This is a genomic window from Streptomyces sp. NPDC057249, from assembly GCF_042669245.1.
GTDB lineage: Bacteria > Actinomycetota > Actinomycetes > Streptomycetales > Streptomycetaceae > Streptomyces.
Genome location: NZ_JBHUXS010000004.1, coordinates 154,009 through 266,020 on the forward strand (window position 1 = coordinate 154,009; position 112,012 = coordinate 266,020).

At 72.4% G+C, this 112,012-nt stretch carries 108 protein-coding genes and 2 pseudogenes (2 of these 110 running past the window's edge); 75 read left to right on the top strand and 35 right to left on the bottom strand.

Translation table 11 applies throughout. The annotated features are described in order from the left end of the window. From ACFUJY_RS09345 to ACFUJY_RS09360, 4 genes are all read right to left on the bottom strand, one after another. On the bottom strand, window positions 1-301 hold the beginning of the coding sequence (locus ACFUJY_RS09345) for an FAD-dependent oxidoreductase (protein WP_383296843.1). It extends 1,313 nt beyond the left edge of the window; the window shows 301 of its 1,614 coding nt (coding positions 1-301); its start codon is at window positions 299-301; its stop codon lies off the left edge, out of view. A gap of 5 nt (window positions 302-306) precedes the next feature. Further along, complete coding sequence (gene glpK / locus ACFUJY_RS09350) at window positions 307-1,848, bottom strand: glycerol kinase GlpK (protein WP_383296846.1); 1,542 nt, start codon at window positions 1,846-1,848, stop codon at window positions 307-309. Window positions 1,849-1,887: 39 nt separating this feature from the next. Continuing rightward, window positions 1,888-2,679, bottom strand: coding sequence for an MIP/aquaporin family protein (locus tag ACFUJY_RS09355; protein ID WP_383296849.1), 792 nt, complete (start codon window positions 2,677-2,679; stop codon window positions 1,888-1,890). Window positions 2,680-2,919: 240 nt separating this feature from the next. Continuing rightward, window positions 2,920-3,684: an IclR family transcriptional regulator gene (locus tag ACFUJY_RS09360; RefSeq protein ID WP_383297453.1), complete on the bottom strand. Its 765-nt coding sequence runs from the start codon at window positions 3,682-3,684 to the stop codon at window positions 2,920-2,922. A 237-nt stretch (window positions 3,685-3,921) separates the two neighbouring features. Here ACFUJY_RS09360 and metH point away from each other — a divergent pair, with 237 nt between their 5' ends. From metH to ACFUJY_RS09375, 3 genes are all read left to right on the top strand, one after another. Then, the gene (gene metH / locus ACFUJY_RS09365; RefSeq protein ID WP_383296852.1) at window positions 3,922-7,434 is read left to right on the top strand and encodes a methionine synthase; all 3,513 of its coding nucleotides are present in this window, start codon (window positions 3,922-3,924) and stop codon (window positions 7,432-7,434) included. Window positions 7,435-7,553: 119 nt separating this feature from the next. Continuing rightward, a complete protein-coding gene (locus tag ACFUJY_RS09370) occupies window positions 7,554-8,246 on the top strand; it encodes an HAD family hydrolase (RefSeq protein WP_383296855.1) in 693 nt (230 codons plus the stop codon). A gap of 156 nt (window positions 8,247-8,402) precedes the next feature. Then, a complete protein-coding gene (locus ACFUJY_RS09375) occupies window positions 8,403-10,007 on the top strand; it encodes an ABC transporter substrate-binding protein (RefSeq protein ID WP_383296858.1) in 1,605 nt (534 codons plus the stop codon). A gap of 18 nt (window positions 10,008-10,025) precedes the next feature. On the opposite strand, the gene ACFUJY_RS09380 is transcribed toward ACFUJY_RS09375, so the two are convergent. Then, window positions 10,026-10,697 (bottom strand): response regulator transcription factor, encoded by a 672-nt coding sequence (locus ACFUJY_RS09380; RefSeq protein ID WP_018103734.1) that lies wholly within the window; start codon window positions 10,695-10,697, stop codon window positions 10,026-10,028. A 9-nt stretch (window positions 10,698-10,706) separates the two neighbouring features. Continuing rightward, window positions 10,707-11,552, bottom strand: coding sequence for a RecB family exonuclease (locus tag ACFUJY_RS09385; protein WP_383297455.1), 846 nt, complete (start codon window positions 11,550-11,552; stop codon window positions 10,707-10,709). A gap of 183 nt (window positions 11,553-11,735) precedes the next feature. Between ACFUJY_RS09385 and ACFUJY_RS09390 the strand changes: the two genes are divergently transcribed. The 3 genes from ACFUJY_RS09390 (at window position 11,736) to ACFUJY_RS09400 (ending at window position 14,764) form a co-directional block, all read left to right on the top strand. Then, window positions 11,736-12,986, top strand: a complete 1,251-nt coding sequence (locus ACFUJY_RS09390) for a site-2 protease family protein (protein ID WP_383296861.1) — start codon at window positions 11,736-11,738, stop codon at window positions 12,984-12,986. A gap of 72 nt (window positions 12,987-13,058) precedes the next feature. Then, a complete protein-coding gene (locus tag ACFUJY_RS09395) occupies window positions 13,059-13,964 on the top strand; it encodes a tRNA (adenine-N1)-methyltransferase (RefSeq protein WP_365687320.1) in 906 nt (301 codons plus the stop codon). A gap of 209 nt (window positions 13,965-14,173) precedes the next feature. Then, complete coding sequence (locus tag ACFUJY_RS09400; RefSeq protein WP_383296865.1) at window positions 14,174-14,764, top strand: hypothetical protein; 591 nt, start codon at window positions 14,174-14,176, stop codon at window positions 14,762-14,764. Between the two features lie 36 nt (window positions 14,765-14,800). Here the strand turns inward: ACFUJY_RS09400 and ACFUJY_RS09405 are convergent, their stop codons facing one another. Next, complete coding sequence (locus ACFUJY_RS09405) at window positions 14,801-15,112, bottom strand: ferredoxin (protein WP_383296867.1); 312 nt, start codon at window positions 15,110-15,112, stop codon at window positions 14,801-14,803. 241 nt (window positions 15,113-15,353) lie between these two features. On the opposite strand from ACFUJY_RS09405, the gene arc reads away from it, so the two are divergent. The 6 genes and pseudogenes from arc (at window position 15,354) to prcA (ending at window position 21,148) form a co-directional block, all read left to right on the top strand. Further along, the gene (gene arc / locus ACFUJY_RS09410; protein WP_073967936.1) at window positions 15,354-17,120 is read left to right on the top strand and encodes a proteasome ATPase; all 1,767 of its coding nucleotides are present in this window, start codon (window positions 15,354-15,356) and stop codon (window positions 17,118-17,120) included. A 241-nt stretch (window positions 17,121-17,361) separates the two neighbouring features. Next, a complete protein-coding gene (gene dop, locus ACFUJY_RS09415) occupies window positions 17,362-18,873 on the top strand; it encodes a depupylase/deamidase Dop (RefSeq protein WP_383296870.1) in 1,512 nt (503 codons plus the stop codon). Window positions 18,874-19,003: 130 nt separating this feature from the next. Beyond that, window positions 19,004-19,222 (top strand): ubiquitin-like protein Pup, encoded by a 219-nt coding sequence (locus ACFUJY_RS09420; RefSeq protein ID WP_018524080.1) that lies wholly within the window; start codon window positions 19,004-19,006, stop codon window positions 19,220-19,222. Window positions 19,223-19,331: 109 nt separating this feature from the next. Next, window positions 19,332-19,473: pseudogene (locus ACFUJY_RS09425) on the top strand (endonuclease domain-containing protein); the annotation flags it as partial. After that, a complete protein-coding gene (gene prcB / locus ACFUJY_RS09430) occupies window positions 19,425-20,273 on the top strand; it encodes a proteasome subunit beta (protein WP_164400128.1) in 849 nt (282 codons plus the stop codon). The pseudogene ACFUJY_RS09425 and the gene prcB, both read left to right, overlap by 49 nt. 62 nt (window positions 20,274-20,335) lie before the next feature. Next, a complete protein-coding gene (gene prcA / locus ACFUJY_RS09435) occupies window positions 20,336-21,148 on the top strand; it encodes a proteasome subunit alpha (RefSeq protein WP_383296874.1) in 813 nt (270 codons plus the stop codon). A 50-nt stretch (window positions 21,149-21,198) separates the two neighbouring features. Here the strand turns inward: prcA and ACFUJY_RS09440 are convergent, their stop codons facing one another. After that, window positions 21,199-22,236 (bottom strand): LacI family DNA-binding transcriptional regulator, encoded by a 1,038-nt coding sequence (locus ACFUJY_RS09440; protein WP_383296876.1) that lies wholly within the window; start codon window positions 22,234-22,236, stop codon window positions 21,199-21,201. Window positions 22,237-22,367: 131 nt separating this feature from the next. Here ACFUJY_RS09440 and ACFUJY_RS09445 point away from each other — a divergent pair, with 131 nt between their 5' ends. The 13 genes from ACFUJY_RS09445 to ACFUJY_RS09505 all read left to right on the top strand — a co-directional run bounded on the left by ACFUJY_RS09445 (window position 22,368) and on the right by ACFUJY_RS09505 (window position 35,243). Further along, window positions 22,368-23,627 carry an MFS transporter gene (locus ACFUJY_RS09445; protein WP_383296879.1) on the top strand — a complete coding sequence of 420 codons (1,260 nt, stop codon included), beginning with the start codon at window positions 22,368-22,370 and terminating at the stop codon, window positions 23,625-23,627. Between the two features lie 9 nt (window positions 23,628-23,636). Then, window positions 23,637-24,998: a Pup--protein ligase gene (gene pafA / locus ACFUJY_RS09450; protein ID WP_073967929.1), complete on the top strand. Its 1,362-nt coding sequence runs from the start codon at window positions 23,637-23,639 to the stop codon at window positions 24,996-24,998. Between the two features lie 144 nt (window positions 24,999-25,142). Beyond that, window positions 25,143-26,102: an FKBP-type peptidyl-prolyl cis-trans isomerase gene (locus ACFUJY_RS09455; RefSeq protein ID WP_383296882.1), complete on the top strand. Its 960-nt coding sequence runs from the start codon at window positions 25,143-25,145 to the stop codon at window positions 26,100-26,102. A gap of 43 nt (window positions 26,103-26,145) precedes the next feature. Continuing rightward, window positions 26,146-26,517: an FKBP-type peptidyl-prolyl cis-trans isomerase gene (locus ACFUJY_RS09460; protein ID WP_383296885.1), complete on the top strand. Its 372-nt coding sequence runs from the start codon at window positions 26,146-26,148 to the stop codon at window positions 26,515-26,517. A 110-nt stretch (window positions 26,518-26,627) separates the two neighbouring features. After that, a complete protein-coding gene (locus ACFUJY_RS09465) occupies window positions 26,628-27,581 on the top strand; it encodes a helix-turn-helix transcriptional regulator (protein WP_383296888.1) in 954 nt (317 codons plus the stop codon). Window positions 27,582-27,597: 16 nt separating this feature from the next. Beyond that, the gene (locus ACFUJY_RS09470; RefSeq protein ID WP_383296891.1) at window positions 27,598-28,554 is read left to right on the top strand and encodes a helix-turn-helix transcriptional regulator; all 957 of its coding nucleotides are present in this window, start codon (window positions 27,598-27,600) and stop codon (window positions 28,552-28,554) included. Window positions 28,555-28,570: 16 nt separating this feature from the next. Beyond that, entirely contained in the window at window positions 28,571-28,849 is a 279-nt protein-coding gene (locus ACFUJY_RS09475; protein WP_383296894.1) for a hypothetical protein, read from the top strand. A 14-nt stretch (window positions 28,850-28,863) separates the two neighbouring features. Further along, window positions 28,864-29,061, top strand: a complete 198-nt coding sequence (locus ACFUJY_RS09480; RefSeq protein WP_383296897.1) for a hypothetical protein — start codon at window positions 28,864-28,866, stop codon at window positions 29,059-29,061. A 238-nt stretch (window positions 29,062-29,299) separates the two neighbouring features. Then, window positions 29,300-29,590 (top strand): Sec-independent protein translocase subunit TatA, encoded by a 291-nt coding sequence (tatA, locus tag ACFUJY_RS09485; protein WP_383296900.1) that lies wholly within the window; start codon window positions 29,300-29,302, stop codon window positions 29,588-29,590. A gap of 74 nt (window positions 29,591-29,664) precedes the next feature. Next, a complete protein-coding gene (gene tatC, locus ACFUJY_RS09490) occupies window positions 29,665-30,618 on the top strand; it encodes a twin-arginine translocase subunit TatC (RefSeq protein WP_383296903.1) in 954 nt (317 codons plus the stop codon). Window positions 30,619-30,870: 252 nt separating this feature from the next. Then, window positions 30,871-31,314, top strand: coding sequence for a hypothetical protein (locus tag ACFUJY_RS09495; RefSeq protein ID WP_383296906.1), 444 nt, complete (start codon window positions 30,871-30,873; stop codon window positions 31,312-31,314). 129 nt (window positions 31,315-31,443) lie between these two features. Then, the gene (locus ACFUJY_RS09500) at window positions 31,444-32,364 is read left to right on the top strand and encodes a diacylglycerol kinase (RefSeq protein ID WP_383296909.1); all 921 of its coding nucleotides are present in this window, start codon (window positions 31,444-31,446) and stop codon (window positions 32,362-32,364) included. 44 nt (window positions 32,365-32,408) lie between these two features. Beyond that, window positions 32,409-35,243 (top strand): DEAD/DEAH box helicase, encoded by a 2,835-nt coding sequence (locus tag ACFUJY_RS09505; RefSeq protein WP_383296912.1) that lies wholly within the window; start codon window positions 32,409-32,411, stop codon window positions 35,241-35,243. Window positions 35,244-35,319: 76 nt separating this feature from the next. On the opposite strand, the gene ACFUJY_RS09510 is transcribed toward ACFUJY_RS09505, so the two are convergent. The 3 genes from ACFUJY_RS09510 to ACFUJY_RS09520 form a co-directional block, all read right to left on the bottom strand. Further along, a complete protein-coding gene (locus tag ACFUJY_RS09510; protein ID WP_383296914.1) occupies window positions 35,320-35,766 on the bottom strand; it encodes an SPW repeat protein in 447 nt (148 codons plus the stop codon). 183 nt (window positions 35,767-35,949) lie between these two features. Next, entirely contained in the window at window positions 35,950-36,597 is a 648-nt protein-coding gene (locus tag ACFUJY_RS09515; RefSeq protein ID WP_383296916.1) for a fasciclin domain-containing protein, read from the bottom strand. A 109-nt stretch (window positions 36,598-36,706) separates the two neighbouring features. After that, window positions 36,707-38,251 carry a molybdopterin-dependent oxidoreductase gene (locus tag ACFUJY_RS09520; RefSeq protein ID WP_383297457.1) on the bottom strand — a complete coding sequence of 515 codons (1,545 nt, stop codon included), beginning with the start codon at window positions 38,249-38,251 and terminating at the stop codon, window positions 36,707-36,709. Between the two features lie 232 nt (window positions 38,252-38,483). On the opposite strand from ACFUJY_RS09520, the gene ACFUJY_RS09525 reads away from it, so the two are divergent. Genes ACFUJY_RS09525 through ACFUJY_RS09545 form a run of 5 tightly spaced genes read left to right on the top strand, consistent with a single transcriptional unit; the run spans window position 38,484 to window position 43,885 of the window. Further along, window positions 38,484-39,758: an NAD(P)/FAD-dependent oxidoreductase gene (locus tag ACFUJY_RS09525; protein ID WP_383296919.1), complete on the top strand. Its 1,275-nt coding sequence runs from the start codon at window positions 38,484-38,486 to the stop codon at window positions 39,756-39,758. Then, complete coding sequence (locus tag ACFUJY_RS09530; protein WP_383296922.1) at window positions 39,755-40,477, top strand: DUF1365 domain-containing protein; 723 nt, start codon at window positions 39,755-39,757, stop codon at window positions 40,475-40,477. The genes ACFUJY_RS09525 and ACFUJY_RS09530 overlap by 4 nt, the downstream gene beginning before the upstream one ends. Next, complete coding sequence (locus ACFUJY_RS09535) at window positions 40,474-41,757, top strand: class I SAM-dependent methyltransferase (RefSeq protein WP_383296925.1); 1,284 nt, start codon at window positions 40,474-40,476, stop codon at window positions 41,755-41,757. Before ACFUJY_RS09530 ends, ACFUJY_RS09535 begins: the two co-directional genes overlap by 4 nt. After that, entirely contained in the window at window positions 41,754-43,085 is a 1,332-nt protein-coding gene (locus ACFUJY_RS09540; protein WP_383296928.1) for a class I SAM-dependent methyltransferase, read from the top strand. The genes ACFUJY_RS09535 and ACFUJY_RS09540 overlap by 4 nt, the downstream gene beginning before the upstream one ends. Beyond that, entirely contained in the window at window positions 43,082-43,885 is an 804-nt protein-coding gene (locus ACFUJY_RS09545) for a DUF1295 domain-containing protein (RefSeq protein ID WP_383296930.1), read from the top strand. The genes ACFUJY_RS09540 and ACFUJY_RS09545 overlap by 4 nt, the downstream gene beginning before the upstream one ends. 31 nt (window positions 43,886-43,916) lie before the next feature. On the opposite strand, the gene ACFUJY_RS09550 is transcribed toward ACFUJY_RS09545, so the two are convergent. Together ACFUJY_RS09550 and ACFUJY_RS09555 are read right to left on the bottom strand one after the other, a co-directional pair. After that, a complete protein-coding gene (locus ACFUJY_RS09550; RefSeq protein WP_383296933.1) occupies window positions 43,917-44,678 on the bottom strand; it encodes an anti-sigma factor domain-containing protein in 762 nt (253 codons plus the stop codon). Further along, a complete protein-coding gene (locus ACFUJY_RS09555) occupies window positions 44,675-45,259 on the bottom strand; it encodes a sigma-70 family RNA polymerase sigma factor (RefSeq protein ID WP_383296936.1) in 585 nt (194 codons plus the stop codon). Before ACFUJY_RS09555 ends, ACFUJY_RS09550 begins: the two co-directional genes overlap by 4 nt. A 216-nt stretch (window positions 45,260-45,475) precedes the next feature. On the opposite strand from ACFUJY_RS09555, the gene ACFUJY_RS09560 reads away from it, so the two are divergent. From ACFUJY_RS09560 to ACFUJY_RS09570, 3 genes are all read left to right on the top strand, one after another. Then, complete coding sequence (locus ACFUJY_RS09560; protein ID WP_383297459.1) at window positions 45,476-46,111, top strand: PadR family transcriptional regulator; 636 nt, start codon at window positions 45,476-45,478, stop codon at window positions 46,109-46,111. Window positions 46,112-46,306: 195 nt separating this feature from the next. Next, complete coding sequence (locus tag ACFUJY_RS09565) at window positions 46,307-47,317, top strand: ABC transporter ATP-binding protein (RefSeq protein ID WP_383296939.1); 1,011 nt, start codon at window positions 46,307-46,309, stop codon at window positions 47,315-47,317. Further along, window positions 47,314-48,093 (top strand): ABC transporter permease, encoded by a 780-nt coding sequence (locus ACFUJY_RS09570; RefSeq protein ID WP_383296942.1) that lies wholly within the window; start codon window positions 47,314-47,316, stop codon window positions 48,091-48,093. The genes ACFUJY_RS09565 and ACFUJY_RS09570 overlap by 4 nt, the downstream gene beginning before the upstream one ends. A gap of 10 nt (window positions 48,094-48,103) precedes the next feature. On the opposite strand, the pseudogene ACFUJY_RS09575 reads toward ACFUJY_RS09570, so the two are convergent. Beyond that, window positions 48,104-49,006 (bottom strand): annotated as a pseudogene (locus ACFUJY_RS09575) (hypothetical protein); the annotation flags it as partial. A 167-nt stretch (window positions 49,007-49,173) separates the two neighbouring features. Between ACFUJY_RS09575 and ACFUJY_RS09580 the strand changes: the two are divergent. Continuing rightward, window positions 49,174-49,854: a MerR family transcriptional regulator gene (locus ACFUJY_RS09580; RefSeq protein ID WP_383296944.1), complete on the top strand. Its 681-nt coding sequence runs from the start codon at window positions 49,174-49,176 to the stop codon at window positions 49,852-49,854. Window positions 49,855-49,911: 57 nt separating this feature from the next. On the opposite strand, the gene ACFUJY_RS09585 is transcribed toward ACFUJY_RS09580, so the two are convergent. Together ACFUJY_RS09585 and ACFUJY_RS09590 are read right to left on the bottom strand one after the other, a co-directional pair. Beyond that, on the bottom strand, window positions 49,912-50,754 hold the full coding sequence (locus tag ACFUJY_RS09585; protein ID WP_383296947.1) for a siderophore-interacting protein: 843 nt from the start codon (window positions 50,752-50,754) through the stop codon (window positions 49,912-49,914). Window positions 50,755-50,833: 79 nt separating this feature from the next. Continuing rightward, on the bottom strand, window positions 50,834-51,742 hold the full coding sequence (locus ACFUJY_RS09590) for a 5'-3' exonuclease H3TH domain-containing protein (RefSeq protein WP_383297461.1): 909 nt from the start codon (window positions 51,740-51,742) through the stop codon (window positions 50,834-50,836). Window positions 51,743-52,062: 320 nt separating this feature from the next. Here ACFUJY_RS09590 and ACFUJY_RS09595 point away from each other — a divergent pair, with 320 nt between their 5' ends. The 3 genes from ACFUJY_RS09595 to ACFUJY_RS09605 all read left to right on the top strand — a co-directional run bounded on the left by ACFUJY_RS09595 (window position 52,063) and on the right by ACFUJY_RS09605 (window position 56,472). Next, window positions 52,063-53,127 (top strand): glycine betaine/L-proline ABC transporter ATP-binding protein, encoded by a 1,065-nt coding sequence (locus ACFUJY_RS09595; protein ID WP_383296948.1) that lies wholly within the window; start codon window positions 52,063-52,065, stop codon window positions 53,125-53,127. Next, entirely contained in the window at window positions 53,120-55,753 is a 2,634-nt protein-coding gene (locus tag ACFUJY_RS09600; protein ID WP_383296951.1) for an ABC transporter permease/substrate binding protein, read from the top strand. The genes ACFUJY_RS09595 and ACFUJY_RS09600 overlap by 8 nt, the downstream gene beginning before the upstream one ends. 173 nt (window positions 55,754-55,926) lie before the next feature. After that, on the top strand, window positions 55,927-56,472 hold the full coding sequence (locus ACFUJY_RS09605) for a helix-turn-helix domain-containing protein (protein ID WP_143625543.1): 546 nt from the start codon (window positions 55,927-55,929) through the stop codon (window positions 56,470-56,472). A 27-nt stretch (window positions 56,473-56,499) separates the two neighbouring features. Here ACFUJY_RS09605 and ACFUJY_RS09610 read toward each other — a convergent pair whose 3' ends face one another. Further along, window positions 56,500-57,648 carry a TDT family transporter gene (locus ACFUJY_RS09610; RefSeq protein WP_383296955.1) on the bottom strand — a complete coding sequence of 383 codons (1,149 nt, stop codon included), beginning with the start codon at window positions 57,646-57,648 and terminating at the stop codon, window positions 56,500-56,502. A gap of 70 nt (window positions 57,649-57,718) precedes the next feature. On the opposite strand from ACFUJY_RS09610, the gene ACFUJY_RS09615 reads away from it, so the two are divergent. The 3 genes from ACFUJY_RS09615 to ACFUJY_RS09625 all read left to right on the top strand — a co-directional run bounded on the left by ACFUJY_RS09615 (window position 57,719) and on the right by ACFUJY_RS09625 (window position 60,258). Beyond that, a complete protein-coding gene (locus tag ACFUJY_RS09615; protein WP_383296957.1) occupies window positions 57,719-58,657 on the top strand; it encodes a LysR family transcriptional regulator in 939 nt (312 codons plus the stop codon). A 141-nt stretch (window positions 58,658-58,798) separates the two neighbouring features. Beyond that, entirely contained in the window at window positions 58,799-59,299 is a 501-nt protein-coding gene (locus tag ACFUJY_RS09620; protein WP_383296960.1) for a GNAT family N-acetyltransferase, read from the top strand. Further along, window positions 59,296-60,258 (top strand): phosphotransferase family protein, encoded by a 963-nt coding sequence (locus ACFUJY_RS09625; RefSeq protein WP_383296963.1) that lies wholly within the window; start codon window positions 59,296-59,298, stop codon window positions 60,256-60,258. Before ACFUJY_RS09620 ends, ACFUJY_RS09625 begins: the two co-directional genes overlap by 4 nt. Here ACFUJY_RS09625 and ACFUJY_RS09630 read toward each other — a convergent pair. Then, window positions 60,255-60,947 (bottom strand): gamma-glutamyl-gamma-aminobutyrate hydrolase family protein, encoded by a 693-nt coding sequence (locus ACFUJY_RS09630; protein ID WP_383296966.1) that lies wholly within the window; start codon window positions 60,945-60,947, stop codon window positions 60,255-60,257. The genes ACFUJY_RS09625 and ACFUJY_RS09630 overlap by 4 nt on opposite strands. Window positions 60,948-61,057: 110 nt before the next feature. Here ACFUJY_RS09630 and ACFUJY_RS09635 point away from each other — a divergent pair, with 110 nt between their 5' ends. From ACFUJY_RS09635 to ACFUJY_RS09650, 4 genes are read left to right on the top strand one after another with little or no spacing between them, the layout of a single operon-like run. After that, window positions 61,058-62,425, top strand: a complete 1,368-nt coding sequence (locus tag ACFUJY_RS09635) for a glutamine synthetase family protein (RefSeq protein WP_383296969.1) — start codon at window positions 61,058-61,060, stop codon at window positions 62,423-62,425. Window positions 62,426-62,464: 39 nt separating this feature from the next. Then, entirely contained in the window at window positions 62,465-63,829 is a 1,365-nt protein-coding gene (locus ACFUJY_RS09640; protein WP_383296971.1) for an aldehyde dehydrogenase family protein, read from the top strand. 6 nt (window positions 63,830-63,835) lie between these two features. Beyond that, window positions 63,836-64,624 carry a 3-oxoacyl-ACP reductase gene (locus tag ACFUJY_RS09645; RefSeq protein ID WP_383296974.1) on the top strand — a complete coding sequence of 263 codons (789 nt, stop codon included), beginning with the start codon at window positions 63,836-63,838 and terminating at the stop codon, window positions 64,622-64,624. Between the two features lie 21 nt (window positions 64,625-64,645). Next, window positions 64,646-65,590 carry a DUF2510 domain-containing protein gene (locus ACFUJY_RS09650; protein ID WP_383296976.1) on the top strand — a complete coding sequence of 315 codons (945 nt, stop codon included), beginning with the start codon at window positions 64,646-64,648 and terminating at the stop codon, window positions 65,588-65,590. Here the strand turns inward: ACFUJY_RS09650 and ACFUJY_RS09655 are convergent. After that, on the bottom strand, window positions 65,587-66,789 hold the full coding sequence (locus tag ACFUJY_RS09655) for an amino acid deaminase/aldolase (RefSeq protein WP_383296978.1): 1,203 nt from the start codon (window positions 66,787-66,789) through the stop codon (window positions 65,587-65,589). The genes ACFUJY_RS09650 and ACFUJY_RS09655 overlap by 4 nt on opposite strands. 412 nt (window positions 66,790-67,201) lie before the next feature. On the opposite strand from ACFUJY_RS09655, the gene ACFUJY_RS09660 reads away from it, so the two are divergent. From ACFUJY_RS09660 to ACFUJY_RS09675, 4 genes are all read left to right on the top strand, one after another. Beyond that, window positions 67,202-67,939, top strand: coding sequence for a hypothetical protein (locus ACFUJY_RS09660; protein WP_383297463.1), 738 nt, complete (start codon window positions 67,202-67,204; stop codon window positions 67,937-67,939). Then, window positions 67,936-69,108 (top strand): type VII secretion-associated serine protease mycosin, encoded by a 1,173-nt coding sequence (gene mycP, locus ACFUJY_RS09665; RefSeq protein WP_383296981.1) that lies wholly within the window; start codon window positions 67,936-67,938, stop codon window positions 69,106-69,108. The genes ACFUJY_RS09660 and mycP overlap by 4 nt, the downstream gene beginning before the upstream one ends. Window positions 69,109-69,142: 34 nt before the next feature. Beyond that, window positions 69,143-69,871, top strand: coding sequence for an SseB family protein (locus ACFUJY_RS09670; RefSeq protein ID WP_383296984.1), 729 nt, complete (start codon window positions 69,143-69,145; stop codon window positions 69,869-69,871). Between the two features lie 83 nt (window positions 69,872-69,954). After that, window positions 69,955-70,662 (top strand): MIP family channel protein, encoded by a 708-nt coding sequence (locus ACFUJY_RS09675; RefSeq protein WP_383296987.1) that lies wholly within the window; start codon window positions 69,955-69,957, stop codon window positions 70,660-70,662. A gap of 84 nt (window positions 70,663-70,746) precedes the next feature. Here the strand turns inward: ACFUJY_RS09675 and ACFUJY_RS09680 are convergent, their stop codons facing one another. Then, window positions 70,747-71,109 carry a DUF1844 domain-containing protein gene (locus ACFUJY_RS09680; protein WP_073967877.1) on the bottom strand — a complete coding sequence of 121 codons (363 nt, stop codon included), beginning with the start codon at window positions 71,107-71,109 and terminating at the stop codon, window positions 70,747-70,749. A 386-nt stretch (window positions 71,110-71,495) separates the two neighbouring features. Here ACFUJY_RS09680 and infC point away from each other — a divergent pair, with 386 nt between their 5' ends. From infC to ACFUJY_RS09725, 9 genes are all read left to right on the top strand, one after another. Next, on the top strand, window positions 71,496-72,158 hold the full coding sequence (gene infC / locus ACFUJY_RS09685; protein WP_383297465.1) for a translation initiation factor IF-3: 663 nt from the start codon (window positions 71,496-71,498) through the stop codon (window positions 72,156-72,158). A 121-nt stretch (window positions 72,159-72,279) separates the two neighbouring features. Then, window positions 72,280-72,474, top strand: coding sequence for a 50S ribosomal protein L35 (gene rpmI / locus ACFUJY_RS09690; RefSeq protein WP_018103793.1), 195 nt, complete (start codon window positions 72,280-72,282; stop codon window positions 72,472-72,474). 107 nt (window positions 72,475-72,581) lie between these two features. Then, window positions 72,582-72,965 (top strand): 50S ribosomal protein L20, encoded by a 384-nt coding sequence (rplT, locus tag ACFUJY_RS09695; RefSeq protein ID WP_018103794.1) that lies wholly within the window; start codon window positions 72,582-72,584, stop codon window positions 72,963-72,965. 130 nt (window positions 72,966-73,095) lie between these two features. Next, complete coding sequence (locus tag ACFUJY_RS09700; RefSeq protein WP_383296991.1) at window positions 73,096-73,938, top strand: TrmH family RNA methyltransferase; 843 nt, start codon at window positions 73,096-73,098, stop codon at window positions 73,936-73,938. Between the two features lie 120 nt (window positions 73,939-74,058). After that, a complete protein-coding gene (locus tag ACFUJY_RS09705; protein WP_383296993.1) occupies window positions 74,059-75,210 on the top strand; it encodes an ATP-binding protein in 1,152 nt (383 codons plus the stop codon). Between the two features lie 155 nt (window positions 75,211-75,365). Continuing rightward, complete coding sequence (gene pheS / locus ACFUJY_RS09710; RefSeq protein ID WP_383296996.1) at window positions 75,366-76,493, top strand: phenylalanine--tRNA ligase subunit alpha; 1,128 nt, start codon at window positions 75,366-75,368, stop codon at window positions 76,491-76,493. Further along, window positions 76,493-79,003 (top strand): phenylalanine--tRNA ligase subunit beta, encoded by a 2,511-nt coding sequence (pheT, locus tag ACFUJY_RS09715; RefSeq protein WP_383296999.1) that lies wholly within the window; start codon window positions 76,493-76,495, stop codon window positions 79,001-79,003. Before pheS ends, pheT begins: the two co-directional genes overlap by 1 nt. A gap of 311 nt (window positions 79,004-79,314) precedes the next feature. Next, a complete protein-coding gene (locus ACFUJY_RS09720) occupies window positions 79,315-80,667 on the top strand; it encodes a transcriptional regulator (protein WP_383297002.1) in 1,353 nt (450 codons plus the stop codon). Window positions 80,668-80,717: 50 nt separating this feature from the next. After that, window positions 80,718-81,248, top strand: a complete 531-nt coding sequence (locus tag ACFUJY_RS09725) for an NUDIX hydrolase (RefSeq protein WP_383297004.1) — start codon at window positions 80,718-80,720, stop codon at window positions 81,246-81,248. A gap of 56 nt (window positions 81,249-81,304) precedes the next feature. Here the strand turns inward: ACFUJY_RS09725 and ACFUJY_RS09730 are convergent, their stop codons facing one another. After that, the gene (locus ACFUJY_RS09730) at window positions 81,305-82,165 is read right to left on the bottom strand and encodes a 3-hydroxybutyryl-CoA dehydrogenase (protein WP_383297006.1); all 861 of its coding nucleotides are present in this window, start codon (window positions 82,163-82,165) and stop codon (window positions 81,305-81,307) included. A gap of 233 nt (window positions 82,166-82,398) precedes the next feature. Between ACFUJY_RS09730 and ACFUJY_RS09735 the strand changes: the two genes are divergently transcribed. Beyond that, window positions 82,399-83,637, top strand: a complete 1,239-nt coding sequence (locus ACFUJY_RS09735; protein ID WP_383297009.1) for a glycoside hydrolase family 10 protein — start codon at window positions 82,399-82,401, stop codon at window positions 83,635-83,637. Window positions 83,638-83,640: 3 nt separating this feature from the next. Here the strand turns inward: ACFUJY_RS09735 and ACFUJY_RS09740 are convergent, their stop codons facing one another. Beyond that, entirely contained in the window at window positions 83,641-83,856 is a 216-nt protein-coding gene (locus ACFUJY_RS09740) for a DUF1918 domain-containing protein (RefSeq protein ID WP_383297012.1), read from the bottom strand. A 50-nt stretch (window positions 83,857-83,906) separates the two neighbouring features. Then, window positions 83,907-84,851, bottom strand: a complete 945-nt coding sequence (locus ACFUJY_RS09745; protein WP_383297015.1) for a DMT family transporter — start codon at window positions 84,849-84,851, stop codon at window positions 83,907-83,909. Between ACFUJY_RS09745 and ACFUJY_RS09750 the strand changes: the two genes are divergently transcribed. Then, complete coding sequence (locus ACFUJY_RS09750) at window positions 84,850-86,316, top strand: PLP-dependent aminotransferase family protein (protein ID WP_383297018.1); 1,467 nt, start codon at window positions 84,850-84,852, stop codon at window positions 86,314-86,316. The genes ACFUJY_RS09745 and ACFUJY_RS09750 overlap by 2 nt on opposite strands. Before the next feature lie 69 nt (window positions 86,317-86,385). Further along, entirely contained in the window at window positions 86,386-86,949 is a 564-nt protein-coding gene (locus tag ACFUJY_RS09755; RefSeq protein WP_383297020.1) for a histidine phosphatase family protein, read from the top strand. Between the two features lie 66 nt (window positions 86,950-87,015). Here ACFUJY_RS09755 and ACFUJY_RS09760 read toward each other — a convergent pair whose 3' ends face one another. The 3 genes from ACFUJY_RS09760 to ACFUJY_RS09770 all read right to left on the bottom strand — a co-directional run bounded on the left by ACFUJY_RS09760 (window position 87,016) and on the right by ACFUJY_RS09770 (window position 89,402). Continuing rightward, a complete protein-coding gene (locus tag ACFUJY_RS09760; RefSeq protein WP_383297023.1) occupies window positions 87,016-87,762 on the bottom strand; it encodes a Clp protease N-terminal domain-containing protein in 747 nt (248 codons plus the stop codon). A gap of 124 nt (window positions 87,763-87,886) precedes the next feature. Continuing rightward, window positions 87,887-88,384 (bottom strand): peptidylprolyl isomerase, encoded by a 498-nt coding sequence (locus ACFUJY_RS09765; RefSeq protein ID WP_383297026.1) that lies wholly within the window; start codon window positions 88,382-88,384, stop codon window positions 87,887-87,889. Window positions 88,385-88,607: 223 nt separating this feature from the next. Then, window positions 88,608-89,402, bottom strand: a complete 795-nt coding sequence (locus ACFUJY_RS09770; protein WP_383297028.1) for a LysR family substrate-binding domain-containing protein — start codon at window positions 89,400-89,402, stop codon at window positions 88,608-88,610. 58 nt (window positions 89,403-89,460) lie between these two features. Here ACFUJY_RS09770 and ACFUJY_RS09775 point away from each other — a divergent pair, with 58 nt between their 5' ends. Beyond that, window positions 89,461-89,865 (top strand): DUF5997 family protein, encoded by a 405-nt coding sequence (locus ACFUJY_RS09775; RefSeq protein WP_383297030.1) that lies wholly within the window; start codon window positions 89,461-89,463, stop codon window positions 89,863-89,865. 58 nt (window positions 89,866-89,923) lie between these two features. Here the strand turns inward: ACFUJY_RS09775 and ACFUJY_RS09780 are convergent, their stop codons facing one another. The 4 genes from ACFUJY_RS09780 to ACFUJY_RS09795 form a co-directional block, all read right to left on the bottom strand. Next, window positions 89,924-91,405: an FG-GAP-like repeat-containing protein gene (locus tag ACFUJY_RS09780; RefSeq protein ID WP_383297467.1), complete on the bottom strand. Its 1,482-nt coding sequence runs from the start codon at window positions 91,403-91,405 to the stop codon at window positions 89,924-89,926. A gap of 178 nt (window positions 91,406-91,583) precedes the next feature. Beyond that, window positions 91,584-92,582 carry a type I glyceraldehyde-3-phosphate dehydrogenase gene (gene gap, locus ACFUJY_RS09785; protein ID WP_383297033.1) on the bottom strand — a complete coding sequence of 333 codons (999 nt, stop codon included), beginning with the start codon at window positions 92,580-92,582 and terminating at the stop codon, window positions 91,584-91,586. Between the two features lie 118 nt (window positions 92,583-92,700). Then, on the bottom strand, window positions 92,701-93,657 hold the full coding sequence (locus ACFUJY_RS09790) for a GlxA family transcriptional regulator (RefSeq protein ID WP_383297037.1): 957 nt from the start codon (window positions 93,655-93,657) through the stop codon (window positions 92,701-92,703). After that, window positions 93,657-94,091: a VOC family protein gene (locus ACFUJY_RS09795; RefSeq protein WP_383297040.1), complete on the bottom strand. Its 435-nt coding sequence runs from the start codon at window positions 94,089-94,091 to the stop codon at window positions 93,657-93,659. Before ACFUJY_RS09795 ends, ACFUJY_RS09790 begins: the two co-directional genes overlap by 1 nt. 101 nt (window positions 94,092-94,192) lie before the next feature. Between ACFUJY_RS09795 and argC the strand changes: the two genes are divergently transcribed. Genes argC through ACFUJY_RS09820 form a run of 5 tightly spaced genes read left to right on the top strand, consistent with a single transcriptional unit; the run spans window position 94,193 to window position 99,026 of the window. Beyond that, window positions 94,193-95,221: an N-acetyl-gamma-glutamyl-phosphate reductase gene (argC, locus tag ACFUJY_RS09800; protein ID WP_383297042.1), complete on the top strand. Its 1,029-nt coding sequence runs from the start codon at window positions 94,193-94,195 to the stop codon at window positions 95,219-95,221. Continuing rightward, window positions 95,218-96,372, top strand: coding sequence for a bifunctional glutamate N-acetyltransferase/amino-acid acetyltransferase ArgJ (gene argJ, locus ACFUJY_RS09805; RefSeq protein ID WP_383297044.1), 1,155 nt, complete (start codon window positions 95,218-95,220; stop codon window positions 96,370-96,372). Before argC ends, argJ begins: the two co-directional genes overlap by 4 nt. Next, window positions 96,369-97,271 carry an acetylglutamate kinase gene (argB, locus tag ACFUJY_RS09810; RefSeq protein ID WP_383297047.1) on the top strand — a complete coding sequence of 301 codons (903 nt, stop codon included), beginning with the start codon at window positions 96,369-96,371 and terminating at the stop codon, window positions 97,269-97,271. Before argJ ends, argB begins: the two co-directional genes overlap by 4 nt. Next, a complete protein-coding gene (locus ACFUJY_RS09815) occupies window positions 97,268-98,479 on the top strand; it encodes an acetylornithine transaminase (protein ID WP_383297050.1) in 1,212 nt (403 codons plus the stop codon). The genes argB and ACFUJY_RS09815 overlap by 4 nt, the downstream gene beginning before the upstream one ends. Window positions 98,480-98,489: 10 nt before the next feature. Next, window positions 98,490-99,026, top strand: a complete 537-nt coding sequence (locus tag ACFUJY_RS09820; RefSeq protein WP_018103822.1) for an arginine repressor — start codon at window positions 98,490-98,492, stop codon at window positions 99,024-99,026. A 15-nt stretch (window positions 99,027-99,041) separates the two neighbouring features. On the opposite strand, the gene ACFUJY_RS09825 is transcribed toward ACFUJY_RS09820, so the two are convergent. Continuing rightward, a complete protein-coding gene (locus ACFUJY_RS09825) occupies window positions 99,042-99,749 on the bottom strand; it encodes a L,D-transpeptidase family protein (protein ID WP_383297054.1) in 708 nt (235 codons plus the stop codon). 91 nt (window positions 99,750-99,840) lie between these two features. Continuing rightward, window positions 99,841-101,082 carry a HEAT repeat domain-containing protein gene (locus ACFUJY_RS09830; protein ID WP_383297057.1) on the bottom strand — a complete coding sequence of 414 codons (1,242 nt, stop codon included), beginning with the start codon at window positions 101,080-101,082 and terminating at the stop codon, window positions 99,841-99,843. Window positions 101,083-101,172: 90 nt separating this feature from the next. Between ACFUJY_RS09830 and argH the strand changes: the two genes are divergently transcribed. The 4 genes from argH to ACFUJY_RS09850 all read left to right on the top strand — a co-directional run bounded on the left by argH (window position 101,173) and on the right by ACFUJY_RS09850 (window position 105,888). Then, entirely contained in the window at window positions 101,173-102,645 is a 1,473-nt protein-coding gene (gene argH, locus ACFUJY_RS09835) for an argininosuccinate lyase (RefSeq protein ID WP_383297059.1), read from the top strand. Between the two features lie 116 nt (window positions 102,646-102,761). Continuing rightward, window positions 102,762-103,733, top strand: a complete 972-nt coding sequence (locus ACFUJY_RS09840; protein WP_383297062.1) for an aldo/keto reductase — start codon at window positions 102,762-102,764, stop codon at window positions 103,731-103,733. Between the two features lie 62 nt (window positions 103,734-103,795). Beyond that, complete coding sequence (locus tag ACFUJY_RS09845) at window positions 103,796-104,347, top strand: TetR/AcrR family transcriptional regulator (RefSeq protein WP_383297065.1); 552 nt, start codon at window positions 103,796-103,798, stop codon at window positions 104,345-104,347. Continuing rightward, a complete protein-coding gene (locus ACFUJY_RS09850; RefSeq protein WP_383297068.1) occupies window positions 104,344-105,888 on the top strand; it encodes an MFS transporter in 1,545 nt (514 codons plus the stop codon). Before ACFUJY_RS09845 ends, ACFUJY_RS09850 begins: the two co-directional genes overlap by 4 nt. Window positions 105,889-105,957: 69 nt before the next feature. Here the strand turns inward: ACFUJY_RS09850 and ACFUJY_RS09855 are convergent, their stop codons facing one another. Beyond that, window positions 105,958-106,629 carry a 1-acyl-sn-glycerol-3-phosphate acyltransferase gene (locus ACFUJY_RS09855; RefSeq protein WP_143626073.1) on the bottom strand — a complete coding sequence of 224 codons (672 nt, stop codon included), beginning with the start codon at window positions 106,627-106,629 and terminating at the stop codon, window positions 105,958-105,960. A gap of 234 nt (window positions 106,630-106,863) precedes the next feature. Here ACFUJY_RS09855 and ACFUJY_RS09860 point away from each other — a divergent pair, with 234 nt between their 5' ends. Continuing rightward, window positions 106,864-108,030: a glycerophosphodiester phosphodiesterase gene (locus ACFUJY_RS09860; protein WP_383297071.1), complete on the top strand. Its 1,167-nt coding sequence runs from the start codon at window positions 106,864-106,866 to the stop codon at window positions 108,028-108,030. A gap of 204 nt (window positions 108,031-108,234) precedes the next feature. Further along, window positions 108,235-108,741, top strand: a complete 507-nt coding sequence (locus ACFUJY_RS09865) for a GNAT family N-acetyltransferase (protein WP_383297074.1) — start codon at window positions 108,235-108,237, stop codon at window positions 108,739-108,741. Between the two features lie 39 nt (window positions 108,742-108,780). Here the strand turns inward: ACFUJY_RS09865 and ACFUJY_RS09870 are convergent, their stop codons facing one another. Beyond that, window positions 108,781-109,215, bottom strand: a complete 435-nt coding sequence (locus ACFUJY_RS09870; RefSeq protein WP_143626076.1) for a hypothetical protein — start codon at window positions 109,213-109,215, stop codon at window positions 108,781-108,783. Window positions 109,216-109,217: 2 nt separating this feature from the next. Beyond that, on the bottom strand, window positions 109,218-109,577 hold the full coding sequence (locus ACFUJY_RS09875; RefSeq protein ID WP_018103833.1) for a hypothetical protein: 360 nt from the start codon (window positions 109,575-109,577) through the stop codon (window positions 109,218-109,220). A gap of 594 nt (window positions 109,578-110,171) precedes the next feature. Here ACFUJY_RS09875 and ACFUJY_RS09880 point away from each other — a divergent pair. The 3 genes from ACFUJY_RS09880 to ACFUJY_RS09890 form a co-directional block, all read left to right on the top strand. Then, a complete protein-coding gene (locus tag ACFUJY_RS09880) occupies window positions 110,172-111,221 on the top strand; it encodes a methionine ABC transporter ATP-binding protein (protein WP_383297078.1) in 1,050 nt (349 codons plus the stop codon). Then, window positions 111,218-111,886 (top strand): methionine ABC transporter permease, encoded by a 669-nt coding sequence (locus ACFUJY_RS09885; protein ID WP_383297084.1) that lies wholly within the window; start codon window positions 111,218-111,220, stop codon window positions 111,884-111,886. Before ACFUJY_RS09880 ends, ACFUJY_RS09885 begins: the two co-directional genes overlap by 4 nt. Window positions 111,887-111,960: 74 nt before the next feature. Next, a protein-coding gene (locus tag ACFUJY_RS09890; RefSeq protein ID WP_383297087.1) for a MetQ/NlpA family ABC transporter substrate-binding protein crosses the window boundary here: on the top strand, window positions 111,961-112,012 show its 5' portion. Its footprint extends 803 nt past the window's final position; the window shows 52 of its 855 coding nt (coding positions 1-52); it begins with the start codon at window positions 111,961-111,963; its stop codon lies off the right edge, out of view.

The window sequence follows — 112,012 nt, forward strand, 5'->3', positions numbered from 1 at the left end:
GCTCGAAGTGGTTCTCCGCCACCAGCTTCACCGCACCGGTCTGCAGGTAGCGCAGACCGCCGTGGAGCAGCTTGGAGGAGGCGGAGGAGGTGGCGCCGGCGAAGTCGCCGGCGTCCACCAGGGCCACCCGCAGTCCGGACTGCGCGGCGTGCCAGGCGGTGGAGATGCCCAGGATGCCGCCGCCGATCACCAGGAGGTCGTACGTCGCCTTGGAGAGCTGCTCCCGGGTCTCGGCGCGGCTCGGGAGGGAGCCGGAGGCCGGATGCGTCCCGAGTGCGGGGACGCTCTGCAGGGTGGTCATGTCGTCTACTCCTCGTCGTCCAGCCAGCCCATGGTGCGTTCCACGGCCTTGAGCCAGCTCTTGTACTCGCGGGCGCGGGTGTCCGCGTCCATACGGGGGGTCCACTCGGCGGCGCGGCGCCAGTTGGCGCGCAGCGCGTCGGTGTCCGGCCAGAAGCCGACGGCCAGGCCGGCGGCGTAGGCGGCGCCGAGGCAGGTGGTCTCGGCGACCATCGGACGCACCACGGGCGCGTCCAGGAAGTCGGCGAGCGTCTGCATCAGCAGGTTGTTGGAGGTCATGCCGCCGTCGACCTTGAGCGAGGTCAGCTCGACACCGGAGTCCTTGGTCATGGCGTCGCTGATCTCACGCGTCTGCCAGGCGGTGGCCTCCAGTACGGCACGGGCGATGTGCGCCTTGGTGACGTAACGGGTGAGACCGGCGATGACACCGCGGGCGTCCGGGCGCCAGTACGGTGCGAACAGGCCGGAGAACGCGGGCACGAAGTACGCGCCGCCGTTGTCCTCCACCGAGGAGGCGAGGGTCTCGATCTCGGCGGCGGACTGGATCAGCCCCATCTGGTCGCGCATCCACTGGACCAGCGAACCGGTGACGGCGATCGACCCCTCCAGGGCGTACACCGCCTTCTGGTCGCCGATCCGGTAGCCGACCGTCGTCAGCAGACCGTTGTAGGAGTTGACGGGCGTCTCACCGGTGTTCATCAGCATGAAGGTGCCGGTGCCGTACGTGGACTTGGCCTCGCCCTCGGAGAAGCAGGTCTGGCCGAACAGCGCCGCCTGCTGGTCGCCCAGCGCGGAGGCCACCGGCACCCCGTCGAGCACGCCGCCCCTGGTGGTGCCGTAGACCTCGGCGGAGGACCGGATCTCGGGCAGCACGGCCGTCGGCACGCCGATGGAGGAGCAGATCTTCTCGTCCCACTGCATGGTGTGCAGGTTCATCAGGAGGGTGCGCGAGGCGTTGGTGACGTCGGTGACGTGGACGCCGCCGTCGGTGCCGCCGGTCAGGTTCCAGATGACCCAGGAGTCCATCGTGCCGAAGAGGATGTCGCCGCGCTCGGCCCGCTCGCGCAGCCCCTCGACGTTGTCGAGCAGCCAGCGCACCTTGGGCCCGGCGAAGTACGAGGCCAGCGGCAGCCCGGTCTCGCGGCGGAAGCGGTCCTGGCCGACGTTGCGGCCGAGTTCCTTGCAGAGCACGTCGGTACGGGTGTCCTGCCAGACGAGGGCGTTGTGGACGGGCTCACCGGTGTGCCTGTCCCACAGCAGGGTGGTCTCGCGCTGGTTGGTGATGCCGATCGCCTTGACGTCGGCCGCGGTGATGCCCGCCTTGGAGATCGCCCCGGCGACGACTTCCTGGACGTTCGCCCAGATCTCGGCCGCGTCATGTTCGACCCAGCCCGGCTTGGGGAAGATCTGCTCGTGCTCCTTCTGGTCGACGGAGACGATCCGCCCGTCCTTGTCGAAGACGATGCAGCGGCTGGAGGTCGTGCCTTGGTCGATGGCCGCGATGAACGGCCCGGCGCCGTGGCTGCCGGTGGTGTGTGCGTCGGTCACGGTGTGCTCCCGGAGGTCTGTGTGGGGTGGGTGGGGCGCCTAGGCGAAGGCGAGGTTGTAGAGGCCGCCCGCGAGTGCGCCGCCGATCAGCGGGCCGACGACGGGGACCCAGGCGTAGCCCCAGTCGGAGCCGCCCTTGTTCGGCAGCGGAAGCAGCGCGTGCACGATACGCGGGCCGAGGTCGCGGACCGGGTTGATCGCGTACCCCGTCGGCCCGCCGAGCGACAGGCCGATGCCGACGACGACCAGGGCGGTGATCAGCGCGCCCAGCGTGCCGAGGCCGTCGCCGTCGGCGTTGAGGCCCTGGGTGAGGATGGCGAGCACCAGCACGATCGTGGCGATGACCTCGGTGAGGACGTTCTGCACGGCGTTGCGGATCTCGGGGCCCGTCGAGAAGACACCGAGGACCGGTCCCGCCTTGGGGGCCGCGGCCTGGTCGACCATGCCCTCCTCACCCGAATGGGTGCGCAGGACCTCCGGATCGGTGAGGTGGGCCCGGAACTGCCCGTAGTAGGTCAGCCAGACCAGCACCGCGCCGATCATCGCGCCGAGCAGTTCCGAGGCGAGGTAGAGCGGTACGTCGCTCCACTTCGTTCCGCCCTCGATGGCCAGGCCGATGGTGACGGCCGGGTTGAGGTGCGCCCCCGACACGCCGCCGGCGAGATACGCGCCGGTCAGTACCGCGAAGCCCCACCCGAAGGTGATGGCGACCCAGCCGGCGTTCTGCGCCTTCGAGTGCTTGAGCGTGACGGCGGCACAGACACCGCCGCCGAGCAGGATGAGTACGGCGGTACCGATGGTCTCGCCGATGAAGATGTCGGAGCTGGACACCCGCGACTCCTTTGTCCTTCGTCCAGGAAGCCGAACCCCGGGTCCCACCGGTGGTCCGCGCCCTCGTGTGAGGGCTTGGCCGGCCCTTGGCACGGTCACACCCTAACGCGAATATCCGTTAAGTGTTCGACAATGCCGACCGGTGAACGGCAGTGTTTCTCCCGGGCGAAGGCAGCGTCAAGAGGGATGTGACGTACGAATCGATCGTTACGCGGGGAGCCGGCCGGGTACGCGGGCTGCTCAGAAGCGCCTGGCGCCCAGGTCCCGCGAGACCGCGCGGGCGCAGTCCCGGACCGCGGCGACCAGCTCCGGCCGCAGCTCGCCGTCCTTGCAGACCCGCTCCACCGCGCCCGTCACGGCTATGGCCCCCACCGGCATCCGGCGCCGGTCGTGGATCGGGGCGGCGACCGCGGCGACACCCTCCCAGGTCTCCTCCACGTCCGACCCCCAGCCCCGCGCCCGCACCCCGTCCAGCACGGTCTCGAACTCCTCGGCGCCGGTCACCGTCCGGGGCGTGAACGACTGCCGCTCCGCCTCCATCGCCTCGGTGTGCGCCACCGGGTCGTACGCGGCCAGCACCTTGCCCAGCGCCGTGGAGTGCAGCGGCTGCATGGCGCCCACCTCCAGCACCTGGCGGCTGTCGTCGGGCCGGAAGACGTGGTGGACGATGAGCACGCCCCGCTGGTGCAGCACGCCGAGATGGACGCTCTCGCCGCTGGACCGGGCCAGGTCGTCCGTCCAGACCAGGGCCCGGGCCCGCAGCTCGTGGACGTCGAGGTAGCTGTTGCCCAGGCGCAGCAGCTCCGCGCCCAGCTGGTAGCGGCCGGAGGCGGCGTCCTGCTCCACGAAGCCCTCGTGCTGGAGGGTGCGCAGGATGCCGTGCGCGGTGCCCTTGGCCAGGCCCAGTGAGGAGGCGATGTCGGACAGCCCGAGCCGTCGCTCGCCGCCTGCCAGCAGGCGCAGCACCGCCGCCGCCCGCTCCAGCGACTGGATGTTCTTGGCCATCGCGCCGTACCCCTCCACGTTGTTCGACAATGCTGAACACTATCGGCCGATGCCGACCCGCGCTCGGGCGCGGGGGAAGTCCGCAGCACCTCGCGACACCGGAACCCCCGTCATCAGGATGCCGTCCGGCTCGTGGGACAGAGTGACGGCCCAGGTCGCGGCCCGGCTACCCTGGCCGGGTGCGCCTTCCGCCGAAGACGCAAAGCCGACAGCCGTCGCATCCCAGGGAGTACATCCATGGCCTCGTCGCCGACCCCGTCCGCCGACAGCCGGAACCGAGCCGCAGCCCTCCGCGAGGCGCTCGCCACCCGCGTGGTGGTGGCCGACGGTGCCATGGGCACCATGCTCCAGGCCCAGGACCCCACGCTCGCGGACTTCGAGAACCTTGAAGGCTGCAACGAGATCCTCAACATCACCCGGCCGGACATCGTGCGCTCCGTGCACGAGGCGTACTTCGCCGTCGGCGTCGACTGCGTCGAGACCAACACCTTCGGGGCCAACCACGCGGCGCTCGGCGAGTACGACATCCCCGAGCGCGTCCGGGAACTCTCCGAGGCCGGTGCCCGCATCGCCCGCGAGGCCGCCGACGAGTACACCGCGTCCGCCGGCGAGCAGCGCTGGGTCCTCGGCTCCATGGGCCCCGGCACCAAGCTGCCGACCCTCGGCCACATCCCGTACGCCACCATCCGCGACGGCTTCCAGGCGAACGCCGAGGGCCTGATCGCCGGGGGCGCCGACGCGCTGATCGTGGAGACGACGCAGGACCTCCTCCAGACCAAGGCCGCCGTCCTCGGCGCCCGCCGCGCCCTCGACGCCCTCGGCAGCGACCTCCCGCTGCTGTGCTCGCTGGCCTTCGAGACGACCGGCACCATGCTCCTGGGCTCCGAGATCGGCGCGGCCCTGACCGCCCTGGAACCCCTCGGCATCGACATGATCGGCCTGAACTGCTCGACCGGTCCGGCCGAGATGAGCGAGCACCTGCGCTACCTCACCCGCCACTCCCGCATCCCGCTGCTCTGCATGCCCAACGCCGGACTGCCGGTCCTCACCAAGGACGGCGCCCACTTCCCGCTCGACGCCGAGGGGCTGGCCGACGCGCAGGAGACGTTCGTCCAGGAGTACGGCCTCTCGCTGGTCGGCGGCTGCTGCGGTACGACCCCGGAGCACCTGCGCCAGGTGGTCGAGCGGGTACGGGGCACGGTCCCGGCCGCCCGCGACCCGCGCCCCGAGCCCGGCGCCGCCTCCCTCTACCAGTCCATCCCCTTCCGCCAGGACACGGCGTACCTGGCGATCGGGGAGCGCACGAACGCCAACGGGTCCAAGAAGTTCCGCGAGGCCATGCTCGAAGGCCGCTGGGACGACTGCGTGGAGATGGCCCGCGACCAGATCCGCGAGGGCGCGCACATGCTCGACCTGTGCGTGGACTACGTGGGCCGCGACGGCGTCGCCGACATGGAGGAGCTGGCCGGCCGGTTCGCCACCGCCTCCACCCTGCCGATCGTCCTGGACTCCACGGAACTGCCCGTGCTCCGGGCCGGACTGGAGAAGCTGGGCGGCCGCGCGGTCCTCAACTCCGTCAACTACGAGGACGGGGACGGGCCGGAGTCGCGGTTCGCCAAGGTCACGCGACTGGCGGCGGAGCACGGTGCGGCGTTGATCGCGTTGACGATCGACGAGGAGGGCCAGGCCCGGACCGCCGAGCACAAGGTCGCCATCGCGGAGCGGCTCATCGCGGATCTGACGGGCACCTGGGGCATCCAGGAGTCGGACATCCTCATCGACACGCTGACGTTCACGATCTGCACGGGTCAGGAGGAGTCGCGCAAGGACGGGGTCGCCACGATCGAGGCGATCCGGGAGCTGAAGAAGCGTCACCCGGACGTGCAGACGACGCTGGGCCTGTCGAACATCTCCTTCGGTCTGAACCCGGCCGCCCGTGTCGTGCTGAACTCGGTCTTCCTGGACGAGTGCGTGAAGGCCGGGCTGGATTCGGCGATCGTGCACGCGTCGAAGATCCTGCCGATCGCCCGGCTGGAGGAGGAGCAGGTCAAGGTCGCGCTGGACCTCATCTACGACCGGCGCGCCGAGGGCTACGACCCCTTGCAGAAGCTCATGGAGCTGTTCGAGGGCGTCAACATGAAGTCCCTGAAGGAGGGCAAGGCCGAGGAACTGGCCGCCCTCCCGCTCGACGAGCGGCTTCAGCGGCGCATCATCGACGGCGAGAAGAACGGCCTGGAGGACGACCTCGCCGAGGCGCTGAAGGACACGCCGGCACTCGACATCGTCAACAACACCCTCCTGGCGGGCATGAAGGTCGTCGGCGAGCTGTTCGGCTCCGGCCAGATGCAGCTGCCGTTCGTCCTCCAGTCCGCCGAGGTCATGAAGAGCGCGGTCGCCTACCTCGAACCGCACATGGAGAAGTCGGACGCCGAGGGCAAGGGCACCATCGTCCTGGCCACCGTCCGCGGCGACGTCCACGACATCGGCAAGAACCTGGTCGACATCATCCTCTCCAACAACGGGTTCAACGTCGTCAACATCGGCATCAAGCAGCCCGTCTCCGCGATCCTGGAGGCCGCCGAGGAGCACCAGGCGGACGTCATCGGGATGTCCGGCCTCCTCGTGAAGTCCACGGTGATCATGAAGGAGAACCTGGAGGAGCTGAACCAGCGCAAGCTGGCCGCCGACTACCCGGTCATCCTCGGCGGCGCCGCGCTCACCCGCGCCTACGTCGAGCAGGACCTGCACGAGATCTACGAGGGCGAGGTGCGCTACGCCCGCGACGCCTTCGAGGGCCTGCGCCTGATGGACGCGCTCATCGCCGTGAAGCGCGGCGTCCCCGGCGCCACCCTCCCCGAGCTGAAGCAGCGCCGCGTCCCCAAGCGGGACACCGCCGTCCTGGAGGTGAACGAGCCGGAGGAGGGCGTCCGCTCCGACGTCTCCGTCACCAACCCGGTCCCCACTCCGCCGTTCTGGGGCAGCCGGGTCGTCAAGGGCATCCAGCTCAAGGAGTACGCCTCCTGGCTGGACGAGGGCGCCCTCTTCAAGGGCCAGTGGGGCCTCAAGCAGGCCAGGGCCGGCGACGGACCCACGTACGAGCAGCTCGCCGAGAGCGAGGGGCGCCCGCGGCTGCGCGGCCTCCTAGACCGGCTCCAGACCGACAACCTGCTCGAAGCGGCCGTCGTCTACGGGTACTACCCCTGCGTCTCCAAGGGCGACGACCTGATCCTGCTCCACGAGGACGGCTCCGAGCGCACCCGCTTCACCTTCCCGCGCCAGCGCCGTGGCCGCCGCCTCTGCCTGGCGGACTTCTTCCGCCCCGAGGAGTCCGGCGAGACGGACGTCATCGGCCTCCAGGTCGTCACCGTCGGCTCCAGGATCGGCACCGAGACCGCCAAGCTCTTCGAGGCCAACGCCTACCGGGACTACCTGGAGCTGCACGGCCTCTCCGTCCAGCTCGCCGAGGCCCTGGCCGAGTACTGGCACGCCCGGGTCCGCTCGGAGCTGGGCTTCGCGGGGGAGGACCCGGCGGACGTCGAGGACATGTTCGCCCTGAAGTACCGGGGCGCGCGCTTCTCGCTCGGCTACGGCGCCTGCCCGGACCTGGAGGACCGCGCGAAGATCGCGGACCTGCTCCAGCCGGAGCGGATCGGCGTCCACCTCTCCGAGGAGTTCCAGCTGCACCCCGAGCAGTCGACCGACGCGATCGTCATCCACCACCCGGAGGCGAAGTACTTCAACGCGCGGTAGGACTCCGTTCGACGCGTCGTAGCCGATCACGTCGTACACTGGTCGGTCCAGCGCAGGCCGGTCGCCCATCCTCCGGGACGGGTGGCCGGCCTTCTCGTCCCTCATGGAAGGTGTGCCGGATGACCAGTACGGTTCCCGCGTCCCTGACCCGCACGGCGGAGGGCGCTGCCCTCCAGGCCGTCTTTCTCGACATGGACGGCACCCTGGTCGACACCGAGGGCTTCTGGTGGGACGTCGAGGTCGAGGTCTTCGCCGGACTCGGACACCGGCTCGACGAGGCCTGGCGGGACGTGGTCGTCGGCGGGCCCATGTCCCGCAGCACCGGATACCTCATCGAGGCGACCGGCGCGGACATCACCCTCGACGAGGCCGCCGTACTGCTCAACGACCGGTTCGAGAAGCGCATCGGCAACGGGGTGCCGCTGATGCCCGGCGCCGCCCGCCTCCTCGCCGAACTGCGCCGGCACGAGATCCCGACCGCCCTCGTCTCCGCGTCGCACCGCCGCATCATCGACCGCGTCCTGGACTCGGTGGGCCACCACCACTTCGCGCTCACCGTCGCCGGCGACGAGGTCACCCGCACCAAGCCGCACCCCGAGCCCTACCTCACCGCCGCGCGCGGCTTCGGCGTCGACCCCCGGCTGTGCGCCGTCATCGAGGACACCGCGACCGGGGTGGCCGCCGCCGAGGCCGCCGGCTGCCGGGTGGTCGCCGTGCCCTCGGTCTCCCCGATCGCACCCGCCGAGGGCCGGGTGGTCGTGGCCTCGCTGGAAGAAGTGAATCTCACATTCCTCCGGAGCCTCATCAACTGAATGCGCCGGGGCGGGCACCGAGAGTATTCCTGTGAATGAAAGGAAAAGCTCTCGCGGTGGCGGTGCGAAAGAATTCCGTGTACGGCCCCCCTCCGGTATTCCGGAACGCGCCCGCTAATGTCTTTCTCCCTGAACCGATGAGGGAGAACGGCCACCATGAAACGCAAGCTCCTGGCGCTGCCGGCCGTCGCAGGCCTCCTGGCGCCCGCGCTCGCCGGCTGCGGCGTGGCGGACGGCGGCGCCACCGGAAGCGGCACCGGCGCCGTCGTCGTCGGCACCACGGACCGGATCGCCGCCTCCGCCGGCGCCCCCGCCCCGCTCGACCCGGCCGTCGGCTACGAGGCGGGCGTCTGGAACGTCCTGCGGCAGACCGTGCAGACCCTGATGGCCACCCCGCGCGGCGGCGGCCTCCCGGTCCCCGAAGCCGCCGAGAGCTGCGGATTCACGGACCACGAGAGCGAGAGGTACCGCTGCCGGCTGCGCGCCGGACTCACCTTCGCCGACGGCACCCCGGTCACCGCCGACGACGTCAAGTACTCCCTCGACCGCGTGCGGCGCATCAAGTCCGCGAACGGGCCCGCCGCCCTCCTCGACAACATCGACACCGTCGAGACCACCGGCACCCGCGAGGTCGTCTTCCACCTCAAGACCCCCGACGCCACCTTCCCGTACAAGCTGGCCACGCCTCCCGCCGGGATCGTCCCGCGCGATCGGTACCCGGCGAATTCCGCCCGCAGCGGATTCCAGGTGGACGGCTCCGGGCCCTACACCATGAGACCGGAAGTGAAATCCGGGCGGCTTGTGAAAATCGCCTTCACCAGGAATCCCCATTACCGGGGCAGCTACCAGGTGCGGAGCGAATCCGTCGAACTCGACCTCTTTCCGGACGCCACCGCCATGGGCAAGGCGTTCGACGCGCAGAAGATCGACATGATGGCCCGCACCGTCCCGGCCGACCGGGTCCAGCGGATGCTGGCAGAGCCCGAGGAGGGCGTCCGGCTCACCGAGCTGCCCGGGCTGGCCATCAGCTACCTCGGCTTCGACACCGACGAACCCGCCCTCCGGAACAGGGCCGTCCGCCAGGCCATCGCCCAGGTGGTCGACCGGGGCGCCATCGCCGGCAAGGTCTACGGCGCCACCGTCGAACCGCTGTACTCACTCATCCCGCGCGGGATCACCGCCCACGACAACGCGTTCTACAGCACCTACGGCGAACCCAGCGCCGCCAAGGCCGCCGCCCTCCTCAAGAAGGCGAAGATCCGCACCCCCGTGCGCTTCACCCTGCACTACACCGACGACCACTACGGCCGGGACACCGCCGACGAGTTCCAGGCGCTCAAGAAGCAGCTCAACGGCACCGGGCTCTTCGACATCACCGTCGAGGGCACCCCCTGGACCCGCTACCGGCCCGCCGAACTCCGCGGCGACTACGCCGCCTACGGCATGGGCTGGTTCCCCGACTTCCCGGACCCCGACAACTACACGGCGCCCTTCCTCGGCCCGGACAACTTCCTCGGCTCGCCCTACACCTCCGACGAGGCCCGGACCCTCATCGCGCGCTCCCGCCGCCAGGCCGACCGGAGCGCCGCCGCGCCCGCCTTCGAACGGCTCCAGGACATCGTCGCCCGGGACGTGCCCGTCCTCCCGCTCTGGCAGGGCAAGCAGTACGCCGTATCCCGCGAGGACCTGAGCGGCGTCGAATGGGCGATCGACTCGGGCGCCGACCTCCACCTGTGGGAACTGGGGCGCGGCACCGGCTGAGTCCGCTCCGCCCCGGTGTCACTGCGCGCCGGGGCGCACCAGGCCGCTCTCGTACGCGTACACCGCGGCCTGCACCCGGTCGCGCAGGCCCAGCTTCGTCAGCACATGGCCCACATGGGTCTTCACCGTCGTCTCGCTGACGAACAGGTCGGCGGCGATCTCCGCGTTCGACAGGCCGCGCGCCACCAGCTTCAGCACCTCGACCTCGCGGTCCGTCAGCGTGTGCAGCGTGTCCGGCACGGGCTCCTCGCCCGACGGCAGATGGTCCGCGTACTTGTCGAGCAGGCGGCGCGTCACGCTCGGGGCGAGCATCGCCTCACCGCCCGCCACCACCCGGATCGCCTGCACCAGCTCATCGGCCGGCGCGTCCTTCAGCAGGAACCCGCTCGCCCCGGCGCGCAGCGCCTCCACCACGTACTCGTCCAGGTCGAACGTCGTCAGCACCAGCACCTTCGCCGGACCGTCCCGGCCCGGACCGGTGATCTGGCGCGTCGCCTCGACCCCGTCCATCCGCGGCATCCGGATGTCCATCAGCACCACATCGGGCTGGAGCGCGCGTACCTGGTCGAGGGCCTGGAGACCGTCACCGGCCTCACCCACCACCGCCAGATCGCCCTCGGCCTCCAGAATCATCCGGAAGCCCGTGCGCAGCAGCGGTTGGTCATCGACCAGAAGGACGCGGATAGCCACCAGATCTCCTCAATGCCCGTCGAGAGCCGCGGGCCGGCCGGCCTCGGCCCGGACCGGCTCCATTCTGCCCTGGCCATCCTCCGCCGGAGCGGGCGGCCGGACCGTGAGCGGATAGACCGGGGGAGTCCCGCCGAATTCTGGACAGAGTGCCTGGTGGTCGCACCAGCCGCACAGCTTCGTCGGGCGCGGCCGCCACTCGCCCGTCCGCGTCGCCAGCGAGATCGCCTCCCACAGCGCCAGCAGCTTCCGCTCCACCCGCTCCAGGTCCGCCACGACCGGGTCGTACGTCAGCACGTCACCGCTGCCCAGGTAGACCAGCTGGAGCCGGCGCGGCACCACGCCCTTCAGCCGCCAGATCACCAGGGCGTAGAACTTCATCTGGAACAGCGCCCCCTCCGCGTACTCCGGACGCGGCGCCTTCCCCGTCTTGTAGTCCACGATCCGGACCTCGCCCGTCGGCGCCACGTCGATGCGGTCGATCACCCCGCGCAGCCGCAGCCCGGACTCCAGCTCCGTCTCCACGAACAGCTCGCGCTCCGCCGGCTCCAGACGCGTCGGGTCCTCCAGCGAGAACCAGCGCTCCACCAGCCGCTCCGCCTGTCCCAGCCACCGCGCCAGCCGCTCGCCGTCCTCGTCCTCCGCGAAGAGCTCCCCGAGCTCCGGCTTCGACTCCAGCAGCCGGTCCCACTGCCCGGGGATCAGCGCCGTCGCCCGGCCGGCGGTGCGCTCCGCCGCCGGATTGTCGAACAGCCGCTCCAGCACCGCGTGGACCAGCGTCCCCCGGGTAGCAGCCTCGCTGGGCTTCTGCGGCAGCTTGTCGATGACGCGGAAGCGGTACAGCAGCGGGCACTGCATGAAATCGCTCGCCCGCGAAGGGGAGAGCGAGGAGGGTGGCTGCGGCACCGGCTGGGACGGCGGCGGAACGGAGGTCATGCGAAGACCCTACGACCCGCCACTGACACCAACCGGCATACCATCGACCACAGACCCACGAACACTGCATCATCGTGCTGAAAGGCACCGAACCGAAGGGACCTCGTGGACGAGAGCGGCGAAGGCCGGCGGCCGCAGCCCGGCCCGGCCGGCCCCGGCCCCGGCGACGGCCCCGGCAAGGACGCGCCCCCGCGCCGGGACGAGCCCGGGGGCGGCATCCTCATGGGCCGCCCCTTCGGCGTGCCCGTCTACGTCGCCCCCAGCTGGTTCCTGGTGGCGGCCCTGATCACCTGGGTCTTCGGCGGCCAGCTCGACCGGGTGCTGCCCGACCTCGGCGCCGCCCGCTACCTCGTCGCGCTCTTCTTCGCGATCGCCTTCTACGCCTCCGTCCTCGTCCACGAACTCGCCCACACGATCGCCGCCCTGCGCTACAAGCTCCCCGTCCGGCGCATCCAGCTCCAGTTCTTCGGCGGCGTCTCGGAGATCGAGAAGGAGTCCGAGACCCCCGGCCGCGAATTCGTCCTCGCCTTCGTCGGACCGCTGCTCTCCCTCGTCCTGGGCGGGCTCTTCTACATCCCCCTGCGCTTCGTGGAACGCGGCACCGTCCCGGCCGTCCTGCTCGGCGGGCTGATGATCTCCAACCTCATCGTCGCCGCCTTCAACCTGCTGCCCGGCCTCCCGCTCGACGGCGGGCGCATGCTCAGGGCCGTGGTCTGGAAGATCACCGGCAAGCCGATGAGCGGGACCGTCGCCGCCGCCTGGGTCGGCCGCGCCCTCGCCGTCGGCACCCTCGTCGGCCTCCCCCTCCTCACCCGCAGCGGCTCCCTGGGCAACGACGCCGGCGAGATCAGCGGCATGGACACCGTCACCGACGCCCTGCTCGCCGCGATCCTCGCCGCCATCATCTGGACCGGCGCCGGGAACAGCCTGCGCATGGCCCGGCTCCGCGAGCACCTGCCCGGCCTGCGCGCCCGCAGCCTCACCCGCCGCGCCGTCCCCGTCGAGGCCGCCACCCCGCTCTCCGAGGCGCTGCGCCGGGCCAACGAGGCCGGTGCCCGCGCCCTCGTCGTCGTGGACGGCACCGGGGAGCCCAAGGCCCTCGTCCGGGAGACGGCCATCGTCGCCGTCCCCGAGCACCGCCGCCCCTGGGTCGCCGTCAGCGGCCTCGCCCAGGACCTCACCGACGGGATGAGGGTCCCCGCCGAGCTCGCCGGCGAAGCCCTCCTGGACCGCCTCAAGGCCACCCCCGCGACCGAATACCTCGTCGTGGAGGAGACCGGCGAGATCTACGGCGTCCTTTCCACCGCCGACGTCGAGCGCGCCTTCGTCGCCGCCATGGCCCGCCCCGCCGCCTGACGCCCGCCCGCGCCCCCGTACAACCGTCCGGGCGGCGGTCGGCGGCCCGCGAAACACCGGTACGCTGGTCACATGTCTGAACCGACCGGTGCCGCCCGCCGACGCGGGCCCTTCAAGGTCGGGGACCAGGTCCAGCTCACCGATCCCAAGGGACGCCACCACACCTTCACGCTCGAAGCCGGAAAGAACTTCCACACCCACAAGGGTTCTTTCCCGCACGACGAGCTGATCGGTGCCCCCGAGGGCAGTGTGGTCCGTACCACGGGAAACGTCGCCTACCTCGCGCTGCGCCCCCTGCTCCCCGACTACGTCCTGTCCATGCCCCGCGGCGCCGCCGTGGTCTACCCGAAGGACGCGGGCCAGATCCTCGCCTTCGGCGACATCTTCCCCGGCGCACGCGTCGTGGAGGCGGGCGTCGGCTCGGGCGCGCTCTCCACCTTCCTGCTCCGCGCCATCGGCGAACAGGGCATGCTGCACTCGTACGAGCGCCGCGAGGACTTCGCCGAGATCGCCCAGCAGAACGTGGAGCGCTACTTCGGCAGTCCGCACCCCGCCTGGCAGCTCACGGTCGGCGACCTCCAGGACAACCTCACGGACACCGACGTGGACCGCGTCGTGCTGGACATGCTGGCGCCCTGGGAGTGCCTGGACGTCGTCTCCAAGGCGCTCGTCCCCGGCGGCATCCTCTGCGCGTACGTCGCCACCACCACCCAGCTCTCCCGGACGGTCGAGTCCATCCGCGAGATCGGCTGCTTCGCCGAGCCGCAGCCCTGGGAGTCGATGATCCGCAACTGGCACGTGGAGGGCCTGGCCGTGCGCCCGGACCACCGCATGATCGGGCACACCGGATTCCTCGTCACCGCCCGCCGGCTCGCCGACGGCGTCGAGGCCCCGGCCCGCCGTCGCCGCCCCTCCAAGGGCGCCTACGGCGAGGACTACGACGGCCCGGGCGGCCGGAGCGGCTCCTCCCGCGACTGACCCCGCGGCAACGTACCGGCGCCGCCGCCGGGCTCCCGGACCGACCCGGGAACCCGGCGGCGGCGCCCTTTCCGTATGCGGCCCGCGATCCCGGGGGTGTCTTGCCCACCCCACCGTTCCGCTGCCGTGTGAGGTGTGGCACGATGCTGGCCACCCCCGCACCGCCGACGCCGACGGCCGCACCACAGGAACCACAGGAGACAGCCCGCGTGCAGACCTCCGCGCTCCCGGACCTCGCGCACACCGACACCAGGCCCATGCACTGGCTCGCCACCGCGGCGGCCATGGCCGCCGTCGTCGCGGCAGCCGGTCTGCTCCAGCCGGACAGCAGCGCCTCGGCCTCCACCCGGCACCGCACCACGGCCCAGCAGCAGCACGAGGACGCGGCCGTCGCCCCCGACCCGGCCCGGGCGGACTTCCCCCTGGCCTGCGGCGACGTCGGCAACACCGTCGCCAAGCAGGCCCCCGGCGACCTCGACGGAGACGGCAAACCGGAGACCGTCGCGGTCGTCCACTGCGCGGCCGGATCGGGCACCCCGCCCAGCGGCGTCTACGTCCTCACCCAGGCGGGCGGAGCCGCGCCCAGGATCGTCGCGACCCTGGTGGACCCCGCCCAGCAGCTGACCATCGGCGACTTCACGGTCCGCGACCGCGTCATCTCCGCCACGCTCCTCGGCTACTCCTCGTCCTCGGTGCCCTCCTGCTGCCCCGACCAGCAGGAGAAAGTCACCTGGCGGTGGGAGAACGGCGCCTTCACGCGCAGCAGCGACACCGCCGGAGCCGCCGGCTCCGGCGCCTGACCCCGGCCCGGGACCGCCACCCGGAACCCCGGACGGTCAGGCCGCCTCGGGGCCGTACACCTCGACCCTGTCCGAAACGCGACGTACATGAATGCAGTCGCCCGGGCACTCCTTGGCCGAGTCCACGACGTCCTGGAGCAGCGGCAGCGGGACCGGCGTGGTCGCGCCCTTGTCCTGGAGCAGCTCGTCGTCCCCGCTCTTCACGTACGCCAGACCGTCGATGTCCAGCTCGAACACCTCGGGCGCGTACTGCACGCAGATGCCGTCCCCCGTGCACAGGTCCTGGTCGATCCACACCTCCAGGTCCTGCGTCTCGCCACCGGTGGGAGCGTCCTGCCGCACGGTCATGTCGCCTGCCGTTTCCTGCGTAGCCGGACCGGGAAAGAGCCAGCCCTGACGGGTGTTGAACGCTTCGACGATACAACCGGCCGCTTTCCGATGGTGAACGGTGGGTATCCCCCTGGGACGGGGAGAGCGCAAGGGTGAAGATCGGACACACCTCACAGTCTTTGTGATCTAGGGGTTTCAATCACCACCCACGCAGGTAGGGTCAGGAAGCGTCCAGCTCCCCTTGGAGGAGGTGAGGACCGTGGCAGCCCACGACGACGACATCAACCGCGGCATCCGGCCCGGGCGGGGGTCCGACGACCCAGCCGGCCAGGTCGCCTATCTCGAGCAGGAAATCGCCGTCCTGCGACGTAAGCTCGCCGACTCTCCGCGTCATACGAGGATTCTCGAAGAGCGGATCGTCGAACTGCAGACCAACCTCGCAGGCGTGTCCGCCCAGAACGAACGGCTCGCCAGCACGCTCCGCGAGGCCCGCGACCAGATCGTGGCCCTCAAGGAGGAGGTCGACCGGCTCGCACAGCCGCCGGCCGGCTTCGGGGTGTTCCTGCAGGCGAACGAGGACGGCACCTGCGACATCTTCACCGGGGGCCGCAAGCTCCGGGTGAACGTCAGCCCCAGCGTCGAACTCGAAGACCTCAGGCGCGGCCAGGAGGTCATGCTCAACGAAGCGCTCAACGTGGTCGACGCCATGGAATTCGAGCGAGCCGGGGACATCGTCACCCTCAAGGAGATCCTTGAGGACGGCGAACGCGCCCTGGTCATCGGGCACACCGACGAGGAGAGGGTGGTGAGGCTCGCCGAGCCGCTGCTGGACATCACCATCCGCCCCGGCGACGCCCTGCTGCTCGAACCCCGGTCCGGCTACGTCTACGAAGTCGTGCCCAAGAGCGAGGTCGAGGAACTCGTCCTCGAAGAAGTGCCGGACATCGACTACGACAAGATCGGCGGCCTGGGCGACCAGATCGAGCTGATCCGCGACGCGGTCGAGCTCCCCTATCTCCACCCCGACCTCTTCAAGGAGCACGAGCTCCGCCCGCCCAAGGGCATCCTGCTCTACGGTCCGCCCGGCTGCGGCAAGACGCTCATCGCCAAGGCCGTCGCCAACTCCCTGGCGAAGAAGGTCGCCGAAGTCACCGGACAGCCCGCCGGCAAGAGCTACTTCCTCAACATCAAGGGCCCCGAGCTCCTCAACAAGTACGTCGGCGAGACCGAGCGCCACATCCGCCTGGTCTTCCAGCGTGCCCGCGAGAAGGCGAGCGAGGGTACCCCCGTCATCGTCTTCTTCGACGAGATGGAGTCGCTCTTCCGCACCCGTGGATCGGGCGTCAGCTCGGACGTGGAGAACACCATCGTCCCGCAGCTGCTCGCCGAGATCGACGGTGTGGAGGGCCTGGAGAACGTCATCGTCATCGGCGCCTCCAACCGCGAGGACATGATCGACCCGGCGATCCTGCGCCCGGGCCGGCTCGACGTCAAGATCAAGATCGAGCGCCCCGACGCGGAGGCCGCGAAGGACATCTTCGCGAAGTACCTCACGCCTTCGCTGCCGCTGCACGCGGACGACCTGGCCGAGCACACCGGCTCGAAGGAAGCCGCGGCGCACGCCATGATCCAGTCGGTCGTCGAGCGGATGTACACCGAGTCCGAGGAGAACCGCTTCCTCGAGGTCACGTACGCCAACGGCGACAAGGAAGTCCTGTACTTCAAGGACTTCAACTCCGGCGCGATGATCCAGAACATCGTGGACCGGGCCAAGAAGATGGCCATCAAGGCCTTCCTCGACCACGGCCAGAAGGGCCTCCGCGTCTCCCACCTCCTCCAGGCGTGCGTGGACGAGTTCAAGGAGAACGAGGACCTGCCGAACACCACCAACCCGGACGACTGGGCCCGTATCTCCGGCAAGAAGGGCGAGCGGATCGTCTTCATCCGCACGCTCGTCACCGGGAAGCAGGGCGCGGACACCGGCCGCTCCATCGACACGGTGGCCAACACCGGTCAGTACCTGTAGAAGGCGTACCGGCTGCGGATGCCCGGCCGGGCATCCGCAGCCGGTTGCTTTCCGGCCAGCCGCGGGCGACACCGCGGCAATGACGGCGCAATTGATCTCCCCACCGGCACGCGGGCGTTCTAGGCTCAGGCGTACCACCCGTTCACGCAGCGCGGGACGGGCAGACCGCGCACGCACCGAACAAGCAGCGGTACTTGAGCGCCGCCCCCGGAAGGGAGCGCCGCCGGGCAAGGAGGGCCGCATGACCGTACGGCGAGTAATGGGCATCGAGACGGAGTACGGGATCTCCGTCCCCGGACACCCCAACGCCAATGCCATGCTCACCTCGTCCCAGATCGTCAACGCCTATGCGGCGGCGATGCACCGGGCGCGCCGCGCCCGCTGGGACTTCGAGGAGGAGAATCCGCTGCGGGACGCGCGAGGCTTCGACCTCGCCCGCGAGACCGCCGACTCCAGCCAGCTCACGGACGAGGACATCGGCCTGGCCAACGTCATCCTCACCAACGGGGCCCGGCTCTACGTCGACCACGCGCACCCCGAGTACAGCTCCCCGGAGATCACCAACCCCCGGGACGCGGTCCTGTGGGACAAGGCCGGCGAGCGGATCATGGCCGAGGCGGCCGAGCGCGCCGCGCAGCTCCCGGGCGCCCAGCCGATCCACCTCTACAAGAACAACACCGACAACAAGGGCGCCTCCTACGGGACGCACGAGAACTACCTGATGAAGCGGGAGACCCCGTTCTCGGACATCGTGCGCCACCTGACCCCGTTCTTCGTCTCGCGCCAGGTGGTCACCGGCGCCGGACGGGTCGGGATCGGCCAGGACGGCGGCGAGCACGGCTTCCAGCTCAGCCAGCGCGCCGACTACTTCGAGGTCGAGGTCGGCCTGGAGACCACGCTCAAGCGCCCCATCATCAACACCCGCGACGAGCCGCACTCGGACGCCGAGAAGTACCGCCGGCTCCATGTGATCATCGGCGACGCGAACCTCTCCGAGATCTCGACGTATCTCAAGCTGGGCACCACTGCGCTCGTCCTCTCCATGATCGAGGACGGCTTCATTAACGTCGACCTGGCCGTCGACCAGCCGGTGCGCACCCTGCACCAGGTCTCCCACGACCCCGGGCTCCAGCAGCTGATCACGCTGCGCAGCGGCCGGACACTCACCGCGGTGCAGCTCCAGATGGAGTACTTCGAACTGGGCCGCAAGTACGTCGAGGAACGGTACGGGGCGGACGCCGACGAGCAGACCAAGGACGTCCTGAGCCGGTGGGAGGACACCCTGAACCGGCTGGAGAACGACCCGATGAGCCTGGCCGGTGAGCTGGACTGGGTGGCGAAGCGGCAGCTCATGGAGGGCTACCGGCGCCGCGACGGCCTGGACTGGGACGCCGCCCGGCTGCACCTGGTGGACCTCCAGTACGCGGACGTACGGCAGGACAAGGGGCTGTACAACCGCCTGGTGGCCCGCGGGCGGATGACACGCCTCCTGGACGAGCGGGAGGTCGAGCGGGCCCGTACGGCGCCGCCGGAGGACACCAGGGCGTACTTCCGCGGCCGCTGTCTCGAACAGTACGCGGACGACGTCGCCGCGGCCTCCTGGGATTCGGTGATCTTCGACCTGCCGGGCCAGGACTCCCTTCAGCGCGTACCCACGATGGAGCCCCTGCGGGGCACCCGGGAGCACGTGAAATCCCTGCTGGACCGGTGCCGCACGGCGCAGGAGCTGGTCCAGGTCCTCTCGGGCGGCTGAAAGCGCCTGAAAGGGCTCCCGGCTGGGAATCATTCCGATGACCTCCGGACGTTGAGACAAGTACCGGGCCAATGTCGGACCCCATGGGTAGGGTCTGATCAAGTGCTTCGAACCGAGCGGGGTGAGCTAGATGGCGACCAAGGACACCGGCGGCGGACAGCAGAAGGCGACGCGCTCCACGGAGGAGGTCGAGGAGCAGGCGCAGGACGCGCAGGCATCCGAGGACCTCAAGGAGCGCCAGGAGAAGCTGAGCGACGACGTGGACGACGTCCTCGACGAGATCGACGACGTGCTCGAGTCGAACGCAGAGGATTTCGTTCGAAGCTTTGTTCAAAAGGGCGGTCAGTAACCGGCCCTCGCCGGAGGACGGCTGCGGCCGTGCGGCACGGGCGGTCCGCCCGTGCCGCACACCGCGGGCACCGGACCGCGCCACCGGTCCGATTGCCCACGTCTTCGATGTGGATCACCGTCACCGGGCGGGTAGGGTCCGGGGCGTACCGTGCTTCAACTGCAATTCGGCGCAGGGCCGTCGCATACCTGGAGGGAAACGCGTGGAAGCCAACACTCGTAGCACCGGGCGTCTACCAGCTGCCTTCCTGACGCCGGGATCGTCCTCCTTCATGGACTTCCTGTCCGACCAGGCGCCGGAGATGCTGCCGGGCAACCGGCAGATGCCGCCCATGAAGGGCGCCGTCGAGGCGCCGCACGGCACGACGATCGTGGCCGCGGCCTTCCCCGGCGGCGTCGTCCTGGCCGGTGACCGGCGGGCGACCATGGGCAACATGATCGCGCAGCGCGACATCGAGAAGGTCTTCCCGGCCGACGAGTACTCGGCGGTCGGCATCGCCGGTACGGCGGGTCTCGCCGTGGAGATGGTCAAGCTCTTCCAGCTGGAGCTGGAGCACTTCGAGAAGGTGGAGGGCGCCCAGCTCTCCCTGGAGGGCAAGGCCAACCGGCTCTCCACGATGATCCGGAGCAACCTGGCGATGGCCATGCAGGGCCTCGCCGTCGTCCCGCTCTTCGCCGGTTACGACATCGACCGCGAGCGCGGACGCATCTTCAGCTACGACGTCACGGGCGGGCGTTCCGAGGAGCACGTCGGCTACGCGTCCACCGGTTCCGGCTCGATCTTCGCCCGGGGCTCGATGAAGAAGCTCTACCGCGAGGACCTGACGGAGGAGGAGACGCTGACGCTGGTCGTGCAGGCGCTGTACGACGCGGCCGACGACGACTCGGCGACGGGCGGTCCGGACGTGGGCCGCCGCATCTATCCGATCGTCACCGTCATCACGGACGAGGGCTTCCGGAAGCTGACCGACGCGGAATCCTCCGAGATCGCCCGCTCGATTCTGGAACGCCGTCTGGAACAGCCCGACGGCCCGCGCGCCGCGCTGCTCTGAGCACGCGTCCGTATCCAGCTTCTTCGATGCTCCCGCCACTGACAGAAAGGGACGGATAGCCGGTGTCGACGCCGTTCTATGTCTCACCTCAGCAGGCCATGGCCGACCGGGCGGAATACGCCCGGAAGGGCATCGCCCGCGGTCGCAGCCTGGTTGTGCTGCAGTACGCCGACGGAATTGTGTTCGTCGGCGAGAACCCGTCCCGTGCGCTGCACAAGTTCAGCGAGATCTACGACCGGATCGGTTTCGCCGCCGCCGGCAAGTACAACGAGTACGAGAACCTCCGCATCGGCGGAGTCCGCTATGCGGATCTGCGCGGTTACACCTATGACCGCGACGACGTGACGGCCCGTGGACTGGCGAACGTCTACGCGCAGACGCTCGGCACCATCTTCTCCAGCGCGGCCGAGAAGCCGTACGAGGTGGAGCTCGTGGTCGCCGAGGTGGGCGCCGAGCCCGAGGGCGACCAGATCTACCGGCTGCCGCACGACGGCTCGATCGTGGACGAGCACGGCTCGGTCGCGGTCGGCGGCAACGCGGAGCAGATCAGCACCTTCCTCGACCAGCGCCACCGCGACGGCATGTCGCTCGCCGAGGCGCTGAAACTGGCGGTGCAGGCGCTCTCCCGCGACCCCAACGGCAGTGAGCGGGAGATCCCCGCCGACCGGCTGGAGGTCGCGGTCCTGGACCGCACACGGCCGCAGCAGCGCAAGTTCAAGCGGATCGTCGGCCGGCAGCTGGCCCGGCTCCTCGAAGCGGAGGCCGCCGCGTCGACGCCGACCGACGCCCCGTCCGACGCGGAGGACGGCGACACCGCAGCGGACGGACCCACGGCCACCACCGACACGACGGATTCCGGCGGCGACGTGGAGTAACGCACCCGACCGCCGAGCCCCGGCCCGCCCGCAGGCGGACCGGGGCTCCGTCACACCCCCGCGCCCCCCGGCACCGGCGCCGTCGAGCCCCGGACGACCAGCCGCACCGGCAGGCTGCCCGGCTCGGCCGCCCGGCCGTCCAGGACCGCCAGCAGGGCGGCCATACCGCGCTCGCCGACCTGCACGGCCGGCAGCCGGACCGTGGTCAGCTCCGGCTCCACCGCGGTGGCCAGGGCCAGGTCGTCGAAGCCGGTGACCGAGACCTCGTCCGGCACCCGCAGCCCGAACCGGCGGGCCGCCTTGCAGGCGCCCGCCGCCAGGATGTCGTCGTCGCAGACGATCGCGGTCGGCCGGGGCCCGGGCAGCCCGAGCGCGTGCTCCGCCGCGTCCCGCCCCGCCCGTACGTCCAGCGCCGAGGCCACCGTGCGGACCTCCGTGCCAGGGGTCCGGCGCAGCTCCTCGCGCAGGGCCTCCGCGCGGCAGGCGAAGGTCCAGGTGTCGACGGCCGAGGCGAGGTGGAGGAAGCGCCGGTGGCCGAGGGCGAGCAGATGGCGGGCCACCTGGCGCATCCCGTCCGCGATGTCGAGGTTGACCCGGGCGGCGGGTCCGGGCGCCGACGGGTCGCTGTCCAGCATCACGAGGGGGACGTCCGCGCCGTGCAGGGCGTCGAGCGCGTCGGCGGCCATGGAGGAGGCGATGACCCCGTCCAGCGCCGCCCGGGCCGACGCGAAGGGGTCGCGGGCCGGGCCGGTCCCGTCGGGGGAGGGGTAGAGGACGACCCCGAAGCCGTGCTCGGCGGCGACCGCGGCGGCCCCGGTGTACACCCGGGCGAAGAACTCGTTGGTGAGGGCCGGGACGACCAGGAGGGCCGTCCGGGTGCGGCCGAGGCGCAGATTGCGGGCGGCGAGGTTGGGCCGGTAACCCAGGCCGCGGGCGGCGTCGCGGACCCGGCCCGCGGTGGACTCGGAGACCCGGCCCCGCCATTTCTCGCCGAGCACCAGCGAGACCGTGGCCTGGGAGACGCCGGCGGCCCGGGCCACGTCACGGCTGGTGGGCCGGGGCGGGCCGGGTGGTGCGGGGCTGGTCACGCGGGCCTCCGGGCCGTTCGGTTCAGGCCCGTGCGGTGGACCTGGGGACGGGCTCATGGTACGTATGAACCCGGAAGTTATACGTAAAACCTCGCAGGCCCGCACAGGCACCCGAGGGAGAGGGGCGGGACATGGCCGCGGGATATCTGGACATCCTCCGGGCGCGGCACGCCGCCAGGCTGCTGACGGGCACCCTGGTGGGCCGGCTGCCGAACGGCACGGCGAGCATCGCGATCGTGCTGTTCGTCCGGGCCGAGGGTGGCAGCTACAGCGTCGCGGGCGCGCTCGCGGCGGTGTACGGGCTGGCCACGGCGGTCGGGCAGCCGCTGCTCGGCCGGGCGGTGGACCTCTACGGGCAGCCGCGCGTCCAACTGCCCGCCGCCGTCGTCTCCGCGCTCGGCATGGTCCTCCTCGCCGTGGCGGGGACCGGCTCGCTCCCGCTCGCCTACGCGGCGGTGGCCGTGGCCGGTCTCCTCACGCCCCCGCTGGAGGGCGGCCTGCGGGCGCTGTGGCCGAGCGTGCTGGGCGGTGAGGACCGGGTGCACCGGGCCTATGCCATGGACGCCGTCGCGCAGGAGGTCATGTTCACGGCGGGCCCGCTGCTCGTGACGCTCCTGACCGCCCTCTGGTCGCCCGCCACCGCCTTGCTGGTCATCAACGCCATCGGGGTGCTCGGCGCGCTGTCGGTCGTCGTCTCCGAACCCTCGCGGGCCTGGCGCTCCGCCCCGCGCGAGGCGCACTGGCTGGGCGCGCTGCGCTCGCCCGGACTGCTGGCGCTGCTCGGCTCGTTCTTCTTCGTGGGCCTGGCGCTCGGCTCGATCACCGTGGCCGCGATGGCGTACGCCGACGACCAGGGGCGGGAGTCGGTGTACGGCTGGCTGATGGCCGCGCTCGGCCTCGGCGCCCTGATCGGCGGGGCGGTCTACGGGGCGCGGCAGTGGGCGGGGGCGCCGGAGCGGCGGCTGCGGGTGATCGTGGGGCTGCTCGCGGTGGGCTATCTGCCGCTGGTGCTGACGCCCGGCCCGGTCGCCATGACCGTGCTGGCGGCCGTCTCCGGGGTGTTCCTCGCGCCGGCCGTCGCGTGTTCGTTCATCGTGGTCGACCGGCACGCCCCGCGCGGGACGGTGACGGAGGCGTTCTCGTGGCTCGTGACGACCTTCGGGGTGGGCGCGGCCGTGGGGACCGCGGTGGCCGGTCCGGCCGTCGAACTGGGCGGGACGGCGTGGAGCTTCGCGGTCGCGGGGGCCGGTGGAGTGGCGGCGCTGGCCGTTCTCCTGGCCACCGGATCGGTGCTCGCGGCTCCCACCCGTACCGCCGTAGCGGTGCGAGGATCGGAAAATGATCGAAACGGTGCCGTCGAACCCGGTTTCAGCTCGGGCCATCAGGCGTAATGTTCAGTCATGGACCGCCGCATTTTCGGGCTGGAGAACGAGTACGGCGTCACGTGCACGTTCAGGGGACAGCGCCGACTGTCTCCTGATGAAGTGGCGCGCTACCTCTTCCGCCGTGTTGTGTCATGGGGCCGCAGCAGCAATGTCTTTCTGCGGAACGGCGCCCGCCTCTACCTCGACGTGGGATCGCATCCGGAATATGCAACCCCCGAATGCGACAACCTGACCGAGTTGGTCACCCACGACAAGTCCGGCGAGCGCATTCTCGAGGGCCTGCTCGTCGACGCCGAACGCCGCCTGCACGAGGAGGGAATCGCCGGCGACGTCTATCTCTTCAAGAACAACACCGACTCGGCGGGAAACTCCTACGGCTGCCACGAGAACTATCTCGTGGCCCGGCACGGGGAATTCTCCCGCCTCGCGGACATCCTCATTCCCTTCCTCGTCACCAGGCAGCTGATCTGCGGCGCCGGCAAGGTGCTCCAGACCCCGCGGGGCGCGGTCTACTGCGTCAGCCAGCGTGCCGAGCACATCTGGGAGGGCGTCAGCTCCGCGACGACGCGCTCCCGCCCGATCATCAACACCCGCGACGAGCCGCACGCGGACGCGGAGCGTTACCGCCGCCTCCACGTCATCGTCGGGGACTCCAACATGTCCGAGACGACCATGCTGCTCAAGGTCGGCGCGACCGACCTGGTGCTCCGCATGATCGAGGCGGGCACGGTGATGCGCGACCTGACCCTGGAGAACCCGATCCGGGCGATCCGCGAGGTCAGCCACGACACCACCGGGCAGCGCAAGGTCCGCCTCGCCAGTGGCCGGGAGGCGTCGGCCATAGAGGTGCAGCGCGAGTACTACGAGAAGGCCGTGGACTTCGTGGACCGCCGCGGCATCCGCACGGGCAACGTCGAGCGCGTCCTCGAACTGTGGGGCCGCACGCTGGACGCGATCGAGGCCGAGGACCTCGACCGGATCGACACCGAGATCGACTGGGTCATGAAGTACAAGCTCATCGAGCGGTACCGGGCCAAGCACAACATGACCATGTCGAACCCGCGGGTCGCGCAGATAGACCTCGCCTACCACGACATCCACCGCCGCCGTGGGCTGTACTACCTGCTGGAGCGCAAGGGGCAGGCCGCCCGCATCTGCAACGACCTGAAGATCTTCGAGGGCAAGTCGGTGCCCCCGCAGACCACCAGGGCGCGGCTGCGCGGGGACTTCATCCGGCGGGCCCAGGAGCAGCGGCGTGACTTCACCGTCGACTGGGTCCACCTCAAGCTCAACGACCAGGCGCAGCGCACGGTGCTGTGCAAGGACCCGTTCCGGTCGGTGGACGACCGGGTGGAGAAGCTGATCGCGGGTATGTGAGGCGCAGGATACGCCCCGGCACCCGGTGCGACTCGGGCCCCGTACGTTCCTCGTACGGGGCCCTTCGTACGGCCTAGAGTGGCGGGGTCCCGGAACCCCCTGGGGCGTGTCCCCCACAAACGCCGTCTGAGATCTGAGGAACCAGTGCGCCGACTTGCCGGCCTTCTCGTCGTCCCCCTGCTGCTGTTGTCGTCAGCGGCCTGCGGCAGCGACGACAAGGGCTCCGACTCCGCTTCCGCCTCCGCGTCCGCCCCCTCCAAGGGCGGTTTCCCCGCCATCACCGCGGGCGCGAAGTTCGGCGAGAAGCCCACCCTGGCCAAGGGCACGGGTACGCCTCCCAAGGAGCTGAAGACCAAGGTCATCAGTGAGGGCGACGGCGCGAAGCTGAAGAACGGCGACGTGACCCAGGTCAACTACCTCGGCCAGGCGTACGACTCCACCGAGCCGTTCGACAACAGCTTCGACCGCAAGCAGCCGTTCGACCTGACGCTCGGCGCGGGCATGGTCATCCAGGGCTGGGAGAAGGGCCTGGTCGGCCAGAAGGTCGGCAGCAGGGTCCAGCTCGTCATCCCGCCGGACCTCGGTTACGGGGCCCAGGGCCAGGGCGACATCAAGCCGAACGCCACCCTGGTCTTCGTCGTGGACATCCTGAAGGCGAAGCAGATCCCGGCCTCGGCCAAGGGCACCCCGGTCGCCCAGGACAACACCGACCTGCCGAAGGTGGGCACCAACACCGACGGCAAGGCGCCGAGCGTCACCATCCCGAGCAAGGTCGACCCGCCGAAGAAGCTGGTCTCCGACTACGTGCTGGAGTCCAAGGGCGACGTGGTCAAGGAGACCGACTCGGTCGTCGTGAACTACGTGGCCAAGATCTGGAAGAGCGGCAAGGAGTTCGACAACACCTACACCACGGGCAAGACGCAGACCTTCCCCCTGGCGCAGGTCACCCTCAAGGGCCTGAAGGACGGCCTGGTCGGCAAGAAGATCGGCAGCCGGGTGCTGCTGGTCGTGCCGCCGGACCAGGGCCTCGGCGACAAGGAGCAGTCGGGCGTGCCCGCCAACTCCACGCTGGTCTTCGCCGTGGACATCCTGGCGAAGATGTAAGACTGTCCCGGTTGCCCAGTTCATCAGTAAGAGGAGCAAGTCAGTGAGCATCGACAAGCCCGAGGTCGACTTCCCGGGCGGCGAGCCGCCGGCCGATCTGGAGATCAAGGACATCTGGGAGGGCGACGGCGAGGAGGCCAAGCCCGGCCAGTTCGTCTCCGTCCACTACGTGGGTGTCGCCTTCTCCACGGGTGAGGAGTTCGACGCCTCGTGGAACCGCGGCAAGCCGCTGCAGTTCCAGCTCGGCGCCGGCCAGGTCATCCCGGGCTGGGACAAGGGCGTGCAGGGCATGAAGGTCGGTGGCCGCCGCCAGCTGACCATCCCCGCGCACCTCGCCTACGGCGACCGCGGTGCGGGCAGCGCGATCGCCCCGGGCGAGACGCTGATCTTCGTCTGCGACCTGGTCGCCGTCTGATCCGCACCCGCGTGTGAGGGCCCGTGCCGTGAGGTGCGGGCCCTCGCTTTTGTCCGGACACCCCGGGGCGGTACGGTCGAGCGTCGTAGAGCACGAGGGAAAGGGCGTCGATGGCGATTGCCAAGGCCGAGCGGCTGATGAACCTGGCGCTGTGTCTGCTGGGGACCCGGCGTCCGCTCAGCAAGCGCGAGCTGCGCGGCTCCATCGAGGCGTACCTCGAAGCGGCTTCCGACGACGCCTTCAACCGGATGTTCGAGCGCGACAAGGACGACCTGCGCGAACTCGGCCTGGTCATCGAGACCGTGGAGAACCTGGACGGCGACACCGGCTATCTCGCCCGCCGCGACAGCAACCGGCTGCCGCCCATCACGCTGGACGCCGAGGAGGCCGCGGCGCTCGGCCTGGCCGCGAAGGTCTGGCAGCAGGCCCGCCTCGCCGGCGCGGCCAGCGGGGCCCTGCAGAAGCTGCGGGCGGCCGGGATGCCCGAGACCGAGGAGACCTACGAGGTGCACAGCGCCCTCGAACCCCGCATCCCCGTCCACGAGGCCGCGTTCGAACCCCTCATGCTGGCCTGCCGCGACCGCCGCCCGGTGACCTTCGACTACCGCAAGGCCAACGCCGCCCAGCCCGAGCAGCGCCAGGTCGAGCCGTGGACCCTGGAATGCTGGCGCGGCCACTGGTATCTCGCCGGCTGGGACCGGGAGCGGGGCGCCGAGCGCGTCTTCCGGCTCTCCCGGATCACCGGCAAGGTGCGCTCCCGGGCCGGCGCCTTCACCGCCGAGGTGCCCGACGTGGTCACCGTCCGCGAGACCGTGGAGAGCTGGGCCGGTGAGACGGCCACCCGGACCGCCCTGATCAGGCTCCGCACCGACTCCGGCTACCCGCTGCGCGCCCGGGCCATATCGGTCCGGGAACTCGGGAACGGCTGGGACGAGTTGGAGATCCCGTACGGCCACGGCCTGGACGCCTGGCTCGTGGAGTTCGGGCCCGACGTCGTCGTCACCGGCCCCGAGGACCTGCGGGCCGACGTGGTGGACCGGCTGCGCGCCGTGGCCAAGGACTGAGGGGACCCCGTAAGCAATGGCCACGAACGCCATCGACCAGACGCGCCGGATGCTCTCCCTGGTGACGTATCTCCGTGAGCGCCCCGGCGCCCACGTCCAGGACGTCGCCCGGGCCTTCGGGATCACCGAGGACGAGCTGATCTCCGACCTGGACGTGCTGCCCATGTGCGGGACCAGCTTCCGGGGCGGCGACCTGCTCGACATCGACACCGACGGCGACCGCATCTGGTGGCACAACGCGGACGACGTCGCCGAACCGCTGCGGCTCGCCGCCGACGAGGCGACGGCCCTGCTGGTCGCCGCCCGTGCCGTGGCCACCCTGCCCGGGCTGCGCGAGAGCGACCGGCAGGCGCTGCTGCGGGCCACCGCCAAGCTGGAGACCGCCGCCGGGGAGGTGGGCGCCGCCAGCTCCCGGCTCTCGGTCACCTTCGAGTCCGAGGGCGGCGTCTTCGCCGAGGTGGACCGGGCCATCTCCGAGCGGCGCCGGCTCTGGCTGCGCTACTACTCGCCCGCCCGCGACGAACTCACCGAGCGCGAGGTGGACCCGATCCGGCTCTTCGCCGTCGGGCACACCTATATGGAGGCGTGGTGCCGCTCCTCCGAGGACCGGCGCACCTTCCGCCTCGACCGGGTCGCCGAGATCCGGCTGCTCGACGAGCCCGCCGCGCCGCCCGAGCTGGAGCTGCGGGACCTGTCCGAGGGGCTGGTCCAGCCGGCCGCCGAGGACCCGGAGGTCGTGATCGAGGTCGGCCCCGGCGGGCGCTGGGTCGCCGAGTACTACCCGCACGACCGGGCGGAGGAGCGGCCCGACGGCGGTATGCGGATCACCCTGCGCACCCCGGACCCGGCCTCGCTGCGCCGGCTCGCGCTGCGGCTCGGCCGGGAGGGGCGCATCGTCTCGCCCCCGGAGCTGGCCGAGAGCGCGCGGAGCGCGGCCCGGGCGGCGCTCGCCGCGTACGACGGTTCGGCCTGAAGGGAAGGCTGCAGACATGGGCCACCTGTCCGCGCTGCCGGGCCGCGCCGCCGTACCGACCGTGGCGGTGCCGGAGTCGGCGCGCTTCAAGGCCGCCTGCCCCGACTGCCGCGCACGGTCCGAGCTGGCGGCGGCGGAGTTCCGGCTGGTGATCGGCGCGACCAGCCGCACCACGTTCTACTCCTTCACCTGCCCCGACTGCGCCGCGTGCGTCCGTAAACCGGCGGGGGAGCGGATAGTGGAACTCCTCACCGACGGCGGCGTACCGACGCTGCGCCTGCACACCGGCTCCTGAAAGGCTTCTCGCGCATGTTCTGGCCCATGCTCGCCATCGCCCTGGGATTCCTCGGAATCGCCGTGCTCGGCGTGCTGGCCATCAGGGTGTTCATCGAGGCCCAGCGCCTCGGCCACCAGGTGACCCGCACCACGGAGCGCATCAACCGCGCCGCCGACGACCTGGAGCGCGCCGCGACGGGGGTGGCCAGGGCGAGCAGGGACGCGCTCTGATTCCGCGGCGGGTGCGGCGGAAGCGCTTTACCGTTGCGGCCTGTCGGCCCGGCGGGGGCGGCGGGTAGGCTCGTTGGCGTGGCCTGCGAGTGAGACGCGGGCCGCGAGTGGGAGTACGCGCAGGCATTGCCCTGTGTTCACCCCCACGGGATACCATCGCCGTCGACGCGACGGCCTGACACCGGTCCGGCCGGACCTGCAGCCCGCCCCTGCTGCCTCAGCGAAGAAGGTAACGAATATGTTCGGAAAGCTCGGTGCCCCCGAGATCATCCTGATTCTCGTAGTGATCATTCTGCTGTTCGGCGCGAAGAAGCTCCCCGACATGGCGCGTTCGCTGGGCAAGTCCGCCCGCATCCTCAAGAGCGAGGCGAAGGCGATGAAGAGTGAGGGCGGCAACACCGCGGCGGTTCCCGCGGACCCGCCGAACAACGACCAGGACGTGTCGGTGCCGCGGACCATCAAGGCGGCGCCCGGCGACGTGACCAGTTCGCGTCCCGTGTCGGAGAAGACCAACCAGTCGCAGAGCTGAGCCCGTGAACTGATCAAGAGCTGATCGAAGGCCGGCCCTGGGCGGTCGGCCTGCGCACGAGATGAGGACGTGGGTTGCTCAAGTCTGCCCGCAAACAGGAGAAGGACCCCGAGGGGCGGATGCCGCTCGGGGAGCATCTGCGCGAGCTCCGGAACAGGCTCGTCAAGAGCGTGTTGGCGATGGTTGTCGCGAGCGCCATCGCCGCCTTCTTCTACAAGGACGTCATGGAGTTCTTCACGAACCCCATTCTCAGGGCGGTGGGGTGCGAGTACAGCTTCTCCCACCTTGCCAAGGCGCCCGGTGATGCGCACTGCGCGCGTATCGTGCAGAACGGCTTGCTGAGCCCTTTCACGCTGGCCCTGACGGTCTCATTCTCAGCGGGTGCGGTACTGGCCTCTCCGGTTTGGCTCTACCAGCTCTGGGGGTTTCTCGCCCCGGGACTTCACCGTCACGAGAAGAAATATGCTCTCGGCTTCGTGGGCGCGGGCTTCCCCTTGTTTGTTTTCGGGGCATATTTCGCCTACTGGTCGCTGCCCAAGATGGCTTCCGTGATGCTGGAGTTCTCGCTCATCGGAAGCGACAACCAGCTCCCTCTCGATGATCTCCTCAAGCTGATCATGCGGATGATCGTCGTGTTCGGCCTTGCTTTTGAGCTTCCGTTGCTTCTGGTCATGCTGAACTTCGGCGGGGTCCTTTCCGGGCAGAAGATGATCGGCTGGTGGCGCGGCATGATCATGGGCATCACGCTCTTCGCCGCCATCGCCACTCCGAGCACCGATCCGATCTCCATGCTGGCGCTTGCGGGCCCCATCTGCGTGCTGTACTTCGGGGCCACGGGTATCGCGCTGATGAACGACCGTCGTCGGGCTCGCCGGCGTGCCGGGGAGCCCGCTGATGACGAGGCTTCCGACCTGGACCTCACGCCGGAGAGCGTGGGCGCGGTCGAGCCGGTCAGCGCGAGTCGGGAGCTTCCCGGGCAGGCAACCGGTGAACGCTCGCGCGCGGACGGATATGACGACGTGACGTAGCGGGCTGCTTCGTGTCACGTGGAGAGGAGGCCACCTCATGCGGTGGTCTCCTCTCTGCGTTTGCAAGGGGGAAGCGGCGCAAATCCGCCAAGGGGGTGCCGAAAATGACCTTGTGAGTGTTGAGGGTGCTGAATACCGTTCACCTGGTGTTTGGGGGGACCTTCACGGCTCGACATGCGTGGAGGGCCTGTTGTTCGCAATCCCAGGGGAGGGAAATCAAGAATGCGTCGTGGTCTGATGAGGTCGACGTTCGTGACGTTGGCCGCAGGTGGTGCGCTCTTCGTGGCGATGGCTAATCCTGCGGCTGCGGCCGAGGAGGTGGACAAGGGTGTCGCCACCGGTGAGCCGAGTGGGGCGATGACCTGCATCGTGGAAGTAGCGGGTGCCACAGGGTGCTTCAAGCCCTACGGTGATGTGATTTACACCCGCGACAATTCCTTCGACGCTTACTCCGTCTACGCCAAGTGGCAGAACCAAATTCGTGACTCCAGCGGTACGTGGCATGCGTACCGAAACGGTAAGTGCACGAACGACCGTGGACAGGGCGACTGGGCGAAGTGCGACAAGAACTTCTATGAGGCCAGCACCACGAACGCCTACGGAGGCAAGGGGAGCCGCATCAAGCTCACCGTCTGTGTCGCGAACCTCGGTGACGACCACTGTGCGACGACCCCGTGGCTCAGCAATGACAGCTGAGCCCGTCGCCTGACTCGCGTCGCGGTGGCAAGCGGCCCGCCCCCGGGGCGGGCCGCTGTTGCCGATGAGTGGTTTCGACCGTGGGACAGACGGTTACGACGACATCACCCGACCTTGTAGGGTCCCCGGGTGACCAGCGAGATCACCCTCTTCGTCAATCCCACCGCGGGACGCGGCCGGGGCGCGCGAGCCGCGCAGCCGGCCGCTTCCGCGTTGCGGGAGGCCGGCTTCTCCGTCCGCACGATCCTCGGTGAGGACGCCGGTGACGCGCTGAGCCGGGCGCGGGACGCGGTGGCGGAGGGGACGGGCGCGCTCATAGCCGTCGGCGGGGACGGGCTCATGTCGCTGGCCCTCCAGGCGGTCGCCGGGACGCCCACCCCGCTCGGTGTCGTGGCGGTGGGGACGGGCAACGACTTCGCGCGCGCCCTGGGCCTGCCGATACGCGACCCGGAGGCGTCGGGCCGGCTCGCCGCCGAAGCGCTCAAGGGCCGGGCGCCCGTGCGCGAGATAGACCTCGGCCGGATCGGGGAGCGCTGGTTCGGCTCCGTGCTCGCCTCCGGCTTCGACTCCCGGGTCAACGACCGGGGCAACCGGATGCGCTGGGTGGGCGGACGCTTCAAGTACGACCTGGCGATCCTCGCCGAGCTGGCCGCCTTCAAGCCGGTCAGGTACCGCATGACGCTCGACGGCGGGCCGGCGCGCGAGATCCGGGCCACCCTCGTCGCGGTCGGCAACGGCACCTCGTACGGCGGTGGCATGCGCATCTGCGCGGACGCCGACATGGGTGACGGCCTCTTCGACATCACGGTGGTCGGCGAGTGCAGCCGTACGACCCTGCTCAGGGTCTTCCCCCGGGTGTACAGGGGGACGCACCTCAGCCATCCCGTCGTCACCGTGCACCGGGCCGCGTCGGTCACCCTCGAAGCCGCCGGTGTCACCGCGTACGCGGACGGCGAACCGCTCGGCGCGCTTCCGCTGACCGCGGCCTGCGTGCCGAAGGCCGTACGGGTGCTGGGGGCCGGTCCCGGAGCGCGGACCATGGGCGGTTAAAGATCGCGTCACTGTCGGAGGCGGCGGGTAGGCTCGACAGCAAGATGACAGAGGACCTCTCACCAGCTGAGCGCTACCAGGCTTCCCGGCTCCGGGCGGCCGAGCAGGCGACCGCCCTCGGGCCGTTCCGCGAGATGTACGACTTCGGTCTCGACCCTTATCAGATCGAGGCGTGCAAGGCGCTGGAGGCCGGGAAGGGCGTGCTCGTCGCCGCCCCCACCGGCTCGGGCAAGACGATCGTCGGCGAATTCGCCGTTCACCTCGCCCTGGAGCAGGGCCGCAAATGCTTCTACACCACGCCGATCAAGGCCCTGTCGAACCAGAAGTTCGCCGACCTGGTGCGGCGCTACGGCTCCGACAAGGTCGGCCTGCTCACCGGTGACAACAGCGTCAACGCGGACGCCCCGGTCGTCGTCATGACCACCGAGGTCCTGCGGAACATGCTGTACGCGGGCTCCCAGGCGCTCAACGGCCTCGGATACGTGGTCATGGACGAGGTGCACTACCTCTCCGACCGTTTCCGGGGCGCCGTCTGGGAAGAGGTGATCATCCACCTCCCCGAGTCGGTCACCCTGGTCTCCCTGTCGGCGACCGTGTCCAACGCGGAGGAGTTCGGCGACTGGCTGGACACCGTGCGCGGCGACACCGAGGTGATCGTCTCCGAGCAGCGGCCCGTCCCGCTCTGGCAGCACGTGCTGGCCGGGCGCCGGATGTACGACCTCTTCGAGGAGGAGACCGACCACGGCGGCCGCGGCACCGGCCGCCGCGAGGTCAACCCCGACCTCGTCCGCCTCGCCCGGATGGAGAACCAGCGCGGGTACAACCCCCGCGACCGCCGCCGGGGCAAGATGGTCCGCGAGGCGGACCGCGAGCGCGAGCGGCGCCAGCGCAGCCGGATCTGGACGCCCTCGCGGCCCGAGGTCATCGACCGGCTGGACGCCGAGGGGCTGCTCCCCGCGATCACGTTCATCTTCAGCCGGGCCGCCTGCGAGGCCGCCGTCCAGCAGTGTCTGCACGCCGGGCTCCGGCTCAACGACGACGACAGCCGCCGGCTGGTGCGGGAGATCGTGGAGGAGCGGACGGCGTCCATCCCGTCCGAGGACCTGCACGTCCTGGGCTACTACGAATGGCTGGAGGGCCTGGAGCGGGGCATCGCCGCGCATCACGCCGGAATGCTGCCCCGGTTCAAGGAGATCGTCGAGGAGCTGTTCGTCCGGGGCTTGGTCAAGGCCGTCTTCGCGACGGAGACGCTGGCGCTCGGCATCAACATGCCCGCCCGTTCGGTGGTCCTGGAGAAGCTCGTCAAGTGGAACGGCGAGCAGCACGCCGACATCACCCCCGGCGAGTACACCCAGCTCACCGGCCGGGCCGGACGCCGCGGCATCGACGTCGAGGGCCACGCCGTGGTGCTCTGGCAGCGCGGCATGGACCCGGGCGCCCTCGCCGGACTCGCCGGCACCCGCACGTATCCGCTGCGCTCCAGCTTCCGGCCGTCGTACAACATGGCCGTCAATCTGGTGCAGCAGTTCGGGCGGCACCGCTCGCGCGAGCTCCTGGAGACCTCGTTCGCGCAGTTCCAGGCGGACCGGTCGGTCGTCGGCATCTCCCGTCAGGTCCAGCGCAACGAGGAGGGCCTGGAGGGCTACCGCGAGGGCATGACCTGCCATCTCGGTGACTTCGAGGAGTACGCGCGGCTGCGCCGCGACCTCAAGGACCGGGAGACGGAGCTGGCCAAGCAGGGCGCCTCGCAGCGGCGGGCCGCCGCCGCGGCGTCCCTGGAGAAGCTGAAGCCCGGCGACGTCATCCACGTCCCGACCGGCAAGTTCGCCGGTCTCGCGCTCGTCCTCGACCCCGGCCTCCCGGCCGGCCGCACCAACGGGCACGGGCACCGGGGCATGGAGTACCACGACGGGCCCCGCCCGCTGGTGCTGACCGCCGAGCGCCAGGTGAAGCGGCTCGCCTCGATCGACTTCCCGGTGCCCGTGGAGGCCGTGGAGCGGATGCGGGTGCCCAGGTCGTTCAACCCGCGCTCGCCGCAGTCGCGCCGGGACCTGGCCTCCGCACTGCGGACCAAGGCCGGGCACATCGTCCCGGACCGGCACCGTCGGGGCCGCGCCCCCGCCGCCGACGACCGCGAGATCGCGCGTCTGAGGGCCGAGCTGCGCGCCCACCCCTGCCACGGGTGCGACGAGCGCGAGGACCACGCCCGCTGGGCCGAGCGTTACCACCGGCTCCAGCGCGACACCCGTCAGCTGGAGCGCCGCATCGAGGGGCGCACCAACACCATCGCCCGGACCTTCGACCGCATCGTGGCCCTGCTCACCGAGCTGGACTACCTGCGCGGCAGCGAGGTCACCGAGCACGGGCGGCGCCTGGCCCGGCTCTACGGCGAGCTGGACCTGCTGGCGAGCGAATGCCTGCGGGCCGGCGTCTGGGAGGGGCTGAACGCGGCGGAGCTCGCGGCGTGCGTCTCCGCCCTGGTGTACGAGGCGCGGCAGGCCGACGACGCGGTGGCGCCGAAGCTGCCGTCGGGGCCCGCGAGGACCGCGCTGGGCGAGATGGTCCGCATCTGGGGGCGGCTCGACGCCCTGGAGGAGGACTTCAAGATCAATCAGGCGGAGGGGGTCGGCCAGCGCGAGCCCGATCTCGGCTTCGCCTGGGCGGTGTACATGTGGGCGTCCGGCCGCTCGCTGGACGAGGTGCTGCGCGAGGCGGACATGCCGGCCGGTGACTTCGTGCGCTGGTGCAAGCAGGTCATCGACGTGCTGGGCCAGGTGGCAGCCGCCGCGCCGCGGGAGAACAGCTCGGTGGCGAAGAGCGCCCGCAAGGCGGTCGACGAGGTGCTGCGGGGCGTCGTCGCGTACAGCTCCCTGGGCTGAGCCACGCGGAAGCCGGCCGAATCCCGCTGGGGCCGGCCGGCTTTCGTGTGGGGTTCCCTTCCCCGGGGAGGGCCGGTCAGGACCGGCCGCCTCGGCTCATTTTCATCGACGCGCCCGCGCAGACCAGTCCGAGCAGGGCGGTCAGTCCGCCGATGATGACGTTGTTGAGGATGACGCCGGTGTCCGGGCTGCTGCCCACCATCCAGGGCGAGATGATCATCCAGGCACCCATGGCGCAGATGGCCCAGCTCAGGCCGTACATGCGCTGCGGCATCGCGGTGAAGCCGAGGCCGAGCACGGCGATCGCGATGCCCATGACCAGGTTGTGCGTCACCAGGGCCGACTGCGACGTGGTGAAGTGCAGCACCCACGGAGACACGGCGCAGTAGAGGCCGACCAGGAAGACCGGCGCGTCCACGAGCGCCACGTCGCGGCCGCCCATCACGCGTGCGTACCGGTCGCTCATTTCCGATACATCGGGGTGTCCGGCCATGTCGTGGCCGACGTGCGAGACGTTTGACATGAGTTTCGTCCCCTTCGGATCATGCGGACCCGGTCACCGCCACGCGCGGGAAGTGGCCCGCACTGACCATTGTGCTCTTATCTGTCGCTTATGCACAGGTTCCGGGCGGCGTGCTGCCCGTGGAATCCGCACCGCCGGCCGGGACCTCGCGGCGGGCCCGGTGGCCCGCCGCGAGGAGCGCGATCAGGCGGCGGGCGGCATCAGGACCGTGTCGACGATGTAGACCGTGGCGTTGGCCGTGGGGACATTGCCGCAGACGACCTTCGACGCGTCGTTGACGGTGTACGTCATGTCCGAGCCCGAGGTGGTCAGCTCCCCCTTCTCCAGGGTCTCGAAGGAGCCCTTCTCCAGCTGCTCCGGCGTCAGCTTCTGGCCCACCACGTGGTACGTGAGGACCTTGGTGAGCGCGGCCTTGTCGGCGAGGAGCTTGTCGAGGTCGGCCTTCGGGACCTTGGCGAAGGCGTCGTTGGTCGGGGCGAACACCGTGATGTTCTGCGCGTTGTTGAGCGTGTCGACCAGGCCGGCCTTCTTCACCGCGGTGACCAGGGTGGACAGGGCCGGGTTGTTCGAAGCCGCCGTGGCGACGGGGTCCTTCGCCATGCCGGTGAAGGAGCCCGCTCCGCTCTTCGGGACCGAGGCGCAGGCCGGGCCGAAGGGCTTGTCCATGTCCGCCGACTTCTCGGCGGACGGCGAGGCCGGGGCCTTCGCGGAGCTGGCGCTCGACCCCGACGCACTGTCCTTGGAGTCGTCGGAACAGGCCGTCAGGGCCAGCGGCAGGACGAGCGCGGCGGACAGCGCGACGGCGGCGCGGCGGGCGTGGATGACCTTCATGGTGTGCTCCTGTATGGGTAATCGATTGATTGCGTACGGTAATCGGCTCGGGGTGCGCGCGGCCCGGACGGACGGTGCGCATGTCGGGGGAGGCGGCGGTGCCGCGTGCTCAGGACACGTCGACCACCACCGAGTGCCAACCGGTGGCGCCGTCCGGGACGGTGCCGGCGCGGCGGGCGGTCTGCGTGGCGCCGGTCCCGTCGGTCGCGCGAACCTCCAGGGTGTGGCTGCCCGGGGTGGCCGGCCATTCCCAGACCCACTGGCGCCAGACGTCCCGGCCCGCCGGCGCCCCGAGCCGCGCCGGGTGCCACGGGCCGCCGTCCACCCGGACCTCGACCCGGGTGATGCCCCGGTGCTGGGCCCAGGCGACCCCGGCGACCGGCACCGTGCCCGCCTTCGGGGACGCGAAGGGGCGCGGGGTGTCGATGCGGGCCTGGGTCTTGACCGGCGCCCGCCGGGACCAGGTCCGCTTCACCCAGTACGCGTCGTACGCGTCGAAGGTGGTCAGCTCGATGTCCTTGACCCACTTGCAGGCCGACACGTATCCGTACAGGCCGGGGACGACCATCCGGACCGGGAAGCCGTGCTCGAAGGGCAGCGGTTCCCCGTTCATGCCGAAGGCGAGCAACGCGTCGCGGCCGTCCATGACGTCCTCGACCGGGGTGCCGATCGTCATGCCGTCCACCGAACGCGCCACCAGCTGGTCGGCCGGACCGCCCTCGGACGGAGGCCGCACCCCCGCCTCGCGCAGCAGAGCGGCCAGCCGCACCCCGAGCCACCGGGCGTTGCCGACGTACGGCCCGCCGACCTCGTTCGAGACGCAGGTCAGCGTGATGTCGCGCTCGACGACTTCGCGGCGCAGCAGATCCTGGAAGGTGAGCGTCACCGGACGGGTCACGCCCTTGCCGTGGATGCGCAGCCGCCACGCCCCGGCGTCCACCCTCGGCACGACCAGGGCCGTGTCGACGCGGTAGAAGTCCTCGGCCGGCGTGACGAACGGGCTCACCCCCCGGACGTCCAGGTCCGCGCCGGCCGGGACGGCGGGGGCCGGTGACCCGGGCACGGGGAGCTTCAGATCGCGCCGGGACGCCTCCGCCCCCGCCTGGACCGCCGAGGTGAGCCGCCGCCCCAGCAGCCCCGCCCCGGCGGAGGCCACCGCCGCGACACCCGCCGCGACGACGAACCCGCGCCGGTCGAAGCCCCCGGCGGCCCGGGACCCGGACGGGCGGGCCGGGACCAGCCGCCCGGCCAGCAGGTACAGCACCCCCGCGCCCACCAGCGCGCCCACCACGGACGGCAGCGCGTCCGGGACCCGGCCTTCGGGACGGCCGATCGCCGCCGTCGCCCCGACCGCGCCGAAGACCAGCACCGCCGCCGCCCCGGCGAGCCGGTGACGGAGCGCCAGCAGCCCGACGGCCACGGCGAACAACGCCAGGATCACCAGGATGCCGAGCTCCAGGACCAGCTTGTCGTTCGTCCCGAAGTTCCGTACGGCGAAGTCCTTCAGCGCCGGGGGAGTGCGGTCGATCACCGCACCGCCCACCGCCGTGACCGGACCCGCCTCCGGGCGTACGGCCGCCGCCGCCAGCTCGGCGACGGCCAGGGCGCAGAACCCGGCGATCACACCGCTGAGCGCGGCACAGGCCGCCCGCAGCACGCGGGGCCGCCGGGGCCCGGCGGCCCCGCTCTCCGGATCGTTCCGATCTTCACTCACGACGGGGATTCGGAGCCCGCGGGCCGGCGGATTGGTCTGTCACCCGATCGGATGAGAGCCGGCTCCGGCCAATCCGCCGTGCCACCGGTAACGAACCACCTCCGAGAGGCGTCCGCCGCCCCTTCACCACCGAGGGAAGGGCGCGCGGCGCGGATGTTCCGGAGGGAGCGGTATGAGTGACAGGCGGCGACGCACGGCCGTCGTGGGCAGCGGGGTGGCGGGACTGACCGCCGCTCACATCCTGCGAAAGGCCCATGAGGTGACGCTGTTCGAGGCGGACGACCGGGCGGGCGGCCACGCGCACACCCACGAACTGCCCGGCGCCGACGGCCGCGTCCACCACGTGGACTCCGGCTTCATCGTGCACAACCGGCGCACCTACCCCCACCTGCTGCGGCTCTTCGCGGAACTCGCCGTGCCCACGCAGGAGTCGGAGATGAGCATGTCGGTCCGGTGCGAGGGATGCGGCCTGGAGTACGCGGGCGCCCGGGGCGCGGCCGGACTCCTCGCCCGTCCGGCGTCCTTCCGCGACCCCGCCTATCCGCGGATGCTCGCCGCCGTGCCCCGCTTCCACCGGCTGGCCCGGCGGCTGCTCCGGGACGGCGGGCCGGACGCGGACACCCTGACCCTGGGCGAGTTCGCCGCGCGCGGACGCTTCTCGCCCTACTTCACCGCCCACTTCCTGACGCCCGTGGTGGCGGCGGTCTGGTCCTGCGACCCGGTGACCGCGTTGCGCCACCCGGCGCGCCACCTCTTCCGCTTCCTCGACCACCACGGCATGCTCACGATCGGCGGCTCCCCGGTCTGGCGCACCGTCACCGGTGGCTCGCGCACCTACGTGGACCGCGTGACCAAGCAGCTCTCCGCCGTGCGCACCGCGACGCCGGTCCGCAGCATCCGCCGGCACGCCGACGGCGTCGAGGTCACCACGGACGACGGCACCGCCGAAGCCTTCGACCACGTCGTCGTCGCCACCCACCCCGACCAGGCCCTCCGCCTCCTCGCCGACCCGACGGACGACGAGACCCGCACCCTGGGCGCGTTCCGCTACTCCCGCAACGCGACCCTCCTGCACACCGACACCCGGCTGCTGCCCACGGCGCGGGGCGCCCGAGCCTCCTGGAACTACCTGATGCCCGACTGCGCCGCCGACGCCTCCCACGTCACCGTCAGCTACGACATGAACCGGCTCCAGCGGCTCGACGCCCCGGAGACCTACGTCGTCACGCTGAACGGCGCCGACCGGGTCGCCCCCGGCCTCGTCCGCGCCCGCATGCTCTACGAACACCCCGTCCACACCCCGGAGTCCGTGGCCGCCCAGGCCCGGCTGCCCGCCCTGTCCGGGCCGGTCACCGCCTACGCGGGCGCCTACCACGGCTGGGGGTTCCACGAGGACGGCTGCCGCTCCGGCGCCGAGGCCGCGGCGGCCCTGGGGGTGGACTGGTGAACGCCCTCTACCCGTGCACGATCACCCACATACGGACCGCGCCGACCCGGTACGCCTTCCACCACCGTACCTACCTGTGGCTGACCGACCCCGACGGCCCCCCGCCGCTGCCGCGCGCCCTGCGCTTCCTCGCCCGCTTCGACCCCCGCGACCACTTCGGCGGCACCGCCCCGACCGTGCGGGCCGGGCTCGCCCGTTTCCTGGCCGCCCGCGGCATCGACCTCGCCGACGGCACCGTCCTCATGCTGACCCAGGCCCGGGTCCTCGGACACGTCTTCAACCCGCTCACCGTCTACTGGTGCCGGCGCGCCGACGGCACCCCGCTGTGCACGGTCGCCGAGGTGCACAACACGTACGGCGAACGCCACTGCTACCTGCTGCGCCCCGACGACCGGGGGCGGGCGGTGACCAGCAAGGAGTTCTACGTATCGCCGTTCTTCGGCACCGACGGCGCGTACTGGATGCGGCTGCCGGAACCCGGCCCGGCGCTGCGGCTGACGGTGCACCTGGAACGCGCGGGCTCCCGGCCCTTCACCGCGACCGTCCGGGGCGAGAGGCGCCCGGCGACCGCCCGTGTCCTGCTCGGCCTCGCCCTGCGGCACCCCTGGTCCACGGCCGTCGTCTCGGCCGCCATCCGCCTGCACGGCATACGCCTCTACCTGCGCGGGCTGCCCGTCCGGCCCCGCCCCCACCACCGCACCCAGGAGGGCATGCGATGACCGCCTCCACATTCCGTACCCCGGCCGTGCCCGCGCCCGCCCCGGACGCCGGCATCGACCCGGCACGCTGGCCGGACGTCGTGGCGCTGCCCCGCGCCTCCCGGCTCCGGACGGCCCTCGCCGAGCGGATCGTCCGCCACGCCCTGGCCCGGCTGCCGCTGCGCGTGCGCCTCGGCGGACGCGAGGACATCGGGCTCGGCGGCCCGCTGCTGGACGTCCGCGACCCCGACGCCTTCTTCCGCAGGATCGGCGCGGGCGGACTCATCGGCTTCGGCGAGTCGTACATGGCGCGGGAATGGGACGCGCCCGACCCCGTCGGCGTGCTGACCGTCCTGGCCGGCCAGGTCGCCACCCTGGTCCCGCGCCCCCTGCAACGGCTGCGCGGACTGTGGGCGCGCCGCCACCCCGAGGCCCAGACCGGCACCCGCGAGGGGGCCCGGACCAACATCAGCCACCACTACGACCTGTCCAACGACCTGTTCGCGCTCTTCCTGGACGAGACGCTCAGCTACTCGTCGGCCGTCTTCCGCGGCTTCCCCGCCGAACCGGCCCTGCTCCCGGCCGCGCAGCACCGCAAGATCGACCGGCTGCTCGACCTCGCCGCCGTCGGGCCCGGCACCCGGCTCCTGGAGATCGGCACCGGCTGGGGCGAACTCGCGATCCGCGCCGCCGCCCGCGGCGCCCACGTCGTCTCCGTCACCCTCTCCCGCGAGCAGCGCGACCTGGCCCTCCGCCGGATCGCGGCGGCGGGCCACCAGGACCGGGTCGACGTCCGGCTGTGCGACTACCGGGACATCGAGGGACGGTACGACGCGATCGTCAGCGTCGAGATGATCGAGGCGGTCGGCGCCGCGTTCTGGCCCGTCTACTTCCGCACCCTGGACCGGCTGCTCGGCCCCGGGGGCCGGATCGCCCTGCAGGCCATCACCATGCCCGACGCCCGGATGCGGGCGGGTCGGGACACCTTCACCTGGATTCAGAAGTACATCTTCCCGGGCGGCCTCCTCCCGTCCACCGAGGCCATCGACCGGGTCACGGCCGCCCACACCCGGCTGCGCGTCGAACGGTCCGACGGCTTCGGCACGCACTACGCCGAAACGCTCAGGCTGTGGCGCGAACGCTTCACCGCGGAGGCGGAAGCCGTCGACGCGCTCGGCTTCGACGCGACCTTCCGCCGCATGTGGACCCTCTACCTCGCCTACTCCGAAGCGGGATTCCGCTCCGGCTACCTCGATGTGCGGCAGCTGCTGCTGACCCGTCAGGAACAGGAAACGGCATGACACTCACCGACAAGCGCCCCGCCCACGGGGCGGCCCAGCGCCTCGAACCCCTCGTCGAGCACCTCCTCGGCGGCCGGCTCCCGGTCCGGGTGCGCATGTGGGACGGCAGCGAGACCGGCCCCGCCGACGGCCCCCTGATCCAGGTCCGCACCCGCCGCGCCCTGCGCCGGCTCCTGTGGGAACCGGGCGAACTCGGCCTCGCGGAGGCGTACATCACCGGCGACGTCGACATCGAGGGCGACCTCGGCGAAGGGCTGCGGGCCGTGCGCCGCGCCGTACGCGAACGCGGGCTCACGGCACCGCGCCCCCGCCTCGCCGACCGGCTCCGCGCCGCGGGTACCGCGGTGCGCCTCGGTGCCGCCGGTCCCAGGCCGCCGGTGCCCGCCGCCCGCGCCACCGGACTCGACGGCGCCCTGCACAGCAAGGCCCGCGACCGGGCCGCGATCAGCCACCACTACGACCTGTCCAACGCCTTCTACGCCCTCCTGCTGGATGAGACGATGGCGTACTCCTGCGGCTACTGGACCAGCGAGGAGCCCGACTACGGTCCCGCGGACGCGCAGCGCGACAAGCTGGAGCTGATCTGCGGCAAGCTCGGACTGCGCCCCGGGTCACGGCTGCTGGACATCGGCTGCGGCTGGGGTTCGCTGACGCTGTACGCGGCCCAGCGGCACGGCGCCCGCGTCACCGCGGTCACCCTGGCCGCCGAACAGGCCGCGTACGTGCGCCGCCAGGTGGCCGAGCGCGGCCTCGACGACCTCGTCGAGGTGCGCTGCCGCGACTACCGGGACATCGCGGACGCCCCCGGGCACGAGGGCGGCTACGACGCGGTGTCCACCATCGAGATGGGCGAGCACGTCGGCGACGCCCAGTACCCGGCCTTCGCGGCGACCCTGTACGGCATGGTCCGCCCGCGCGGCCGGGTGCTCGTCCAGCAGATGTCGCGCGGGCACGAGGCCCCGGGCGGCGGCGCGTTCATCGAGGCGTACATCGCGCCCGACATGCACATGCGCCCGCTCGGGGAGACCGTCGCGCTGCTGGAGGGCGCCGGCCTGGAGGTGCGCGACGTCCAGGGGCTGCGCGAGCACTACGTCAGGACCGTCGACGCCTGGCGCCGGACCCTGGAGGAGGACCACGCGCGGTTCGCGGCCCTGGTGGGGGAGGAGACCGTACGGGTCTGGCGGCTGTACCTGGCCGGTGGTGCCCTGGCCTTCGTGGAACGGCGGATGGGCGTGGACCAGATCCTCGCCGTACGGCCCGGTGGCGACGGGGATTCCGGGATGCCGGCCACCCGTGAGGCGCTGCGCGGCGCCGGGGACGCGGCATGAGCGGCTTCGCCTGGCAGGCGTTCGCGCGGGGCCTGGCGCCCTGCGCGGGCGCCGCGCTGCTCGTCCTGCTCGTCGCGTTCGCCGTCGGTGTGCGCAAGGGCGTGCACCGGGGCGTGGACGTCGCCTGGGGGCTGGGCTTCGCCGCCGTCGCCCTCGTCTCGTACGGCCTGTCGGCGGGGGAGGGGGACGCCACGCGCAGGCTCCTCGCCACGGTGCTCACGGTGGTCTGGGGGGTGCGCCTGGCCTGGCACATCGCCCGGCGCGGACGCGGGCACGGCGAGGACCCGCGGTACGCGAAGATGCTCGCGAAGGCGCCCGGCAGCCCGCACCTGTACGCCCTGCGCAAGGTGTATCTGCTCCAGGGCGCCCTGGTCTGGCTGATCTCGCTCCCGGTGCAGGCGGCCGGTCACCTCACCGGACCGGTGAACGCCCTCGCCTGGGCCGGGGCCGCGCTCTGGGCGGTCGGCATGTTCTTCGAGGCCGTGGGCGACCACCAGCTGGCCCGGTTCAAGGCCGACCCCGGCAACCGGGGCAGGATCATGGACCGGGGGCTGTGGTCCTGGACCCGGCACCCGAACTACTTCGGGGACTTCTGCGTCTGGTGGGGCCTGTTCCTGATCGTCTGCCAGGCCCCGGCCGCCGCCGCGGCCACGCTGCTCGCGCCCGCCCTGATGACGTATCTGCTCATCGGCGGCAGCGGCAAGGCCCTGCTGGAACGGCACCTGGCCGACCGCCCCGGCTTCGCCGCGTACGCCGCGCGGACCAGCGGTTTCTTCCCGCGCCCGCCGAGCGGGGGCTAAGGGGGCCGGCCCGGTGCCCCGGGCCGGCCGCTCACGCCGGCAGCTCCATCAGCGCCACCGGGTCCGAGGTCGGCCGAGCCGAGCCGCCCGCCGGTTCCACGGTGACGCCCATGCCCGTGGCCCCGCCCACCGGGCCGTCGAGCAGCGTGGTGTACGTGGTCGAGGACGGGCCCGTGGCGCGCATCAGGCCCGCCGGGCGCATCGTGCCGCCGTCGTCGAACCACAGCTGGTAGACCTTGCCGCTGGGCGCCTCGGCCAGCCCGGAGGCCAGGAACACCGCCCGGTCCTCGCTCCGGGAGACCACCACCGTGCCCTTCGCCCCGTCCGCCAGCGTGCCGGAGGCGGTCTTCGCGTCGGGCGCCGCCAGGACGCGGGCCACCCGCTCGGCCCGGAGCCGGGCCGCGTCCGCCTGCCGCTGGGCGTCGCGCGCCTCCTGGTGCTGCCACACGGCGATCCCGCCGAAGCCCGCCGCCGCGGCGAGGCACGCGGCCAGGGCGAACCGGGACCACCGGGCCGCCCCGCCCCGCCGGTCCGGTGAGCGCTCGCGGCGGGGGACGGCGGGCGGCTCCTGGCGTACGGTCGTGATCTCCCGGAGCACCCGCTCCCGCAGCTCCCGGGGGGCCGGGGTGGCGACGGCGAGACCGAGGCGGGTCGCGGTCTCGGAGAGCTCGCGGACCTCGGTGGAGCAGGCTTCGCAGTCGCCCAGGTGCCGTTCGAAGTCGCGGCGTTCGGTGTCGGGCAGGGCGTGCAGGGCGTAGGCGCCCGTCAGCGTGTGGAGTCCGGCGTCGGTCATGAGGTCACCCCGAGGCAGTCGCGCATCCGGATCAGCCCGTCGCGCAGTCGAGTCTTGATCGTGCCGAGCGGCACCGCGAGCAGTTCGGCCACCTCCCGATAGGTGAGCCCCCGGTAATACGCGAGGGTGACGGACTCCCGCTGGAGCTCGGACAGCGTCCGCATGCAGCGGCGGACCTGCTCGCGTTCCAGCCGGGTCTCGACCTGTTCGGTGACCTCGTCGAAGGCCGGGGTGCGGTCGAGCAGGGCGGCCTTGTGCTCGCGGGCGGCCGACGCCTGCGCCGAGCGGACCCGGTCGACGGCGCGGCGGTGGGCGAGGGTCAGCACCCAGTTCATGGCGCTGCCCCGGGCGGCCTGGAAGCGGGACGCGGTGCGCCACACCTCCACCAGGACCTCCTGGGCGACCTCCTCCGACTGGGCGGGATCGCGCAGGACCCCGCGGACGAGCCCGAGCACCGGCCCGCTCACCACGTCGTAGACCTGGGCGAACGCTTCCTGGTCGCCCCGGGCCACCCGGCCCATCAGCTCCTGGAGGTCGGGCCCCGCCGAGGCCGTTCCGCTGATGTACACGGCTTCTTTCACGCGGGGTTCCCTTCGGTGGTCATCGCTCTCCGGAAGTGATTCGGAGCCGGTGCCCGGGCGGATTGGCCGGAAGCCGGAGATCCTTCCACGTCTGCCCGGCCGGACGCGGAAGCCGGCACGGGGAAACGCGATACATCGTGGTTGACGCGTCTTCGGGAATCGAGCTATGTTCGGTGACGAGTATTCGGGTCCGAGGAAAGAGCGGAGGGGGTGGCGGTGGCCAAGCGGCGCAAGCTCGGCAATCCGCTGGCGCTCACGGTGATGGTGCTGCTCGCCGAGCGGTCCATGCATCCGTACGAGATCGCCCAGACCCTCCGCAGGCGCGGCAAGCAGCACAGCGTCAAGATCAACTTCGGTTCGCTCTACACCGTCGTCCAGAACCTGGAGAAGCACGGGTACGTCGAGGTGGCGGGCGTACAGCGGCAGGGCAACCGCCCGGAGCGCACGCTCTACGGCCTCACCGAGGCCGGGCGCACCGAGATGCTGCACTGGCTGTCCGACCTGATCGCGGTGCCGGCCGAGGAGTACCCGGTCTTCGACACGGCGCTGGCCCTGCTCCCCGCACTGCCCCCGGACGAGGTGGCGGAACTCCTCGCGGACCGCGAACAGGCGCAGACCGTGCAGGCCGCGGCGCTGCGCGGAGTGCTCGCTCAGCTCGGGGACTCGCTGCCGCGCATCTTCGTCGTGGAGACGGAGTACCAGCTCCACATGCTGGAGGCGCAGCTGGAGTGGGTCCGCACCTTCCGCAAGGAGATCGACGAGGCCGCCGTCAGCGGCATCGAGGAGTGGAGGTCGTTCCACGAGACCGGCGAGGTCCCCCGGGACTGGCAGGACCTCGACGACCGGGAGTAAAACAGCAGAAAGGGCCCCGGCGGGGCTGTTGCAGCAGCCCGCGCCGGGGTCTCGAACCCCAGAGCCGGACAGCCGTGGAGGCGGCCCGGGCGATCGAGGTGCGGCACACCCAGGATAGCCCGGCACTCCTCACACGGTCCGGCCCGACGGCGTCCGGAGCACCGGACGCCCGGCCGAACACAGGAGAGCTCCGCCATGAGCACCCGTGCGCCCGCCGTCGAGGCGCGACGACTCGTCAAGACCTATCCGGGAGGGGTCACCGCACTGCGCGGCATGGACCTCACCGTCACCGCCGGCACCGTCTTCGGCCTCCTCGGGCCCAACGGCGCCGGGAAGTCCACCACCGTCAAGATCCTCACCACCCTCGCCCGCCCCGACTCCGGGACCGCGTCCGTCGCCGGGCACGATGCCCTCGCCCACCCGGACCGGGTGCGCCGCGCGATCGGAGTCGTCGCCCAGAAGTCCGGCGCCGACCCGGTCGCCACCGGCCGCGAGAACCTGCTCCTCCAGGGCCGGCTGTACGGGATGCGGGGGGCCGCCGTGCGGCGCCGGGCCGACGAGCTGCTGGCGCGGTTCGCCCTCGCGGACGCCGGGAAGCGCCTGGTCAAGGGGTACTCCGGCGGCATGCTGCGGCGCCTGGACGTGGCGCTCGGGCTGATGCACCGCCCGGACGTGCTGTTCCTGGACGAGCCGACGACCGGTCTCGACCCGGAGGCCCGCACGGCGATGTGGGACGAGATATCCCGGCTGGCCGGCGACGAGGGCCTGACCATCGTCCTCACCACGCACTACCTGGAAGAGGCGGACCGGCTCGCGGAACGCATCGCGATCGTCGACCGCGGCCGGATCGTGGTCGAGGGCACCCCCGACGAGCTCAAGGGCGAGCTGCGCGGCGACGCCGTCCATGTGGAGCTGCGCGCGGACGCCGGTCCCGAGGCCGTCACCGCGCTCACCGGGCTGCCCGGGGTGCACGAGGCGGTGGCCGAGGGGCGCCGGGTCAGCGTCCGGGCCGAGGACGGTGCAGCCGCCGTACCCGTACTGCTGGCCGCCCTGGAGCGGGCCGGGGCCACCGTCGCGGCGGCCACCGTCGCCCGCCCCTCGCTGGACGACGTCTATCTGCGGTACGCCGGCCGCCGCTTCCAGGAGGCCGAGTCCGGGGGCGCGGCGACCGCCCCCGAGCCGGCCCTCGCGGGAGGCGCCCGATGAGCGGTCAGGTCCTTTCCCACACCTGGTACATGACGCAGCGGCAGCTGATGTCGATCCTCCGGCAGCCCGTCTTCCTGGCGATCTCCTTGATCCAGCCGGTGATCTGGCTCTTCCTCTTCGGCAACCTGTTCCGGAAGGTGGTCGAGCTCGGCGGCTTCGGCACCACCTCCTACCTGGACTACCTCGTCCCCGGCATCGTCGTGATGAGTGCGCTGGGATCGAGCATGTGGGCCGGGATGGGCACCCTGGAGGAGATCGAGCGCGGCACGCTCAACCGCTTCCTGACCACGCCGGTCAGCCGGAACGCCCTGATGAACGCCAACGTCGTGCAGAACGGCATCGCCACCGCCGCCCAGTCCGTCGTCATCCTGCTGCTCGGCCGGGCGGCCGGGGCCGGCTATCCGGGCGGGGCGGCCGGTCTGCTGATCCTCGTCGTCGCCTCGGTGCTGCTCGGCACGGTCTTCGGGGCGCTCTCGAACGCGGTGGGCATGATCGTGCGGCAGCGGGAGTCGATCATCGGGATCAACACCTTCCTGCTGATGCCGCTCACCTTCCTGTCCACGTCTTTCATGGCCCCGAGCCAGATGCCCGGCTGGATGCGGGACATCGCCGCCTTCAACCCGGTCAACTGGGCCATGGTGGCCGGACGTTCCGCGCTGGGCGCCGACCCCGATTGGCAGCTGGTCGCCGTCCGTTGCGGCGGGCTGCTGCTGCTCGCGGTAGCCGCGGTGGCGCTGTCGACGCGCACCTTCCGCTCGTACCAGAAGTCCGTCTGACGGACGGCCCGTCCACCGTTCGGCCGTCCGGGCCGGGAGTCCCCTTCCGGCCCGGACGCAGGGCCGCGTACGTCCCGGCGGCGGTGGCGGCGGCGAGGACCGCGGCGGCGGCGAGGGTCGCGCCGTCCGGGTGGACCAGTGGCTGGCCGCGCAATGCCTGCCACAGCACGAGCGCGACCAGCATCCCGTACGAGCCGGAGGCCACCCGCACCAGACGCAGCCGCACCCGCGCGTCCCGCAGCCGGGGCACCCGCGGCGCCAGGGCCACGAGCGCGAGCAGGAACAGCGGGAGGGCCTGGAGCGCGTGCATACCCACGAAGTGGGGGACGCGCAGATCGCCCCCGGTCGTCGACCACCCGGTGAACGGCATCGAGGAGCCGCCGTCCGGCACACCGACCGCATGGGCCCCGATCACATCGGCCGCGCCCCGCCGGTCGGCCGCCCGTTGCTCCGGGGTGGGCCGGGTCATCAGGTAGCCGAAGCCGGCCCCGGCGAGGGCCAGCAGGACGCCCGCGCGGATCGCCAGCGCCGAGGCGCGGTCGGCGATCCGGGCCCGCAGCAGCAGGACGGCGATGACCAGGGTGCCGGCCCACAGGACGACGACGGTCACCGCCATGACCTGGAACAGCATGTTGTCGAAGGGTGTGGCCACGTTGAAGTGGCTCCGCTTCCCGCGGATCACCTGGCCGGTGATGATCACCATCTCGCCCAGGCTCGCGACGGCGACGACGGTTCCGGCCCACCAGCCGGTGCGCCGGCCCCGGGTGACCAGCGTCAGCATCCAGGCGAGCGCGAGCGCGTACACCACGAAGGACACCGCGAACTTGAAGGGTTTGGCCCAGATCGCCGCGCCCGCCAGGACCCGGTCGTCCACCAGCAGGCCGAGGCCGGAGGCGGCGGTCATCACTGCCATCAGGGCGGCGAAGACGACTAACGGGCGGTGCCAGGTACGCCATTGAGGCATGAGGTCCCCCTTGATACTCGTTTCGATTATAGATAGTGGCGCTCTCCGCTATCCATGTCGAACTATCTATGATGGGTGCCTGATTGGCAAGCAGAGGGAGCGAACGCGCGGTGCGCATGGGTGAGTTGAGCCGCAGGTCCGGGGTGCCGGTACCGACGATCAAGTTCTACGTACGGGAGGGGCTGCTGCCCGCCGGCCGGCTGACGAGCCCCAATCAGGCGAGCTATGACGCCGGGCACGAGCGGAGGCTGCGGCTGATCCGGGCCCTGCTCGACGTGGGCGGACTTCCGCTGTCGGCCATCCGGGACGTCCTGCGGGCCACGGAGGACCCGGCTCAGCCGGTGCACAAGGTCCTCGGGGTGGCGGCCAAGCGTCTCGTGCCGTCGTCCAGCGCCACCCCCGGGCCCGAACTGGAGGAAGCCCGCGAAGAAGTGGCCGGACTGATCGAGCGTATGGGCTGGCGTGCCGGGCCGGCGAGCGCCGGAGCGGAGTCACTGGCCGAGGTCCTGGTGGCGCTGCGCGGGGCCGGGCACGGCGCGTTCATCGACCTGCTCGACCGGTACGCGGTCGTCGCCGAACAGGCCGCGCTCATCGACCTCGGCTACGTCAGCCGCGGGGCGGCGCGGGAGGACCTGGTGGAGAGCGTGGTCGTCGGCACGGTCCTGGGCGAGGCGATGTTCGGCGCGCTGCGGCGGCTCGCCCACGCGGAGGCGTCGGCGCGCGCGTACGAGGACGGGGCGCCGGGGGACGGGACGGCGGAGGAGGCCGGGGGAGAGGCCGAGGCGGCCCGGGCCTGAGCCGCGACACGGCTGTGCCCCGGTCCGCCGGACCGGGGCACCGTGCGGGTCGTACGCCTAGACCGCGCTCTCCTGCTCGCGCTCCACCTGCTCGTTCCACTGGCGCTTGACGGAGCGCCACGCCTCGTCGTCGTGGCCGAGCCGCCAGTAACCCGAGATCGACAGCCGGGAGGCCGGGATCTCGCGCTCCAGGCGCAGGTGGCGGCGGATCTCCTTGACGAAGCCCGCCTCGCCGTGCACGAACGCCTGGACCCGGCCGGCCGGGAACTCCAGCTCCCGCACCGCCCGGGTGAGCGCCTCGCCGACCGGGCGGCCGGCCCGGTGCAGCCAGGTGACCGCCACGCCGTCCGGCGTGGCGATCTTCTGCTCCTCGGCCGCGTCCGCCACCTCGACGTACGCGTGCACCACGGCACCCGGCGGCATCTGCTCCAGCGCGGCGGCGACGGCCGGCAGCGCGCTCTCGTCGCCCGCCAGCAGGTGCCAGTCCGCCGAGGCGTCGGGGGCGTAACCCCCGCCGGGGCCCAGGAACGTCACCTGGTCGCCCGGTTTCGCGCCCGCCGCCCAGGGCCCGGCAAGGCCCTCGTCGCCGTGCACCACGAAGTCGATCGCCAGCTCCCGGGCGGCCGGGTCCCAGGAACGCACCGTGTAGGTACGGGTGGTGGGCCACAGCTCGCGGGGGTACTCCTCGCGGATGCGGGCCACGTCGAAGGGGTGGGCGTAGTCCGCGCCCTCGGGGGCGAAGCACAGCTTGACGTAATGGTCGGTGAAGCCCGCGAGCGCGAAGTCGGCGAGACCGTCGCCGCCGAGCACCACCCGGATCATGTGCGGGGTGATCCGCTCGGTGCGCAGGACCTGCGCTCCCCGGGCCTGCGGTGCCCGCCGCTCCGGTCGTTCTGCCACGAGGTCTGCTCCCTGCTGCCGGAATCGGAGACCGTCGGCCGATGCCGAGATCACCCTTAGGGTCACCTAACCTAACACCTCAGGGTCGCAGTGCGGAGTGGAGGCGCTGGAGCGCCCCGCCCAGCCCCCACCGGGTCGCGAGCGCGTCGAGGGCGGCCGGATCGCGGGGCGCGGCGGGCAGCGCCGGGTCGAACTCCGGCAGCGGTACGTCACCGGCGACCCGCACCACCTTCGGCGCGACGGCCACATAGGCGCGGGCCTCGTCGAGCCGCTTGCGCTGGGAGGGCGTCAGCTTCGCCGCCGGATCGTCCACCGCCGCCATGATCCCGGCCAGGTCGCCGAAGGCGTCCAGCAGCTTCGCCGCCGTCTTCTCGCCGATCCCGGGCACCCCCGGCAGACCGTCGCTCGGGTCACCGCGCAGCAGCGCCAGGTCCACGTATCCGGGGCCGTCCACCCCGTACTTCTCGCGCAGCCACGCCTCGTCGGTCACCTGGAGCGTGCCGACCCCCTTCAGCGGGTAGAGCACCCGCACCCCGCGTGCGTCGTCCACCAGCTGGTACAGGTCCCGGTCACCGGTGACGATATCGACCGGGCCGGCCGCCCGCCCGGTCAGCGTGCCGATGACGTCGTCCGCCTCGTACCCCTCGGCGCCGACCCGGGCGATGCCCAGCGCGTCCAGCACGTCCGCGATGACCGGCACCTGCGGGGCCAGCGTGTCCGGGGTCTCCTCCTCGTCGGGCACGCCCGCCGCGGTCTCGGCCGCCACCCGGTGCGCCTTGTACGTGGGGATGAGGTCGACCCGCCACTGCGGCCGCCAGTCCGCGTCCCAGCAGGCGACGAGGTCGTCCGGCCGGTGGTCCTGTACCAGGCGGCCGATGAAGTCCAGCAGCCCGCGCACGGCGTTGACCGGGGTGCCGTCCGGCGCGCGCACCGAGTCGGGCACGCCGAAGTAGGCGCGGAAGTAGAGGGAGGCGGTGTCGAGGAGCATCAGGCGTCGCGTCACACGCCGATGATGCCGCACGGCACCGACAGTGGCCGCCGCGGACGCGGTTCCCGGAAAACCGGCCCGATTCATGTGATCCAGGTCACTCTTGTGTTTGCTCCGAGTAAGCGGGGGCAGGCGCGCCATCGGAGCGGACCACGTCGCATTTTCAACTACTGCACGTGCCATGCGGACAGAATCCGTGCCGCTCCACGGTCTGCCGGCGGGGGTGGCAGACCGTTCTCGGTTCAACGCGTGAGGTGTATGTGTCCAGGCTGCAAGCCGAGCACTTGTACAAAGTGTTCGGCAGACGACCCGATCAAGCCGTGCAGAAGCTGCGGAGCGGCACCGGCCGCGACGCCCTGCGCGCCGACGGAACCACCGCAGCGGTGATCGACGCATCGTTCACCGTCGAACCGGGCCAGATCTTCGTCGTGATGGGTCTGTCCGGCTCGGGCAAGTCCACGCTGCTGCGGATGCTCAACGGCCTGCTGGAGCCCACCTCCGGCCAGGTGCTCTTCGACGGCCAGGACCTGACCGCCCTGAGCCCCGCCGAGCTCCGCCACGTCCGTTCCACCAAGATCAGCATGGTGTTCCAGCACTTCGCGCTCTTCCCCCACCGGAGCGTCCTGGAGAACGCCGCGTACGGCCTGGAGGTGCAGGGCGTCCCGCGCGCCGAGCGCAACCGCCGCGCCACCGAGGCCCTGGAGCTGACCGGCCTGGCCGGCTGGGAGAAGTCCTGGCCCGACGAGCTGTCCGGCGGCATGCAGCAGCGCGTGGGTCTCGCCCGCGCCCTCGCCACCGACGCCGACCTGCTCCTGATGGACGAGTCCTTCAGCGCGCTCGACCCGCTGATCCGCCGCGACATGCAGGACCAGCTCCTGGAGCTCCAGAAGCGGCTGAAGAAGACCATCGTCTTCATCACCCACGACCTCAACGAGGCCATGCGCCTCGGCGACCGCATCGCCGTGATGCGCGACGGCGAGATAGTCCAGCTCGGCACCGCCGAGGACATCCTCGTCACCCCGGCCAACGACTACGTCGCCTCCTTCACCCAGGACGTGGACCGTGCCCGGGTGCTGACCGCCGGCGCGATCATGGCCGAGACGGACACCGTCATGGGCACCCTCTGCGACCAGGGCAAGGAGATCCGCAGCGCCGAGGACGTACTGCGGTCCACCCCGGCCTCGGTCACCGAGTCCACGCCGATCATCGAGCTGTTCACGCCCTGCTCGCAGAGCCGGGTCGCGGTCGCCGTGACCGACGGCAAGGGCAAGCTCCTCGGCGTCGTGCCCCGCGAGCGGCTGCTCGCCGTGCTCGGCGAGCCGATGACCCCCGCCCAGGCTTCCCAGGACGCCGCCACCTCGCTGAAGAAGGTGGCCGGTGTTTAGGCTCCATCTCGGTGACTGGGTCGACTCCGCGGTCGACTGGCTCCAGAACCACCTCTCCTGGCTCTTCGACTTCATCAGCTCCGTCGTGAGCGGCATGTTCGACGGCATCGCCGCCGTGCTCTCCGCTCCCGCGCCCCTGCTCTTCGCGGGCATCGTCGCCGTCATCGCCTGGTGGCTGCGCGGCCTGCTCGCCGGAATCCTGGCCTTCGTCGGCTTCGCCCTCATCGACTCGGTCGAATTGTGGGACGAGGCGATGGACACGCTCACCCTGGTGCTCGTCGCGACGATCGTCACGCTGGTCCTGGCCGTGCCGCTCGGCATCTGGGCGTCCCGCTCCAAGACGGTGAGCGCGGTGACCCGGCCGGTCCTGGACTTCATGCAGACCATGCCCGCCATGGTCTACCTGATCCCCGGCGTGATCTTCTTCGGTGTCGGTGTCGTTCCCGGCATCATCGCCACCATCATCTTCGCGCTGCCCCCGGGCGTCCGGATGACCGAACTCGGCATCCGCCAGGTCGACGGCGAGCTGGTCGAGGCGGCCGAGGCGTTCGGTACGACGTCCCGCAACACCCTGCTGCGGGTCCAGCTGCCGCTGGCCCTGCCCACGATCATGGCGGGCATCAACCAGGTCATCATGCTGGGCCTGTCCATGGTGGTCATCGCCGGCATGGTCGGCGGCGGCGGCCTCGGCGGCTCCGTCTACCGGGCCATCGGCAACGTCGACGTCGGCCTGGGCTTCGAGGCCGGTGTCTCGATCGTCATCCTGGCCATGTACCTGGACCGGATGACCAGCGCCCTCGGCCGCGAGGTCTCCCCGCTCGCGCGCCGCGCGCTCGCCAAGGCGCAGTCGATGGCCGGCGGCCTGAAGATCTGGCACCACCGCCCGCAGCCCGTCGTCGCCGTCGCGGGCGTCGTCGCCCTCGCGCTCGTCGCCGGCGGCATGGGGATCTTCGGCTCCTCCGACGACGAGGCCGTCGCGGCCTCCGACACGAAGAACATCGGCGCCGGCAAGAAGATCAGCATGGGCTACATCCCGTGGGACGAGGGCATCGCCTCCACCTTCCTGTGGAAGGAGCTGCTGGAGCGCCGCGGCTTCGAGGTCGACGTCAAGCAGTACGAGGCCGGCGCGCTGTACACCGGCATGGCGGGCGGCCAGATCGACTTCGAGACCGACTCCTGGCTGCCGGTCACCCACGCCTCGTACTGGAAGAAGTACAAGGACCGGCTGGAGGACATGGGCTCCTGGTACGGCCCCACCTCGCTGGAGCTGGCCGTCCCCACGTACGTCAAGGACGTGAAGTCCCTGACCGACCTCAAGGGCAAGGCGTCCGACTTCAAGGGCCGGATCGTCGGCATCGAGCCGAGCGCCGGTGAGATGGGCCTGCTCAAGGACAAGATCCTGCCGGGCTACGGCCTGGACAAGGAGTACAAGGTCGTCGACGGCTCCACGCCGTCCATGCTGGCCGAGCTGAAGCGCGCCTACGCCAAGAAGGAACCGATCGTCGTCCCGCTCTGGTCGCCGCACTGGGCGTACAACCAGTTCGAGCTGACCAAGCTCAAGGACCCCAAGAACCTCTGGGGCAAGGGCGACGGCATCCACACCCTGACCCGCAAGGGCTTCACCGCCGACAACCCCGAGGTCGGCAAGTGGCTCAAGGACTTCAAGATGAGCGAGGACCAGCTCACCAGCCTTGAGGCCCAGATCCAGAAGAGCGGCTCCGGCAAGGAGCAGGAGGCCGTGCGCACCTGGCTGAAGGCCAACCCGGATGTCGCCGACAAGTGGACCCCGGTGAAGAAGTCCGCCCCGGCCGAGGGCGCGGGCGGCAAGGACGAGCGCGACCGCCCGGTCGAGATGGCCTGGTTCCCCTGGGAGGAGGACATCGCCGCCACGTACCTGTGGAAGGCCGTCCTGGAGGACCGGGGCTACAAGATCAACCTCAAGCAGTTCGAGGTCGGTCCGATGTACACCGCGATGTCGCGCGGCCAGATCGACGTGCAGTTCGACGGATGGCTCCCGTTCACCCAGAAGAACTACTGGGACAAGTACGGCTCCGAGCTGACGGACATCGGCTCCTGGTACGGCCCGACCTCCATCGAGGTCGCGGTGCCCGACTACGTCAAGGACGTGAAGTCCCTGGCCGACCTCAAGGGCAAGAGCGCGGAGTTCAAGGGCCGCATCATCGGCATCGAGCCCGGCACCGCCACGATGGAGAACCTGAAGAAGAACGTGCTCCCGGCCTACGGCCTGGACGACGAGTACAAGGTCGTCGACTCCTCGACGCCCGGCATGCTCGCCGAGCTGAAGCGCGCGTACGCCAAGAAGGAGCCCGTCGCCGTACTGCTGTGGACCCCGCACTGGGCGTACAGCGAGTACAGGATGACCAAGCTCCAGGACCCGAAGAAGGCGTTCGGCGAGGGCGACCGGCTGCACACCATCGCCTCCAAGGAGTTCCCGGAGAACTACCCGCGGCTGACGAAGTGGTTCAAGGACTTCAAGCTGAGCGAGAAGCAGCTCGCCGGCCTGGAGAACCAGATCCAGAAGCGCGGTACAGGGCACGAAGAGGAAGCCGTGAGGGCCTGGATGAAGAAGAACCCGGGCATCGCGGACAAGATGGCACCCCAGTAGGAGCCGTCACCGGCCCCCACCAGGGCCGCAACCCGTGAAGGGGTGGGTCGCGCCGACGGCGCGGCCCACCCCTTCCGGCGTGCCGGTGTGCTCACTTTCCGGGCCGTCCTGGCGTAACGGTGTGCGCGACGGGCCCACAACCGGAAGGATGGCGAGTCGGGAGGGAGCCGGACATGGACGAGAAGGAAACACTCCGGGTGGGCGCCGCGGTCCGCCGACAGCGGCGGTCCCTGGGACTCACCCTGGCCGCCGTCGCCTCGCGCAGCGGCCTTTCCGTACCGTTCCTCAGCCAGATCGAGAACGAGCGCGCCAGACCCAGCGCCCGGTCGCTCGACCGGGTCGCCGAAGCGCTGGAGACCACCACGGCCCGGCTGCGCGCCGCCGCGGACTCCGCGCGCGCGGTCGACGTCGTGCGCGCCGCCCACGAGGACGGGGTGCACCGGGTGGTCCGCGGACGCCACCAGCTCAGCGCCCTGGAATTCACCGGGGAGCTCGACCTCGGCCGCGAGTTCCAGCACCGCAACGACGAGCTCCTGTACGTCGCCGAGGGCGCCGCCGAAGTGGAGGCCGAGGGCCGGGCCTACCGGCTGGTCCAGGGCGACACGCTCTTCCTGTCCGGCGGGGTCCGCCACCGCTGGCGGGCCACGCTCCCCGGCACCCGGCTGCTGTGCGTCGCGGTCGCCGAACACATCGACGCGACGTCCGACCCCCGGCGCTGAGCGCGTCCGGGGCCGTCGACGTCGTGCTCAGGCGGTACGGGCCGCCACCGCGGCCCGCCGCTGCGGCGCCGCGAGCAGCGCCCCGCTGAGCAGCCCGCGCACCGTGCGCACCCCCGCCACCGCCCACGCCGACACCAGCAGCACGTACAACGCGACGGCCAGCCAGGTGAACGCGGTCAGACCGGTGTGCCGGGCCAGGCCCGCCGCGCCCGTCACACACGTGCCGACGGGGAACGTGAAGCCCCACCAGGTCATCGAGAACGTCATCCCGCCCCGTACCGCCCGCACCACCAGCGCCACGGCCAGGGCCAGCCACATCAGGGCGAAGCCCATCACCGGCACCCCGTACAGCACCGCGAAGGCCCGCAGCGCCGAGGCGTACGGGCCCCCGATCGCACCCGGCGCCACATCGGCCAGCGCGTTGACCGCGGTCGTCGACTGGCCCAGCGGGCCGAGCACCAGGAACAGGGTGGGCGTCAGCGCGAGCGGCAGCGGGCCCCCGTGCACCAGCCGGCCGAAGACCAGCGGGAGCATCACCAGCGTCGCCAGCAGGCTCAGCCCGAACATCGCGTAGCAGCCCAGCAGCAGCGCCTCGCGCCCCTGCCCCGCAGGCAGCTCCGCCACGAGCAGCGGGCCGAGCGCGGCCGACACCATCGGCGCCACCACGGGCAGCAGCCACACCGGCGACGCGGTGCCCGGCTCCGGCCGGTGGCGCACGATCATGAGATACGGGACCGCCACCGCCGCCACCAGACCCGTCACCGTGCCCGCCGTGTACAGGACCACGTCAAGCGCGAGCGCCGCCCGGTGCCCGATGAGGTCCTCGCCCACGGTCATGCCGGAGCCCCCGACGGCCAGCAGCGCCATCGACAGGCAGCCGTAGAACGGCGCGACGGCCTGGTCCGCGAGATGGGCGCGCGCCTGGTCGCGGTGGGCCGCCCAGTGCCCGGCACGGGCGGCCAGCACGGCGGCGAGCAGCAGCGCTGAGAACAGCCACACCACGGTGCACGCGCCGCGCAGCCCGGGCACCCGCACCGGCAGCGCCGCACCCGCGCTCGCGACGATCGCGGTGCCCATCACCGTGGCGTACCAGTTGGGGCCGAAGTGCCGCAGCGCGGGCCCCCGGAGGGCGCCGGAGTACGGGGGAGAGGTGCGGGTCCGCAGATAGATGGCCATGCCACGATCCTCTGCGGCGCCGGGTGGCCCCACCAGGGAGCACCGCCCTATGAGGTCATAAGGTGGACTTATGTCCAGCGAACCGCCGACCCCCCTGTCCCACCGGGTGCCCGACCTGGGCGCGCTGGAACTGCTCCTCGCCGTCGCCCGGCACGGCAGCCTCGGTCGCGCCGCCCGGGACGTCGGCATCACCCAGCCCGCCGCCAGCAGCCGCGTCCGCTCGATGGAACGGCAGCTCGGCCTGGCCCTCCTCGACCGCTCGCCCCGGGGCTCCCGGCTCACCGACGCCGGTGCCCTGGTCACCGACTGGGCGCGCCGGGTCGTGGAGGCCGCCGAGGCGTTCGACGCGGGCGCCCAGGCGCTGCGCGACCGCCGCGACTCCCGGTTGCGGGTCGCCGCCTCCATGACCATCGCCGAGTACCTGCTCCCCGGCTGGCTCATCGCCCTGCGCGCCGAACGCCCCGGCACCGCCGTCTCGCTGCTCGCCGGGAACTCCGCGGTGGTCGCCGAACGGCTGCTGAGCGGCGAGGCGGACCTGGGCTTCGTGGAGGGCCTGTCCGTCCCGGCCGGGCTCGACGGCACGGTCATCGCCCACGACCGCCTCGTCGTCGTGGTCGCCCCCGCCCACCCGTGGGCCCGCCGCCGCACCCCGCTGACCCCGGGCGAGCTGGCCGCGACCCCGCTGATCCTGCGCGAACACGGCTCCGGCACCCGCCAGGTCCTGGACGCCGCGCTCGCCGTCCACGGCCCGCTGGCCCCGCCGCTCCTGGAGCTCTCCTCGACCACCGCCGTCAAGGGCGCGGCGGAGAGCGGCGCCGGCCCCTGCGTCCTGAGCGAGCTCGCGCTCGGCGAGGAGCTGTCCGCCCGCCGCCTGGTCAAGGTCCCCATCGCCGGGGCCCGGCTGCGCCGCCAGCTGCGCGCGGTCTGGCCCTCGGGCCACCGCCCCACGGGCCCGGCCCGCGACCTGCTCACGCTGACCCGGTCGGAACCCCCTGGGACGGCGCCCTAGGGTCTTCCGGGCCGGGGTGCCGGTGGCCGCGGGCGCCGCGACGGGCGAGGACCTCGGAGTCCGCGCCGGAAAACGGGGCGACGCCGCCCGGCCGGGCACGACACCCTTGCGGGGCACGGCACCCCACCGAAAGGACGACGCATGAACACTTCGCCGCACCTGAGACGGGCCGGCGCCGAGGACGCCGCCGAGGTCACCCGGCTGCGCCGGATCATGCTCGCCTCGGCCGGAATCGTCCCGGAGCCCGACTGGACCCCGGTGTGCGAGGCGTACTTCCGCGAACGGCTCGCCGGCGACCCGCACTTCGTCGCCTATGTGATCGACGCGGGGGACCGGCTGCTGTCCAGCACGGTGGGCCAGTACATGTGGTCCCTGCCCCGGCCGGGCCGCGCCCCGTACGTCGGGCACATCGCGTCCGTCGCCACCGACCCCGGCCACCGGCGGCAGGGATACGCCCGCCGGACCTTCCGGGCCGTCCACGACCACCTGGTCGGGGCCGGGTGCTCGCGGATCAACCTGACCGCGACCCCCGAGGGCGAGGGCCTGTACCGCTCGCTGGGGTACGGAGACCCCTCCGGCCCCACCCCTCTGACGTGGACGGCCGCCACCGCACCGGACGGACCGGGAGGCACGCGCCGATGACCGCCACCGCACCGCCCGCGCAGGGCGTCCGCCTCCCTTGGTCCGGCCTGCCCGCCGCCGTACGCGAGGCCGTCGAGGACATCCTCGGCGCACCGGTCACCGAGGCCCGCAGCCAGAGCGGCGGCTTCTCGCCCGGAGTCGCGGCCCGGGTCCGGCTCGCGAACGGCGGCCGGGCCTTCGTCAAGGCGGTGAGCGCCGAGGTGAACCCGGACAGCCCCGCCATGCACCGCGCCGAGGCCCGCCTCACGGCCGCCCTGCCGCCGCACGCCCCGGCGCCCCGGCTGCTCGGCTCGTACGACGACGGCGGCTGCGTCGCCCTCGTGCTGGAGGACATCGACGGCCGCCAGCCCCGGGTGCCCTGGGACCGGGCCGAGCTGGACCGGGTCCTGACGGCCGTTGGCGCGCTCTCCCACGCCCTCACCCCGGCCCCGGCCGAGGTGACCTCGGCCGCCTGGGGCAAGTCCTCGATGTTCGACGGCTGGCGCACCCTGCACGCCGCCGGCGGCCACGCCCGCCTCGACCCCTGGGCCGCCGGCCACCTCGCCGTCCTCGCGGAGCTGGAGGCCGGCTGGCCCGAGGCCGCCGCCGGGGACACCCTCGCCCACAGCGACCTGCGCGCCGACAACATCCTGCTCACCGAGGACCGCACCGTCTTCGTGGACTGGCCGCACGCGGTGCGCGCCGCGCCCTGGTTCGACCTGCTGGTGATGCTCCCGTGCGTGGCCGCCCAGGGCTACGCCTCCGGACCGCCCGGGCCCGACCCGGACGCCCTGTTCACCGCCCACCCGCTCGGCCGGGACGCGGACCCCGACGCCGTCACCGCCGTACTCGCCGCCGTCGCCGGGTACTTCGCGGAGCACGCGCTGCGCCCCGACCCGCCCGGCCTGCCGACGCTCCGGGCCTTCCAGGCCGCCCAGGGCGCCGCCGCCCTGACCTGGCTGCGCCACCGCCTCGGCTAACCTCGCACCGCCTCCACCAGGCCCCGCACCACGCGGAAGTCGTCGCCCATCTCCGGATGCCACTGCACCCCCAGGACCCAGTGGCCGCCGGGGAGTTCGACCGCCTCCACGGTGCCGTCCGCCGCGTGCGCCGACGCCACCAGGCCGGTACCGAGCCGGTCCACGGCCTGGTGGTGGTAGGCCGGGACCTCGCACGGGGCGGGCGCCAGCGACGCGTACCGGGTGCCCGGGACCGGCGTCACCCGGTGCGAGCCGAAGACGCCCGGCGCCCCGTCCGGGCCGCCGTGGCCGTCCAGATGCTGGATCAGGGTGCCCCCGCACACCACGTTCAGCAGCTGCATCCCCCGGCACACCCCGAGCAACGGCGTCCCCGACTCCAGCGCCGCGCCGATCAGCGCCGCCTCCCAGACGTCGCGCTCCGGCGCGGGCGGCCCGGTGCGCGGGTCGCGCGCGGCCCCGTAACGCGCCGGCTCCACATCGGGACCGCCCGCCACCACCACCGCGTCCAGCCGGGCCACGGTCCGAGCGGCCGACTCCGGCTCGTCCGGCGGCAGCAGCACGGCCAGGCCGCCCGCCTCCCGCACCATGCGGGTGTAGCCGGCGGGCACCAGCGCCGCCGGCAGGTCCCATACGCCCCAGCGCGCCGAAGCCACCAGGTAGGTGCTGATCCCGACCAGCGGACGGTTCACCGGTGCCCTCCCTCGTACGGCGCGCGGAACACCCCGGCACCGTACCCACAACACCCGCCCTCGCCCTAGATTTGTACGCGCCCGCCGGCCCGCGAGGAGAGGACCCGTCCGTGTCCGACCGCACCGCCCCGCTCGCCCTCGGCGACCTGCGCCGCCTCGTGCACGGCGGGGAGATCGACACCGTCGTCCTGGCCTTCCCCGACATGCAGGGACGGCTCCAGGGCAAGCGCTTCGCCGCCCCCTTCTTCCTCGACGAGGTCGTCAGCCACGGCACCGAAGGCTGCGCCTACCTCCTCGCCGTCGACACCGACATGAACACCGTCGACGGCTACGCCATGTCCTCCTGGGACAACGGGTACGGCGACTTCGCCCTGCGCCCCGACCTCACCACCCTGCGCCGGGTGCCCTGGCACGAGGGCACCGCGCTGGTCCTCGCCGACCTCGCCTGGGCCGACGGCGCGCCCGTCACCGCCGCGCCCCGGCAGATCCTGCGCCGCCAGCTCGAACGCCTCGCCGACCACGGCTACACCGCCCACGTCGGCACCGAGCTGGAGTTCATCGTCTTCAAGGACACGTACGAGCAGGCGTGGGACCGGGCCTACCGCGACCTGACCCCCGTCAACCAGTACAACGTCGACTACTCCGTCCTGGGGACCGGCCGCGTCGAGCCCCTGCTGCGCCGCATCCGCAACGAGATGGCGGGCGCGGGCCTGGCCGTCGAGTCGGCCAAGGGCGAGTGCAACCCCGGCCAGCACGAGATCGTGTTCCGCTACGACGAAGCCCTGGTCACCTGCGACCAGCACGCCGTCTACAAGACCGGCGCCAAGGAGATCGCCGCCCAGGAGGGCATGGCGCTCACCTTCATGGCCAAATTCAACGAACGCGAGGGCAACTCCTGCCACATCCACCTCTCGCTGCGCTCCACCACCGACCCCGGACGCTCCGTCATGGCCGGGGCGGACGGCGCCATGTCACCCGTGATGCGGCACTTCCTGGCCGGTCAGCTCGCCGCCCTGCGCGACCTCTCCCTCCTCTTCGCGCCGAACATCAACTCGTACAAGCGGCTGCGCCCCGGCTCCTTCGCCCCGACCGCCGTCGCCTGGGGCCACGACAACCGCACCTGCGCCCTGCGCGTCGTCGGCCACGGCGCCTCGCTGCGCTTCGAGAACCGGCTCCCCGGCGGCGACGTCAACCCGTACCTGGCCGTCGCCGGACTCGTCGCCGCCGGCCTGTACGGCATCGAGCACGGGCTCGCACTCCCCGAACCCTGCGAGGGCAACGCCTACACCGCCGCCTACGACCACGTCCCGGCCACCCTGCGCGAGGCCGCCGCGCTCTGGGAGGAGAGCGATATCGCCCGCGAGGCGTTCGGCGAGGACGTCGTGGCGCACTACCGCACCATGGCCCGCGTCGAACTCGACGCCTTCGACGCGGCGGTCACCGACTGGGAACTGCGCCGCTCCTTCGAACGCCTGTGAGCACGACGCCTGCGAGACCACGACCGCTGTGAGGACCCCGTGATCCACGAGCACCACGTCCTGAACCCGGCGACCGAAGAGCTCGTCGCCACCGTCCCCGCCACCGCCGCCCCGGACGTCCACACCGCCGTCGTCCGCGCCACCGCCGCCCAGCTCACCTGGGCCGCGCTCGCCCCCGCCGACCGGGCCCGGCTGCTGCGCCGGTTCGCCGCCGCCGTCGACTCCCACACCGAGGAACTGGCCCGGCTGGAGGTCCGGGAGGCCGGCCACACCATCGGCAACGCCCGCTGGGAGGCCGGCAACGTCCGCGACCTGCTCGACTACGCGGCCGGGGGAGTGGAACGGCTCAACGGCCGGCAGATCCCCGTCCCCGGCGGCCTCGACCTCACGATCCTCGAACCCCTGGGCGTCGTCGGCGTCATCGCCCCCTGGAACTTCCCGATGCCTATCGCCGCCTGGGGCACCGCCCCCGCCCTCGCCGCCGGCAACGCGGTGCTCCTGAAACCCGCCGAGACCACCCCGCTCACCGCCCTCCGCCTCGCGCAGCTCGCCCTGGAGGCGGGCCTGCCCGAACACCTCTTCCAGGTCCTGCCCGGCGCGGGCGACGAGGCCGGCAACGCCCTGGTCGAACACCCGGGCGTCGCCAAGATCGTGTTCACCGGCTCCACCCGCACCGGCAAGCGGATCATGGCCAAGTGCGCCGACCGCCTCAAGCGGGTCACCCTCGAACTCGGCGGCAAGAGCCCCGGCATCGTCTTCGCCGACGCCGACATCGAGGCCGCCGCGGCCGCCGCACCCGACTCCTTCCTGGACAACGCCGGCCAGGACTGCTGCGCCCGCACCCGCATCCTCGTCCAGCGCTCCGTGTACGACCGCTTCCTGGCCCACCTCGCCCCCGCCGTCGCCGCGTACACCGTCGGCGACCCCGCCGACGAGAAGACCCGGATGGGCCCGCTCATCTCCCGTACCCAGCTCGAACGCGTACGCGGCTTCGTCCCCGAGGGCGCCGCCGCGATCCGGGGGAGCGCGCCCGAGGGGCCCGGCTTCTGGTTCCCGCCGACCGTCCTCACCGACGTCCCGGCGGACGCGCCCGTCGCCACCGAGGAGGTGTTCGGGCCCGTCGCCGTCGTGCTGCCCTTCGAGGACGAGGCGGACGCCGTACGCCTCGCCAACGCCACCGACTACGGGCTCGCCGGCTCGCTCTGGACCCGTGACGTGGGGCGCGCCCTGCGCGTGTCCCGGGCCGTCCGGGCGGGCAACCTCTCCGTCAACTCGCACGCGGCGGTGCGCTACTGGACCCCGTTCGGCGGGTTCAAGCAGTCCGGCGTCGGGCGCGAGCTGGGGCCCGACGCCCTCACCGCCTTCACCGAGACCAAGAACGTCTTCCTGAGCACGGAGGCCTGACCGCCCATGACCACGGACCACGGGACCATCTGCCGCCGCCTCGTCGGCCGCACCGCCGTCATCACCGGCGCCGGCAGCGGCATCGGCCTGGCCACCGCCCACCGGCTCGCGTCCGAGGGGGCGCACGTCGTCTGCGGCGACATCGACGCGCAGGCCGGCGAGGCGGCCGCCGAAGCGGTCGGCGGCACCTTCGTACGCGTCGACGTGACCGACCCCGGACAGGTCGCCGAGCTGTTCCGCACGGCCGACGACACCTACGGATCGGTCGACATCGCCTTCAACAACGCGGGCATCTCGCCGCCCGAGGACGACTCCATCCTCAGCACGGAGCTGGAGGCGTGGAAACGCGTCCAGGACGTCAACCTCACCTCCGTCTACCTGTGCTGCAAGGCCGCCCTGCCCTACATGCGCCGCCAGGGCCGGGGCTCCATCATCAACACCGCCTCCTTCGTGGCCCGGATGGGCGCGGCCACCTCGCAGATCTCGTACACCGCGTCCAAGGGCGGGGTCCTGGCCATGACCCGCGAACTGGGCGTCCAGTTCGCCCGCGAAGGCATCCGCGTCAACGCGCTCTGCCCCGGGCCGGTCAACACCCCGCTGCTCCAGGAGCTGTTCGCCAAGGACCCGGAGCGGGCGGCCCGCCGGCTGGTGCACATCCCGCTCGGCCGGTTCGCCGAGGCGACCGAGATCGCCGCCGCCGTGGCCTTCCTGGCGAGCGACGACTCCTCGTTCGTCAACGCCACCGACTTCCTGGTGGACGGCGGCATTTCCGGCGCCTACGTCACCCCGCTGTAGGCCGCTCTCTAGAGTGGAGCGATGAGCTACCCGACGCCGCCCGGCTGGTACCCGGACACCTCCGCGCCCGGCACCGAGCGCTGGTGGGACGGGACGGCCTGGACCGCCCACACCCGGGCGCCCGCCGCCCCGCCCGCCCACGCCCCCGCCCCGGCCCCCGCCCCGGCCCCCGCCCCGGCTCCGCGGGGCAGCGGGAGCGCCCGGGCCGTCGCCCTCGTGGCCGCCGGCGCGGTCGTCGTCGGCGCCGCCGTGACCGGGGCCGTGCTCCTCACCCGGAACGACGACCCGGCGGCCCCGGCCGCCCACGCCTCGCAGTCGCCCACCCGGACCGGCACCGACGGGGTCCCCGGCGACGACGACCCCACACCGGACGGCACACCCGTGCACGAGGACGCCGACGTGCTCACCGACCAGCTCAACGGCATCACGCTGCCCATCCCGGACGGCTGGGAGCGGCCGGAGCGCACCTCGGGCCAGCTCCTCACGATGCGCACCGAGAAGTCGTACGACTGCCCCGGCGCGTCCTCCTCGTACTGCTACCCCGGCACCGTCACCACCCGGACCCCCGGCGGCACCGACGCCACCACCCCCGAAGCCCTCGCCCAGGAGGACATCGGCGAAGCCGCCGACCGCGCCTACGACGAGGACATCCTCGGCCGGCGCACCCACGGCGGCATCACCGGCCACCGGCAGACCGCCGCCGGCGAGGTCACCGTGGCCGGCCGCACCGGCTACTACATCCGCTGGAAGGTCACCACCGCCAACGGCCCCGGCGGCTACGTTCAGTCCCTCGCTTTCCCCTCACCCGTCGGCAGTGAGTCGCCCGTCATCGTGCGGTACGCCTTCGACGCGGGACCCGACGGGCCGCCGCTGGCCCTCATGGACACCCTCACGAAGGGCATCCGCCCCATCGGAGGCACGGCCACGGACGGCGGCGTCGGCAGCTCCGTCGAACGCACGCCCTAGAGGAACGTACGGCCTTCGCCCCGGTACGTGGGAACCGTCGCCGTCACCCGGTCGCCCTCGATCAGGTGCAGCGCGTCGAACCGCTCGCACAGCTCACCGGCCTTCGCGTGCCGGAACCACACCTTGTCACCGATCAGCAGATCGTCGGCCGGGGCACCGAGCAGCGGGGTCTGCACCTCGCCCGGGCCCTCCTGCGGGTCGTAGCGCAGCCCCTCCGGGAGATACGGGACCGGCAGCCGGTCCGCCCCGGCCGCGCCCGACGCCGGATAGCCGCCCCCGAGCACCGTGACCACGCCCACGCCCGGCCGCCGCACCACGGGCTGCGCGAACAGGGCCGCCGGGCGGGCGGTGAACGAGGTGTAGTTGTCGAACAGGCGCGGCACGTACAGCCCCGAACCGGCGGCGATCTCCGTCACCGCGTCCTCCGCCGCCGTGTGCTGCACGCTGCCCGTACCGCCGCCGTTCACGAACTCCAGGTCCGGCGCGACGGCCCGGACCGCCCGCACCACCTCGGCCCGCCGGGCCGCCAGCTCCTTCCGGGCCGTGGCCTGCATCAGCCGGATCGCCCTGGACCGCAGCGGACGCCCCGCCACCGCGTCCCCGACACCCGCGATGTGCCCCTCGTACGCCATCAGCCCGACCAGCCGGAAACCGGGGCGCCGGACCACCGACCTGGCCAGGTCGGCCAGCTGGGCGGGGGAGCGCAGCGGCGACCGCAGGGCCCCGATCCGGACCCGGCCGCCGAGCATCCGCAGCGAGGTGTCCAGCTCCAGGCAGACCCGGATCTCCTGGGTGCCGCCCGCCCGCGCCGCGTCGATCAGGTCGAGCTGGGCGTGGTCGTCCACCATCACCGTCACGGCGGCGGCGAGCTTCGGATCGGCGGCCAGCTCCGCGTACGCCGGGCGGTCGGCGGAGGGGTAGGCCAGGAGCACGTCGTCGAACCCGGCCCGGGCCAGCCACAGCGACTCCGCGAGCGTGAACGACATGATGCCGGCGAAGCCGGGCCGCGCCAGCACCCGCTCCAGCAGGGCCCGGCAGCGCACCGACTTGCTCGCCACCCGGACCGGCTTGCCCGCCGCCCGGCGGACGAGATCGTCCGCGTTGGCGTCGAACGCCTCCAGATCCACGACGGCGACGGGAGCGTCGAGATGGGCGGTGGCCCGGTCGTAACGGGCCCGGTCAGTGGCTCGGGCAGTCATGGCCGCAGCTTGCCAGACGGTTCTACCGCTGGGTAGGGGGAAGATCCGTGCAGATCCGCCGGTGCCCGGACCGCCCGCTCCCACCAGGGTCTCCCCAGCCCGTAGAGTGACGCCCACGCGGCGAACGGGGCCCCGTCCGCAGGCGGGGGGACGCGCGGTACGGAACGGACCAGGGGGGCGGATGAGCACCGAAGCACGGCGCTCCCCCGTCCCGCCCCGCCCGACGCCCCCGCCCCGCCCGGACGCACCGCCGCCGGCCGCCGCCGAGCAGGACCCGCCGCGACCGTCCCCGGCCCGGGACGCGACCGCCCCGGCACCGCACAGGGGGCCCGCACCGGCCTCCGCCCACTGGCCGCCCCCCGCCGCCCCACCACCCGAATCCCCGGCCCGGCCGCGCCGCCCCCGCCGGACCGTGGCCGCCGGGGTCTGCGGTGTGCTCGGCCTCGGGCTGATCGCCGGGGCCGCCGTCGGCACCCGGCTCACCGGCGGCCCCGACGACGGTCCCGCCGCCCGCAGCGCGTACACCGTGGGCCGGGAAGCCTGGCACAGCATCCCCGTGGACTCCCTCTTCCCCCGCACCCTGAAGGGCGACGGCGCAGGGCCCGGCGGCGCCGACCGGGTCTGGACGAGGCTCGCCGTCGCGCCCGACAGCGGCTGCGCCGACGCACTGGACCCGCTGCTCGCCAAGACGCTGCGCACGGTCGGCTGCGCCCACGTCCTGCGCGCCACCTACACCGACGCGACCGCCAGCAGCGTCACCACCGTCGGGCTCGCCTTCACCGAGGCCGACCCCGACGCGATGCGGGGCCTCGGCGCCCGGTTCGCCGGCCGGCACCTCGACCGCCGCACCGACCTGCTGCCCCGCACCTACCCCGTGAAGGACAGCCCCGCCGCCTCCTTCGGCGCCCGGCAGCGCGCCAGCTGGTCCGTCCACGTCCTGACCGGGATTCCGGTCGTCGCCTTCGCCGTGTCCGGATTCGCCGACGGACGCGTGAGCAGCCCGCCGCAGCCCGCCGACCGGGCCATGGCCACCGGCGCCACCACCCCCGCCGCGCAGGCCGGTCTCGGCCACGAGGCCAAGGGCCTGTCCGACGGGGTCGAGCGCGCGCTGCGCACCCACGTGGCCCACCTCACGGAGCAGCCGGAATGAAACACGCCCTGGGCGTCCTCTGCGCGGCCACCGCCCTCGCCCTGCTCCCCGCGACCCCCGCCGGGGCCGACACCATCCGGGCCCAGCAGTGGGGCCTGGCCGCGCTGCACACCGACCGGGCCTGGGAGACCACGCGCGGCGAGGGCGTCACCGTCGCCGTCGTCGACACCGGCGTCGACGGCAGTCTGCCGGACCTCGCCGGCCAGGTCCTGCCCGGCAAGGACCTCATCGGCTTCGGTGCCGGGCGCGGCGACAAGGCATGGGCCAGGCACGGCACGGCCATGGCCGGGATCATCGCGGGCCGGGGCCACGGCAGCGGACGCGCCGACGGGGTCCTCGGCATCGCGCCCGAGGCCAAGATCCTCCCGGTCCGCGTCATCCTCGAAGCGAGCGACCCGGACCGCGCGGAGGCCCGCAGGACCCGGGGCACCGCGCTCGCCGACGGCATCCGCTGGGCCGCCGACCACGGCGCCGACGTCATCAACCTCTCGCTCGGCGACGACAGCGAGTCCGCGCACCCCGAGCCCGGCGAGGACGCCGCCGTCCAGTACGCCCTGCGGAAGGGCGCCGTCGTCGTCGCCTCGGCCGGCAACGGAGGCGAGAAGGGCGACCACATCTCGTACCCCGCCGCCTACCCCGGGGTGATCGCCGTCGCGGCCGTGGACCGGTACGGCACCCACGCCTCGTTCTCCACCCGCCGCTGGTACGCCACCGTGAGCGCCCCCGGCGACGACATCGTCGTACCGGCGCCCGACCGCAAGTACTACGTGGAGTGGGGCACGTCCGCCGCCGCCGCGTTCGTCTCCGGGGCGGTGGCCCTCGTGAAGTCCGCGCACCCCGGGCTCACGCCCGCGCAGATCAGGAAGCTGCTCACCGACACCGCGCGCGACGCCCCCGCCGGTGGCCGCGACGACGCACGCGGCCACGGGATCGTCGACCCGGCCGCGGCCATCGAGGCGGGCGGCGGCCTCCGCTCCGACACCGCGCGCGGCGACTCCGCCCCGGCCGGCTACCGCAAGCGGTACTTCGGCGCCGGGCCCACGCCCGAGCCCGGGGACGACGGACCGGCCGGATGGCTCGCCCCGGCCGCCGGGGGCCTCGGCCTGCTCCTGCTCGCGGCCGGCGCGCTGCTGTGGCGCGGGCGCTCCCCCTTCACCCGGAACCGCTGACCGGGCCCCGCCGGCCAGGCACTACGCTCGCCCTGTGGCGCAGAAGAACATCCCGGACCCCGGTTACTCCGACGACGACGGCACCGCCGACCCCGCCCTGGCCTCGGCGCTCGCCGCCTGGGCCGAGGACCGCACCGCCGTCGCGCCGGTCCTCGAAGCGCTGAAGGGAGCCCGGCTCCTGGTGCCCGTCGTGGCCGTCCTCGGCGAGGTGGAGGAGGACGAGCGGGGTCTGCGGCGCGAGAAGACCAGTGACATGGCCGTGCCCACCCTCCAGGCCGGGGACCGCCGCGCCCTGCCCGCCTTCACCTCCACCGCGTCGCTGGCCCGGTGGGACCCGCAGGCCCGCCCCGTCGCCGTACCCCTGCACCAGGCGCTCCAGGCCGCCGCGCACGAGAAGGCCGACACCGTGGTGCTCGACCTCGCCGGGCCGGTGGCCTTCGAGCTGACCGGGTCCGCCCTGCGCGCCCTCGCCGAGGGCCGCGCCAGCGCGGACCCGCTGGACGACCCCGCGGTCACCGCCGCCGTCCGCGCGGCCGTCGCCGCCGAGCCCGCCGTGCTCCGCGCGCATCTCGGCCCCGGCAGCGCCGACGGCACCCTCGCGCTGGTCCTGGCGGCGGACGCCGACCCGGCCCAGGCGGCGGGCCGCGTCGCCCGCGCCCTGGCGGCCGACGAGGTGCTGCGCGCCCGGCTGGTCCGCGGCCTGGACCTCGCGCTGCTCCCGGCCGGGGCGCGCACGCCGGGTGAGCCCTTGTTCACGCGCTGACCGCCCGTACGGTTCAGCGCGCGCGAAACCGAACACAGCCGCAGAATTGCGAAGAAAAGGGATGATCTTCGCGAGGTGGTTGTATGCAGATGCGGACAGCCGTGTCGGAGTTCCTCGGCACCCTGCTGCTGGTCTTCTTCGGCGTCGGCTCGGCGGTGCTGTGCACCGAGTTCATCGGGGTCGTGGGCATCGCCCTCTCCTTCGGCTTCGTGCTCCTCGCCCTCGCCTACGCCCTCGGTCCGATCTCGGGCTGCCACATCAACCCGGCGGTCACGCTCGGCATGCTGACCGCCCGGCGGATCGACGTGCGCACGGCCGTGACGTACTGGATCGCGCAGTTCACCGGCGGCATCGCCGGCGCGGCGCTGCTGTTCCTGCTGGCCAAGCAGGTGCCGGGGCTGAAGACGAGCGGGCACTTCGGGAGCAACGGCTACGGCGACCGCTCCGACGTCCACATCAACCTCGGCGGCGCCTTCCTCGCCGAGGTGGTGCTCACCTTCCTGCTGGTCTTCGTGGTCCTCGCGGTGACCCACAAGGTGGCGGTCGTCGGCTTCGACGGGCTGCCCATCGGCATCGCCCTGGCGGTGATCCACCTGGTCGGCATCCCGCTCACCGGCACCTCGGTCAACCCGGCCCGGAGCCTCGGTCCCGCCCTGTTCGCGGGCGGCGCGGCCCTCTCCCAGCTGTGGCTGTTCATCGTGGCCCCGCTGGTGGGCGGCCTCCTCGCGGCGCTCGCCCACCGGCTGACGCACCCCTCCCTGCGCGGCGGGGAGACGGCCGCGGAGGTCTGACCCCTGCCCGAAGCGCGTGAGCCCCCCGCCGGAAGGACCGGCGGGGGGCTCACGGACATACGGAAGGAAAGGGGGACCCGGCGCTCAGCCGAAGACCGGGCCGGTGTACTTCTCGCCCGGGCCCTGCCCCGGCTCGTCCGGCACGAGCGACGCCTCGCGGAAGGCCAGCTGGAGGGACTTCAGGCCGTCGCGCAGCGGGGCGGCGTGGAAGGAGCTGATCTCGGTGGTGCTGGCGTCCAGCAGGCCGGCCAGCGCGTGGACCAGCTTGCGGGCCTCGTCCAGGTCCTTGTGCGCGTCGCCGTCCTCGGTCAGGCCGAGCTTCACGGCGGCGGCGCTCATCAGGTTGACGGCGACCGTCACGATCACCTCGACGGCGGGCACCTCCGCGATGTCGCGGGCCATCTCGTCGAAGCCGGGGGAATCACTGCTGGGGGTCGCGTCACTCATGCGCCTTACGATAGGCCCCCGGCGGCCGGCCTCCGCCCGCGGGAGCCGGTGCGCACGCCGGTTGGTGCCCGCCCCGCCGAGCTGCTAACCTAGGGTGACGACCGGCCGGACAGCTATGTGCCCGGCCCACAAGTGGAGGCTCCGCTCTCCCACCTGGCCGCCCTCAGGGCGGCGGGTCACCGGTCAGGTGGTGCCCATCGTTCCGTACGGACGATGGAGCCGCCCGATGCGCCCCGCGGTTCACCGTGGCGGTGTTCCGGTTTTCCAGGAGCCCCGCCTGTGTCCCGTTCGGGGCATTTTTCTTGCTCCGATGCGGTTGGTCTGTCTGAAACAGACGTTACGCGGCTGTCCGCCAGGCGGTCGCGTGGTGCTACCGAGGAGGATCCATCAGCGCCGAGCCCCGCATCAACGACCGGATTCGCGTGCCCGAGGTGCGACTTGTCGGTCCCAGCGGCGAGCAGGTCGGGATTGTGCCGCTTGCCAAGGCCCTGGAACTCGCACAGGAGTACGACCTCGACCTGGTCGAGGTGGCGGCAACCGCCCGTCCGCCCGTGTGCAAGCTCATGGACTACGGGAAGTTCAAGTACGAGTCGGCCATGAAGGCCCGTGAAGCGCGCAAGAACCAGGCGCACACGGTCATCAAGGAGATGAAGCTCCGGCCGAAGATCGACCCGCACGACTATGACACCAAGAAGGGTCACGTCGTCCGGTTCCTCAAGCAGGGCGACAAGGTCAAGATCACGATCATGTTCCGCGGTCGTGAGCAGTCCCGCCCCGAGCTGGGCTTCCGGCTGCTCCAGCGTCTCGCTTCGGACGTGGAGGAACTCGGCTTCATCGAGTCCAACCCGAAGCAGGACGGCCGGAACATGATCATGGTTCTGGGCCCGCACAAGAAGAAGACCGAAGCCATGGCCGAGGCCCGCGAGGCCCAGGCCGCCCGCAAGGCGGAGCGCCAGGGGAACAACACCCCCGACGCCGCGCCCGCGGAGAAGGCCCCCGAGGCTCCGGCCGAGGCGGCGCCCGAGGCCGAGACACCTTCCGAGGCGTGACCGCGGGGGGTGCCACCCAGGCACCCCCGGGTCCCCCCCGGAACCACCACCAAGATCTGACGCCCCTGCAGTCCGGTGCCCGCACCGAGAGGGGCGCCACTGACGAGGAGAGAACGGCGCGATGCCGAAGAACAAGACGCACAGCGGTGCCAGCAAGCGCTTCAAGATCACCGGCTCCGGCAAGGTGCTCCGCGAGCGGGCCGGCAAGCGCCACCTGCTCGAGCACAAGTCGTCCAAGAAGACGCGCTCGCTGACCGGCACGGTCGTCGCGGCTCCGGCCGACGCCAAGAAGGTCAAGAAGCTTCTCGGCAAGTGAGGCCGTCGTCCCCGGTGAGCCCGGGGACACGCCCTCGATCCGACCGGGACCAATTCGTTTCCGGGTCGTGTGAGTACGACCACGGCCCCGCTACAAGGAGTTAACAAGTGGCACGCGTCAAGCGGGCAGTCAACGCCCACAAGAAGCGCCGGGCGATCCTCGAGCAGGCCAGCGGTTACCGCGGTCAGCGTTCGCGCCTGTACCGCAAGGCCAAGGAGCAGGTCACCCACTCCCTGGTCTACAACTACAACGACCGCAAGAAGCGCAAGGGCGACTTCCGTCAGCTCTGGATTCAGCGCATCAACGCGGCTGCCCGCCAGAACGGCATGACGTACAACCGCCTCATCCAGGGTCTGAAGGCCGCCAACATCGAGGTGGACCGCAAGATCCTGGCCGAGCTCGCGGTCAACGACGCCAACGCGTTCGCCGCCCTCGTCGAGGTCGCCCAGAAGGCCCTCCCGAGCGACGTCAACGCCCCGAAGGCCGCCTGACCCCCAGGCCGCACTTCCTGGTTTGAGCCGGACCCGCAGGCGCTCGCCGTCTGCGGGTCCGGTGCGTTGCACCCCCGGCTCCACCCGCCACGACCCGCACCCTCGTACGCAGAGAGGCTCGCCGCCGATCATGGGCATCCCCGAACTGATCTCCCCGCGTTCGCCGCGGGTCGCCGCCGCCCGGCGGCTGGCCCGGCGCAACTTCCGCGGCAAGGAGCGCAGGTTCATCGCCGAGGGGCCGCAGGCCGTGCGCGAGGCCGCCGAGCACCGGGGCGACGACGGACAGCCGACCCTGGTCGAACTCTTCGCCACCGTCGAGGCCGCCGACCGCTACGCCGCCATCGTCGACGCCGCCCACGCGGCCGGCGCCCGCGTCCACCTCGCCGGTCCCGACGTCCTGGCCGACGTCTCCCAGACCGTCACCCCGCAGGGCCTCATCGGGGTCTGCCGCTTCCTCGACTCGCCCTTCGACGCGATCCTCGCGGCCCGGCCCAGGCTCGTCGCCGTCCTGGCCCACGTCCGCGACCCCGGCAACGCCGGCACGGTGCTGCGCTGCGCCGACGCGGCGGGCGCCGACGCGGTGGTCCTGACCGACGCCTCCGTCGACCTGTACAACCCCAAGTCGGTGCGGGCCTCGGTCGGTTCGCTCTTCCACCTGCCGGTCGCCGTGGGCGTCCCCGTCGAACAGGCCGTACACGGGCTGCGCGAGGCGGGCGTCCGCATCCTGGCCGCCGACGGGGCGGGCGCGGACGACCTGGACGACGAACTGGACGCCGGCACCATGGGCGGACCCACCGCCTGGGTCTTCGGCAACGAGGCGTGGGGCCTGCCGGAGGAGACCCGCGCCCTGGCCGACGCCGTGGTACGGGTGCCGATCCACGGCAAGGCGGAGAGCCTGAACCTCGCCACCGCCGCCGCCGTCTGCCTCTACGCCTCCGCGCGCGCCCAGCGCCCCCGCCGCACCACCGGCTGAGCCCTCTCCGCGCCCTCCACTTCGACGGAGAGCCGCCACAGGGTGTCGCTGCGTCACCAACGACTAGTAGGGTGACGCACTCGGGGGCCCACTGCACCGGTTCGAGAGTGGGGTACGGGAATGGCTGTCGGCATGAGCGGGCCGCGCGCGGCACACGCGGCTGTCGTGCGCGCCGACGGCGGACCTCAGGGCCCCGCCGTCACGGACGCCGCGGCGGGCGGCCTCGGGCTGGACCCCGACGACCTCCCCGACGGGCTCGTCGTCGCCGACGGGACCGGCCGGATCATCTGCTTCAACGCCGCCGCCGTCCGCATCACCGCCGTGCCCAAGGCCGCCGCCCTCGGCCGCCCGGTGGAGCAGGTGCTGCCGCTCGAAGACCTCAAGGGCCGCCGCTGGTGGGAGCTGACCGACCCGTACGGCGGCCTCGCCACCCGGACCGGCCAGCCCGAGCGCAACCTCCTGCTGCCCGGCGGGCGCGAGGTCCTGGTCTCCGCCCGCTATGTGCGCGAGGCCCCCACCGGCCCCGTCCGCCGCCTGGTCGTCAGCCTGCGCGGCACGGAGGCCCGCCGCCGCACCGAGCGCAGCGACGCCGAGCTCATCGCGACCGTCGCCCACGAACTGCGCTCGCCGCTGACCTCGGTCAAGGGCTTCACGGCGACGCTCCTGGCCAAGTGGGAACGTTTCACCGACGACCAGAAGCGCCTGATGCTGGAAACGGTGTACGCCGACGCCAACCGGGTCACCCGCCTCATCACCGAGCTCCTGGACATCTCCCGGATCGACTCCGGCCGCCTGGAGCTGCGCCGCCAGCCCGTCGACCTGTCCGCCGCCGTCGAGCGCCACGTGCAGGCGCACACCGCGGCCGGCCAGGACCCCGGCCGCTTCCTCGTCCGCACCTGCCAGCCGCTGCCCGCGGTGTGGGCCGACCCGGACAAGGTCGACCAGGTGCTCGGCAACCTGCTGGAAAACGCGGTGCGGCACGGCGAGGGAACTGTCACCATCGACGTGGCACCCGCACCGGCGAAGAGCGACGAGAGGGGAGCGGCCGTCACCGTGAGCGACGAAGGTCCCGGCATCCCCGAGGAGTCCATGAGCCGCGTCTTCACCCGCTTCTGGCGGGGCAGCAAGCGCGGCGGCACGGGCCTGGGCCTCTACATCGTCAAGGGCATCGTCGAGGCTCACGGCGGTACCATCACGGTCGGCCGCGGCCCCGGAGGCGGCGCGGAGTTCCGATTTATGCTGCCCGTGAGCACGCCGGCCTACCTGAGTTAAGGCCCCGAGCGGCCCACGGGCGCCCCACCCGCCCCGCGACCCTTAGACTCGACCCTTGGCACCTTTGCGTCCTCCGGTCTTCGAGCGAGGTCACGGGGGTCCGGGAGTATCCCCCGGTAAGCGCAGCACTCAGCCAATCGGAAGTACGGGAAGAGATGTCGGCACCGAACAAGTCGTACGACCCAGTCGAGGTCGAGGCACTGAAACCGGAAGAGATCGAGCGCATCCGGGACGAGGCGCTCGCCGCCTTCGCCGCCGCGGGTGACCTCGACGCGCTCGCCCAGGCGAAGACCGCGCACACCGGTGGCACCTCGCCCCTGTCGCTCGCCAACCGCGAGATCGGCGCACTGCCCCCGCAGGCCAAGGCCGAGGCCGGCAAGCGCGTCGGCCAGGCCCGCGCCGCCGTGGGCCGCGCCCTCGCGGCCCGCCAGGCGGAGCTGGAGGCCGAGCGTGACGCCCGCGTGCTGGTCGAGGAGGCGGTGGACGTCACCCTGCCCTACGACCGCACCCCGGCCGGCGCCCGCCACCCGCTGACGACCTTCATGGAGCGCGTCGCCGACGTCTTCGTGGCCATGGGCTACGAGATCGCCGAGGGCCCCGAGGCCGAGGCCGAGTGGTTCAACTTCGACGCCCTCAACTTCGTGCCCGACCACCCGGCCCGGCAGATGCAGGACACCTTCTTCGTCCAGGGCGCCGACGGCGCGAAGAACGACGAGTCCGGTGTCGTCCTGCGTACGCACACCTCCCCGGTCCAGGCCCGTACCCTGCTCGACCGCGAGCCCCCCGTCTACGTCGTCTGCCCCGGCCGCGTCTACCGCACCGACGAGCTCGACGCCACGCACACCCCGGTCTTCCACCAGATCGAGCTGCTCGCCGTGGACGAGGGCCTGACCATGGCCGACCTGAAGGGCACCCTCGACCACATGGTCCAGGCGCTCTTCGGCCCGGACATGAAGACCCGGCTGCGGCCGAACTTCTTCCCGTTCACCGAGCCGTCCGCCGAGATGGACATGGTCTGCTACGTCTGCCGCGGCGCCTCCGTCGGCAACCCGGACCGCCCCTGCCGCACCTGCGGCAGCGAGGGCTGGATCGAGCTCGGCGGCTGCGGCATGGTCAACCCCAAGGTGCTCACCGCCTGCGGCGTCGACCCCCGGAAGTACAGCGGATTCGCCTTCGGGTTCGGCATCGAACGGATGCTGATGTTCCGCCACAACGTCGAAGACATGCGAGACATGGTCGAAGGTGACGTCCGGTTCACCCGGCCCTTCGGGATGGAGATCTGATGCGCGTCCCGCTTTCCTGGCTGCGGGAATACGTCGACCTGCCGGCCACCGAGACCGGCCGCGACGTGCAGGCCAAGCTGGTCGCCGTCGGCCTGGAGGTCGAGACGGTCGAGCAGACCGGTGCCGGCCTCACCGGCCCCCTGGTCGTCGGACAGGTGCTGACCATCGAGGAGCTGGAGGGCTTCAAGAAGCCGATCCGCTTCTGCACGGTCGACGTCGGCACCGCCAACGGCACCGGCGAACCGCAGGAGATCGTCTGCGGCGCCCGCAACTTCGCCGTCGGCGACAAGGTCGTCGTGGTCCTGCCCGGCGCCGTGCTCCCCGGCGACTTCGCGATCGCCGCCCGCAAGACGTACGGCAAGACCTCGCACGGCATGATCTGCTCCGCCGACGAGCTCGGCATGGGGGACGACGGCACCCACGGGATCATCGTGCTCCCGCCCGAGTACGAGGTCGGCACCGACGCGATCGAGCTCCTGGAGCTCCGCGACGAGGTCCTGGACATCGCCGTCACGCCCGACCGCGGCTACTGCCTGTCCATGCGCGGCGTCGCCCGCGAGGCCGCCGTCGCCTACGGCCTGCCGCTGCGCGACCCGGCGCTCCTGGACGTGCCCGCGCCCAACGCCTACGGCTACCCGGTCAAGGTCTCCGACCCCCTCGGCTGCTCCCGCTTCACCGCGCGCACCGTCGTCGGACTCCAGCCCGAGGCCCGCACCCCGATCTGGATGCAGCGCCGGCTGCAGAAGGCGGGCATGCGCCCGATCTCGCTCGCCGTCGACGTCACCAACTACGTGATGCTGGAACTCGGCCAGCCGCTGCACGCCTACGACCGGACCCGGATCGACGGCCCGATCGGGGTCCGCCGCGCCGAGCAGGGCGAGAAGCTCACCACGCTGGACGGCGCGGTCCGCGTCCTGGACTCCGGCGACCTCGTCATCACCGACAACCGCGGCCCCATCGGCCTCGCGGGCGTCATGGGCGGCGCGGACACGGAGATCGCCGACGCCGCCGAGGGCGCGCACACCGCCGAGGTGGTCATCGAGGCCGCGCACTTCGACGCGATCTCGATCGCCCGCACCGCGCGCCGCCACAAGCTGCCCTCCGAGGCGTCCAAGCGCTTCGAGCGCGGCGTCGACCCGCAGGCCGCCGCCGCTGCCGCGCAGCGCACCGTCGACCTGCTGGTCCTCCTGGCCGGCGGCACCGCCGAGGCGGGCGTCACCGAGGTCAGCGCCCCGTCCGCGCCCCGCACCATCACGATGCCGGCCGACCACCCCGACAAGGTCGCCGGCGTGGCCTACGGCCGCGAGACCGTCGTCCGCCGCCTCCAGGAGGTCGGCTGCGACGTCTACGGGCAGGACGAGCTCCTGGTCACCACGCCGTCCTGGCGACCCGACCTCACCGAGCCGAACGACCTGGCCGAAGAGGTCATCCGCCTGGAGGGCTACGAGAACCTGCCCTCCACGCTCCCGACGCCGCCCTCCGGCCGCGGCCTCACCGACCGCCAGCGGCTCCACCGCCGCGTCGGCAGGGCGCTCGCGGGCGCCGGTTACGTCGAGGCGCTGAACTACCCGTTCATCGGCGAGGCGGTCCTCGACCAGCTCGGCCTGGAGGCGGACGACGCCCGCCGCCGCACGGTCAAGCTGGTCAACCCGCTCTCCGACGAGGAGCCCTCGCTGCGCACCACGCTGCTGCCGGGCCTCCTCGGCGCACTGCGGCGCAACGACGGCCGCGGCAGCCACGACCTCGCGCTCTTCGAGACCGGTCTCGTCTTCAGGCCCACCGGCCAGGAGACCAAGCCCGTCCGTCTGCCCGTCGACCGCCGCCCCTCGGACCAGGACATCGCGGCGCTCGACGCCGCGCTCCCGCGTCAGCCGCGCCGCGCCGCCGTCGTCCTCGCGGGCGCCCGCGAGCAGGCCGGCTGGTGGGGCGAGGGCCGCCCGGCCGACTGGGCGGACTCCGTCGAGGCCGCGCGTGCCGTCGCCCGCGAGGCCGGGGTCGAGGTCACCGTCCGCGCCGACCGGCACGCCCCCTGGCACCCGGGCCGCTGCGCCGCGCTGTACGTGACCGTGGCCGGCCAGGAGACCCTGTTCGGGCACGCGGGCGAGCTGCACCCGCGCGTGATCAAGGAGCTGCACCTCCCCGAGCGCACCTGCGCCATGGAGGTCGACCTCGACATTCTGGAGCAGGCCGTCGACGGCGTCCTGCGGGCCCCGCGGATCTCCACCTTCCCGGTGGCGACCCAGGACGTCGCGCTGGTCGTCGGCGAGGACGTGCCGGCCGCCGACGTGGAGCGCGCGCTCCGCGAGGGCGCGGGCGAACTGCTGGAGTCGCTGCGGCTGTTCGACGTCTTCACCGGCGAGCAGATCGGCGCGGGCAGCAAGTCCCTGGCGTACGCGCTGCGCTTCCGCGCCACCGACCGGACGCTGACGGTCGATGAAGCGAGCGCCGCCCGTGACGCGGCGGTGGCCCTGGCCGCCGAGCGTACGGGCGCGGTGCTGCGCGGAGCGTAGTCACCGCGCGAAGCACGAGAAGGAGGGGCGTGTCCGGCCACCGGACACGCCCCTCCTGTGTGCTCGCCGTCCGCCTCCGCCGCGGAGTGTCGGGCAGGCCGGCGGGGGGACCGCGCGGCTGCGGGCCGCCTTGCTGTACGAGGGGGAGCAGACGGCCCGTCCGCGCCCTGCGAGGGCATTCATTCAAGCGAGCCGCCGGCCGCTCCGGCAGCGTGCGCGGAGGGACGGTTCGGGCATTCCGTTCACACCCCGTGTGAATCGTGCTCCACTGGGGCGACACGTCCTGGCGTGCCGAACCACCGGAGGGGCACATGGGGCCGAGGGAGCCCAATACCGCGCTGGAGGCCCTGATCGAGGAGGCCGGTGTCTCCCGGGCGGGACTGGCCGCCCATGTGAACCGGGCCGGCCGGGCGCGCGGTCTCGGACTGCGGTACGAACACACCGCCGTCGCCCGCTGGCTGAAGGGCCAGCGCCCGCGCGGCCAGGTGCCCGACCTGATCTGCGAGGTACTGGGAAACCGCCTGCGCAGGGCCGTGTCGCTGGACGACATCGGCATGGCGGTCCCCGACGGCGGCCACCCGCCCGTCCGGGGCTCCTCGCTCACCGGCTTCGTGGAACGGGCCACCGGGGTGTGGCGCTGCGACGCCCAGCAGCGCCCGCACGTCGTCACCGCTCCGGCGGTCACCGGGACCGGTGCCGTGATGCCCGTCTGGGAGTGGGAGAACCCGCCGGAGGACGCCGATGTGTCGAGGGCCGGGCCGTCCGGGGTCGGCGCGGCCGATCTGGAAACCCTGCGGGCCGCCCGTGACCACTACGAACTGATGTACCGCAGGGCGGGCGGGATCGCGACGCGGGCGCGCGTCGTCGGCTTCCTCAACGCCGGGGCCGCCCCGCTGCTGCGCGGCGGCTACAGCGACGCGACGGGCCGTCAGCTGCACCGCGCGACGGGCGCGTTGGTGGCCGTGGCGGGCATCTGCGCCTACGACTCCGACGCACACGGTCTCGCCCAGCGCTACTTCCACCAGGCGCTGCGGCTGGCCAAGGCGAGCGGGGACCGGGCGCTCGGCGGCTATGTGATCGCGCTGCTGGTCAACCAGTCGCTGTTCCTCGCCGAGTTCCGCCAGTCCGTCGCCTTCGCCGAGGCCGCCCTGCGCGCGGCCGGCCGCGAGATCACCCCCGCGCTCGCGGCCGACCTGCACGCGATGCAGGCCAAGGCGTACGCCCGGCTCGGGGACCGGGGCAGCGCGCTGGCGTGCATCGGCCGCGCCGAGTCCGAGGCCGCCCGCATCAGGCCGGGCCGGGAGCCGGACGAGACGGGCTACGTGCAGCCGGGCCTGGTCGATGTGCAGGTGGCGGAGGCGCTGCTGAGCCTCGGGGACCTGCCGGCCGCCCGGGAGCACGCGGTGGCGGCGGTCCGCAGCCCCGCGCACGACCGGGGCCGGGTCCATCGCCTCGCCGTGCTCACCACGGTCGAGCTGCGCCGGGGCGAGGCGGACCGGGCGGCGGCCACGGCGGTCGAGATGGCGGACCGGGCCCGGGGCATGGAGTCGCAGCGGCTGCGGGACCGGCTGCTGGCGGTCCGCGCGGAGCTGGCCGCCGGCGGGAGCGCCGACGCGGAACGGGCGGCTGCCCGCGTGGAGGGGGCGCTGCGCGTACCGCTGTGAGCGGAAGTCTGCTGCGATACGGCCACCGGCGATCGAAAGGTGGCAGAACCGTGCAGTGGACGAACCTGAACGAGCAACCCGTGTATGAGAACCGTTGGTTCCGGGTCAACCTGGCCGATGTCGAGCTTCCCGGCGGCGGCCGGCTCGACCACTTCGTCATCCGGCTGCGCCCGGTGGCCGCGGCCACCGTCGTCAACGCGGCGAACGAGGTGCTGCTGCTGTGGCGGCACCGCTTCATCACCGACAGCTGGGGCTGGGAGCTGGCGGCGGGCGTCGTGGAGGACGGCGAATCACCGGCGGTGGCGGCGGCCCGCGAGATGGAGGAGGAGACCGGCTGGCGCCCCGGCCCGCTCAACCCGCTGCTGACCGTGGAACCCTCCAACGGCCTCACCGACGCCCGGCACCACTTCTACTGGGGCGAGGAGGCCGACTGGACGGGCGAACCGCGCGACGCCTTCGAATCCTCGCGCCGCGAGTGGATACCCCTGAAGCTGATCCCCGACCTGGTCGCCCGCGGCGAGGTCCCGGCGGCGGGCATGGCGGCCGGCCTGCTGATGCTGCACCACTTACGACTGGGCTGAGCCGCGTCCCGTACGCGCGAGGGCTCCGCGGCCCCCGCGCGTACGGGTCCGAGGCGTCACGCGTACGGGTAGAACCCCGACCCCGTCTTCCGGCCCAGCCGGCCCGCGTCGACCATGCGCTGGAGCAGCGGGGGAGCGGCGTACAGGGGCTCCTTGTACTCGGCGTACATCGAGTCCGCGACCGAGGCGACCGTGTCCAGGCCGATGAGGTCCGCGAGCTTGAGCGGGCCCATCGGGTGGGCGCAGCCCATCTCCATGCCGTTGTCGATGTCCTCGCGGCTGGCGATGCCCGACTCGAACATCCGGATCGCCGAGAGCAGGTACGGAATCAGCAGGGCGTTCACGACGAAACCGGAGCGGTCCTGGGCGCGGATCGGGTGCTTGCCCAGTATGTCCTGGACCACGGCCTCGGAGCGCTTGATCGTCTCGTCCGAGGTGGTCAGCGCGGGGATCAGCTCCACGAGCCGCTGCACCGGCGCCGGGTTGAAGAAGTGGATGCCGATGACCTGGTCCGGGCGGGAGGTCGCGACGGCCAGCTTGACCAGCGGGATCGAGGAGGTGTTGGACGCCAGGATCGCGTCCGGGCGGGTCACCACCTGGTCGAGCACCTGGAAGATCTCGGTCTTGACCTGCTCGTTCTCCACGACGGCCTCGATGACGAGGTCGCGGTCGGCGAACTCGCCGAGGTCCGTGGTGAAGCTGAGCCGGCCCAGGGTCTCGTCGCGCTCCTCCGCCGTGATCTTGCCGCGCTCGGCGGCCTTCGACAGGGAGTTGTGGAGCCGGGTCCGGCCGATCTCCAGCGCCTCGCCGGTCGTCTCGGCCACCTTGACGTCGAGGCCGCTGCGCGCGCACACCTCCGCGATGCCCGCGCCCATCTGGCCGCAGCCCACCACTCCGACGCGTGCAATGTCGGCCATAGAGTCCGTCACCTCGTGCCTTTCGCTGTTCCCGTTCGGCGGCTTCCGTCTGGTTCCGGGCTCCACCACGACTCCCCGACGTTACTCCGCGCCTTCCCGAGGATGGCAGGCCGGGGCGTGCATGCTCGGCTCTGGACACCCCCTGTGCCCGGAATGCCGGGATACGGCAGGGATGGGATGTACGGAGAGAGAGCGGGTGCGACGCGATGCGAGGAATGGCCCGGAGAGGCTTCATGACGGGTGCGGCCGGGGTGGTGGGCGCGGCCGCGGTGGCCGGTGACGCGGTGGCGCGGCCCCGGCGGGCGCGGGGGTGGCCGGGGCCCGCCGGCGGGCGGGACGTGGTCCGGCGCGAACTGCGCGGCATGTGGGTGGCGACCGTCGCCAACACGGACTGGCCGTCGAAGCCGGGCCTGTCCGCCGCCGCGCAGCGGGACGAGCTGGCCGCCCACCTCGACCGGGCGGTGGCGCGGAAGCTGAACGCGGTGATCCTCCAGGTCCGCCCGACCGCCGACGCGCTGTGGCCGTCGGCGTACGAGCCGTGGGCCGAGTGCCTGACCGGGACGCAGGGCAAGGACCCCGGCTGGGACCCGCTCGGCACCGCCGTCCGGGAGGCGCACGACCGGGGCCTGGAGCTGCACGCCTGGTTCAACCCGTACCGGGTCGCCAACCACACCGACCCGTCCCGCCTGACCGCCTCCCACCCCGCGCGCCGCCATCCCGGCTGGGTACTCCCGTACGGCGGCAGGCTCTATTACGACCCGGGCCTGCCCGAGGTCCGCGCCTTCGTCCAGGACGCCATGCTCGACGCGGTCCGCCGCTACGACATCGACGCCGTGCACTGGGACGACTACTTCTACCCGTATCCGGTGGCCGGCCAGAGCTTCCCGGACGGCGCCGCCTACGAGAAGTACGGCGCCGGTTTCCCCGACCGGGCGGCCTGGCGCCGCGACAACACGGACCGGCTGGTGCGCGAGATGTCCGAGCGCGTCAAGGCGCTGAAGCCCGGCGTCCGCTTCGGCGTCAGCCCCTTCGGCGTCTGGCGCAACGCGGACACGGACCCGGCGGGCTCGCGGACGCGGGCGGGGGTGCAGACGTACGACGACCTGTACGCGGACACGCGCGGGTGGATCAAGAAGGGCTGGCTGGACCACGTCGTCCCGCAGCTGTACTGGCACATCGGCAACGCCGCCGCGGATTACGCCGCGCTCGTGCCGTGGTGGTCCGACACCGTACGCGGGACGGGCGTCGACCTCTTCATCGGCGAGGCGCTGTACAAGTGCGGCGACCCGGCCCAGCCCGACGCCTGGCAGGACCCGGCGGAGCTGTCCCGCCACATCGACCTCGCGGCCGGGCACGACCAGGTCCGCGGTCACGCGTACTTCTCGGCGAAGAGCGTGGCGGCGGACCGGATCGGCGCGATGGACCGGGTGGTCGCCGACCACTACCGGAGCCGCGCGAGGCCGCCGCGCTGACGGTCAGGTGATGTCCGCGTCCCGGCCCGACGCGCAGCCCGTGTGCTGGACGACGGTGTCGGGGCCCGGCGCGAGCAGATGTTCGTGTCCGTCCTCGAAGCGGACGCGGTACGGGGGAGAGCCCCCGGTCCCGAGCACTTCGACGACCTCCGCGACCCGGTCGTGCTGCCCCACGGTCCTGCCGTGCGTCAGCAGCCGGTCGCCCTGGTGTGCCTCCATCGGGAGTGACCTCCTCGCGGGTGGCGTTGCGTGCCGTGCTGCTGACCAGTCTAGGCCCGGGTGCGGACCGCGCGCTGGGTGAGCGCGATGCAGACCAGGACCGCGACGGCCGCCACCGGGGCCGCCGCCGCGATCTCCTCGCCGAGCAGGAAGAACGACCAGAACAGGGTGAGCAGCGGCTGGGCGAGCTGGAGCTGGCTGGCCCGGGCGACCCCGATCTCCGCCATGCCCCGGTACCAGACGTACAGCCCGAGGAACGTGGAGACGGCCGACACCCAGACCAGCCCGACGACCCCGTGCGTGTTCAGGTGCACCGGCTCGTACGCCAGCGCGACGGCGGCGCCCGCGAGGTTGAGCGGCAGCGTGAGGATCAGCGCCCAGCCCGTCACCTGCCAGCCCGGCATCACCTTCGCCAGCCTGCCGCCCTCCGTGTACCCGGCCGCGCACACCAGCAGCGCACCGAACAGGAAGAGGTCGCCGGCCGACAGCGCCCCGCCGCTCTGCGCCACGGTGAAGGCGATCACCACGGCCGCCCCGGCCACCGCCGCCGCCCAGAAGGCGCGGGGCGGACGCGTCCCCGTCCGCAGCGAGGAGAAGACCGCCGTGGTCAGCGGGAGCAGCCCCACGACCACCGCGGCGTGCGAGGTCGTGGACGTCCGCAGCGCCAGCGTCGTCAGCAGCGGGAAGCCGACCACCACCCCGCCGGCCACGACGGCCAGCCCCGCCCAGTGCTCGCGGGCCGGCACCCGGACCCGGCCCGCGAGGAGGAATCCGCCGGCCGCCGCCGCCGCGAGCAGACCGCGCAGCGCGACGAGGGTCCAGGGGCCGAAGCTCTCCAGGCCCCAGGCGGTGGAGGGGAAGGTCAGCGAGAACGTCACCACGCCCAGCAGCGCGAGCAGCGTTCCCCGGCGGGCCGGGGCGGACGGGCTCGGGCGGACCTCGGCGGCGGTGACCGCTATCGTCTTCGGCGCAGTAGCGCTACTCTTTATCCTCATGCATGAGCGTAGCAGTGTGGCGGATCTGGTAACAATCCTGCGGTCCGAGCTCGACCGCTACTCGCCGGGTGAGAAGCTGCCGTCGAGCCGGGCCCTGGTGGAGCGCTTCCGGGCCGGCCCCGCGACCGTGTCGCGGGCCGTCGCCCAGCTCGCCGCCGAAGGGCTCGTCGTGACCCGCCCCGGTTCCGGCGCCTACCGGGCACAGCCCGCCGCCCGCCCGGCGCCCCCGGCCGGTGACACCTCCTGGCAGGAGGTCTCGCTCAGCGGCGCCGGCTCCCCGGAGGCGGTGCCCCGCAGCGTCGACGTCTCCGGCCTCCTGTTCAGCCTCGCCGCCCCGCCCACCGGGGTCATCGAGCTCAACGGCGGCTATCTGCACGCCTCGCTCCAGCCCGAACGGGCCCTGGCGGCCGCCCTGGCCCGGGCCGGCCGCCGCCCGGGTGCGTGGAGCCGCCCGCCCATCGACGGGCTCACCGAACTGCGCGCCTGGTTCGCCCGCGACATCGGGCCGTCGCTCGGCGCCGCCGACGTGCTGATCACCGCGGGCGGACAGAGCGCCCTGGCCACCGCGCTGCGGGCCCTCGCCCCGCCCGGCGCGCCCGTGCTGGTGGAGTCGCCCACCTACCCCGGCATGCTGGCGGCGGCCCGCGCGGCCGGGCTGCGGCCGGTGCCGGTCCCGGTGGACTCCGAGGGCATCCGCCCCGACCTGCTCGCCGCCGCGTTCCGGGCGACCGGGGCCCGCGTCGTCGTCTGCCAGCCGCTGTTCCAGAACCCGACGGGGACGGTGCTCTCCGCGGCCCGGCGCCCCGAGGTCGTCCGGATCGCCCGGGAGGCGGGGGCCTTCGTCATCGAGGACGACTTCGCCCGGCTCCTCGCGCACGACGACGCGGGCCCGCTGCCGCGGCCGCTCGCCGCCGACGACCCCGACGGTGTCGTCGTCCACACCCGCTCGCTCACCAAGGCCGCGTCGCCCAGCTTGCGGGTGGGCGCGCTGGCCGCCCGCGGCCCGGCCCTGGAGCGGCTGCGCTCCATCCAGATCGTGGACAGCTTCTTCGTCCCCAGGCCGCTCCAGGAGGCCGCGCTCGAACTGGTCGGCTCGCCGGCCTGGGCCCGCCATCTGCGCGCCGTGTCGGCCGAACTCGGCGCCCGCCGCACCGCCATGACGGCGGCCCTGAGGACGGCCCTGCCGGGCCTCGGGCTGCCCCACGTGCCGGCCGGGGGCGGCTACCTCTGGCTGGCCCTGCCCGGCTCCGAGGCGGGCACGGACGAGTCCGCGATGGTGCAGTCCGCCCTGCGCGCGGGCGTGGCCGTCGCCCCGGGGCGCCCGTACTTCTCCGCCGAACCCCCGGCGGCGCACATCCGCCTGAGCTTCGCCTCGGTCGCCGGGCCGCCGGAGCTCACGGAGGGCGTACGCCGACTCCGTACCGCCTGGGAGGGCACCCCGGCGGTCCGGCCGCCCGTCCCCTGACCTACTCCGGCGTAGGAGTGCGCGAACGACCTCTTGACCCGCGTCGCGATCCGCCCCACGATCGCGGCCATGAGTGTTCGGGTCACGCTCCTCGCCGCGGCGCGCGGCTCCGCCCTGCTCGGCGAGCGATTCGACGACGACCGGCCGCTCGACGAGGCCGGGTGGTACGCGGTGCAGTTCGCCGCCCCGGCCCTGGCGCCCCTGGGCTCCGCCGAGTTGCGCTACTGCTCGCCGACCCCGCGCAGCCGGGCCACCGGCGAGGCGCTGGGCTTCCACCCCCTGGTCCAGCCGGCCCTGCGCGACTGCGACATGGGGCGGTGGCGGGGCCGTACCCTCGCCGAGGTCACCGCCCGGGAGCCGGCGGCCGTGGACGCCTGGCTGGCGGACCCCCGTTCCGCGCCGCACGGCGGAGAGCCGCTGCTCGCCTTCATCTCGCGGATAGGCGGCTGGCTGGACACCCGCCCCGCCTGTGACGGCGCGATCGTCGCCGTCGCCGAACCCGCCGTGGTCCGGGCCGCCCTCGTGTACGCGCTGAAGGCCCCGCCGGCCACGTACTGGAACGTCGACGTCGGCCCGCTCTCCACCGTCACCCTCTCCGGCCGCTCGCGCCGCTGGAGCCTGCGCCTGGAGTAGGGGCCCGCCGGGGGCGGACGCGGCGGGGCGGGCCGACGTCGACGGCGGCCGGGCGGGTCACCCCTCCTAGGCGGGCGTCTCCTTGCCGGCCGTGAGGATCGACAGCGCCTCGGCGATGGCCTGCTCGGCGGCCGCCTTGTCGATGCCGAGGCCGCTCAGCACGCCGGAGCCGTCCTCGTGCTCCAGCAGGGCGAGCAGGATGTGCTCGGTGCCGACGTAGTTGTGCCCCATCCGCAGTGCCTCGCGGAAGGTGAGCTCCAGCGCCTTGCGCGCGTCGGCGTTGTACGGGATCAGCTCGGGGATCTCCCCCTCGGTGGCCGGGGGCAGTGCCTCGGCGGCCGCCTGCCGGACGGAGTCCAGGACCACGCCCTGGGCCTTGATGAACGCCGCCGCGAGGGCTTCGGGCTCGCTGAGCAGGCCGAGGACGAGGTGTGCGGTGCCGATCTCGGTGTTGCCGGCCGCCCGGGCCTCGTTCTGGGCCGCCATCACCACGTTCTTGGCACGCTGCGTGAAGCGGCCGAAGCCCTGGCTCGGGTCGAGGGCGGCGCCCTCGCCGGGGTCCTTGGCGACGAAGCGCTTCTGGGCGGCCTGCCGGGTCACGCCCATGCTCTTGCCGATGTCGGTCCAGGAGGCGCCGGAGCGGCGCGCCTGGTCCACGAAGTGGCCGATCAGGTGGTCGGCGACGTCGCCGAGGTGGTCGGCGGCGATGACGGCGTCCTGGAGCTGGTCCAGGGCGTCGGTGTGCACCTTCTTGATGGCCGCGATCAGGTCGTCGAGACGGATGGGCTGCGAGGGGACTACGGGATGCGTCATGTGTCAACCGTAAGTTGACAGTGGGTGCGTGTCAACTATCGGTTGACAGTGCATGTGTCCCCGGATGCGCGAAACGCGCCGCCCGACGGGAGACGTCGGACGGCGCGTTCGGTGCGGGCCGGGCTCAGAGGATGCCGGAGTCCGCGATGGTGATCTTCGCCTGGGTGCGGCCGCTCTGCGAGCCGAGGCCCTCGATGCGCTTGACCAGGACCATGCTGTCCTCGTCCGCGACCTCGCCGAAGACGACGTGCTTGCCGTCCAGCCAGGACGTCACGATCGTCGTGATGAAGAACTGCGAACCGTTCGAGTTCGGTCCGGCGTTGGCCATCGAGAGCAGACCCGGCTTGGTGTGCTTCAGCTGGAAGTTCTCGTCGGCGAACTTGTTGCCGTAGATGCTCTTGCCGCCCGTGCCGTCGCCGCGCGTGAAGTCGCCGCCCTGGAGCATGAACTCCGGGATGACCCGGTGGAAGGAGGAGCCCTTGTAGCCGAAGCCGTTCTGGCCGGTCGCCAGCTGGCGGAAGTTCTCGGCGGTCTTGGGAACGATGTCGTCGAACAGATTGAAGACGATCCGCCCGGCGGGCTCGTCGTTGATGGTGATGTCGAAGTAAACCTGGCTCGTCATACAACCATCCTGACATCCGCCCGAACGTGCCCGACGCCCGGCCCGCCGGACACCGGCCCTCCCGCCGGTCCGCTCCCGGAGCAGACCCGCGTGACCGCCGTGGTGGGCGTACTCGCCGATCCGGCGGTGGCAGGTCCGGCGGAGCTCCGCCCCGCCGCCCGTGCAGGGCGCCGAGTCCTCCAGGTCCTCCCGATGCCGCGGGCGGGTCCGACGACGGCGCGGGTCACGGCCTCCGGCGGGGCTTGCCCCGCTTCGGCGCGGCGCCGCCCTTGGCGCCCCGCGCCGCCCCCTTCGCTCCGCCGGAACGGCCCGATCCGCCCCGGGAGCCCTTCCCCGAGCCCGTACCGGACGCGCGCTTCGCCCTGTCCTTGTCCTTGGCCTTCGGCTGGGCGGCGGACGCCGCCCCCGCCCGGCCGCGCGAGCTGTTCACCGTCCGGCCGCGCACGATGCCGATGAAGTCCTCCACCTGGTCGGTGGTCTTCTTCTGCGGCCACGACAGCGCGACGCGCGACTCCGGCGCGTCCGTCAGCGGCCGGTACGTCAGGTCCTTGCGATGGTGCAGCCGTGCCAGCGACTGGGGGACGACGAGGACGCCGATGCCCGCCGCCACCAGCTCGACGGCGTCCGCCGTGGTCGCCGGCCGCTCCAGCGCCGGCCGCCCGGGCAGCTGCTCCCAGGGCAGGGCGTCGTCCATCGGGTGGAGCACGATCTCGTCGGCCAGCTCCGTGACCGACAGCTCGTCCACCGCCGCGACCAGGTGGTCCTTGGGGACCACGACGACCGTGGTCTCCGTGTACAGCGGGATCGCGCTGAGGTCCGTGCCCTCGACCGGCAGCCGGAGGAACGCTGCGTCGGCGTCACCGGCGCGCAGCAGTTCCTGGGCGCCGTGCGCGGGGACCTGGACGAGGGCCAGGGGGATGTCCGGCAGGCGCTCGTTCCAGATCCGCACCCATTTGGCGGGGGTCACTCCGGGGACGTACGCCAGCCGGAACGAGGGGGTTGCTTCGGGGCCTGTCACCCCGCCAGGTTACCGGCCGTGGTCGAGGGCGCCGCACGCGCTGGATACCCTTGACCTCATGAAGTCCCACCAGACCGCCCAGACGATGAAGCCCGCGACCGCGGCGAAGAAGCTGGGTGTGTACCTCGACGCCACCCCCGCCGAATTTCAGGAGGGTGTCGTCTCGCGCGCCGAGCTGGCGGCCCTCCAGGCCGATCCGCCCCAGTGGCTGCGCGACCTGCGGAACAACGGCCCGCACCCCCGCCCGGTCGTCGCGTCCAAGCTGGGCGTCTCCATCTCGGGCCTGGCCCGCGGCGGGGTCACCGAGGCGCTGACCACCGAGCAGATCGACGCCCTGAAGCAGGACAACCCCGAGTGGCTGCGGAAGGAGCGCGCCACCCAGGCGGACGTCCGCAAGGAGAACATCCGCATCAAGGAGCGGAACGCCGAGCGTGAGGCCAAGGCGCGCGACGAGCGCTCCTGACGCCTGAAGCACGTCGTGGGACCCGTTCCGCGGCTGCGGAACGGGCCCCACGGTCTGCTCAGTAGCTGTAGAGCCCGGCCCCGTTGTCGCCGGCCACGTTCGAGCCGAACCGTGCCTGCTTCACGAGGGTGCCCAGGTCCACCGGGTTGAAGGCGAGAGAGCCGGTGGTGGTCAGCCCCGTCGAGGTGCCGCGCAGCGACCAGACCGCGCCGCCGTCCGCGATCGCCTCCAGGTTCTCGTCGGGGGCGCCGGCCGTCAGATCCGCCCTGCCGTCCCCGGTGACGTCCAGCAGCCGCACCGCACCGCCGAAGTGGTCACCCGTCTCCGCCACCCCGGGCATGCCCGTCGTGTCCTGGTGGAAGGACTTCGCGCCGGTGCCGCTCAGCCCGCCGGGCCCGCCCCTCAGCAGCACCACCGCGCCCGCACCCGCCTTGGACTCCAGGGCCTCGAACGGCACGCCCACCGCGAGGTCGTCGTACCCGTCGCCGTTGACGTCGCCCGCGCTCAGCCGGGCGCCGAACTGGTCGCCCTTCTCGCCGACACCCGGCACGCCGGCGGTGTCCTGGGTGATCACCCGGGTCCGGGTGGTGCTCACCCCGGACGCCGAGCCGTAGTAGATCTTGACGGTGCCCGGGTCCGCGGGGAAGTCCTCGTAGATGCCGTTCGGCACCACGCGGACGGCGAGGTCGTCCTTGCCGTCGTGGTCGAAGTCGCCGACCGCCGGGGACGAGCCGGAGGGCAGCCGGGTGGAGGTCGTCGAGAGGCCCGCGGGGGTGCCCAGCCACAGGCTCCCTCCCTCGGAGTGCTCCTCGTAGCTGAAGAAGGTGCACAGGTCGTCGATGCCGTCGCCGTTGAAGTCGCCCACGGCGGGGTTGTCCATGAAGTTGTCCGACGTGAACATGGTCACCCGCTGCTCGCGGACCGGCTCCCCGGACCGGCTGAACGGTCCGTACAGCACGCTCCGCTGTTCGAGGTCCCCGTCCCCCCAGCCGTGCGCCATCATCAGGTCCGCGTCGCCGTCGCCGTTGAAGTCGCCGGCGATGACGTTGTTCCCGATGCTCTCGTTCGCGGGGCCGGGGACGCGCACCGCACCCTCGCCGGAGAGGCCGCCCGTGCGCCCCCACAGGATGATGACGGAGCCGAAGTTGTTCATCTCCGGGACCGCTTCGCTGGTGTACAGCGCGAGGTCGGTCAGACCGTCGTGGTCGAGGTCGGCGGGGACCATCCGGAAGCCGAAGCCGTGGCCCTCCCCGGGATCGCCCGGCACACCCGGCGTGCTCTGGTCGATGGTCGTGGTGTGCGCGGTGCTCAGGCCCTGGGCGGAGCCGTAGGCCACGGTGATGTAACCGGCGTAGGGCTGTCCGCCGACCGGGGCGCCGGAGGCGGCGACGACGACGTCCTGGTACCCGTCACCGTTGAAGTCCTCGCGGACGGTGGTGCCTGCCGTTCCCCCGGCCGTGCCCGCGGGTCCGCTGCCGGGCGCCGCGACGGCCACGCCGCCGGTCAGCGCCGTGGCGGCACAGACGGCCACGGTCAGCATGGTGCGAATGCCCACGAAATTCTCCTTGCTCGCGTACGTGGAGCCAATGGCGTACGAGGTGTGAGGGCTCGCATAGGAGACACGTACGGCGCGGAGAAGGTTGCACGGCGAACGGAGGGTGAACTCGGCGCGCGGCCAAGGGAGTCGGGGGCGACCGCGCGCCGCCCCCGCGCCCGTTCTAGCGGCCGGCCAGCAGGGTGAGGGTGTCGATCACCCGGTTGGAGAAGCCCCACTCGTTGTCGTACCAGGCGGACACCTTGATGTGGCGTCCGTCGACCCGGGTGAGCTCCGAGTCGAAGACGGAGGACGCCGGGTTGCCGGTGATGTCGGCCGACACGAGCGGGTCCTCGGAGTATTCGAGTACGCCCGCGAGCGGCCCCTCGGCCGCCGTCCGGTACGCCTCCAGCACCTGATCGCGGGTCACGTCCCGCGCCACGGTGGTGTTCAGCTCCACGATCGACCCGACCGGGACCGGAACCCGGATGGAGTCGCCCGACAGCTTGCCGTCGAGCCGGGGCAGCACCAGCCCGATCGCCTTCGCGGCGCCGGTCGTGGTCGGCACGATGTTCACGCCGGCGGCGCGGGCGCGGCGGGCGTCGCGGTGCGGGCCGTCCTGGAGGTTCTGCTCCTGGGTGTAGGCGTGCACGGTCGTCATGAAGCCGTGCTCGATGCCGGCGAGGTCGTCCAGGACCTTGGCCAGCGGCGCGAGGGCGTTGGTCGTGCAGGAGGCGTTCGACACGATCGTGTGCAGCTCGGGGTCGTACGCGTCGCTGTTGACGCCGTACGCGAGCGTCACGTCCGCCCCGTCCGAGGGCGCGGCGACCAGCACCCGCTTCGCCCCGGCGTCGAGGTGGGCGCGGGCGGCCTTCGCCGAGGTGAAGCGGCCGGTGGCCTCCACGGCGATGTCGACGCCCAGCTCCGCCCAGGGCAGCCGCCCGGGCTCCCGCTCGGCGAGCACCTTGATCCGGCGGCCGTCCACGACGAGGGTGTCCCCGTCCACGGTGACCGGGCGGCCCAGCCGGCCGGCGGTGGTGTCGAACGCCAGCAGCCGGGCGAGGGTGGCGGGCTCCGAGAGGTCGTTGACGGCGACCAGGTCGAGGTCGCTGTCGCGTTCGAGCAGCGCGCGCAGCACGTTGCGTCCGATGCGGCCGAATCCGTTGATGGCGATGCGAGTCACGTGAGATGTCCCTTCTCTCTTCGCCCTCAACGATCGCGCTCGCCGCGCGCTCCGGACAGCGGCGTGATCGCCACGGTCCGCAAGTATCCCGCCAGCCGCCCCGGGGCGGCGGTATGCCCTATTCGCCCTTGGCGAAGGTGCGCCGGTACTCGCTCGGGGTGGTGCCCAGGATGCGCTGGAAGTGCAGCCGCAGGTTCGCGCCGGTCCCGAGCCCCACGTCGGCGGCGATCTGCTCGACGGCGCGCTCCGAGCGTTCGAGGAGTTCGCGGGCCATGTCGATGCGGGCCCGCATCACCCACTGCATCGGGGTGTAACCGGTGTCCTCGGCGAACCGCCGCGAGAACGTGCGGGGAGAGACCGCCGCGTGCCGGGCCAGCGCGTCGAGCGTGAGGGGTTCGCCGAGGCGGTGCAGCGCCCACTCACGGGTGGCCGCGAACCGCTCGCCCAGCGGCTCGGGCACGCTGCGCGGCACGTACTGCGCCTGCCCGCCGCTGCGGTACGGGGCCGCGACGAGCCGCCGCGCCGCGTGGTTGGACGCGGCGATGCCCAGGTCGCCGCGCAGCACGTGCAGGCACAGGTCGATCCCGGACGCGGCACCGGCCGAGGTGAGGACGCTGCCCTCGTCGACGAACAGCACGTTCTCGTCCACCCGGACCAGCGGGTACTTCGCGGCGAGCGCCCGTGTGTAGTGCCAGTGCGTGGTGGCCCGGCGCCCGTCGAGCAGCCCGGTCGCGGCGAGCGCGAAGGCCCCGGTCGAGATGGCGGCGAGCCGCGCCCCCCGCTCGTGCGCGGCGACCAGGGCGTCGATCACCGCCCGGGGCGGATTCTCCCGGTCCGGCTGCCGGTACCCCGGTACGAAGACGATGTCCGCCCACGCCAGCGCGGCGAGCCCGTGCGTGACGTGGTACGCGAGCCCGTCACCCCCGGTCACCAGCCCCGGGGCAGCCCCGCACACCCGTACCTCGTACGGCATGCTCGCGCGGGTCGTGAACACCTGAGCCGGGATGCCCACGTCGAGCGGCTTGGCCCCGTCGAGCACGAGGACGGCGACACGGTGCAGACGGGCCTCGGTCATCAGTCGAGGCAGAACTCGTTGCCCTCGACGTCCTGCATGTTGAGGCAGGACTCGTTCTCCTCGTCGGCGAGCAGCAGCCTCCCGCGCACCGCGCCGAGCGGGAGGAGCCGCGCGCACTCGGCCTCGAGGGCGGCCAGCCGCTCCTCGCCCTTGAGCCCGGTGCCCACGCGGACATCGAGGTGCACCCGGTTCTTGGCGGCCTTGCCCTCGGGGACCTTCTGGAAGTACATGCGCGGACCGGCGCCGGTGGGGTCGGAGGCCGCGAACCAGGTGTTCCGCTCCTCGGCCGGCAGCGAGGCGTTGTACGCGTCCCAGGAGTCGAACCCCTCCGGCGGTTCCGGCGGGACGTACCCCAGCACCGCGCACCAGAAGCGCCCCACGCGCTCGGGGTCCGCGCAGTCGAAGGTCACCTGGAAGTGCTTGATCGTCGCCATGGGGCCACCCTAGAGGGCGGATCGGACGCCGCTCCAGCGGAAGATCTTTGCATAAAAGTGCATCACTGCGTATAGTCATGCCATCGACTAGGAGGCTTTCGATGGCGGTACGCGCAGCAGTGGCAGGAGCGAGTGGGTACGCGGGTGGGGAACTGCTCCGGCTGCTGCTCGCCCACCCCGGGGTCGAGATCGGCGCGCTCACCGCCAACTCCAACGCGGGCCAGCCCCTCGGCGCGCTCCAACCGCACCTGCGTCCCCTGGCCGGCCGTATCCTCCAGCCCACCACCGCCGATGTGCTCGCCGGGCACGACGTCGTCTTCCTCGCCCTGCCGCACGGCCAGTCGGCCGCCGTGGCCGAGCAGCTCGGCGACGAGGTCCTGGTGGTGGACATGGGCGCCGACTTCCGCCTCCGGGACGCCGGTGACTGGGAGAAATTCTACGGCTCGCCGCACGCCGGCACCTGGCCCTACGGCCTGCCCGAGCTGCCCGGCGGCCGCGCCGCCCTCGCCGGGACCAAGCGGATCGCGGTGCCCGGGTGCTACCCGACCGCCGTGTCCCTCGCGCTGTACCCGGCGTACGCGGCGCGGCTCGCCGAGCCCGAGGCCGTGGTCGTCGCCGCGTCCGGGACCTCCGGCGCCGGCAAGGCGGCCAAGCCGCACCTGCTCGGCTCCGAGGTGATGGGCAACATGTCCCCGTACGGCGTCGGCGGCGTGCACCGGCACACGCCCGAGATGATCCAGAACCTCAGCGCCGCCGCCGGCGAGCCGGTCACCGTCTCGTTCACCCCGACCCTGGCGCCCATGCCCCGCGGCATCCTCGCCACGTGCAGCGCGAAGGCGAAGCCCGGCACGAACGCCGAGAGCGTGCGCGCCGCCTATGCGAAGGCGTACGCGGACGAGCCGTTCGTCGACCTGCTGCCCGAGGGGCAGTGGCCCGCCACCGCCGCCGTGTACGGCTCCAACGCCGTGCAGATCCAGGTCGCGTACGACGCGGCGGCCGGGCGGATCGTCGTGATCAGCGCCATCGACAACCTTGCCAAGGGCACCGCGGGCGGGGCCCTGCAGTCCATGAACCTCGCCCTCGGACTGCCCGAGGACACAGGTCTTTCCACGATCGGAGTCGCACCGTGAGCGTCACGGCAGCACAAGGGTTCTCGGCGGCGGGCATCGCCGCCGGAATCAAGGACAACGGCAATCCGGACCTGGCCCTCGTGGTCAACAACGGTCCGCGCCGCGCCGCCGCGGGCGTCTTCACCTCCAACCGCGTCAAGGCCGCCCCCGTCCTCTGGTCCGAGCAGGTCCTCAAGAGCGGCGAGGTCTCCGCCGTCGTCCTCAACTCCGGCGGCGCCAACGCCTGCACGGGCCCGCAGGGCTTCCAGGACACCCACGCGACCGCCGAGAGGGCCGCCGAGGTCCTCCAGGGCCACAGCGCGGGCGAGATCGCCGTCGCCTCCACCGGGCTCATCGGCATCCTGCTCCCCATGGACAAGCTGCTCCCCGGCATCGAGAAGGCAGCGGCGGCGCTCAGCGAGCACGGCGGCGAGAAGGCCGCCATCGCCATCAAGACCACCGACACCGTGCACAAGACCGCCGTCGCCGGCGGCGAGGGATGGACCGTGGGCGGCATGGCCAAGGGCGCGGGCATGCTCGCCCCGGGCCTGGCCACCATGCTCGTCGTGCTCACCACCGACGCCGACGTGGACGCAGCCGGGCTCGACGCCGCGCTGCGCGACGCGACCCGCACCACCTTCGACCGGGTCGACTCGGACGGCTGCATGTCCACCAACGACACCGTGCTGCTGCTGGCCTCCGGCGCCAGCGGGATCGCCCCGGAGCAGAAGGAGTTCGCCGAGGCCGTCCGGACCGTCTGCGACGACCTGGCCCGGCAGCTCATCGGGGACGCCGAGGGCGCCTCCAAGGACATCCGGATCGAGGTCGTGAACGCCGCGACCGAGGACGACGCCGTCGAGGTGGGCCGCTCCATCGCCCGCAACAACCTCCTCAAGTGCGCCATCCACGGCGAGGACCCCAACTGGGGCCGGGTGCTCTCCGCCATCGGCACCACGAAGGCCGCCTTCGAGCCGGACGCGCTCAACGTCGCCATCAACGGCGTCTGGGTCTGCCGGGGCGGCTCGGTCGGCGAGGACCGCGACCTGGTCGACATGCGGTTCCGGGAGGTCCGGATCACCGCCGACCTCGCCGCGGGCACCGAGTCGGCGGTCATCTGGGCCAACGACCTCACCGCGGACTACGTCCACGAGAACAGCGCGTACAGCTCATGACGACGGCGCGGAAGCACACCGCACTCCCGAAGGCGCAGACCCTCATCGAGGCCCTGCCCTGGCTGACCCGGCACAACGGCAAGACCGTCGTCATCAAGTTCGGCGGCAACGCCATGATCGACGAGGACCTGAAGGCGGCCTTCGCCCAGGACGTCGTCTTCCTGCGCCACGCCGGCCTCAAGCCCGTCGTCGTGCACGGCGGCGGCCCCCAGATCAGCGCCCAGCTCGACAAACAGGGCCTGGTCAGCGAGTTCAAGGCCGGCCTGCGCGTCACCACGCCCGAGGCGATGGACGTCGTCCGCATGGTGCTCGCCGGCCAGGTCCAGCGCGAGCTGGTCGGCCTGCTCAACCAGCACGGGCCGCTCGCCGTCGGCATGACCGGCGAGGACGCCCACACCATCACCGCCGTACAGCACCGGCCCACCATCGACGGCGAGTCGGTCGACATCGGACGGGTCGGCGAGATCACCGCCATCGACACCGGCGCCATCCAGGCCCTGCTGGACGACGGCCGCATCCCGGTCATCTCCTCCATCGCCCGGTCCGCCGACGACAACCACGTCTACAACGTCAACGCCGACACCGCGGCCGCCGCCCTCGCCGCCGCGCTGGACGCCGAGACGCTGATGGTCCTGACCGACGTCGAGGGCCTGTACGAGGACTGGCCGAACAGCGACGACGTGATCAGCCGGCTCACCGCCACCGAATTGGAGAAGCTGCTGCCCGAGCTGTCCAGCGGCATGGTGCCCAAGATGCAGGGCTGCCTGCACGCCGTACGCAACGGGGTGGAGACCGCCCGCGTCATCGACGGCCGGGTCCAGCACTCGATCCTGCTGGAGATCTTCACCGACGAGGGAATCGGCACGATGGTCGTGCCCGACGCACAGGGGGAGTCATGAGCAACGCCGAACTTTCGCAGCGCTGGCAGCACGCACTGATGGACAACTACGGCACCCCGAAGCTGTCCCTCGTGCGCGGCGAGGGCGCCCGCGTGTGGGACGCGGACGGCACCGAGTACCTCGACTTCGTCGGCGGCATCGCGGTCAACGCCCTGGGCCACGCCCACCCGGCCGTCGTGGCGGCGGTCACCGCCCAGGTCTCGACCCTCGGGCACGTCTCCAACCTGTTCATCGCCGAACCGCCCGTCGCGCTCGCCGAACGCCTCCTCGGACTCTTCGGCCGCACCGGCCGGGTCTTCTTCTCCAACTCGGGCGCCGAGGCCAACGAGGCCGCGTTCAAGATCGGCCGGCTGACCGGACGCACCCACATGGTCGCCACCGACGGCGGCTTCCACGGCCGGACCATGGGCGCGCTCGCGCTCACCGGCCAGCCCAAGAAGCGCGAGGCGTTCACCCCGCTCCCCGGCGACGTCACGCATGTGCCGTACGGGGATGTGGAAGCGCTGCGGGCCGCCGTCACCACCGACACCGCGCTGGTGATCATCGAGCCCATCCAGGGCGAGAACGGCGTCGTGGTCCCGCCCAAGGGCTATCTGGAGGCCGCCAGGGAGATCACCCGGGCCACCGGCACCCTGCTCGTCCTGGACGAGGTGCAGACCGGCATCGGCCGGTGCGGCACGTGGTTCGAGTACCAGGCCCACCAGGGCGTCGAGCCGGACCTCGTCACCCTCGCCAAGGGGCTCGGCGGCGGACTCCCGATCGGCGCCACGGTCGCCTTCGGGCCGGCGGCGGACCTCCTCGCACCCGGACAGCACGGCACGACGTTCGGCGGCAACCCGGTCGCCTGCGCCGCCGGCCTCGCGGTCCTGGACACCCTCGCCGCCGACGGCGCCCTCGACCGGGTGAAGCGGCTCGGCGAGCGCATCCGGGAGGGCGTGGAAGGGCTGGGGCACCCCCTGGTCTCCCACGTCCGGGGCTCCGGCCTGCTGCTGGGTATCGTGCTCACCGAGCCCCTCGCGCCCCAGGCGCAACAGGCGGCTCAGGGTGCCGGTCTCCTGGTGAACGCGCCCGCGCCCGACGTCCTGCGGCTCATGCCGCCGCTGACCATCGGCGACGCGGAGGTGGACGCGTTCCTCCGGGCACTGCCGGGCGCCCTCGACGCGGCATACGGGGACGGACGATCCGGAGAGAAGCGCTCCGGAGAATGAGGCGACGACGATGACCGAGGCGCAGGAATCCGAGTTCGGCGGGCCTTCGGTGCCGCAGACCCGCACGGCGCGCCACCGCAGGATCGTGGACATCCTCAACCGGCAGCCGGTGCGCTCCCAGAGCCAGCTGGCCAAGCTCCTCAGCGACGACGGGCTGAGCGTCACCCAGGCGACGCTCTCCCGGGACCTGGACGAGCTGGGCGCGGTGAAGATCCGCAACACCGGCGGCGAGCTGATCTACGCGGTGCCGAGCGAGGGCGGTTTCCGCACCCCGCAGGCACCGCTGGGCGGCTCCGCCAAGGAGGAGCGGATGCGCCGGCTCTCCGCCGAGCTGCTGATCTCGGCGGAGGCCTCGGCCAACCTGGTGGTGCTGCGCACACCGCCGGGCGCCGCGCAGTTCCTCGCCTCGGCCATCGACCAGGCCGAACTGCACGACATCCTCGGCACCATCGCGGGCGACGACACGCTCATGCTGATCAGCCGCGACCCGGCCGGCGGGCAGGCGCTCGCCGACCATCTGCTGCGGCTCGCGCAGAACGAGCGCTGAGGCCGGGCGCCGCGGTCAGTAGTTGGTGATCGCGGTCGCGCCGGCCAGCGTGCCGATCGCGATGTGCGGGCTGCGGGCCGGATCGGCCCAGGCCAGGATGCGGTCCATCGCGTCCGCCGGGACGGAGACGCAACCGGCGGTCGCACCGCTCCCGTTGACGTGCAGGAAGATCCCGGCGCCCCGGCCGCGCACCGGCTCGTCGTAGTTGAAGCCGATGACGAGCGCGCGGGCGTACTGCGTGGGGTACGCGGTGATCTGCTCGGACTCCGACGCCCGGCAGTCGGACGGCAGCGGCTCGACCCAGCGGTTGTAGTCGACGGCCTCGTTGTCCTCGCACCACCAGGACTTGGTGGTGGCCTGCCGGTACGAGTAGCGCGTGCCGGCGGGCGCGGCCTTGACCCCGAAGGCGTACGGCAGGTCGTACAGGCCGGTCGGCGTCGTATAGGTGCTCTGCTGACGGGTGCTGCCCTCGGTGAGCCCCTTCGAGCCGAACCGGGCGGCGGCGGTCCCGGCGGCGACCCACTTCCCGTCGCGCAGGTCCCACCAGGTGAGGGTGCCGGCGGTGGACGAGGTGGAGTCCGCCATGGCGGTGATCAGTTGGGTGCCGCCGCCCGTGTCGGCGAGCCGGGTCGGCAGCGGGGCGGTGGCCAGCGGGGGCCGGCCGGCCCCGACCACGGTGCCGAGGGCGAGCAGGACGGCGGCGGTAGTCACAAGTCTTCGCATGCCAGGGACTCTAGGCCGCGCGTCGCCCGGCCGCCCCCGAAATGACCCGTCAGCCGGTACGGGACCGGCCCGCCGCCCGCGAAACGGCCCGTCAGCCGGTACGGGACCGGCCCGCCGCCCGCAGCAGCCGCCGCGCCGCCACCCGCACCGCCCGGGGCGACTCCGGATCGTCGCGCCCGCGCAGCCACGCCACCGGGAACTCGGCCGCGTGGGGGAGCAGCGCCCCGGTGGCCGCCCGCACCACGGCGGATGACGGGTCGTCCAGCAACGGCATCAGCCCCTCCCGCCGCACCGCGTCCAGCGCGCGCAGCCCGGTCACCGCCTGCGCGCGCACGGCCGGGTCCGGGTGCCGGACCAGGGCCCACAGCGTGTCCGCGTCCGCCTTCCGGTCGCCGCACTCGCCGAGCCCGGCGGCGGCGCCCGGCGCAACGGCCTCGCCGGCGCACAGCGCCCGGTACAGCGGCAGCGGATCGGTCCCGCCCCGGCGCACCACGTACCGGGCGCAGGCCCGTACCACACCCGAACGGTCCGTCAGGTGGGTCCGCGCCTCCTCGTACCGCCCGGCCCGCCGCAGCGCGGTGACTCCGGCGGCCCGGACGCGGCCCGAGCGGCCGGTCAGCAGGGTGTCGAGGACGCCGTCGTCGCGGCCCGTCTCGCGCACCGCGGCGACGGCCGCCTCCGCGCACAGGTCCTGGAGGACGGCGTCCCCCGACCGCGCGGCGATGCGGGCCAGCCGGAGCGGCGGCAGCAGTCCGCGCTCGACGGCGACGCGGTGGGCGAACCGGCGCGTCGCCCGGTCGGCGCTCTCCAGCAGCGGGTGCAGGTGCTCGGCGGGGCCCTCGCGCAGCGCCCCGCCCAGCAGCTCCACGGCGAACCGGCCCCGCTCGCGCCGGCCCAGGAGCAGGATCAGCTCCGCCTGCGCGACGAGCCCGGTGGCGGGTGCCTCGGCGAGCACGGCCCGGGCCCGCCGACGTACCGGAGCCGCCCAGTCCGCGCACCGCACGACGACCAGGGGCAGCAGGTCCGGGTAGCGGGACACCCGGTCGAGCGCGGCCTCCCGGATGCGGCCGCTGGGATGGCACAGGCCGAGGGCGGTCCCGGAATCCGCCGCGGCCGTCCGCTCCCGGGCGCGCGGGAAGGACGGCAGCAGGCCGGTCCAGTCCCCGAGCGGCGACGGTCCGCCGCGCGAGGCGGACGTCGGAAGGCGGTCCGGCGTCAGCCGCCGCACCGCCAGATCGACCGCCACCCAGTGCTCCGCCGAGTCACGCCCGAGCACCTCGCGCAGCGGCACACCGTCGGCCAGCTTCCGGACCGTCGTCCCTGCGTCGTCCATGATTCCCCCAGGCGTCCGGAGGCCGACCGTACCGGCGCCCGGACCACCCCGGCACCCTCTTTGACAAAGCATGCAGACCTCTGCATAGTTATGCCTATCAATGATCGTGGCACTTCCGAGGAGCACCCAGTGAGCAACGGCAACGGCAACGGCGACGTACGTCTCTGGGGCGCCCGCTTCGCCGACGGACCGGCCGAGGCGCTGGCCCGGCTGTCCGCTTCCGTCCACTTCGACTGGCGTCTCGCGCCGTACGACATCGCCGGCTCCCGTGCCCACGCCCGCGTCCTCCACAAGGCCGGCCTGCTCACCGAGGACGAGCTGAACCGGATGACCGCCGGGCTCGACCAGCTCGAAGCGGATGTGGCCGACGGCTCCTTCACCGGCACCATCGCCGACGAGGACGTCCACACCGCGCTGGAACGCGGCCTGCTGGAGCGGCTGGGCCCCGACCTCGGCGGCAAGCTCCGGGCCGGCCGGTCCCGCAACGACCAGATCGCCACGCTCTTCCGGATGTACCTGCGCGACCACGCCCGCGTCATCGGCTCCCTGGTCGCCGACCTCCAGGACGCCCTGGTCGGCCTCGCCGAGGCCCACCCGGACGTCGCCATGCCCGGCCGTACGCACCTCCAGCACGCCCAGCCGGTGCTCTTCGCCCACCACGTCCTGGCCCACGTGCAGTCCCTGTCCCGGGACGCGGAGCGGCTGCGGCAGTGGGACGAGCGGACCGCCGTCTCGCCGTACGGCTCCGGCGCGCTGGCCGGGTCCTCGCTGGGGCTCGACCCGGAGGCGGTCGCGGCCGACCTCGGCTTCGAGCGGGGCTCGGTGGGCAACTCGATCGACGGCACGGCGTCCCGGGACTTCGTCGCCGAGTTCGCGTTCGTCACCGCGATGATCGGCGTCAACCTCTCCCGGATCGCCGAGGAGATCATCATCTGGAACACGAAGGAGTTCTCCTTCGTCACCCTGCACGACGCCTTCTCGACCGGCTCCTCGATCATGCCGCAGAAGAAGAACCCGGACATCGCCGAACTCGCCCGCGGCAAGTCGGGCCGGCTCATCGGCAACCTGACCGGTCTGATGGCGACGCTCAAGGCCCTGCCGCTCGCGTACAACCGCGACCTCCAGGAGGACAAGGAGCCGGTCTTCGACTCCTGCGACCAGCTGGAGGTGCTGCTCCCCGCCTTCACCGGCATGATGGCGACGCTCACCGTCAACCGGGAGCGCATGGAGGAGCTGGCCCCGGCCGGCTTCTCGCTCGCCACCGACATCGCCGAGTGGCTGGTCAAGAAGGGCGTGCCGTTCCGCGTCGCCCACGAGGTGGCCGGCGAGTGCGTCAAGGAGTGCGAGCACCACGGCATCGAGCTGGACGAGCTGACGGACGAGCAGTTCGCGAAGATCTCCGAGCACCTGACCCCGGAGGTCCGGACCGTCCTCAACGTGGCCGGCGCCCTCGCCTCCCGCAGTGGGCGCGGCGGCACCGCCCCCTCGGCCGTCGCCACCCAGCTGGCCGAGGTCAAGGCCGACCTGGCCGTGCAGCACGCCTGGGCGGACGCGCGCAAGTAGCCGGGAAGGCAGCGCGGGCTACGTTGAGGGGTGAGGGATGTCCCGTGGTCCCCGGCGGGCGCGCGGCGCCGGCTACGGCACCCCTCCGCGTCCTGCCCGACGACGAGGAGCCCGCGATGCCGTTCGCCCGACTGTCCGAAGCGACCACCCCCACCGCCCACATCGGGCTCGGCCTGGCCGCCGTCGGCCGGCCCGGCTACATCAACGTCCACCGAGACCGCGACCTGCCCCCCGGCCGCTCGCCGGACGCCCTGCGCGACCGTACGCACGAACTCCTCGACGCCGCCTACGCGCAGGGCGTCCGCTACTTCGACGCGGCCCGCTCCTACGGGCGCGCGGAGGAGTTCCTGGCCGGCTGGCTGGCCGCGCACCCCGAGGCGGACGACGTCGTCGTCGGCAGCAAATGGGGCTACACGTACACCGCCGACTGGGGCATCGACGCGGAGGCGCACGAGGTCAAGGACCACAGCCTCGCCGCGTTCGAGCGCCAGCGTGCCGAGACGGCCGCGCTGCTCGGCGACCGGCTCGACCTCTACCAGATCCACTCGGTGACCCCGGACAGCCCGGCGCTCACCGACAAGGAGCTCCACGCCCGCCTCGCCGAACTGGCCGCGGGAGGCGTCAGCGTCGGCCTGTCCACCAGCGGCCCCGCCCAGGCCGAGGCGATCCTCGCCGCGCTCGCCGTCACCGTCGACGGCGCCCCCCTCTTCCGCACGGTCCAGGCCACCTACAACGCGCTGGAGACCTCGGCGGGTCCCGCGCTCGCCGAGGCGCACGCCGCCGGGCTCACTGTCATCGTCAAGGAGGGCATGGCCAACGGCAGGCTCGCCGGCGACCAGGCGCCCGCCGTCGTGCGGGAGATCGCCGCCGAGGAGGAAGTGGGGAGCGACGCGGTCGCCCTGGCCCTGGTGCTCCACCAGCCGTGGGCCGGCGTCGTGCTCTCCGGCGCGGCCACCGTCGCCCAGCTCTCCGGCAACCTGCACGCGGCCGTCCCCGTCCTCGACGAGCAACGGCGCGCGACGCTGGAGGCCCTGGTGGAGGAACCGGAGGCGTACTGGCGGCACCGCGCCTCGCTGCCCTGGAACTGACCGAGAACGGACCGGGCACCCCGGGCGAGACGTTGATGTCTCATCCGGGTTAGTGTTGTCCCATGACTTTTGACCGTGAGCAGGTGCTGCGCAGTGCCGCCGCCCTGCTGACCCGTAGATCCAACGCCACCATGGACGAGGTCGCCAAGGCGGCCGGTATCGGGCGCGCCACCCTGCACCGGCACTTCGCCGGGCGGGACGCCCTGGTCAGGGCGTTGGAAGAGCTGGGCATCCGGGAGTTCGAGGCCGCGCTCGACGCCGCCGCGATGGACGAGGGCACGAGCGAGGAGGCGCTGCGCCGCTTCGTCCGAGCCGTCGAGCCGAGCGCCGGGCTGCTCTCGTTCCTCGTGACGGAGAACCAGCTCTGGGAGGGCGGCAACCAGGACGCCGGCTGGGACCGGCTGGACGCCCGCGTCGCCGCCTTCTTCCGGCGCGGCCAGGAGCGCGGCGAATTCCGCATCGACCTGACCCCGGCCTGGCTCACCGAGGCGCTGTACGGGCTCATCGGCAGCGGGGCGTGGGCCGTTCAGGCGGGCCGGGTGGCCGCTCGGGACTTCCCCTACATGATCGCCGAGTTGCTGCTCGGCGGCACACGCCGGAGCGTGGAGCAATGAGCAGCGTCGAAGAGCACCCGGAGCCCCCCGTCGATCCGTACCGCCCCGGGCGCTGGATCGCGCTGGCCGTCCTCGTCCTCGCCGTGCTGCTTGTGGCCGTCGACGCGACCGTGCTCGGCCTGGCGACCCCGTTCCTCAGCGAGGACCTGGAGCCGACCGGCACCCAGCTGCTCTGGATCGGTGACGTCTACTCCTTCGTGATCGCCGGGCTCCTGGTCTCCATGGGCAGCCTCGGCGACCGCATCGGCCGCAAGAAGCTGCTGCTCTGCGGCGCCACCGCCTTCGGCGCGGTCTCGGTGCTCAACGCCTACGCGCACACGCCCGAGATGATGATCGTGGCGCGAGCGCTGCTCGGCGTCGCGGGCGCCACCCTGATGCCGTCCACCCTCGCCCTCATCCGGAACCTCTTCCACGATCCCCGCGAGCGCAGCCTCGCCATCGGCATCTGGGGCGCGATGGCCTCGGCCGGCGCCGCCGTCGGGCCCGTCGTCGGCGGCTTCCTCCTCGAACACTTCTGGTGGGGCTCGGTCTTCCTCATCAACCTCCCCGTCATGGCCGTGCTCGTGGCGGTGGGCGTCAAGATGATCCCCGAGTCGAAGAACCCGGCGCCCGGCCCGTGGGACCTGCCGAGCGTGGGCCTCTCGCTGGTCGGCATGATCGGGGTCGTCTACGCCATCAAGGAGATGGCCGCCCACGGCACGAGCTGGACCTCCGCCCTGGTGGGCGTCGCCGGCCTGCTGGCGCTGATCTGGTTCGTACGCCGTCAGTTCCGGCTCACCGCGCCGCTGCTGGACATGCGGCTCTTCCACCACCGGGGCTTCTCCGGAGCGGTCCTCGCCGACCTGCTGACCATCCTCGGCCTGTCCGGGATCGTCTTCTTCCTCTCCCAGTTCCTCCAGCTGGTCCAGGGCCGCGGACCGCTGGAGGCCGGGCTCGCCGAACTGCCCGCCGCCGTCGGCGCCGTCACCGCGGGTCTGCTGGCGGGCACGGTCGCCCGGCGGTTCACCGTACGGGTGGTGGTGTCCGGCGGGCTCGGCGCGATCGGCCTGGCGCTGGCCGCGGTCGCCGCCGTCCACCGGGACACCGCCTACCCGCTGATCGGCGCGCTGCTCCTGATCGTCGGCGTGGGCGCGGGCTTCGCGTTCACCGTGACGTCCGACGTCATCCTCTCCAGCGTCCCCAAGGAGCACGCGGGCGCCGCCTCCGCGGTCTCCGAGACGGCCTACGAGCTGGGCGCGGCGCTCGGCATCGCGCTGCTCGGCTCCATCGTGACCGGCGCCTACCAGGACTTCACCGCCCCGCCCGGCACCCCGCCCGCCGTCTCGGACGCCGCGCACGAATCGCTCGGCGGCGCCGTGGAGTCCTCGCACCTGCTGCCGCCGCACGAGGCCGCCGAGATGGTCACCGCCGCCCAGGACGCCTTCGTGGGCGGGCTGCACCTCGCCTCGGTCGTCGGTGCCGTCGTCCTGGTGGCGACGGCGGTCGTCGCCTGGTTCCTGCTGCGCGGTCAGGAGCTGGAGGAGGGCATCGTGCACGAGTAGGACGCGTACGAGAAGGGTCCGCTTCCCCCGGACCGGGGGAAGCGGGCCCTTCTCGGACGTCCCGTCGGATCAGGCGGCCTTCGCCTTGGTCGCGTACATGTCCACGTACTCCTGGCCGGACAGCCGCATCACCTCGGCCATCACGGAGTCCGTCACCGCGCGCAGCACATAGCGGTCGCGGTCCATGCCCTCGTAGCGGGAGAACTCCATCGGCTCACCGAAGCGCACCGTGACCTTGCCCGGCCGGGGCAGACCCGAGCCGCCCGGCTGGAGCTTGTCCGTGCCGATCATCGCGAACGGCACCACCGGAGCGCCCGTCATCAGCGTCAGCCGCGCGATGCCCGTACGGCCCCGGTAGAGCCGGCCGTCGGGGGAGCGGGTGCCCTCCGGGTAGATGGCGAACGCCTTGCCCTCCTCCAGCACCCGCCGGCCCGTCATCAGCGCCGCGACACCGCCGCGCCCGCCGTCCCGGTCCACCGGGATCATGCCGACGCCCGTGAAGAACCAGGCCATCAGCCGGCCCTTGAGGCCCTTGCCCGTCACGTACTCGTCCTTGCCGATGAAGAACACCGGACGGTCGCAGCAGATCGGCATGATCATCGAGTCGATGAACGTCAGGTGGTTGCCCGCCAGGATCACCGGCCCGCTGCCCGGAATGTTCTCGATGCCCTCCATCCGGGGACGGAACATCAGGCGCAGGATCGGTCCGAGCACTGCCTTGATGAGTGCGAGACGGGACAACGCTTCCTCCGGTGTAGTGGCCGGGCCGGCCGGGGCGACGGATTGTAAAGGTCCATGCAGGTGAGGACGATACTCGCGGGTACCGGCCGATCGCACATCGGGTTCACGCGTCGGAAACGCCGTGTTGACATGTGTTCGCGCCATGTTCGTCCAGGTGCCGCCCCCAGGACCGTACCCCTGCCTACGCTCGATCCTCGCTCGACAGGTGCCGTACATCACATGCGAGGAGCATTCATGACAGAGCGTGCGCAGGCCGCGCCGGGACGCCGGACCGTCGTCGGGGCGGGGGCCGCCGTCCTTGGCACCGCCGCCCTGGGCGTCACCGCAACGGCGCAGGCGGCCGACCGGAACGGCGGACACGGCGGCCGCGGCGGCCACCGCCTCGACCTGCCGGTCCCGACCGTCATCGGCCACCGGGGCACCAGCGGCTACCGCCCCGAACACACGCTGGGCTCCTACCAGCTCGCCCTGGACATGGGCGCGCACATCATCGAGCAGGACCTCGTCCCCACCCGCGACGGCCACCTCGTCTGCCGTCACGAGAACGACATCACCGCCACCACCGACGTCTCCGCCCACCCCGAGTTCGCGAACCGCCGGACGACCAAGACCGTCGACGGTACCTCCCTCACCGGCTGGTTCACCGAGGACTTCACCCTCGCCGAGCTGAAGACGCTCCGCGCCAAGGAGCGCATTCCGGCCAACCGCCAGAAGAACACGCTGTACGACGGCCGCTGGGAGGTCCCCACCTTCGAGGAGGTCCTGCGCTGGGCCGACCGTGAGGGCCGCCGCCGCGGAAAGCCCGTCTGGCTGTACGTCGAGACCAAGCACCCCAGCTACTTCCGGGGCCTCGGACTCGGCCTGGAGGAACCCCTCGCCAAGCTGCTGCGCCGCTACGGACGCCACCGCGCCCAGTCCCCGGCGATCCTCCAGTCCTTCGAGCCCGGCAGCGTCCAGCGGCTGGCCCGGCTCGTCGCGACCCCGCGCATCGTCCTGCTCTCCGGCGCGGGCACCCGGCCGTGGGACTTCGAGGTCTCCGGCGACCCGCGCACCACGGACGACCTGGTGAAGCCGGCCGGGCTGAAGTGGATGGCCTCCTTCGCGCAGGGCATCGGCCCCACCCTGGACCTGATCATCCCCAAGGACGCCGCCGGCCGGCTCACCGAGCCGACGACCCTGGTGCGCGACGCCCACGCGCAGGGCCTCGTCCTCCACCCGTACACGATGCGCAACGAGAACACCTTCCTGCCCGCCGACTTCCGGCGCGGCAGCGACCCCAACGCGTACGGGGACGCGTTCGGCGCGTTCGCCGCGTACTTCGCGACCGGGATCGACGGGATCTTCTCCGACAACCCGGACACCGCCCTGCTCGCGGCGGCGGGCTTCGCGGCGAAGAGGTAGGACCGCGGGCCCGACTCCCCGTCAGCACCCGGCTTCCGTCACATCGCAGGGGAGTTGGCTATGTCACAGGGGAGTTTGGGCCCCATCCGTTCCCGATGCCTTGGATGTCTGCGCAGAATGCTCGCGGCGGAGGTTGTCGCCCCTGGACCGTGGGAAAGGTGCGGGAGACAACCGGCGGATCAGGTGAGCGGGAGGCATGCGCACATGGGCATGAGCGTGATCATCTCGGCGGCGGACGTGCGGGACGCCGAAGAGATTCTGAAGCTGCAGTACCTCTGTTTCCAGAGCGAGGCGGAGCTGTACGGCAATTACCGCATCGACCCGCTCGTCCAGACCCTCGACTCCGTGCGCACCGAGATCGCGGAGAACCTGGTCTACGTGGCGCGGCTCGGCGACGAGGTCGTCGGCTCGGTGCGGGGCTCGATCGACGAGGAGGGCGCGGGCCGGATCGGCAAGCTCTGCGTGCACCCCCGGCTGAGGGGCCACGGCCTCGGCGCCCGGCTGCTCCGTTCGGCGGAGGCGGGCCTCGCCGACGAGCGCGCCGCCACCCGCTTCCGGCTGCACACCGGCCACCGCAGCGAGGGCAACCTGAGGCTCTACCAGCGCGCGGGGTACGCCGCCGTGGGCAACGCGACCGGCAGTGACGGGGTCATGATGATCCTGCTGGAGAAGGAGGCCCAGGCACCCACCGCGTACGTGGCCAGCGCCTAGCCGCCTCCGCGGTGCACGGCGAGCGCCGCGCGCGGGCCCTCACGCGGTCCGGGCGCGGCGCAGCCACATCATCCCGGTCACCGGCAGGATCACCGGGATGAACAGGTAGTCCCGGCCGCAGTACGACCACACGGTCGCGTCGGCGAACGCGGACGGCTCCACCAGCGTCCACGTCCCCACGATCAGCACGCCGGCCAGCTCGGCCGCGCAGCACACCAGCGCTGTCCGGCGGGCCCGCTCGCCGCCGCGCACCAGCGAGTACGTGATGAAGCCGTAGACGACCGCGGCGACCGCCGACAGCACGTACGCCAGGGGCGCGCGGCCGAAGTCCAGGATCATCTGGACGATCGAACGGGAGGCCGCCGCCACGGTGAACACGCCGTAGAACCAGACGAGGACCCGGCCGGGACCGGAACCGAGGTCGAAGGGCCGCTTCTCGCCGGCCGCCGCCTGCGTGGTGTCGGTGTCGGTCACGGTCAGCTTCCCCAGATGTCGTAGAGCCGTACTTCGAGGACGGCCAGGACGACCGCGCCCGCCGCCACCGTCACCGAGCCCCAGCGGGTCCGCTCGCTCAGTGACAGGAAGCCCGCCGCCGGCACCGCGAGGAAGGCCCCGGCGAGGTACGCGATGAAGATGGTCATGCCCTGCTCGGGCCGCTCGCCGCGGGCCAGCTGCACGATCCCCGTCACCAGCTGCGCCAGTGCCAGCAGCGAGACGACGGCCATGCCGATGAAGTGCCAGTCCTTGGTGGGCTGGTCCCGGTAGGCGGCGTATCCGCACCAGGCGGCGAGGGCGAGGGCGGCCACGGCTACCGCGACCGTCAGGGCGTCGAGCATGAGCCGAGGGTATTACGGCGCGCCGGGCCCTCCGCGTGCGCCCCCGGTTCGCGGGGGGAGGGCGACGGCGGCCCTGGATCGTGGCCTTGACCACAGGGCGCGCGGCTTCCGGGCGTCGGCGGAGCGGGGGCACCGGCTAGGTCAGGGGCACATCGATGCAGGTCAGAGCCGTATGGCTGGAATACGTCGGCCGATACGTGTCTGCCGGGCCAGCCCATCCACCACTGTCCGCTATTCGGACAATCGGTCCGGCCGGAAGCTCACGTCTGTTTTACTTGTGCCCATGACCACGACGAGCAGCCGCACCCTTGCGACCGAGGCGATCACGACGCCCGGTGCTCGTTGTATGTGTCGAATGCGCGCCTTCTGAGGGCCCACGACCGAGCCTCGCGCCCCGAAGCGAGCCCCCTTCCCCCCGGCCGTCCGCACCCGGCGGAACGAGCCCGCACGGGCCCCGGCCCGCGGTGACCGCCGCGCCCGGACGCCCCGGGGAGCCGCTCGGAACGTCCGATCGAAAACGTCCGGATCACCCCGGACGCATGCCCCGTGCCCGGCGGACACCGCGCCGCGCACTCGACAGTGACGGAAACCCCTGTGATCACCACGACGGGCCTCACGAAGGTCTACCGTTCGCGCGACCGCGAGGTCACCGCCCTGGACGGCGTCGACCTCCATGTACGCGAGGGAGAGGTGTACGGCGTCATCGGCCGCAGCGGCGCCGGCAAGTCCTCCCTCATCCGCTGCGTCAACCTCCTGGAACGCCCCACCTCCGGCACCGTGACCGTGGCCGGCCAGGACCTCACCGCCCTCGCGGGCCGGGGCCGCCGGGCCGGCAAGGAACTGCGCGAGGCGCGCAGCCGCATCGGCATGGTCTTCCAGCACTTCAACCTGCTGGCCTCCCGCACCGTGCAGCGCAACGTCGAACTCCCCCTGGAGATCCTCGGCGTCACCGGCCGCGAGCGCTCCCGCAAGGCCCTGGAACTCCTCGACCTGGTCGGCCTCGCCGACAAGGCCAGGTCCTACCCCGGCCAGCTCTCCGGCGGCCAGAAGCAGCGCGTCGGCATCGCCCGCGCCCTCGCCGGCGACCCCAAGGTGCTCCTGTCCGACGAGGCGACCTCCGCCCTGGACCCCGAGACCACCCGCTCCATCCTCCAGCTCCTGCGCGACCTCAACCAGCAGCTCGGGCTCACCGTCCTGCTCATCACGCACGAGATGGACGTCGTCAAGACCATCTGCGACTCCGCCGCGCTGATGCGGGGCGGCCGGGTGGTCGAGTCCGGCACCGTCGGCGAACTCCTCGCCACCCCCGGCTCCGAGCTGGCCCACGAGCTGTTCCCGGTCGGCGGCACGGCCTCCGCGCCCGACCGCACCGTCGTGGACGTCACCTTCCACGGCGAGGCCGCCGCCCGCCCGGTGATCTCGCAGCTCTCCCGTACGTACAACATCGACATCTCGATCCTGGGCGCCGCCATGGACACCGTCGGCGGCCGGCAGATCGGCCGCATGCGCATCGAACTGCCCGGCCGGTTCGAGGAGAACGTCGTCCCGATCGGCTTCCTGCGCGAACAGGGCCTCCAGGCCGAGCTCGTGGAAGCCGCACCCGTGCCCGTACCCGCACCGCTCACCAAGGAGGTGGCGAAGTGACCTGGTCCGAAATGCAGCCGCTGCTGACGCAGGGCACCGTCGACACCCTCTACATGGTGCTGTGGTCCACCCTCGTCACCGTCCTGGCCGGACTGCCCCTCGGCGTCCTGCTCGTCCTCACCGACAAGGGCGGACTGCTCCAGAACACCCCGGTGAACAAGATCGTCGGCGTGATCGTGAACATCGGCCGCTCGCTGCCGTTCATCATCCTGCTGATCGCCCTGATCCCGTTCACCACCTGGGTCGTCGGCACCTTCATCGGTCCCACCGCGATGATCGTGCCGCTCGCCGTCGGCGCCATCCCGTTCTTCGCCCGGCTGGTGGAGACGGCGGTCCGCGAGGTCGACCACGGGCTCGTGGAGGCCGTCCAGTCCATGGGCGGCTCCATCCCGACGATCGTCCGCAAGGTCCTCCTCCCGCAGGCTCTGCCCTCCCTGGTCTCCGGCATCACCACCACCGTCATCGTGCTCATCGGCTACTCGGCGATGGCCGGCGCGGTCGGCGGCGAAGGGCTCGGCTCCAAGGCCGTCACCTACGGATTCCAGCGCTTCGACAACCGGTTCATGCTGATCACGGTCGCGCTGCTGATCGTCATCGTGACCCTCGTCCAGCTGATCGGCGACCTCGCCGTCCGCCTGCTGGCCCGCCGCGGCCGCACCTCCTGAGACTTCCCTTCCTCATCAAGCCCGCACTCCTTGTCCGGGCGCACCACCATCACCACCTGAAAGAGGCACTTTTCGTGCGTACCAGCATCAAGATCACCGCCGCCGCCGCGGCCACCACCGCGCTCG

What these genes read in the sequence shown, in the direction of transcription:
- ACFUJY_RS09360 (WP_383297453.1), bottom strand. Translation starts at nt 3,684, where the DNA reads ATGGCCAAGAACATCCAGTCGCTGGAGCGGGCGGCGGCGGTGCTGCGC.
- metH (WP_383296852.1), top strand. Translation starts at nt 3,922, where the DNA reads ATGGCCTCGTCGCCGACCCCGTCCGCCGACAGCCGGAACCGAGCCGCA.
- ACFUJY_RS09370 (WP_383296855.1), top strand. Translation starts at nt 7,554, where the DNA reads ATGACCAGTACGGTTCCCGCGTCCCTGACCCGCACGGCGGAGGGCGCT.
- ACFUJY_RS09375 (WP_383296858.1), top strand. Translation starts at nt 8,403, where the DNA reads ATGAAACGCAAGCTCCTGGCGCTGCCGGCCGTCGCAGGCCTCCTGGCG.
- ACFUJY_RS09385 (WP_383297455.1), bottom strand. Translation starts at nt 11,552, where the DNA reads ATGCAGTGCCCGCTGCTGTACCGCTTCCGCGTCATCGACAAGCTGCCG.
- ACFUJY_RS09395 (WP_365687320.1), top strand. Translation starts at nt 13,059, where the DNA reads ATGTCTGAACCGACCGGTGCCGCCCGCCGACGCGGGCCCTTCAAGGTC.
- ACFUJY_RS09405 (WP_383296867.1), bottom strand. Translation starts at nt 15,112, where the DNA reads ATGACCGTGCGGCAGGACGCTCCCACCGGTGGCGAGACGCAGGACCTG.
- dop (WP_383296870.1), top strand. Translation starts at nt 17,362, where the DNA reads ATGACCGTACGGCGAGTAATGGGCATCGAGACGGAGTACGGGATCTCC.
- ACFUJY_RS09420 (WP_018524080.1), top strand. Translation starts at nt 19,004, where the DNA reads ATGGCGACCAAGGACACCGGCGGCGGACAGCAGAAGGCGACGCGCTCC.
- ACFUJY_RS09445 (WP_383296879.1), top strand. Translation starts at nt 22,368, where the DNA reads ATGGCCGCGGGATATCTGGACATCCTCCGGGCGCGGCACGCCGCCAGG.
- pafA (WP_073967929.1), top strand. Translation starts at nt 23,637, where the DNA reads ATGGACCGCCGCATTTTCGGGCTGGAGAACGAGTACGGCGTCACGTGC.
- ACFUJY_RS09465 (WP_383296888.1), top strand. Translation starts at nt 26,628, where the DNA reads ATGGCGATTGCCAAGGCCGAGCGGCTGATGAACCTGGCGCTGTGTCTG.
- ACFUJY_RS09470 (WP_383296891.1), top strand. Translation starts at nt 27,598, where the DNA reads ATGGCCACGAACGCCATCGACCAGACGCGCCGGATGCTCTCCCTGGTG.
- ACFUJY_RS09475 (WP_383296894.1), top strand. Translation starts at nt 28,571, where the DNA reads ATGGGCCACCTGTCCGCGCTGCCGGGCCGCGCCGCCGTACCGACCGTG.
- ACFUJY_RS09480 (WP_383296897.1), top strand. Translation starts at nt 28,864, where the DNA reads ATGTTCTGGCCCATGCTCGCCATCGCCCTGGGATTCCTCGGAATCGCC.
- tatA (WP_383296900.1), top strand. Translation starts at nt 29,300, where the DNA reads ATGTTCGGAAAGCTCGGTGCCCCCGAGATCATCCTGATTCTCGTAGTG.
- ACFUJY_RS09505 (WP_383296912.1), top strand. Translation starts at nt 32,409, where the DNA reads ATGACAGAGGACCTCTCACCAGCTGAGCGCTACCAGGCTTCCCGGCTC.
- ACFUJY_RS09510 (WP_383296914.1), bottom strand. Translation starts at nt 35,766, where the DNA reads ATGTCAAACGTCTCGCACGTCGGCCACGACATGGCCGGACACCCCGAT.
- ACFUJY_RS09515 (WP_383296916.1), bottom strand. Translation starts at nt 36,597, where the DNA reads ATGAAGGTCATCCACGCCCGCCGCGCCGCCGTCGCGCTGTCCGCCGCG.
- ACFUJY_RS09525 (WP_383296919.1), top strand. Translation starts at nt 38,484, where the DNA reads ATGAGTGACAGGCGGCGACGCACGGCCGTCGTGGGCAGCGGGGTGGCG.
- ACFUJY_RS09535 (WP_383296925.1), top strand. Translation starts at nt 40,474, where the DNA reads ATGACCGCCTCCACATTCCGTACCCCGGCCGTGCCCGCGCCCGCCCCG.
- ACFUJY_RS09540 (WP_383296928.1), top strand. Translation starts at nt 41,754, where the DNA reads ATGACACTCACCGACAAGCGCCCCGCCCACGGGGCGGCCCAGCGCCTC.
- ACFUJY_RS09545 (WP_383296930.1), top strand. Translation starts at nt 43,082, where the DNA reads ATGAGCGGCTTCGCCTGGCAGGCGTTCGCGCGGGGCCTGGCGCCCTGC.
- ACFUJY_RS09550 (WP_383296933.1), bottom strand. Translation starts at nt 44,678, where the DNA reads ATGACCGACGCCGGACTCCACACGCTGACGGGCGCCTACGCCCTGCAC.
- ACFUJY_RS09565 (WP_383296939.1), top strand. Translation starts at nt 46,307, where the DNA reads ATGAGCACCCGTGCGCCCGCCGTCGAGGCGCGACGACTCGTCAAGACC.
- ACFUJY_RS09570 (WP_383296942.1), top strand. Translation starts at nt 47,314, where the DNA reads ATGAGCGGTCAGGTCCTTTCCCACACCTGGTACATGACGCAGCGGCAG.
- ACFUJY_RS09580 (WP_383296944.1), top strand. Translation starts at nt 49,174, where the DNA reads ATGGGTGAGTTGAGCCGCAGGTCCGGGGTGCCGGTACCGACGATCAAG.
- ACFUJY_RS09590 (WP_383297461.1), bottom strand. Translation starts at nt 51,742, where the DNA reads ATGCTCCTCGACACCGCCTCCCTCTACTTCCGCGCCTACTTCGGCGTG.
- ACFUJY_RS09605 (WP_143625543.1), top strand. Translation starts at nt 55,927, where the DNA reads ATGGACGAGAAGGAAACACTCCGGGTGGGCGCCGCGGTCCGCCGACAG.
- ACFUJY_RS09610 (WP_383296955.1), bottom strand. Translation starts at nt 57,648, where the DNA reads ATGGCCATCTATCTGCGGACCCGCACCTCTCCCCCGTACTCCGGCGCC.
- ACFUJY_RS09615 (WP_383296957.1), top strand. Translation starts at nt 57,719, where the DNA reads ATGTCCAGCGAACCGCCGACCCCCCTGTCCCACCGGGTGCCCGACCTG.
- ACFUJY_RS09620 (WP_383296960.1), top strand. Translation starts at nt 58,799, where the DNA reads ATGAACACTTCGCCGCACCTGAGACGGGCCGGCGCCGAGGACGCCGCC.
- ACFUJY_RS09625 (WP_383296963.1), top strand. Translation starts at nt 59,296, where the DNA reads ATGACCGCCACCGCACCGCCCGCGCAGGGCGTCCGCCTCCCTTGGTCC.
- ACFUJY_RS09645 (WP_383296974.1), top strand. Translation starts at nt 63,836, where the DNA reads ATGACCACGGACCACGGGACCATCTGCCGCCGCCTCGTCGGCCGCACC.
- ACFUJY_RS09650 (WP_383296976.1), top strand. Translation starts at nt 64,646, where the DNA reads ATGAGCTACCCGACGCCGCCCGGCTGGTACCCGGACACCTCCGCGCCC.
- ACFUJY_RS09655 (WP_383296978.1), bottom strand. Translation starts at nt 66,789, where the DNA reads ATGACTGCCCGAGCCACTGACCGGGCCCGTTACGACCGGGCCACCGCC.
- mycP (WP_383296981.1), top strand. Translation starts at nt 67,936, where the DNA reads ATGAAACACGCCCTGGGCGTCCTCTGCGCGGCCACCGCCCTCGCCCTG.
- ACFUJY_RS09675 (WP_383296987.1), top strand. Translation starts at nt 69,955, where the DNA reads ATGCAGATGCGGACAGCCGTGTCGGAGTTCCTCGGCACCCTGCTGCTG.
- ACFUJY_RS09680 (WP_073967877.1), bottom strand. Translation starts at nt 71,109, where the DNA reads ATGAGTGACGCGACCCCCAGCAGTGATTCCCCCGGCTTCGACGAGATG.
- rpmI (WP_018103793.1), top strand. Translation starts at nt 72,280, where the DNA reads ATGCCGAAGAACAAGACGCACAGCGGTGCCAGCAAGCGCTTCAAGATC.
- ACFUJY_RS09700 (WP_383296991.1), top strand. Translation starts at nt 73,096, where the DNA reads ATGGGCATCCCCGAACTGATCTCCCCGCGTTCGCCGCGGGTCGCCGCC.
- ACFUJY_RS09705 (WP_383296993.1), top strand. Translation starts at nt 74,059, where the DNA reads ATGGCTGTCGGCATGAGCGGGCCGCGCGCGGCACACGCGGCTGTCGTG.
- pheS (WP_383296996.1), top strand. Translation starts at nt 75,366, where the DNA reads ATGTCGGCACCGAACAAGTCGTACGACCCAGTCGAGGTCGAGGCACTG.
- pheT (WP_383296999.1), top strand. Translation starts at nt 76,493, where the DNA reads ATGCGCGTCCCGCTTTCCTGGCTGCGGGAATACGTCGACCTGCCGGCC.
- ACFUJY_RS09720 (WP_383297002.1), top strand. Translation starts at nt 79,315, where the DNA reads ATGGGGCCGAGGGAGCCCAATACCGCGCTGGAGGCCCTGATCGAGGAG.
- ACFUJY_RS09730 (WP_383297006.1), bottom strand. Translation starts at nt 82,165, where the DNA reads ATGGCCGACATTGCACGCGTCGGAGTGGTGGGCTGCGGCCAGATGGGC.
- ACFUJY_RS09735 (WP_383297009.1), top strand. Translation starts at nt 82,399, where the DNA reads ATGACGGGTGCGGCCGGGGTGGTGGGCGCGGCCGCGGTGGCCGGTGAC.
- ACFUJY_RS09740 (WP_383297012.1), bottom strand. Translation starts at nt 83,856, where the DNA reads ATGGAGGCACACCAGGGCGACCGGCTGCTGACGCACGGCAGGACCGTG.
- ACFUJY_RS09750 (WP_383297018.1), top strand. Translation starts at nt 84,850, where the DNA reads ATGCATGAGCGTAGCAGTGTGGCGGATCTGGTAACAATCCTGCGGTCC.
- ACFUJY_RS09745 (WP_383297015.1), bottom strand. Translation starts at nt 84,851, where the DNA reads ATGAGGATAAAGAGTAGCGCTACTGCGCCGAAGACGATAGCGGTCACC.
- ACFUJY_RS09755 (WP_383297020.1), top strand. Translation starts at nt 86,386, where the DNA reads ATGAGTGTTCGGGTCACGCTCCTCGCCGCGGCGCGCGGCTCCGCCCTG.
- ACFUJY_RS09760 (WP_383297023.1), bottom strand. Translation starts at nt 87,762, where the DNA reads ATGACGCATCCCGTAGTCCCCTCGCAGCCCATCCGTCTCGACGACCTG.
- ACFUJY_RS09765 (WP_383297026.1), bottom strand. Translation starts at nt 88,384, where the DNA reads ATGACGAGCCAGGTTTACTTCGACATCACCATCAACGACGAGCCCGCC.
- ACFUJY_RS09775 (WP_383297030.1), top strand. Translation starts at nt 89,461, where the DNA reads ATGAAGTCCCACCAGACCGCCCAGACGATGAAGCCCGCGACCGCGGCG.
- ACFUJY_RS09780 (WP_383297467.1), bottom strand. Translation starts at nt 91,405, where the DNA reads ATGCTGACCGTGGCCGTCTGTGCCGCCACGGCGCTGACCGGCGGCGTG.
- ACFUJY_RS09790 (WP_383297037.1), bottom strand. Translation starts at nt 93,657, where the DNA reads ATGACCGAGGCCCGTCTGCACCGTGTCGCCGTCCTCGTGCTCGACGGG.
- ACFUJY_RS09795 (WP_383297040.1), bottom strand. Translation starts at nt 94,091, where the DNA reads ATGGCGACGATCAAGCACTTCCAGGTGACCTTCGACTGCGCGGACCCC.
- argC (WP_383297042.1), top strand. Translation starts at nt 94,193, where the DNA reads ATGGCGGTACGCGCAGCAGTGGCAGGAGCGAGTGGGTACGCGGGTGGG.
- argB (WP_383297047.1), top strand. Translation starts at nt 96,369, where the DNA reads ATGACGACGGCGCGGAAGCACACCGCACTCCCGAAGGCGCAGACCCTC.
- ACFUJY_RS09815 (WP_383297050.1), top strand. Translation starts at nt 97,268, where the DNA reads ATGAGCAACGCCGAACTTTCGCAGCGCTGGCAGCACGCACTGATGGAC.
- ACFUJY_RS09820 (WP_018103822.1), top strand. Translation starts at nt 98,490, where the DNA reads ATGACCGAGGCGCAGGAATCCGAGTTCGGCGGGCCTTCGGTGCCGCAG.
- ACFUJY_RS09825 (WP_383297054.1), bottom strand. Translation starts at nt 99,749, where the DNA reads ATGCGAAGACTTGTGACTACCGCCGCCGTCCTGCTCGCCCTCGGCACC.
- ACFUJY_RS09830 (WP_383297057.1), bottom strand. Translation starts at nt 101,082, where the DNA reads ATGGACGACGCAGGGACGACGGTCCGGAAGCTGGCCGACGGTGTGCCG.
- argH (WP_383297059.1), top strand. Translation starts at nt 101,173, where the DNA reads ATGCCTATCAATGATCGTGGCACTTCCGAGGAGCACCCAGTGAGCAAC.
- ACFUJY_RS09840 (WP_383297062.1), top strand. Translation starts at nt 102,762, where the DNA reads ATGCCGTTCGCCCGACTGTCCGAAGCGACCACCCCCACCGCCCACATC.
- ACFUJY_RS09845 (WP_383297065.1), top strand. Translation starts at nt 103,796, where the DNA reads ATGACTTTTGACCGTGAGCAGGTGCTGCGCAGTGCCGCCGCCCTGCTG.
- ACFUJY_RS09850 (WP_383297068.1), top strand. Translation starts at nt 104,344, where the DNA reads ATGAGCAGCGTCGAAGAGCACCCGGAGCCCCCCGTCGATCCGTACCGC.
- ACFUJY_RS09860 (WP_383297071.1), top strand. Translation starts at nt 106,864, where the DNA reads ATGACAGAGCGTGCGCAGGCCGCGCCGGGACGCCGGACCGTCGTCGGG.
- ACFUJY_RS09865 (WP_383297074.1), top strand. Translation starts at nt 108,235, where the DNA reads ATGGGCATGAGCGTGATCATCTCGGCGGCGGACGTGCGGGACGCCGAA.
- ACFUJY_RS09875 (WP_018103833.1), bottom strand. Translation starts at nt 109,577, where the DNA reads ATGCTCGACGCCCTGACGGTCGCGGTAGCCGTGGCCGCCCTCGCCCTC.